The organism is Pseudoalteromonas citrea (genome assembly GCF_000238375.3).
GTDB classification, from domain to species: Bacteria; Pseudomonadota; Gammaproteobacteria; order Enterobacterales; family Alteromonadaceae; genus Pseudoalteromonas; species Pseudoalteromonas citrea.
Map to the genome: position 1 here is coordinate 1 of NZ_AHBZ03000017.1, position 115,343 is coordinate 115,343.

Genomic DNA, 115,343 nt, shown 5'->3' on the forward strand with positions numbered 1-115,343 from the left:
CAAAGCACACAATGAAAATCAAAGTGAAAAGCCACTAAACGATTGAGTCAAAATAGGAACTCAGCTAAGGTTAAGGCATCAATAAATAAAAATAAATTAAAACGAGTAATGCTACAGACTCGTTAGTTTTAAAGGATCATTCTGCACATGGATTTCTTCATATTGGTTTTATTTATACCTGCATGTTTTGCTTTGAACATGATACCAGGGCCAAACAATTTACTTTCTATGGCTAATGCGCAACGGTATGGCTTTAAGTATGCTGTTGGAGCAGGACTAGGAAGAATTGTAGCATTTATTGTTATGATCTTTTTAGCGGCTACAGGATTAGCAACAGTACTTTATGCTTCAGAAACTATTTTCCTAACAATAAAAATCATAGGCGTTGTTTATTTATTTTGGGTTGCTTTTAAATTATGGAATACGAAACTTTCAGAAGTTGAAGAGCAAAAGGAAGACTATGATAGTCTCTATCAGCTTGGCAAACAGGAGTTCTTATTAGCCGCAGGTAATCCAAAGGCTATTTTAATATTCACAGCATTCTTACCGCAATTTATAGATGCTAATGAAAGTGCTGGGGCTCAGTTTTTCATGTTAGGTGCGACATTTTTACTTTTAGAATTAATAGCTATTTCTGTATACGCCATTTTCGGCGTTTACCTTCGCAATTGGTTTTCAAAACCAAATATGAAGCAATTGTTTAATCGTTGTTGTGCTTTTTTTATTGGTTCAATTGGCATAAGCTTGCTCATCGAGCGCAAAGTTTAAAACTAACACCTATGAGCCTTAACTCTGTCAAAGGCAGTAGCGCTCTTTGTGACTATTTTGGCCCATTGCTCCAAGTTAATTTTGCGTTGATGCTTTATAAATTACTCTCTTATTAGGGGCCACGACTAAGCTTTAAGATTGGTGCCTAACAACAGGAAGGGAAGGGCTGTTTGCTGCACATATAGCGTATAGCCAGATTCAGTGTTCAAGCAGGCTAATTAAACAGTATTATGACACAGCAAATCGAGCCTCTTGTAATTTTTATGTCATTATGTATTTCATAAGCCCCTAATAAAGGGGCTTTGTTAAATGATTGTTTGTTAGGCTATGATCCCTGGGATTTCTTGGCCAAAATCGAGGTTTACCCCACATGCTTTGGCAGCTGTATGCAGTAGGTCATGTTGGTGATAACCAGAGCCCACATCACTGACTACCCCGGTGTTGAGCCGAGTGCCACCTCCAGCAATGAGATACGAACACGGGTTCGCTGAATGCTTATCTGCATGCCCCATATCTGATGTTTCTAAAACTACCGTACTATCGAGTATGCCAGCCGCTTTTAGCTTTTGGATCAAATACGCGCTTAAGCTGCCAAGGTGGCTACGCATTTCGGTGTAATACGGATAGTTTGGCTGGCCATTACTCCCCCCATGTATTGCATTGTGGTAGTGCCCTTGGAAATTCAATTCTGGAATACGAAACTCAGATTGATGGTTTCCGAACGCCAATGATATCGAACTTGTTAGGTTACATTGCAATGCCGCTACTGCAATATCCGCTTGCAAACGCGCTTGTTGACTAAACGTATCAAAAGTAAGAGGAAACTCAGAGTCATCGGGTGCAATCCCACAGGAGACTCCACCGTAAAGCGCATCTAAACGCCGTTGTGTATCAGAGATCGCATCTAAATGATCGTTCATTCGTTGCACTTCGTAACCCGCAAGTTTGTTTTTGATCGCATTGGCAGCTGACATATGTGCGTCCATGATCGGCGTTTTACTATTACTGCCTTGTGCACTGCCAAACACCATTTTAAATACGGTGAAAGGGTTCTCTTGAAATGGTAAGTGATTTCGATTGTCTTTGGTTAATTGACCTTGGCCATTGCTGTGAACGCCTAAATTTAGATAGCGAAATGGTAGGTTAGGCCCCAAAGCATTGCCCATAGTGACGTCATAACTGTCACTTCCCCAGTTTTTAGCAAGCAGAATTGGCATACGGCCATGGCCTGCATTGGAATGCGACATATTGACCATAAAATTACAGTCAGTTTTTACTGGGTCATATCCTGCTGACATGACGCCTAACTGCATATTTTCACCGCTTCCTGTTGGGTTCCAAAGCGAGGCTACTGAACCACCAGGTATATAAATTGAAACCGTTTTATTGGGTAGTCCCGCACTTTGAGCATCCGCATCTCTTGCGAAAAGTAAACCTGATACCAACGGTGATGTGCGGATCAAGGCGGCAGAAATTCCTGATGCCATAAACACTTTTAATAGCCTACGGCGTGACATAGTCATGTTACTTAAATGTTCATCTTTCATTTTACTAACCTTTTGTATTGTGACCCGCACTGTTAATTTCTTGACCAAGCTTTGCGATAGCGCACAGACTTCAATGAACCAAACTTCTCTAACATGGCTCTTGGGCTATTTTGCATCATGGCATCTGTGAGTGTGTCTATTTCGCACATGTAACCGATTTGCTCTGTTTCAGATAGGCGTTTATCTTCGTCGTTCGACGGGTCGACTGAGTCGTGGCCAACCCCCATAACATAGCGAAACATTTGCTGTGGTAAGCAACTTTGAGCAGAAGAGAGGTCGGCAATAACGGTACCTAATTGTTTAGCGCCATAAAATGCAACGGCGTCGCTGACTTGAGCATACTTCTCGGGTGCGTAGAGGGTGCCCGATGCATCTATTATATTACCGTTTTTATCATTGCTTCTTACTTTGCCCACGGCGTCAAAGTCTTCCATGCCAAATCCCATAGGGTTTATGTACTTTTCGTGACAATTAGAGCATGGCTGGCCTTGCGTTAAGCTGTGATACTTGAGTCGGGTAGTTGTTGCTGGGTCTTGCAGCATGTCAGACAGCTCGGCAAGCCTTTGCTCCCTGGCTTCAAAGGTTCCAGCAGGTGGATCGGGTTGCTCTTGACACAGCATACGACGACGCACTCTTACCGAGCGTAAAATAGGGTGAGACTCACCAACTTCAGCCCAACGAGACATAAATGCACCATTTGCTAATATGCCACCGCGTTGGGTCGTATCAACCTTTTGTAATTCATCGCCAGTCACACCAGCAAGGTTGTAGTGTTCAGCTAGTAGCTGATTTACAAACGTAAAGTTTGCTGTATAGAATGAACTGAAGCTTTCATCAGGTTCAGTCATAATGTATGAAAAGGTTTCATTCATCTCCGCCTTCATCGCTGGGACCAATTGTGCAAAACCCGGGTAGATGTTTTGGTCCTTAGTCGCAACTTCTAAATTACCGGTTCCTAACCAACTTCCAACAAAATCACCTAGGACAGATTTAGCACTCCCGGCAAGGCGATTTGCATGCGCGGTAATAGTGGCTTCATCACGAAGTTCATCACGTTCAGCAGCTTGCCAAAGCAGTGGATCTGGTGTTGAACCGGTGAATGTGTATGAGAGGAAGGTCGCCATTTCCCAAGAAGTCAGTTCAAAGGTGTCAGCGTCTAACTCGGAATTATCAGGGTTTGGTTCCCCTAGTTCGTGGCGATAGATAAACTGTGGTGATGACAGTAGCCCTTCCAAGGCTAACTTCATTCCAGCTTCAATATCGCCATTGTGGAAAAACCCAGTTGCAATTAGTCTGTAATTTTGTGACTCATCTTGGGTTAATGGGCGACGGAATATTTTAGGTGCTAACTCATCAACCAAACTATTGGCACAGTCTTCATCAATGGCAGCACAACTTAAAGCAGGTGAAAAGTGTTGTTCAGCAACCCATTGTGATACCTCTTCAGCCACTAGCAAGTAATTACTGTAATTTGATGGCTGGACACTGGCATGGGTATTGTTGATAAAAAAACCAACCTGAGAATCAGGGGATAAACCGTCTGACACGATAAAATCAACACCAAGTAAGTCTTCTACTGTATTTTGATACTCTGTTTGAGTCAAAATTTTCAACTGTCTTGCACCGTAAGCAATGGGCGTTACCGTTGGCTCACAGGCTAAAGTGGCTGGCCAAAGCGTTTGTATATAGGCCGCTATATCACTTGCACATTGTTCATCACAGGCACTTGGGTTACCGTAAGGCATTGTCGTTGTGATTATATCTATCATGGCTTGTATATCTCGCTCAGTATCAAGCGCGGGAAATGACCCCAAGCCACCCGCTTCGGAGCCGTGGCAACCTGCACAATTGCCTTTGTATAATTGCATGCCTCTGGCAATGGGATCAGTTTGAGTTACTACCACACGTTCGATATTACTCGGCTCTGAAGGCACTGAGCTGTTAAGTGCTATAACTTTATAATCGAATTCGCCAGATTCAGGTAAGCCAGACTCATAAACACGTGAGTTGGATGCGAGTTCTGCTTTAGTTTGCCAGCGGCCATCAACGGATTTAAAACGCACTAAATAATGCGTTTCGTTATTGCTGTTGTCATACCAATTTAGGTGCGCTTTGTTATCGGTCGAAATAACATTCGCACTCAGTTCTGTCGGTGCTAAGGGCTTGTTTGGCATGGCAACAGGTTGAAAGCTGTCTTGTTCAGCAGATAAAAAAGTTAGGTTAAAGTAAACCGGTACGGCCTCACCAATGTGACTTAAGTTTGCGACTACACGTAACGCTTCTATTCCATAATCCATATCAAAGGCTTTACTGTCGATGATCATGGGCGTTAACGTACTAACATTTATTCTTCCAGACGCCAGCTTTACGACTAAAACATCCAAGCTAACCTCTTGGTTAACACCATGTAAGCTAATTTGACCTGTTATATTTTGCGTAGTTGGCTGGCCTATAACTAGGTTGCTTAACAATGCTTGTTCGATCTGAGTACTAAAGTAAGCCATAGGCAATAAATCTGTTTCAAACAGTAAATCTAAAACACGACTATTTCTTATGTCTACTTCGGTAGAAATACTATTGAGATCTAAAGCGAGCTTAACACTCCCTTGTTCATCAATACTGCCAGATAGAGCAGAGGTTGTAAGAGTGTTTGCCACAAATTGATTTATCTCTGCAATATGATCTTTTTTTACTGAAACATAATTTAAAGAAGACTCTATTTCATCAAGCTCCCATAAACCAGTTTCGGTTACATCATCCGAGGGAGGTTCTTCTGTATTTGTACAAACATTGCCACTGAGACTTATTGTTACCGCGTCGGCCAATCCATTTTTACTGGCTACAAACCCTAATCCAAATGATTGATTGGCGTGAATCGTATGGCCCTGTGAAGTAATCGTACAACCTGAATCATCGCAATTGAAATTGCCATTCCAGCCATTTTGCAATGACACGCCTTGATTCCAGGTTAGTTCCAAGGACCAGTTATTGATGTTTTGGTTTGAGTCATTTTCAATGACTATCTCGGTTTTAAACCCATTGTTCCAATTGTCTGGGGTAGTGAAAGAGCATAGTGCTGCATGAGCGAAAGGCATACTCACCATAAAACTAACAAAGATAGTAAACTTCGTTATTACTGGCGTGATAGACCGAACGTGAGTTAAGGTAAATAAACGTTGTAAATTATTGAATTTCATCTTATTCCCCTCCTATTGTTGAGCTTCAAATACTAAGTTAAAGCTCACGGGAACCGCGTAACTTATAACAGATAAACTCGCCAATGTTTTAAGCGTTTCTATACCTGACTCTAAGGCGAAGTCTGTCGCGTTTAACAAAATAGGCTTTTGGCTTTGCACCAATATTTTATCGTTAGTTAGGCGCCGAATTATGATGTCTGCGTTGACTTCTACTATTACGCCTTTGAGGTCAACGGTGGCAGAAATTGATTGTTTTTCAGCACTGCCAATGGGGAGTGCCATCACCGCAGAGTAATCAACTGAAAGTAGCACTTCAGCTTTTTGAAATACGGAGGTATCGAATAAGTAGGCTTTCATTCTGGTATCTCGGGTGTCGTTACCTGTATCGACACTTGTCAGATCAACACTTAACCTCGCGTCACCTTCGGTAGAAATACTGCCACTCATAGTGTTAAACGTGTGTGCTTCAACTACATGCTGTTTTTTGGTTGAGACAAAATGAAGACGCGAACTTTGAGGGTTTAACACTAATGGTTTGTTTATAGGTGTTACATCAGGTTCTGATACATTAATACTGAGCGGCTCACTTATCGTGGAATTTACTCCATCGTTTACGGTTAATGTGACTGCGAATAATCCCTTTTCATCGAAAATATATTTAGGGGTTGCTTCATTTGACGTGTTGCCATTGCCAAAATCCCAGCTATATGTGAGCTCATCGCCGTCTTGATCAGAGGACTTGCTGCCGTCAAAATTCACCGTTAAAGGGCGTTCACCTGTTGTTACTGAAGCAGATGCAATTGCTGATGGGGCATGATTAACTGTATCGTCTAAGTTGCATAAGCCGCCCATTGATGGTGTTGTTGGTGCGTCATTTTCTTGAGCTTTTTGTGCATTAAAACCAAAATCTAAACTCTGACCTGGATTGATCGTACCATTATAGTTTTCATTAATGATCTCATACGGATTATTACCACTGTGTTTACCATGCCAAACGCCAGTCAACTTGGTATCGTCTGCAAACGCCATCAACACTTTCCAGTTTGAAATGGCGACATTTTCAGTATTGGTTATGGTGACCTTTGCACGAAACCCTGAATTCCACTCTTGCTCTACTTTAAAACTACAGTGGGCCGATTCTGGCTCGGGTTCACCAATAGTGAGTTCAATAGGGGAAGCGGGGTAGTCATTAGTGCCATCATTTATGTTAAATGAAACCTGATAAGAGCCCGCTTGCTCGTATATATGCTGAGGGTTTACTTCATTTGAACTGTGGCCATCACCAAAACTCCAAAGGTAGCTCAAATTAGTCGATGGTGAGTTCTTAATCTCACTGGAAAAGCGAATTGTTGCGGGTGCAGTTCCTTGAGTTTGAGATGCTGTTATTTCAACTTTCACCTCGTCATCATCAGTGTGTGAGCCACTGTCACAAATACCGAATAGTCTAGGCTCTATGGCGTTTTGCCCATCACTCTTATTAACATTAAAACCAAAAGATTGAGATGAATTCGGATTAATATTACTGTTCCAATTGAGGTTTTTAAATTGATATGGGTTGTTGCCGTCTAGTTTCACTCGCCAAGCATTGTTGATTGATTCACCGTGATTAAATTCTAACCCCACTTCCCATTCACTTATGGGTGTGTCAGTATCGTTATGCACTATCACTTCAGCGGTATAACCACTTTGCCACTCATTTTTAACTTTAAACTCACATTGTGCAGCCAAGCTGCTTATGGAGTGCCCCAAAGCCATTACGCAGAGCCCCACTTTTAAAAAGTGGTACTGCTTGTTGTGTCTATTTTGTCTCATGAAGATTCCCCGAAACATTGCCATTTGACATGTTATTTCCCTGCTGGTCTTCGCTAAATAGGCGTTCGACCATATATAACAGGCTGTAATAGCTAGAGCAAATTCAGGTATGAGGAAAAGCCCAAAGTACGGGGGATGACACTACATGTCATAGGCGTGAATACCGATCAGCTGCGTAACGAGCATACGCACTAAAGTATGCTCGTTAATCGCATTCATAAACGTTGGCATTCAGCGACCCCGCTATCTTAGTTCTCACCTTAGACCGGAAGCTTTGCGTCCCTTTCTTTCAAAAGGTTTGCTATTTTAAGCCTGTTCAAGCAAGTTAGCTTAAGGTGACAATAACCGCAAGGCCCAAACCTTAAAATTCACAATATTTGCACATTTCAATCAAGCAAGATTCGAGCTGTTACATAAGGGGCTTTTGACGAAACCTTGAAATTATATACAAATTAATGGCTTGATATTTGTCTCTGAAATGTAAATAAGCTGAAACCACTCAATTTCTATTGCGATAATTGATTTATTCACAATAAGTTACAATAGCCTATGGTCACTACATAATGGTTTTGTGATCAGAATAGGCTGCTTCGTGTTTGTAGTTCGATGACGTAAGTTCTAATGTAGAGTGCGTGAGTTGTTATGATAATACTGGCATACACGTTTGTGTAACAATCCCCAAATTAGTGTCTAAAACATCTATAACATGGCAAAAAACGATTCTAAATTGGTGTGCATTCACGAATAGCCTTACCGCTCGGTAGTTCAATATGGGCTTGTTGATGAAGTAGCTAAATGCGGAGAAATGTTTCAGTTTAAGTCAGGCTGAAGTTAGCCTTGTGTATCGGCCAGATTAGGTGATTGCGTTATATATTGACAGAGTTTGATGATATATTTCGAGTTTATTGAGATTATTATTGTTTGATAACGCTATGGAGAAGCCATGTTTATCGTAGGCGCTATATTATTAATATTAATTGGGCTTTTTCATTCGTATTTGGGTGAGCGTTACATTCTTATTCGGTTATTTCGACGTGACAATTTGCCTAAATTACTCGGAAGTGATTGGTTTACCAAGCGAGTTATAAGATTTGCATGGCATTTAACGACTATCGCTTGGTGGGGATTTGCCCTAATCCTCGTTGTGTTATCAATGCCCAGTGTAAATATTTATAGTCAAATTACATCGATTATTGGCGTTGTATTTTTTCTAAGTGGCTGTGTATCATTTGTTTTTTCGCACGGAAAACATTTATCATGGGTCGTGTTTTTTACAATAGCTGCGACAAGTTTTTTTGGATCTGCATACAACTGATAAGGTGTCTGAAGATGAGGGATATCCTCCATTATTCAACAATTATTTTGTGACTTTTTGCACTTTCATAACAAGATAAATACTCACTAAATTGCGAGCCTAAATTTTATTCAATGCCCTTTGGCTTGGCTTAAAACCAAGCCGCATGAAATTTTCTATTCTATTGACATTGATACCTGTCGCGGCATCGATGTTAATGAAGAGATCGTCGCTATTGTTGAGATAAAATCAGCCCATAAGTACGAAGAGCATGAGTGACGCATACGCTACCACTTTTATTGATACGTAACGACAGTCATCATTTGATACGAGTGTGACTTTTATAATTTATTAAAATAGACTCATTGAAGGATGCGAGTTTTATAAACGAACATTCACGATATGTACCTCGTTTAACTTTAGTGTAGGAAGACGTTAGCCATGGTAGAAAAACTCTTTGTATATGGCACATTGTGCCCAAATCAACCTAATGACCACATTCTCAACGACATTGGTGGTACATGGGAAAGGGCCAGTGTTAAAGGTAGTTTGAAACAGGAAGGATGGGGAGCCAAAATGGGCTACCCAGGACTTGTTTTAAATGAAGTCGAGCATGAAGTTAACGGTTATGTTTTTTCATCCGAAAATTTGTCCAATCATTGGGACAGCCTAGACGAATTTGAAGGCAAGGAATATCAGCGCTTACAATCTAAAGTTAAATTAGCGAATGGAGACTTAATTACTGTGTATATGTATACGCTGAGCCCTAAGTAACTGGAATGTAAAATCACATTCGTTGTACCGTTCATCATGCAAAACTGTAGCTCAGGGCTAATTAGTGAAGAGAAAAATCAAAAAGTAGTGGTGTCTTATCAGCTTGTTAGTAAGCAAAGTAGCATTTTTCACTCGTTAAGAGCGAATAATATATTTAAAAGATAAGTTAAAACCTTTCAATTACAATTTACGCTTGTATTAACGAACAGTCAGGGTATCGTATAGCAAAATTTTTACCGTGTTTTTAAATTGGAAGTCTGATGCGTAAACTGTTGTTATTGCTTTTGTGGTTGTCGGCCCCGGTAATGGCCTACCAAGTTCAACCTATGATAGTAGACCTTGCGTCACAGGGTAAAAAATCCCTCGTCACTTATCGCCTTCAAAATCCAAGTGACAGTGCTCTGCCGATTGAAATTGAGGTTTTTAAACGTACATTCGACGAGAACCAAAAAGAAGTTTTAGTTTCGGCAGAAGATGACTTTATTGTACTTCCCCCACAAGTAGAGGTACCAGCAAAAAGTTACCAAGTATTTCGTGCAAAATATTTAGGTTCTCCAGAGCTAAAAGAAACCAGTTCCTACCGTATTGTGTTTAAACAGTTACCTTTACCCAATGAGGACGAAAAATCTGGCGTGAAAATGGTATTTAATTTTGCAACCTTGGTTTTTGTCAGCCCTGATGGGATCAGTGCGCAACACAAAAGTACACTGAGCTGTGCCAAAATAGACGACTGTAAATTGGCGATCACCAATGAAGGTCAACGAGTACTGGATCTTTCGCACTTCGAATATAAGTTTCATCAAGGCAAAACGGTTGTTAATTGGGCACAATTTCAATCTGTCACACCTGGGCGCTTTATTATGCCTAGTCATACCGTTGAGCTTGACATCAAACCTCTGCTAGATGGTAACCCCGCAGTAAGCGCCGAACTAATTAATCTCTTTAACAAAAAGTAAAACACGCGATGACGAAACAGGGCTTTTTCTCTCGGCCTGCACAGTATAAGTGTGTCACCTTCGCACTTGTATTATTTTGGGCGTGCTCATCTTTTGCTGTGGAGTTCAACATGGACTTTCCCGTGCGGCTAAATGCTGCCGAAGTGGGGCAAGTCTCTGCCGCTAGTAACGGTGTTGAAATTACTTCTATTTCTGCAAATGAATTTAAAAGTAGTTTGCAAACCGTACTCAGCGATAAAGTCAATAAATGGCTGATCAGCAAAGGCAATGCAGCAATCACATTAGCAGAATACGCAGAGCAGGGAATTCATTTAGAAATGCAGGCTCAAGACCTTACTATTGATATGACCTTGGCTGAGCGCGCTATGGCGACTGACAGTTTAACGTACGGTAAGCAAAAGCACTTTGATAGGCCATCGGATGAAACCAGCTGGGCGATGTTAAACAACTTCAATCTGAACCATGAGCGTAGTAATAATAACCATGATCACAGGTCTCAGCTTGAGTGGCTTATGACTGCCAATGTTGGTGGTGGTGATGGAGTCAATATGCGAGGTTCTCTGTTTTGGGAAAATGGTGATAACCAAGCTCGCGATGTTTACCGCGGTGACATTGCCTTATTTTACGACATACCCGAAGCACCGCTTCGGTTTACATTTGGAGACACACAAATTAATAGTTCAGGGCACCTATCAGGTGCTCAGCTTGCCGGGATTAGTATTGAGAAAGCCTATTCTAGGCTGCAACCCCAACGTCGGATCACACCAAGCAATAGTCAACAGTTTGTGCTCCCACGTGCCGCTAACCTAGAAGTTTATATTAATGACTTTTTAATTTCTCGGGTCAGGCTAAAAGCTGGACGCTATGATCTCAGTGACCTCCCACTTGCTTCTGGTGTCAATAATATTCAAGTGATTGCCACTTATGCTAATGGGGAAACTCAGGAGTTTTATTTTACCACTCATTATAATGCAAGGTTGCTCGCAAAGGGTTTAAGTGATTACGCGTTTACCCTTGGTCGTCTCTCTTCAATAGAGCAAGATCGTTACACTTATGACGATGATGTTTTTGTTTCTGGTAATTATGAGTACGGAGTCACTGATAGGCTTACTTTAGGGATAAATGGTGCTGTGCATCCAACAGGTCATGTGATCGGGTCAATCGCGACCGTAAATAGCGTTGTGGGTAACCTGTCGCTTCGTTATTCACAGAGTAAAGTAGTTCAGGAACAATCCGGCAATATTTATTCTATTGAATCGGAGCATAGTATTTTTGGGCATGGTAATTTCGGTTCACCCAATTTACGATTAGGGTATGAAGTTAGACAAGATTTTACCAATACACCCTGGCAAGAATTCAGTACCATCGCAAGTAGTAAAAGAGCCTTCGCTGATTATAGTTATTTTATCAACGAGCATATGGACTTTAACTTAAGTGCGTCTCGTGACCGAGGTAGTGATAATTTTGTGACCGATAATGCATCCATTGAACTTAACGTGCGTTACGAAGGTATGCGCGTTCGCACAGGCTTTTCATATAAAGATAGTATCGATACGCGCGTTGTTTCTGAAAACAAGTTTTTCTTGAACTTTACATGGAATCATTATAATCGAAGCACGAATAATCGGGCTCGAGCCCAATATAGCAGCAGAGACAAGGTTGCCAGTGCCAGTTATGCGAAAACAAACAATAACTTCGTTAATGATTACGGCTATGAAATACGTACGGAAAAAGGCAGTGATTTTAGACAAGAACAGTTTGACGCAAGTTATACGAGTGCATTTATAAGGGCTGATGTGAGTGCGACTAATTATACTCGCGATCAACCACAAGCTGATAGTCGCTCTAGCATCAATCTATCCTCTAGTATAGGGGTGGCTGATGGGTATGTTGGCATGGGGGCAACATCAACAGCGCCGTTTGCCGTAATCACCAAGCATGACACATTAAAGCATGCTGATGTTTTAGTAAACGTAGACCGCCAAGGGCGAGCTCAAACAAAGCCGAACCAACATATGGGGGCGTTAATAGAGCTTGGAACTGGTTATACTAACTCACAGTTAAACGTTGACGTGCCGGATGCGCCCTTAGGCTATGACTGGGGGCCCGGCATGTATGTTCTTGTTGGAGGTGCTGCAACAGGGCACCACATTGAGATTGGCTCAGAGCTTTCTTATACCGTGATAGGAAACTTAGTTGACGATAAAGGCATGCCTATTGCAATGAAAAGGGGGCGAGTATTTAAACAGCAAACTCTAAAGGGTGGAGATCATGTTGCAACAGACATCGCAATATTTACCAATAGGACAGGGCGCTTTGTTGTAGAAGGTATAAGCGTTGGAAATTATATAGTTGAAATAAATGGTATGACCGGGCAATTTAGTATTGCTGATATAGAGCAACGTTTTATAAGAGTCGGAGCACTTGAGCTGACGAATAGCCAATCAAAAGGAGGTGACAACAAATGAAGTTTATAGCCTATATTATGCTGTTAAGCTTTTTACTGTCTGCACCGAGTGCTTTAGCAAGGTGGAATGACTGCGATGGCAATATGCTTGCTACATCAAACCCGTCGGACATAATTGAAGAGTATAACAACCGAGTTACCGTATATATACCTATAAAGGTACAAGTCTCAGACAGCTTATTGGATTGTGCAGATGAAATATGGGTTGAAGACGTGTACTACTATTCAATGGTGTTTTCAGGCCCGACGCAGGACAAATACGCAAAGCTGTATGATTCACAGTTTAAGAAAATTAAGGTACGCAATGGCATTTGGCGCTCGGATCTACAAGAGCGTTCAACTCAAATGTGGGTTAGATTAAGGCACTATAGCTTATTTCCTGCTGGTGCTTATACAGGCCACATTATTGTTTCTGTTGTAAAAAACAACGAAGTCATTGATCAGCAATATTTAGATTTAAGCTATTACTCTGAAGCTCAGGTTGCTATTTCTCTGTCAAACTCAAGTAAAGGTAAAGTGTCGGGTAGTAATGGCAACTACCATATCGATTTGGGTGAATTAAAAAGTAATATGCGTTTTAATTGGGGCATTAAAGTGCTTAGTAACAGCTCCTACGATATTGTCGTAGATTCTGAATATAATGGTTTGCGCCACAAAACTAACACTCAAGCGCTGATAGACTATTCTATCAAGTTCGATAATTCACAAATTTCATCATCTGAACGCCTCTATCGTAGCTATAATTTTTACCCTGGTGTAAAAAATAAATGGTATGGATTTGAATTCAAGCTTGGCGATATTGAGCTTATGCCTGCTGGTACCTATCAAGATAACTTGTCGCTAACGGTATATCCTAGATAGTTCTTACCGAGCCTTGCATACTGTAACCATCTAGGGCCGTTTAGCGTCAAACACTATTGCAAAGAAACAGGCGTATACCGTTTATCACTTTTTAGTTTGTTAGCTCACTAGGCTTGCAGGCAATTAGATGATGCAGGAGATCGGCAGTACCGAAAATCAAATCCATGAAATAAGTTACCCTTTTTATATCTGTCAAAATATCGACGACAAAAAATAACATCCTTCAAAAGTGAATTTATCACGCGTCAAAAATACGTTTATGAGTGCTTTGAGTCTTTAAATGGTAGAAAGGGCTAATTTTGCCAATAACAGGCCTATTTATTTATAACAGTATAGAACAGCTAAACTGCTGTTATTTATAAATTAAAAATATTTTTACCACAAGAAACATAAAACTGAGGAATATTTTAAATAGTTGGCACGCCCGTTGCTTTTGATTAATCAGAAAGGTGAAAACACCTAATTATTAAAATCAAATAAAAACGAACACTGAATTTTGTTTAAGGGAAAAGCCATGAATACATTACTAAAAACACTTTTAGCTGCAACTGCAATTACTTCTATGGGGGCGGCTGCTGCTGTTTTAGATACATCAGGTACAGAAGCAAAGTTTACTTTTGAAGGCACAATAGAACCGCTTTGTAAAACAAGCAGCGGTAATAATAACAGTGTGACAGGTCTGAAGTTAGACGCTTCACAACAAACACAGGAAATTGGTACGCTTGATGTTTGGTGTAACACCGGTGAGAACGCAACAACTGAGTATACATCTGCAAATGGTGGTTTCTTAGTCGCAAGCAACACTCAAGGTAGCAAAATTGCTTACACGCTTAATATCGGTGATACAGTAGGTATCGACCTTCAAACTGGTGCATATAAGCACAATAAAGCAACCGCGGCAGGCACGGGCAGCGCTGGCGACACACAAGCAACATCACTTAAAATTACGCCTCAGTCAAACGGCTTAAACGATGCGGGTACATACTCAGATACAATTACTGTTACAGTCAGCCCTAACTAATTTGAATTTAGGCAGCAAAGTTTATGGCTTAATCTATACTGCCTGAACTATAAAAAGAGCTAATCATTCATATGGTTGGCTCTTTTTTATAGGTAAGCTTTAAAATATCATCGTTATAACCTTAAATTTTCCGTAAGACACTTATGACCCACAGCTTGGTAATTGAATCACAACAAATTCGTTTTAATTCAGGTAGGGTGTCATTAACTTCGATGGTTTATACCTGCTTTGAAGGTTAACGACCACATTGATCCTTTGGCCTGATAGGTATAATATTAAAGTTATCTCACTGCTTCTATTGGTTGCCTAAGGGAAAGCCATGAATATAATGCTTAAGTTACTACTGGCAGTATCTGCAATCACAACAATGTGGGCTCCTGCTGCAGTATTAGATGTATCAGCTCCTGAAGCAAAGTTTGTTTTTGAAGGGACTATCGAACCTCTGTGTAAAACCAGTAGCGGTAACAACAATAGCTCTAGAACTTTGCAACTAGATGCTTCTCAACAAACACAGGAAATAGGAACGCTTGATGTTTGGTGTAACACCGGTGAAAATGCGACGACTGAGTATTCGTCAGCAAACGGTGGCTTTTTGGTCGCGAACAATACCCAAAATAGTAAAATTGCTTATACCCTTGATATCGGAGATACAGAAGGCGTAGACCTAGAAAGTGGTGCATACAAGCACATTCAAGCGACGGCTGCAGGTACAGGTAGCACTGGTGAGACACGAGCAACATTGCTTAAAATTACACCTCAGTCAAACGGCCTAAATGAAGCTGGTACATACTCAGATACAATCACAGTTACCGTAAGCCCTAATTAGTTAGAGGTTAAGGTAAAAAATGTCATGACCTAAGGTCGCTGCCAAAACGATCAAAAGCGCTAATTACACACATATCAGACCTTTTATTGTTCAAGTGTTATCTCAGTTTTTTCAACAATTGTTACAAAAAGCGACTTTCGCATCAAAATTCGCTTTTAGTTCTTGTATGTTCTCATTTAAATAATCTCCCTTATTTTGTTGGCTCAATTTTAGTCATATTTAAAATGGTTATAATTTTCTGATGTTTTTAGGTAAGACAGTTAAAGGTCCTGGGTTAGCCGACTAGCCGTTACTTATGCAAAATGCAGTGCTTATCAATAGGCTTAAAATTATTCAGATAAAGCGACCAATTAGAGCTAAAGTTATTTTAATGGGCAAGTTTTAGGTCAGCTTACTGTATCTATTGGGGTCGCTACATACCCTTATTCAGCTGATTCTGCAGAATCATTAGTCAAGCACGCTGACATTGCTTTATATCAAGCAAAAAATACAGGGAGAGACAGAGCGTTACATATTTCGTCTATTGAATTAGATAATCAATGAATCGGGTAGGGAATTGAGAATTTAATAGCGCTACTTTTTTATGCTTAGTCACGACGATTTTATTTAACGCTCGATATGAGTTAAGTGAGTAACTAATAGTGAAATAGCATAGAAAAAAGGAAGGCTTGACACAATTTACTAAATCTAAGCGTCTGCGAATTCAGATAATCATTCATGACGTGATTATCTAAATTCGAGAATCAGTAGTTGCAATCAAGGTTACCCGTGGCTCTTTCATATGAACTTGAAAGTTAGCATGGTGACTGAAAACCTGAATCTATACCTGCACCTAAACCGATGTTAATGTTTGGGTGTTACTTAAGGTGTTATAGGTTATTTCGCTGATCTGCATTTGAGATAGCCTGATCAATTGCTGTGTATAGTCGGGCTGTGTCACTCCCCGGACCTATAGTCAACAATTTGGCACCAGTGGTTGGTTCTCCGTTATAACGTCTTACATATATTTCACCATCAGGACATTGCTCAAAGTAGGTATAGTGGGGTTCACTGGCAATTTTTGTGCACCCTTTAATACGTAAAATTGAGCTAGGTAACGCAGTGCATATTTCTTTAATTGACTGATAATCAGGGAGTGGTGGTAAGTCTACAGAACTCGACGCCCAATGGGCTTTGTGGTGTGCAAGCTTTTTAACTTTGTTATGAGAAGGTGTAACTTCAGGAAGATGCGTGATATCTAAGTCGTTTGCACTTAAAATAGTTGCAGTCGGATTTAACTCGCGTAAGTGCGATGTTACTTGGGCAATACGTTTATCGTCGACTTTACTCTCATGGGTAAGAACAAGTAACGATGAAACTTGAATTTGATTTGCTTCCAATTCATTGTGTTCGCCTCTAAGCTGCCAGTTTTTAACATCAATGACAGAAAGCTGGATCGGTGGTAAAAACCGTTCATTAATACCTACGCCTAAAAACCCCATTAATGAACACGCGTCTGTTGTTCCGTTAGCTTCAATGAATGTAATACCATTTTCACGAGTTGATATACGATTTACTGACTCTCTTAGTTCATTGATCCCACTACAACAAATACAACTACCACTGAGAGCTTTTAAATTTTTTGGGTCCAAATCTCCTATCAACTGCTCGGCATCGAGTGTCGCATTCTCATAGTCATTTAATACAACGAAGGGATTCCACTCCCGCTCTAGCGCATTTGCAATTAGCTTTTTCAATATGGTTGTTTTACCAGCCCCTAAAAAACCCACAATTACTACCATTGCTTCCATTTTACTTCTCTTTTTGCTGCTTTTTATACACCTTGATGAGGTGTCATTTACTGGGTGTGTCGATAACGATGAGTGCTCGCTTTGATTGTTCGCACTCATCCTAGTCATTAGCTTATGTTAACGTTCAAAAGCTAAAGGCATTGCGTGTTTATTTTGGTCGAGAATATCACCATGGTCATAAACACACTGACCATTAACAAAGGTATATCTAATATTGTGCGAGAATGTATGATTTACAAATGGTGACCATGCACACAAGTATTCAGTATTATCATGGGTAACCGTCTCGCTTGGCGACGCTGCAACAGCAACTAAGTCGGCAAAGTAGCCCTCTTTAATAAAGCCTCGTTGTTTAATTCGGTAACGCTTTGCTGGGTTGTGCGCCATTTTTTCGACGACTTTTTCTATGCTAAAAACACCTCTTTTAACCTGATCTAAAAGGCTTAGAAGGGCATGCTGAACAAGTGGTAAACCAGCGGGTGCTTCGCTATAAGGGAGTTGTTTTTCTTGCCAAGTATGTGGGGCATGATCAGTTGCAATAATATCAATTTTATCCTCATTAATAGCTTGCAATAAAGCTAAGCGGTCTTGCTCAGACTTTATCGCTGGGTTACATTTGATAAGGTTTCCGAGTTGATCGTAATCGTTTTGATTAAACCATAAATGATGCACACACGCTTCAGCTGTGATTCTTTTTGTTTCTATTGGACCAGGCGTAAATAACGCGAGTTCTTTGGCGGTGGTAATATGTAACACGTGTAAGTCGCTGTTATATTTTTTCGCGAGGTCGACCGCATAAGAAGATGAGGCATAGCATGCTTCAACATCTCTAATAACAGGATGATCTTGAATAGTGAGTGGCTTTAAAGCAAACTTGGCTAAGTTTTGGGCAATAATATCGCCTTTTTCACAGTGCGTTGCTATGAGAGTAGGGCATTCTCTAAAAATGGCTTCTAATGCTTGTGGGTGTTCCACCAATAAGTCACCCGTAGATGCCCCCATAAACACTTTTACTCCGCAGACAAGTTTAGGATCACAGGCTTTAATTTGGTCTAAGTTGTCGGGGGTAGCCCCTAAGTAGAATGAATAATTAGCGAGAGAATTACGCGCTGCAATGTCATGTTTATGCATAAGTGCTAAATCAGTTGTTGTTGCTGGGCTTACATTTGGCATTTCCATATAGCTTGTGATCCCGCCTGCAACCGCAGCCCGAGATTCACTGGCGATACATCCTTTATATTCAAGCCCAGGCTCTCTAAAGTGGACTTGATCGTCAATCATCCCTGGTAAAAGCCAATCTCCCTCTAGGTCAATGACATGATAATTAGCTTGCACGCTAATATCTGAATTGATCTGTTCTATGAGGTTGCCGTTGATCAAGACGTCAGTTTCAAAAACGTTATTCTCATTAACTACTTTGGCATTTTTAATTAAGGTTTTTGTCATATTTAGGACCACGTTGTTTTAAATTTGAAGTGAATGCTAAGATTTCGGCTGAGTACAGTCTTTACATATTCCTTGGAATTCGTATTGTTGTGATTGAAGTTGAAACTCATGAAATGCAGTTTGTTCAATAAGCTGCTTTGTAAATGCAGTTGATAATTGGATCTCCGTAACTTTCTGACATACGTTGCAGATTAAAAATTGCGTGTGATGATGCGAACTATGACAGCCAAAATGGGCGCAAGCGCTATATTTATTAACGAGTTCAAGCTTATGCGCTAAGTTAGCCTCAACCAACAGATCAAGGGTTCTATAAATTGATACTACGGGAATACACACCGAGAGTTTAGCTTCACACTGTTTTGCTAACTCGTAAGGAGAAAGTGCACGTTCAGCGTTGATCAAAGCGTGAAAAATCATAAGACGCTTTTGTGTGACTTTAACACTCGATTGTTCAAGTAGTTGAGTAAGTTCTTTTGTTCTTTTTTGCGTTAACACTTGAAATCTAACATTGTCAAAAATGTAATGTTATAATATATCACTTATTGTGTGAAGCAAAGAGTAAATTCATGTGTCTTTAAGTACTCTAAAACAAGCACTCTAAAACGTAATTATATTGTTAGAGATGCCTTTAGGTTGATTTATATACTTTAACGTTTGGTGATACTAGACAATGTAGTTGCTTGTGTTTGAAGCTAGGTGTTTAACAAGGCGATAAAATTAAGTTTAATCGTCGTATGTAACGCCTTAAGCGCGGTAGCTTTCATATTGTTTTAACTACCTTATTGATATGTTTGTATTTAAATAGGATGAATTCTCATTTATGAACCTGTATATTGTTACGTTATAACGTTTAATTATTATTTATAGAGGATACAATGATAAAAACAGAAGTGGTCATTGTTGGGGCTGGCCCCGCAGGTTTAGGTTGTGCAGCTTTGCTTAAACAAATGGGTATTGAAGACACTGAACTATTAGTATTGGAACAGGGTGAAATAGGAGAAACCTTCTTAAACTGGCCAGAAAGCATGCGTTTTATCACCCCTTCTTTCCCCTCCAACGGTTATCATCAAACTGACTTGAACGCTATTACGCCTGATACATCTCCTGCGTTCAGTATCGGTAAAGAGCATTTAAGTGGCAAAGAATATGCGCAATATTTAACTATGGTGACTGAGCATTACAACATTAAAGTGAGTACACAGACGCGGTTACACAGTGTTGTGGATTTAGTTGATGAAGAAGGTTTTTTACTTGAAACAGACACGCTCACGATACGATGCAATTTTATTATCTGGGCAGGTGGGGAGTTTCATACGCCAAACCTATCTGCATTCACTGGCGCTGCTTTATGTAACCACAATAGTCAAATTAAGCAATGGAGTGATCTGGCCCAAGGTGAATACATTGTTATTGGTGGCTACGAAAGTGGAGTCGATGCGGCATACAATCTGGCTAATACGGGTAATAAAGTAACGGTGTTAGATTTTATCGGTAACAATACTGAGTCTTATGATCCCAGTACCGTTTTATCTCCCTACACAGCGGAGCGATTAGCAAATTTAAGCGAGTTAGGTCAAGTAGAGCTTGATGATGCATTTAATGTGGCATCTGTACACAAAGCTGGAGAGCTTTATGTTGTAACATCGTCATGTGGTAAAGTATTGACGTCTCCCTTTCCTCCAATCAACTGTACGGGTTTCGATATCAACCTTGGTCCAGTCTCTGAACTTTTTGATTATCAGGCTAACGGTTACCCGTCAGTTAATAAGTTTGATGAGTCGAGTAAAATCAGAAACCTCTTTTTAGCGGGTTCTCGTTTGTACCACGACCCAACACTTTTGTGTTTTATATATAAATTTAGAGGCCGATTTTTTGCGCCATGCAGTGTCATCGGTGAAGAGCTCGCGTTAGACATGTCCATATTTAGACACTACAAAAAATCTGGCATGATATTGAACGATTTAAGCTGCTGTGTTGAGCAGGAGTGTTTCTGCTAATGACTCAGCGGATTGAAGTCGAGACCTATTACCCTGAATCAAAAAAACAGCGCAATTGGCTTTTGATAGGCAAAGAAAGTGTCGGTAAAACGGCATTTATCGAAGGGTTAGTTGGCAGTAAATCAAGCAGTAGTAACTTGCAGGGCAGCTCTTTATTTTGTCAAGATTATCATTGGCGTGGACAGTCAATAACCGATACACCTGGTATTCAAACACGTATGGACAGCATTGTAACCTCTCAAGTGCTGCAAAAGTTACATACCAGTAAACAGGTTATATTGATGGTCAAGTCTACCGATTTACTTAACGACTTAAATGATTTATGGCCTTTGATACAGGGCAGGGCTGGCATTGTTGTCGTAACCTATTGGGATAAAGTCAAACATCGACCTGACGTATGTAAAGAACTTGAAGTATTGAAGGCTATGACTCGGTTGCAATGGGTAACAGTAGATAATCGTTATATTACGACTGAACAATTGTCTGAAATAGGCGTGGCGTTAAAAAAACCTGCATTATTTCCAAATCAGCCACCTAACTTAACCGCAAATTGGTTAGTAATACCTAAGCAGGCATTTTTTGAGTTACCTTTGATTGGACCACTGCTCAGTCTTATGTTACTTATTTTACCCGCGTTGTTTTCTGTGATGAATGCAAATGCATTTGCAGACTGGCTTTATCCATCAGTCGAGCGCAGTGTGCATAATTTAAAGGCAAGTATTGGCCATTTACCTGATGTGTTGCATCAAATGCTGCTTGGGGATTATGGTGTTGTATCTATGTTCCCTTTTTTGATTTTATATGCACTACCAACAGTAATAATTTTTTCTGCGATTATCGCGTTATATAAAACCACGGGATTAATTGACAGGCTGTCTTTTAATCTCGACCCTTATATGCACAAACTTGGCTTAAGTGGACGGGACTTAGTTAGGGTTATTATGGGGTTTGGCTGCAATGTTCCAGCCATCATTCAAACCCGCAACTGTTCATGCTGTACAAGGGGGAGTTGTGTCTCAGCAATTTCTTTTGGTTCTGCGTGCTCTTATCAACTTCCGGCTACAATGGCGGTATTTTCTGCGGCTGGAAAACCTTATTTGGCATTGCCATACCTGTGTGTCTTGATGGTAACAACTTGTATTTATTTATTGCTGACAACATCTAATAGTCAGCGAAGAGCGGCGATGTCACCGAACTTACTAAATCGCGGTTTTCTCCAACCGCCTAATATAAGATTTGCATTGGCAGATATGTTGGGGGTGATCAAAGAGTTCTTTACTACCGCGTTTCCTCTGTTTATTGGTATTTGTCTTGTGGCTGGGTTTCTCTCTTGGTTAGGCTTTTTTGACTTTTTAACTGCTGTTATCGCTCCGCTTATGGCATTGGTTAATTTGCCAGAAGAGGCCGCAATCGCGGTAATTTTAGGAGCTATCCGAAAAGATGGGCTTGCGATTGGCCTAATAGACAGCGCCTCCCAAACATTAAAAGTCGTAGGGATGTCAGATGTGCAACTGCTATCAGCGGTCTACCTTGCGGGCGTTATGTTACCTTGCATCGTGTCTTTACTTACGATTGTACGTGAAATGCGATGGCACTTTGCTGCGAAAATGGCATTACGTCAGATGACATGTGCAATAGGCTTTACTGCAATAATTAGTTGGGGGCTGGGCTAAGTGATTAGCCCAAACTTAAGCACATACAAAGCTCTGATAAATCATACAATTTCACTCATCACCAGAGGAGACTACGGTGCTGAGTGGAGTGTATTTAGAGCAAGGCTGAGTTACTCAAGCCCTTTTTTGGTATAAAGAGTGACTTTGTCAGTGACGAGGGTGACTTTAATATGTTTACTGTCATCACCCCAAGTGCAATTTGTGTGTAGTGTTTTTTCATCGCAGTTGTCTGCAGAGCCTAGGATCTGTTCAAGTGCAGCCTTATCCATTCCTACTTCGACTTTGTTGTAGTTCTCAAGCGTCACTTTAGAACAACCAGCAAGTGTTAGTAACCCTGTAATAATTATTAGCTTCTTCATGTCTTTTCCTATTGTTAGTGTTTGTACTTTCTAATTTGAAATATGATGCCAAGTTTTGGGTGATCTAAATAATGCACATCACCGCTATATACTCTGGTGTACTGCGACATACGAGCTGTTTGTGTATCACCGTTATCAATGTCATATCTGATATCTAGCTCAGTGGTAACATATAAGTAATGTCTAACATGTATTTTTATAAGCCCTTCGATTTGCCAACTATCTTGACTTACATTTGGCTGCGCGGTTGGTACTGCGGGCAATAAACTCACATAACCTTGCTGCGTTATTGCTTCAGATATACGGTAACTGACCGGCTCTTTAAAGCGTTTACCTGCAAATATTTTAATAAAAGGTGCGCGTCGTTTACTTTGTTCTGGAAATCGCCACCCAGTATGAAGTAATGGTTTTAACCCTTTGCGCTTTAATTTAGTAAGGGTACTATCAAACTGTAATTGCTCTTTTGCAAGCAGATAAATATTGTCCATATGCTCTTGTGATGGCGCATAGGGCGTCAAGGGCAAAGTATCAAACTTAGATAGGTAATCTGCGTTATCTTCACACAACCATGACGCATTTTTATGTGTTAATTTAACACTAAGCGGTCGCGGGTCAAAAAAGCTATCACCTTGTAAACACAGCTGTTGCCCTTGGGAATTAAACCCCTCAGTTAGCAAATTACGCTGTTTTTTACCTTCAATTGGCTTATGCTCCAAGCTAAAGTCTTCACGTAAAAGAGGTGATGACTTTTGCTCAAATGCAATTATTTCTACCTCGAACCAGCGCACTGCATGAGCGTTACTGGCCCATGCTAAAGCAAAAATGAAAGCGAGTTGTCGTTTTACTCCATGCATTTAATTTAGCGCCTTTTTCTCAAAATCATCCATCATTGCATTAATTAGTTTCATTCTTTCTTGACCATTTTTTTCTTCTATTGCAAAACGTAACTTACTTGCACCTTCCATTTTATACACTGATGGGTTGCTTTGTATCAAACCTATAATGAACGCTGGGTTAACCTTTGTCGAGCTGTTAAATTCAAAGTAGCCGCCTTTAATATTAGCTTCAACTTTACTTATTCCAAGGTGACTTGCTTTAAGCTTAAGTGCTTGAACCGCGAATAGGTTTTTTGCTGCATCAGGCAGTAGGCTAAATCGGTCAATTAATTCAACTTGTAATTCATCTAATTCGGCCAAGTCTGTCGCACTGGCGATACGCTTATACATGCTCAAGCGTATATTGACATCCGGAATATAATCGTCAGGCAACAATGCCGGGATTTTCAAATCAACATCGGATTGTTTTTGTAGCAAATTCTCTAGAGTGGGTTCTTTACCTTCTTTTAATGCTTGAACAGCTTGTTCTAGCATTTCCATGTAGAGTGTAAAGCCTACAGACTGAATTTGACCACTTTGGTCATCACCGAGTAATTCACCGGCGCCACGGATCTCTAAATCGTGCGTTGCCAACGCAAAACCCGCCCCTAATACCTCTAATGACTCAATTGCTTGCAAGCGTTTAACGGCATCTTTGGTTAAAGTTTGTGTGTTACGAGTGAGTAAATAAGCATAAGCTTGGTGATGGCTTCGTCCAACTCGACCGCGCAGTTGATGCAGCTGGGCTAGACCTAGCTTGTCAGCGCGGTCCATAATTATGGTATTGGCTGATGGGATATCTATGCCGGTTTCAATGATAGTGGTACACACTAATACATTGTGTTTTTGGTGATAGAAGTCTCCCATTAACTGCTCAAGTTCTCTTTCACGCATCTGGCCATGTGCAACAGCGACGCTAGCCTCAGGTACGAGACTCGCTATGTCGGCAGCGGTTTTATCAATCGTTTCGACATTGTTGTGTAAGAAGTAAACTTGGCCACCCCGTTTTATTTCTCGTAAAATCGCTTCGCGGATCAAATCGTCATTACGTTCTTTAACAAAAGTTTTGACCGCCAAGCGCTTGGCCGGAGGAGTCGCGATGATTGATAAATCACGCATACCGCTCATTGCCATATTTAACGTACGTGGTATCGGCGTTGCGGTTAGGGTCAGTATGTCTACGTCTGACCTCAATTGCTTTATTTTTTCTTTTTGACGCACACCAAAACGGTGTTCCTCATCCACAACGAGCAGCCCCAAATCGTTAAACTTGATGCTTTCTTGAATCAGTTTGTGTGTACCAATCACAATATCTATGGTGCCATCATTCAACTTTTCGAGCGTCGCTTTTTGATCTTTTGTACTATTAAATCGAGATAGTACGCCCACCTCAATGGGTAAATCAGCAAAGCGGTCTTTAAAGTTTTCAAAGTGCTGTTGTGCGAGTAACGTGGTTGGCACCAGTACTGCAACTTGTTTATTATCATTGACGGCGGCAAATGCACCTCGCATAGCAACTTCCGTTTTCCCAAAACCTACGTCGCCACAGACCAAACGATCCATTGCAAGGTTCGATTGCATATCAGCTAACACTGCTTCAATAGCATTACGCTGATCATCTGTTTCCTCAAACGGGAAGCTGTCGCTAAATTCGCGATAAGCAGCACCATCTATCTTGAATGAAAAACCGGGCTTACTTTGTCGTTTGGCGTAAATGTCTAACAGCTCTGCGGCAACATCGCGTACTTTTTCGGCAGCGCGTCTTTTGGCTTTTTCCCATACATCAGAGCCCAGTTTATGCAGTGGGGCTGAAGCCTCTTCACCGCCGGAATAACGACTAAGCATATGTAATGCAGACACTGGCACATACAACTTTGCTTCGTTGGCGTAGGTGATGGTTACAAATTCGGTGGCAACGCCTGCCGCGTCTATGGTTTGTAGCCCCAAATAACGACCTACACCATGGTCTAAATGTACAATTGGCTGGCCTTCTTTGAGTTCCGCTAAATTACGGATCAAAGAGTCTTGGCCTTGCTCGTACTTGTGTTTTCTACGGCGACGTTGAGATACTTTTACGCCAAGAAGTTCCTGTTCAGTGATAATTGTTAAGCTAGGCTCACCGCTGAAGTAAACACTTCGTTCTAGTGGGCTAACGATTAACCCAACATCACTGTTACTTGCTAAAAACTTTTGAAAGCTCTCAAACTCTTTGAGCTTTAGTCCGGTTGGCTTTAGTAAGGTCAGTAACGACTCTCTTCGACCATCAGTTTCAACACTGAATACGACCCGTGCTTTTTGTTTTTTCTGTGCAGTAATATATTTTAAAATATCGGCATAAGGATCCGTGTGCTTATGATCAATGCGAACGTTTGTAACTGCTTTAGCGGATAAGTTAGTATGTCCTGCTTTAGTACCAAGTTTCGCTTCACTTAAGCGAATTCGTGGGTGACGGTTAAAGTTTTTAAATAACTCTTCAACAGGCTGATATAAGCAAGCTGGTTCTAGTAGGGGCCTAAGCGGATCTACTTTTCGGTTTTCATAACGTTTATATACATCCAGCCAAAAATCTTCGGCAGCGTTCTCTATATCACCCAAATGTAAAATCGTGGCGTTATCAGGTAAATAATCGAAAATCGTGCCAAGGTTTTCGTAAAATAACGGAAGGTAATATTCAATCCCTGATGGCCAATTACCTTTAGTAACCTGCATATAAATGGAATCTTGCTCTGCGCTTGCACCAAATGCATTGCGGTATCCGACTCTAAATCGCTCTATGTCTTCTTCATTGGTCGGAAATTCATGAGCGGGTAATAAATCGATTTCAGTAACTTTGTCGCTTGAGCGCTGCGTTTCAATATCAAATAAACGAATGGTGTCTAATTCATCATCGAAAAAGTCAAAGCGGTAGGGAGTCGGGCTGCCCATGGGAAATAAATCAACAATAGAACCTCGAACTGCAAATTCGCCGTGCTCCATGACTTGTTGAACGTGGCGGTAACCGGTCTCTGTCAATGAGCTCTTAAGTTGCTGTGCATCAACTGTATCGCCTACTTTAAACTGTAATGCATTACCATAGATAAATGCAGGTGGGGCGGTTCTCAGCATTAACGTCGCAACAGGAACAATCACCACGCTTTGTTTTCGCTTTTTTAGGGCATTAAGCGTTGCTAAGCGCTGAGATATGATGTCTTGGTGCGGTGAAAAGTGATCATAGGGTAGTGTCTCCCAGTCAGGGAAGACCATAACCGGCAACTCAGGTAACAAGTAATCAAGTTCAGTTTCAAGGCGCAGGGCTGAGGGCGTATCTGGGGTCACGATCACAACCAATTCTGGGTTGTTTTTGATCCCTTCGCTTAATGCAATACTTAAACCGCTGCCACTTAGTTGGCCCCAGTGTATTTTATCCTGTGAATTTTTAACCCAAGGTAATTCGCTCCAATGCGCTGACGCCATTGAGTACTCCTAATCTATTTTTCTAATTGTTAGTCACGGTAAATTTTGCAAAGATCTTGATAATGATCAATTCTTCTATCGCGTAAGTAAGGCCAAATTCTTCTTACTGACTCGCTGCGTGCTTGATCAAGCTCTACAACGGCCATCTGTTCTTCGTCTTCACTGGCATGCAATAGCATTTCACCTTGAGGGCCGGCAACAAATGAGTTACCCCAAAATAATATTCCATCACTTTGCTTGCTAGGATCTGACTCATGACCAACCCGGTTAACACTTATGACGGGTACTCCGTTAGCAATTGCATGAGCGCGCTGTGAAATGATCCAGGCATCTCGTTGTCTAATTTGTTCTGCTTGGTCGTCTCTAGGATCCCAACCTATGGCGGTTGGATAAATTAAAATTTCGGCTCCAGCCATCGCCATCAATCGCGCACCTTCCGGGAACCATTGATCCCAACAAACTAATACGCCGAGTTTCCCAACAGAAGTGTGTATTGGGGTAAATCCCATATCACCGGGTGTGAAATAGAATTTTTCATAAAAACCCGGATCATCAGGAATATGCATTTTTCTATATTTTCCTGCAATACTACCATCATTCTCTATAACAACGGCGGTATTGTGATAAAGGCCTGTGGCTCTTTTTTCAAATAAAGAGGTTACTATCACCACGTTGAGTTCTTTGGCTAATTGACCATAGAAATCAGTGCTTGGGCCTGGGATCGGCTCGGCTAAATCAAAAAGGTCCGTTTCTTCAGTTTGACAAAAATACAAACTACGGTGAAGCTCTTGTAGCACCACAAGTTTGGCACCTTGTGCTGCGGCATCACGAATACCTTGCTCTGTTTTTTGTATATTACTGGTTAAGTCGTCGCTGTTGCTGTGTTGGACAATGCCAACTTTGAGTGGTTGAGCGCTCATAGTGTGTTCCTACTTTAAAAAACCACGGGGTAGTTGCATGGTAATACAATGCAAGCTGCCAAATTGATGGATAAGAGCCAAACAGTCAATGCCTATCGCCGTGTGGTTGGGGTACGCTTTTTGGATTTGCTGTACAGCTAAGCTGTCGTGATCATCGCCGTATATTGGTACTAATACCGTGTTATTCAAGATCAAATAATTTGCATAGGTGGCAGGTAAACGCTCATTGTCATTATTGAAAACTGGCTTTGGCCACGGTAAAGGAACTAAATCATAAGGTTTGCCATCGGCGGTCATAAATGACTCTAGTTGCATTTTCATCGCGGTTAAAGCACTAAAATGTTCATCATCAGCATTGTCACAAGCAACATAAACGAGGGTGTTGTTAGGCGCGAATCGAACCAAAGTATCGATATGGCTATCTGTATCATCGCCAGCCAAATAGCCGTGTTCTAGCCATAAAAAACTGTCTGCACCAAGCTCTTGTGCGAGTGTAGCCTCAATTTGCGACTGCCCCAATGTTGGGTTTCTATTTGGGTTTAATAAGCACTCGGATGTAGAAAGTAATACGCCATATTCATTGATTTCAATGCCACCACCTTCAAGCACAAAATCAATTGATTGAAATGCTGCTTGGTCATTTATAACCTGTGCGACAAGTTGTTTATTAATATTGTTATCCAGCTCAGCGGCATATTTGTTACCCCAGCCATTGAAAACGAAATCAACAACGCGCAAATCACCGTTCTGATTGGCTGTAGTTAGTGGCCCGTGATCTCTAGCCCATGTGTCATTACATGGCGCTACCACAAATACGATGGCGCTCATATCTACATCAGCTTTAGATAATAGGGTAGAAATGTGCACTTTCAGCGCGTCGGAGTGGGCAATGATCAGTACTTTTTGTACTTGCGATATTTGTTGGCATAAAGTGACGTAGACAGGCTCTACATCAGGTAAAATATCCACCCAATCAGTGTTTTCGTGGGGCCAAGTTAGCATGATGCCGTCTTGCGTTGCCCATTCAGGTAAAAGTCTAAAGCTCATGATGTTACACAAATAAATTTCTAAGCGGCTAGTTTATCATTCCTAGTAATGCTGTCAGCTACTTTGTGCTTTATTCTGTGATAACTGGCGTTTTTTTAATTGCCGAGTTTGAGCATGTAAGCTGGCTCTAACAACCAGCTCTTGATCTGCATCTCGAATTTGAATAAAGGCAAGGGTGTGTTGTATTTTGTCAGCTTCAATACGCTCAGAGGCAATGACTTGTGTGTAACAATAAATAGCACTGGCCTCATGATTTAAAAACAGCTTTGTTCGCAGGTGTGTACCAATCGCCATTTTTTCAGGCAAAGTGACTTTTAAGCCACCTCCGCCATAGCTGTCGCAGTATACATTGTCTTCATCAGGTTGCTCTGTGGCGAGAATATGACTCATTATAAGGTCGATTTTCCGAGTTTGCGCTTGCAAAAACGAAGCCAGCTCAGTTGCGACATCTCCTAAGTTTCTTAAAGGCCTGAGGGCATTACTGTCGAGCTCATTTATCTCGTTAGCGAGTTTAAATAAAGCAGGGATATTACTTTCGAGCTCCGCTTGAGATTGTGGTACTTGGGTGCTCTGGACGACAAATAAATTGACTTGGTTACTATCGTCTACTTGGAAATATTCATCGAAAGTACTTTTTAGGCTACCGCTCATATATAGTTCTATTACTTACTTTTTATTTAATCTTAACGGCTTATAACGAAAAACGCCAACTTTGCAGTTGGCGTTTGATATTTTACCTCACAGTTATACGAGCCCTTCCTGTGTTTCGACATGCTCTTTTTTGTGCTGGGCAGCAATTTCATCTGCTAATTCTTGTTTATTTCTTTTCTCCGTTAATTTTCGATTTGTTAACCAAAAGAAAAATAGCGGGACAAAGAAGATGGCTAAGAAAGTTGCGGCTATCATTCCGCCCATAACGCCAGTACCTACGCTATGTCTTGCGCCAGCGCCGGCACCAGAACTTAATACGAGCGGCACAACCCCCAAAATAAACGCAAGTGAAGTCATAATAATGGGCCTAAAGCGCAGCCTCGCAGCTTCAAGTGCTGCAGCACTGGCACTCCAGCCTTGCTGATATTTCATCAAGGCATATTCAACAATCAGTATCGCGTTTTTACTAGCAAGACCTAGTAGCGTGACAAGTCCAATTTGAAAATAAACATCGTTGGTAAGCCCTGCTATCCAAACAGAAATAAGCGCGCCAAACGTTCCAAAGGGGAGTGCAAGAAGTACTGATAGGGGTAAAGACCAACGCTCGTAAAGCGCAGCCAGTATCAAAAATACCATGATCACAGCAAGCCCTAGCGCTAACCCTGTAGTGCCTGAACTTTGCTTTTCTTGATACGCAGAGCCAGTCCAGTCGTACGTCATGTCAGGGGGTAAAACACTTTTTGCAATACGCTCCATTTCAGCGATTGCTTGACCAGAGCTGTAACCAGGTGCCGCTTCGCCTAATAGCTTAACCGCAGATAGATTGTTATATCGCTCTAGGTTCTCAGGACCTCGGCTGTACTCAACTTTTGTGAATGCTGATATAGGCACCATATCACCTTGGTTATTCTTTACATAAATACGACCGACGTCTTCTGGGGTCATTCTAAACTCAGCTTCAGCAGACAATAGCACTTGCCATGCTCGACCAAACTTATTAAAGTCGTTGACATAATACGTACCTAAATTAGCTCCCAACGCGGTAAATGCACTGTTTATATTCACACCCATAGCGCGGGCTTGTTCACGGTCCATGTGGACTTTAAGTTGCGGGGCATTAGGGCGCCATAAGGTTTGAAGACTGGCTAAAACTGGGCTCTTTTGCGCCTCAGCCATCACTAATTGCATGCCTTCTTTTAGCTTTTCATGACCGCCGGCACCTTTATTTTGTAAATAAACTTCAAAGCCGCCAGTATTGCCAAGGCCAAAAATAGGCGGGGGATTAAAAGCAAGTACCAGTGCTTCATTGATATGGGCAGTCTTCATGTAGAGTTCGCCTACGAGCGACTTCGTATCAATTTCTCTCTCATCCCAATGCTTTTGCGTAACAAAAAGCGTTGCGGCACTGTTTTTGTAACCACCACCTATGAAATCAAAACCTGTAAACGCCACAACGTTTTCGTTTGCAGGGTTAGATTTTACCGCTGCGAGTACTTCATCTACGACTTCCGCTGTGCGCTCTAAGGAGGCACCGTCAGGTAAGAAAATAGCAGAAACGTAGTAGCCTTGATCTTCATCTGGTACCAAAGATCCTGGTGTGTTTTTCCATAAAACGCCGGTTGCAGTTATCATTGCCGTCACTAAGACTAAGCCAAGAAGACCCCGTCGGATCATAAAGCTGACTGCCCCGACGTATTTACCCGTAACACGGGTAAACCAAGCATTAAACCACAAGAAAAACGATGCCGTTTGTTTATGCTCTTGCTTTAATATAAGTACACACAACGCAGGGGTCATAGTTAATGCAACCACGCCGGATAGACTGACCGCGATAGAAATAGTAATAGCAAACTGTCTAAACAACTCTCCGGTTAACCCGCCCAAAAATGCAATAGGTACGAACACTGAGCACAGTACTAACACAATGGCAATGACTGGGCCGCTAACTTCCTTCATGGCTTGTATTGCTGCGTCCCGTGCAGACACTTTTTGCTCGTGCATTATTCGTTCAACGTTTTCGAGAACGACGATGGCATCGTCTACGACTATGCCTATAGAAAGCACCATACCAAATAACGTCAAGGTATTGATCGAATAACCTAGCATATACATACCTGCAAATGTGCCAAGTAACGATACAGGTACTGCTAAGGTTGGAATAAGTGTAGCGCGCCAGTTTTGTAAAAACAGATAAACAACTAAAAATACCAATACCATGGCTTCGGCCAAGGTAATGATCACTTCTCGAATTGACACTTCGACAAACCGAGTTGTGTCATATGACGTAACGTGTGCTAAACCAATGGGAAATTGAGCTTTTAGTTCATCAATGGTGCTGTTTACTTGTGCTGCAACCTCTAATGCATTGGCGCCTGGTTGTAAGAAGATCCCGAGTAATACTGCTTCTTTACCATTGAACGTTCCGGCAAAGTCATAATCTTTTGAGCCTAATTCAACTCTAGCAACGTCTTTAAGCCGTAAATTTGACCCATCAGGGTTAGCTCGAATAATGATATTGTCAAACTCTTCGGGCGTTGATAGTCGCCCTTGTGCTGTGACACTGTACACGAGCTCTTGGGCATTATGAGAGGTGGGGGTGGCACCAATTTTACCAGCCGCATACTGCGAGTTTTGTTCACGAATCGCTGCGGCCACTTCTTCTACTGTGACAGCCAGTTGACTCATGATATCTGGCCTTAACCATACGCGCATTGCATAGTCTTTAGCGCCGAATATTTGAACACTGGTGGTACCAGGAATACGTTTGATACGATCCAGTATATTCATGGTGACATAATTCGACGTCCACAGGCTGGTTCGTGTATCGTCTGGAGAGTAAAAGGCGTGTACTTGCAAGAAACTAGACGACCCTTTCGTCACTTGTACACCTTGTCGGCGAGTTTCTTCAGGTAGCCTTGCTTCGACTTGTTTTACCCGGTTATTAACGTCTACTGCGGCCTGATCAACATCTGTGCCTATTTCAAACGTCACTGCAATCGTGGTTGCACCTGAGCTGGTACTTGTTGAGCTCATATACATCATACCTTCAACACCCGTAATGGCATTTTCAATAGGCGCGGCGACTGTTTGTTCTAATACTTCAGCTGACGCACCTGGGTATGCGGCTGTAACTTGAACTACAGGAGGGGCTATCTCGGGGTATTGAGCAACGGGCAGGCTACGCATTGCCGCAAGGCCCGCAAGAACAATTACAATTGAAATAACAAAAGCAAATATAGGTCTATCTATAAAGTAACGAGAGAACATGGCGTTACTCTCCTTCGCTTACAATTGAAATAGGCATTCCCGGGAAAAATATACGTGCAATTCCTTCAGTGATCACAGGTTGACCATCGGTTAAACCACTTCTGATCACCCATAAGTTATTTCCGTCAACGGTCACCCATTCTCCTACTTGTACAGGAGCGGGTAGAGCAACCATCATGCCTTGTTCATTTTCTGTTGCCACATACACAAATTTACCAGTGCCATTATCCAATACAGCACGTTGTGGCAACAATATGGCATTATTTCTTGTGGCTCCGCTCAATTGAACCCGAACAAACTGACCTGGGCGTAATTGCCCATTAGGGTTATCAACTCTGGCTTGTAGCTCGCTTGTACCCGTATAACGATTAACACGTACATCACTAAAATTAACTTTGCCGCTGCTTGGGTGAATAGACCCGTCTTGCAAAATCAACTTCGTAGAAAACTCGTTATTTAGCGGCAGTGTAAGGCCACCGTTTTCGACATCTTGGCGCATTTGTAGTTGTTCACGTTCTGAAAACCCAAACCGAACTCGCATCGTATCGGTTTCCGTTAACTCTGTGAGAAGTAACTCTGGGCCAGAGACATAACTGCCTTCAGATACAAGTTCACGGCCAATGATCCCACTTACGGGAGCTTTAACTTGTGCATATTCAAGATCTAGCTTCACTTCGTTGAGTGCGACCTTTGATGATGCTAGATTGGCAACGGCAATATCGTAGTTTGAGACAGCATTATCAAAATCCCTTTTCGATACAGAGCGCTCATTCTTTAGTTTACGTAAACGGTCTCGTTCTTGTTTTGCTTGCTTAACTGTTGCTTGTGCGGCGTTTAACTCAGCTTGGGCTTTTTCGACTTCTAGCGTGAAAGGAACTAAGTCTAAGGTAAATAATGACTGACCAGCACTGACTTTTTGCCCTTCTTCAAAATTGCGAGATTCAACAATACCCGATACACGGGCTCTGATCTCAACTTCTTTATTGCCAGCAAGGGTTGCGGGCAGCTTAATGGTAATTGGTACCGAACTTCTTGACACTTCTTGCACGCTTACTTGTGCAGGGGGCATCGTGCTGGCGGCTTGAGTTTGAGGGGCTTCTTGACAAGCACTGATAAGCACAAGAGAAGCAAACGCTATTGAAAAACGTTTTACACGACTGCTAACTGGGGGATACATAAACACTCCAAATCCTATTTTTATGCCATTTAATTAATTTATAGACATTAGTGTTATCGTGAGTTGCCAATATAGTGGGTCAGGGTGATTGACAACTCGAATAGACTACCTCGCACTGTTCATTTCATACCCTATAGCCGATAAAGTAAAGGGAGAAGGTCGACTTTTGCGCAAGTATACGCAAGTGTATACGTTTTTTTATTTTGGGTAAACGGTGCCGTGTACTTTTTATTTCCATTAGTTTTGATTAAAATACTGTATTGATATATTAGATATAAGCCATCTATGCCAGACTTTTCAGTAAAACAGCAAGATATACTGCAAGCAGCTATTGCTCAATTTGCGCAGTTTGGCCTGTCAGCAACGACCATGGAAGGGATCAGTAAAGCAGCCAACGTTTCTAAACGAACACAGTATAAACACTTCCCAACAAAAGATGCACTTTTTGATACCGTTGTGGCTCAGCTTATTGAACGGATCACCCCGCTAACCGCAATTCAGTTTATTCCGCATTATCAATTTGATACGCAACTTAAGCATTTGGCTATGAGCGCTTTAGAGCTATTAAACGATGAGGATTATTTAACGCTGTCGAGAATTGTGATCATTGAGTCTATGCGCTCTAAAAAGCAAGCAGACAGTTTAAATCAGCGATTTATTGATTGCGAAAAGGCAATGTTACAATGGTTTAAAGATGCTTCAAATACTGATTGTTTAGGGTCGATCAGCCCTGAATTTGCAGCCGGTTTCTTTTGGGGGGCATTAAAAAAGCTCAGTTATTGGGACCAAGCAATCAGCTGGAAAGCGCCGCTGGACGAAGCAGCGCTTAATGAGTTAGTGGAGCAGGTGTGTAATATATTTTGTAACGGGGTTACTCAAGGCCGATAAAACCACCTGTTTGATGCGCCCATAGCTTAGCGTAAACACCGTTCATCTTAAGAAGTTCGTCGTGAGAACCTTCCTCAATGATCTTTCCGCCATCCATCACAATCAACCTATCCATTTGCGCAATGGTACTTAAGCGGTGGGCTATCGCGATAACGGTTTTATCTCCCATAAGATCGTTTAGACTGCCTTGGATGGCAGCTTCTACTTCCGAATCTAATGCGGAGGTTGCTTCGTCAAGAATAAGTATCGGCGCATTTTTTAGTAATACTCTTGCAATGGCGATACGTTGCCGCTGACCACCAGACAGTTTAATGCCACGTTCACCTACTTGGGCATCAAAGCCAATATTGCCATGGCTGTCTTCTAGTGATTGTATAAAGTCATAGGCTTGTGCTTTTTTGGTTGCAGCTACGAGTTGTTCGCGCGTTGCCTCTGGCCGCCCATATAAAATGTTATCAGCGACACTGCGATGCAACAAAGAGGTATCTTGGGTAACCATTGCGATATGTTGTCTCAGGCTCTCTTGTTGCACATCTGAAATTTTTTGCTTATCAATGAGTATATCACCGTCGGATAAGTCATAGAATCGCAAGAGCAGGTTAACTAAAGTTGACTTTCCAGCGCCTGAACGGCCAACCACCCCAATTTTTTCACCCGGCTTAATGTGCAAGTTTAAGCCATCAATGACATATGTCTCATTATCTTTGTCGTGTCGTTTATAGGCGAACTTGATATTGTTGAATGAAATTTGACCATGGGTTAAGTTGAGTGGGCTAGCTTGATCTTTGTCTGTTACATCCAACGGTTTAGAAAGGCTAGAGATCCCATCCGTAACGGTGCCTATGTTCTCAAATAAACCGCTAATTTCCCACATAATCCATTGTGCCATACCATTCAATCTAAGTGCTAACCCAAGCGTAATCGCAATTGCCCCCGCGGTTATTGCACTGAAAGACCATAGATATATGGAAATAGCTGCAATAGTGAATATGAGTAAATAATTAATAGCTTGAATGCTAACGTTTAAACCGGTAACCAAACGCATTTGTTTGTATACCGGGTCGATGAAAACTTCCATGCTCTCTTTTGCGTACTGTTCTTCACGTTGAGTATGAGAAAAAAGCTTAACGGTCGAGATATTTGTGTAGCTATCAACAATTCGCCCAGTCATTTCTGAACGTGCATTTGCTTGCGTGGTTGCAATGCCTTTAAGTTTTGGTACAAAATAGAGTTGAATAGCGATATATAATGATAGCCAGATAACTAGGGGGATCATAAGCCTAACATCTGAACTGGCTACTAAAGTCAGCATGGCGCCAAAGTACACTAGAATATAAACTAGAACATCGAGCAACTTCATTACCGTTTCTCTGACGGCAAGTGATGTTTGCATGACTTTCGTTGATATTCGCCCAGCAAACTCATCTTGGTAAAACTCCATGCTTTGTTTTAGTAAATAGCGGTGGGCTTGCCAGCGGATCGACATCGGATAGTTACCTAGTAAACTTTGATGAATAAGCGCAGAATGGAATACGGTTATCAATGGCAATGCAACTAGGGTTACAATTCCCATATAAATGAGCTCTGATTTTTTATGCGCCAAGAGTGCTTCTGGCGTATAGGTCGATAACCAATCTACTAAGTCACCCATGAATCCAAATAACGCGACTTCTAATATTGCTAATATAGCCGCACTTATAGACATTGCTATTAAAGGCCATTCCATTCCTCGGGTATAAAATCGACAAAACGAAAAGAGTGAATTAGGCGGGGGGATTATATCGGTATCAGGAAATGGGTTAGTGAAACGTTCAAAAAATTTGTACATTGAGTGACTCCTTGACAGCTGGAGTCTAATTGTACCTACTGCTGGATAAATAGCCAGTAAAATGCAAGCAAAGGGCCTTTAACCAAGCAAGCCACAGCTATGTATAAAAAAACCGGCCAAAGGGCCGGCTCTATAAACGAACTCTAATGGTTAGTTGCCATTTTCATCAGCATATTTTTTACATGCTTCTGTATCTTCACATTCGCCATACAAGTAAAGTGAATGATTTGTTAGGCGGATCCCATTTTCAGTCGCTATTTGCTCTTGGCGAGTTTCAATCATGTCGTCTTCAAACTCAACAACTTTCCCACACTTCAAACACACTAGGTGATCATGGTGTGTACTACCTGACAGTTCGAATACTGATTTTCCGCCTTCAAAATGGTGGCGTGTAACAATGCCAGCATCATCAAATTGGTTCAGTACGCGGTATACAGTCGCTAGGCCGATTTCTTCACCTTTATCGAGTAAAATTTTATACACATCTTCTGCGCTGATGTGTTGGTTATCAGGTGATTGTAATATTTCAAGAATTTTAATTCTTGGTAACGTTACTTTTAAACCTGCTTTTTTTAACTCTAAGTTGTGATCAGTCATTCACTCTGTCTCAATTAATTATATTTTTGTCTTAAGCAATAACACGACGCTGTTACGACCTAAGAATAACGCGCTAATGCACTAAGTGCAAAGTAGTCTTGCAATTAGTCTTCTAATTCTGCAAGACACATTTCATCGTATACTTGCTTAGACCAAGCCTTAACGCGCTCTTCAGTTAATTCTGGTTGACGGTCTTCGTCTATACCTAAACCAACAAAGTGAGTATCATCAGCCATCGCTTTAGATGCTTCAAATTGATAGCCTTCGGTTGGCCAATGTCCAACAACGATTGCACCACGTTCAGTTACAATGTCATTTACCATGCCCATTGCATCAAGGAAGTACTCTGCGTAGTCTTCCTGATCACCACAACCGAAGATTGCGATTAATTTTCCTTCGAAGTCTACTTCCTCTAACTCAGGGAAGAAGTCATCCCAGTCGCACTGAGCTTCACCGTAATACCAAGTAGGGATACCAAATAAGATTAAATCGAATTCAGCAATTTCTTCTTTACTACTTTTTGCAATGTCTTTGACGTCAATGAGTTGTTTACCCAACTCTTTTTGAATCATTTTAGCAACATGTTCTGTGTTACCAGTGTCACTGCCGAAAAATATACCTACGCTTGCCATTAAATACTTACCTTCTATCTGTTATTCGCTAATTTCTCTTGCAAGATAGTTTCTATCAGAGCACTGCGACTGATGTTTTGTTCATCGGCCATATCGCTCAAAGCTTGATAAAGCTCTGAAGAAACCTTAAATTCAACACGTTTTAACCCTCTGGCGCGATCTCTTTTTATCTGATTGCGCTTGTTAACCTTTAACTGAACCTCTCTTGGGAGTGGGTTTGTTTTTGGTCGACCCGGGCGCTTTTCATTTTCAAATAAATCAATCGTCGTCCTATCTGTTTCAGATTTGGCCATTTTTATCCAACACCTGCACCTTGCCAAAACACTTGGATAAGGCCTTTAGCTATGAAACCCGAACAGCCAAGAAATAAGACTAGCCAAACAGTATATCGACCAAACTTGGGTACATTACCTTTTTTTAAAACGTCTTGAATCGCCATTCCGATAAAAAAGAAGATACCCGCTAATGCGAAATACAGTCCTAGGGTTTCAAATTCATTAATATACTGGCTGACCATATGCACCCAACTGAAAACTTAAACGGCGGCTACTATAACATACTCAATAAACATAAATTAAGGCCGGTACAGCAAAAACAGAACATTTATTGAAGAAAATCAAGAATTGATTTATTTACAGCAGCTGGTTTTTCTGCATGTAGCCAATGACCTGCTCCATGTATCACCTTCGCAGACGACTTAGGAAATGCTGTGACAATCGCTTCTCTATGTTCAGGCAGTATATAGTCAGAATTATTACCTTTTATGAATAGCGTATCGCATAAGCATGGTTGGTTATTGTCAATATTTGCCACAATATGTGCATAATTGTCTGCAATACCAGGTAAGTTAAACCGCCAAGCCAACTCTCCAGTCGTTGTTTTTGCTAAACTTTTTAATAAAAACTGACGTACTCCAGGCATTTCAATATGATCACTTAGTATTGTATCCGCGTGTGCTCTATTTAAGACGTTTGCTTGTTCACTAACTTTATTTAATCCAGCGATAATTTCATCATGGCGGGGCGGATAAACGACAGGCGCAATGTCTAATACGACGAGTTTATTGACACATTCCTCAAACATAGACGCAAATTGCATAGCAACTTTGCCGCCCATAGAGTGGCCAACTACATGAGCTTTATCAATATTCAAGTGATCAATTAACGCTTTAATATCGTTACCCATATGTAAGTAATTCATGTCGCTACTATGAAAGGATTGACCATGGTTACGCAAGTCTACATTGTAGACCGTAAAATGTTCAGACAATGCTTTCGCGATAACATTTAGGTTTTCAAGAGACCCAAATAAGCCGTGCATTAAAATTAGATCTGGACCGGTTCCAGTTTGCTTGTAATTTAATAACATATGTATTCCTCATAACAGGGTACAATTGTGCCAGCCAAATACATAAATGCAAAGCCGTAGAGTAATCTGTTAAATCAGGATATAATCTTTTTAGATGCATCAATATCAGTAATGACAGGAAAAGCATGAAAAAAATAGAAATAGATGACGAGCTTTATCAATATATTGCCAGCAACACACAAAGTATTGGTGAAAGTGCTTCGCAAATTTTACGTCGTTTATTAAATTTGACTCCTGACAGCAGCGTTCAAACGAACTCTGCAACGGACTCAAAGGCAGAACAAGTAGAGCCTGTCCTAACGGCTGAAGAGGTTGTCACAAATGTGTCAAAAACTTCAGCTAACGTATTCAATATACTAAACAAAGAAGAGCTTGCTATGCAAAAAGGCGTAGTAGGCCGGTTTTTATTTATTTTATCAGCCTTACATCGTACGCATAAGACCGCATTTAAAACCGTGCTTGATATAAAAGGCCGTGACCGTATTTACTTTGCGACTAGCAAAGAAGCGTTACTTGAAAGTGGTAGTAGTATGAACCCTAAAAATATTCTAGACAGTGAATATTGGGTGATGACCAACTCAAATACAACTCGAAAGAAAATGATGCTTCATGAGGTTGCACTTGGCCTTGGTTATAATGAAGCACAAGCTGAAACGATCCGAGACTACCTATAAGGAAATCTTAATGGCAATTCACCCTGGTGCAGGTAAAAAAGCTGCGCAATCAGAGTTAGTAAACATCCCTAAATTGATGTCTGCTTACTATTTGAACGAACCCGACCTAGAGCAAAACCCTGAACAATGCGTTGCATTTGGTACATCAGGGCACCGAGGGTGTTCATATAATGTCAAGTTTAACGAGTCACATATATTAGCTATCACGCAAGCTATTTGCGATTACCGTAAAGAAAATAACATTTTTGGCCCGTTATTTTTAGGTAAAGATACGCACGCTTTATCTGAGGCTGCATTTAATTCAGCCATAGAGGTGTTAGTTGCCAACGAAGTTCAAGTGATCACGCAAGAAAATGATGATTACACACCCACACCAGTCATAAGCCATGCGATTGTCACTTATAATAAGTCGCACCCAAATGAACTTTCAGACGGCATTGTGGTAACGCCCTCACATAACCCGCCTCAAGACGGTGGGTTTAAATACAACCCTCCAAATGGTGGACCAGCCGATACTGATGTGACCAAGTGGATTGAAGACAGAGCAAACCAGTTACTAATCGAAGATTTGGTTGAGGTAGAATTATTCCCTTACGCAAAAGCAAAGCGCTCTGGCTTTATTAAATATGAAGATCTAATGACGCCTTATATTGATGATCTAGAAAATATCATTAATTTGAAAGCGATAGCTGAAGCTGGCGTAACTATTGGTGTAGACCCGCTAGGGGGCTCAGGTATTAATTTTTGGCCTATCATTGCAAAAAAATATGACTTGAATCTGACCGTTGTCAACGACGTGGTAGACCCCACGTTTGGTTTTATGCCATTAGACAAAGATGGTAAGATCCGCATGGATTGTTCATCTCCTTACGCAATGGCAAATTTAATTGCAATTAAAGATGACTTTGATATTGGTATTGGGAACGATCCTGATTATGACCGTCATGGTATCGTCACCAAAGACGGACTAATGAACCCAAATCATTTTCTTGCTGTCGCCATTGATTATTTGTTAAATCACCGAGCATGGCCAAGTGATGTAAAAATCGGCAAGACACTGGTTTCATCTGGCATGATTGATAAGGTTGTGAATGCAAATAACCGCGAGGTATATGAAGTACCTGTTGGTTTTAAATGGTTTGTAAAAGGTCTAAACAAACAATGGTTGGCATTTGGTGGTGAAGAAAGCGCTGGCGCATCTTTTTTACGATTAAATGGCGACGTATGGAACACCGACAAAGATGGTTTTATCCTTGGATTACTTGCTGCTGAAATTCTTGCTGTGACTGGTAAAACACCGTCACAACGTTATAAAGAGTTGGAAGCACAGTTCGGTGCGCCTATCTACAAAAGAATCGATGCACCAGCTAATACGGCGCAAAAAGACAAGCTCAAAGCGCTTAGCGCCGCTGATGTGACCGCTGACACGCTTGCAGGGGATAAAATCACTCAAGTCTTAACCGATGCACCAGGCAATAAAGCGGCCATCGGTGGTTTAAAAGTTGTAACTGAATTTGGTTGGTTTGCGGCTCGTCCTTCAGGCACGGAAGATATTTATAAAATTTACCTAGAATCATTCAAAGGTGAAACACATTTAGCTCAACTTGAGCAAGAAGCAAAAAGCTTGGTTGATTCTGTGATCAGCTAACACGCTATTTTTAAAAAGCCATGCTATTGCATGGCTTTTTTGTATCCTTAAATAAGCTGACAGACGTGATAGTAGTCGGGTTAATTAAGGGTATTTACTCTCACATTTTATTATAGGTGGTTGTATGTACCTTGAAAACTTAAAAAACACTGGGGACTTTTTAACCCTAACACGTGAAAATGAATTTGACCTGCCAGCCAGTGAATTCACGCTAGATAATGGCACATTCGTAGAGGTACTAGATACTGGTGTCATTCAATTTACACCACAGGGTAAAACATCTAAAGATATCGTACTTTCTAGCGCTGTACACGGCAATGAAACTGCCCCTATTGAAATATGCGATCAACTGATCCAATCCATTATTAAAGGGCACTTGGTGCTTAAACAAAGGGTCCTGTTTATTTATGGTAACCCTAAGTCTATTAATATCGCTAAGCGCTTTGTCGAAGAAAATTTAAATCGATTATTTAACGGTGAACATGCTAAAGGTGATATTCAAAACCCTGAACGTGTAAGAGCTGAAAAGTTAGAACAGTACGTTACAGCATTCTTTAGCGACGTTGAAGAAGGTCGCTACCGTTGCCACTATGATCTACATACCGCTATTCGTGGTTCTAAAAATGAAAAATTTGCTGTATACCCATATTTACATGGTAAACCTTGGAAAAAGCAGCAATTACAGTTTTTATTATCGTGTGGGGTAAACACGGTGCTAACAATGCGCGCCGCAGCGACAACATTCAGCTATTTTTCATCGTTTGTATTCGGTGCAGACGCGTTCACAGTTGAACTAGGTCAAGTTAAGCCATTTGGCGAGAACGATATGAGTCGATTTGCTAAAACCAAATCAACACTGTCAGCATTAATTAGTCAGGAAAGTGTAGAATATAAGCAATTTAATGCTAATGACTTTGAGCTTTTTCAAGTTCACCGCACCATCAATCGCACGCAAGAGCAATTTACGTTTCCATTCCCTGAAAGCGCTGTAAACTTCACGGGGTTTAACGAAGGAGAACTATTGGCCACTGATGGCGAAGTGGAATATTTGGCAGAAGTTGATGGTGAGGCAATTATCTTTCCAAACGCAAATGTGGCACTTGGTCAACGTGCATTACTCACCGTTATTCCAATGGAAGTCAGTGATAAATTCATTTAATATATTGATATTATTAAGTTTATAGGCCCGTATTGAAAACTTTCCACTCTTGATTATGCAAATTAAGGGTTATTCACCTACTATCTGTTGAATAACCCTTTACGTTAACGTAAAGTGAAGGTCGCTTTAATTTAATCAATTTGCATTTGTCGCACAGATTATTCTTATAAGAAATAACGCGAATGTGAAGATATTCCAAACCCTATTATTGGTATCTCATAGCTTGCAAATGTGTTTCGACAACAAGAGAAGGTAGGTTATGACTAACCCCAATAACATATCGCTAAATATCAGTCATGCGCTGAAGTTTATTGATAGCCATGCCCTAGATATCCCAACACTGACTATCCTCGGTGACAATGGTGAAATTTTAGAAGGTGCAACAGCACCTGATATCGATAAAGACACCGCGATAAACTTATACTCTACAATGCGCTTTATTCGTTTACTCGATGAGCGAATGCAAGCTGCACAGCGTCAAGGGCGTGTTAGTTTTTACATGCAGTGTTTAGGTGAAGAAGCCGCGATTACTGCCAGTGCTGCAGCATTGAAGCCTGAAGATATGATCATGGCGCAATATCGTGAACAAGCTGCATTAGCCTATCGTGGCTTTACGCTAGAGCAGTTCATGAACCAACTATTCTCTAATGAAAAAGATCTAGGTAAAGGCCGCCAAATGCCTGTGCATTACGGCTCAAATGAACTTTACTATTTAACAATATCGTCTCCACTTGGCACTCAAATCCCGCAAGCAACGGGGTATGCATACGGTCAAAAACTAAAACACATAGACCCAGCAACTGGCGAGTTAAACTCAGAAATTGATAACCTAACCATCTGTTATTTTGGCGAAGGTGCAGCGTCTGAAGGCGATTTTCATGCAGGCCTAAATATGGCAGCAGTACATGAAGCGCCCGTTCTATTTTTTGCGAGAAATAACGGATACGCAATATCAACGCCCGCTGACGAACAGTTTAAAGGGGATGGTATTGCCTCTCGTGGTGTAGGCTATGGAATTAAAACGATTCGTGTTGATGGTGGGGATGCACTTGCTGTATTTGCTGCAACACAAGCAGCTCGCAAAATGGCGGTTGAAAATGGCGAGCCGGTATTAATTGAGTCCATTGCCTATCGTTTAGGCGCACACTCTACATCGGATGACCCGTCAGGTTACCGTAGTAAAGAAGAAGAGGCTGAGTTTAAAGGGAACTGTCCAATTGAGCGCTTTAAAAAATGGCTATTAAAGCAAGGGTGGCTTAATGAACAAGAAGACGAAGCAGAAAAAGACAAAATTCGAGAAGATATACTCGCGGCTTTGAAAATTGCAGAAAAGGTACAAAAACCAGCTTTAGAAGAACTTGTATCAGACGTTTATGACCAGCCAATACCTGCGCTTGCAAAGCAGTATGAAGAGTTAAAAGAGCATATAAAGCAACATCCAGAAGCGTATCCGGTCACTGCAGGGAGAATTAAATAATGGCTAAAATGAACATGCTACATGCCATTAATTCGGCGTTAGATATCACAATGGCTGAAAACAACCAAGCCTGTATTTTTGGTGAAGATGTAGGCCACTTTGGTGGCGTATTTAGAGCAACGTCTGGCTTGCAAGAAAAGTATGGTAAGCACCGGGTATTTAATACCCCGCTAACTGAGCAAGGGATCCTTGGTTTTGCAAACGGGCTAGCCGCATTCGGCGCGCCAGCACTGGCTGAAATTCAGTTTGCCGATTATATATTTCCAGCGTTTGACCAAATCGTTAATGAATCTGCAAAGTTCCGTTACCGTAGCGGGAATGAGTTTGACGTTGGTAACCTAACAATCCGTACACCATACGGTGGTGGTATTGCCGGTGGTTTATATCATTCACAATCTCCAGAAGCGTATTTTGCCCATACACCAGGCTTAAAGTTGGTTGTGCCTCGTAACCCTCATCAAGCGAAAGGGTTACTTCGTGCTTGTATTAAAGATGACAACCCTGTGATCTTCTTTGAACCAAAGCGGTTATATCGTGCCTCAATTGGTGACGTGCCTGAAGAAGATTACACCATCGAAATCGGTAAAGCTGAAGTTGTGAAAGAAGGTTCAGATGTCACACTACTTGCGTGGGGTGCACAAATGGAAATTATTGAGCAAGCCGCTGAAAAAGCACAAGAGGCTGGTGTGAGTTGTGAAATCATCGATTTACGCAGTATTTTACCATGGGATGTCGACACGATTGCTAAATCAGTCATAAAAACGGGTCGATTGATCATTAGTCATGAAGCGCCAATTACAAATGGTTTTGGTGCTGAAATAGCCGCTACTATACAAGAAGCTTGCTTCCTACATTTAGAGTCTCCGATAATGCGGGTTTGTGGTTTAGATACGCCATACCCACTTGCATTAGAGAAAGAGTATGTACCAGATGCGCTTAAAGTATTTGCTGCAATCAAAAAATCTGTAGAGTTTTAAGGAATAGTCATGGCTAAAGAATTTATTTTACCCGATATTGGTGAAGGAATTGTTGAATGCGAAGTCGTTGAATGGCTAGTTGCTATTGGTGATGAAGTCAAAGAAGATCAACCAATTTGTGATGTAATGACAGATAAAGCATTGGTGCAAATACCTGCTGTGCATGATGGTATTATAACAACGTTACATTATCAAAAAGGTGAAATTGCCAAAGTACACGAGCCACTTTTTGCTATGAATGTGGCTGGCGTAGGCTCTGTAAATGACCCAGAGCAGGCTCAAGATCAAACACCATCTAACGACGATATTCATTTTGAAGATTTTATTCTACCTGATATTGGAGAAGGGATCGTTGAATGTGAAATCGTGGAATGGTTGGTTGCTGAAGGTGATGAAATAAAAGAAGACCAAGCTGTGTGTGACGTAATGACAGACAAAGCACTGGTGCAGATACCGGCTAAGTATGATGGCGTAGTAGAAAAGCTCCATTATCAAAAAGGCGAAATCGCGCAAGTTCATAGCCCGTTGTTTCAAATGCGCTTAACAGGCGCTGGACAACAAGTATCATCTACAACGACCACTTTATCGCCAAACAATGACGTAAGCTGTGCTTCCGCGACAAGTGAAACAGTGTCCACACAGTTACCTAAAAATGGAAAGGCTATTGCTTCCCCAGCTGTAAGAAGGTTAGCTAAAGAGCAAGACCTTGACATCAATGTGATCCCAGGTTCAGGTAAAAAAGGTCGGGTGTATAAAGAAGATATCAGTCGCTTCACATCTGGAAAAAGCACTACTGAGTTAACTGTGCCAAGTATTACTAGCTTAGAAAGTGAGAGCCAATTAAGTAGTATCTCAGTTGTTCAAGGCGGCGATCGGGTCGAGCCTATTCGAGGTATGAAAGCGGCAATGGCAAAACAGATGGTTGCCTCTGTTTCTACTATTCCGCATTTCACATTTAGCGATGAAATTGACCTTACCGATATAATATCGCTAAGGAAAGAGCTAAAAGAGCAATATGCGAAAGAGGGTATTAAGCTCACGATGATGCCGTTCTTTATTAAAGCGCTATCTCTGGCAATTAAAGAGTTTCCAATTGTAAACTCTCAAGTGAATGACGCTTGTACAGAAATAACTTACTTTAACGACCATAACATTGGTATGGCTGTAGACTCAAAGTTAGGGTTATTAGTGCCCAACATTAAGTCATGTCAGACTAAATCGATTGTTGAAGTGGCACAAGAAGTGACACGTTTAACCAATGCAGCAAGAGAAGGCCGTGTTTCGCCTAATGATTTAAAAGCAGGCACAATCTCAATTTCAAATATCGGTGCGATTGGCGGTACAACCGCTACCCCTATCATTAATAAACCAGAAGTTGCGATTGTTGCTTTAGGTAAATTACAACATTTACCGCGCTTTGATAATGATGGTAATGTAGTCTCACGCGCAATTATGCAGGTAAGTTGGTCTGGCGATCACCGTGTTATTGATGGTGGAACCATCGCACGGTTCAATAATTTATGGAAAGCCTACCTTGAAAATCCAGCTAAAATGATGATGGCAATGAGCTAAACTGGGTTTCTTCATTAATAAAAAGCCAGCTGATTGCTGGCTTTTCTATTTGTGTATAGCTAGCAAAGCAATTTATTTTCATTTATTTACATGAAATAAATATAATTAAAACACTAATGTGCTTTTTGACTCTAAGCCTACTTTTTCACTAAGCGATAAAATAGTCACCTTCTTGGCTTTGCCTTTTCTGAAAATACGTCAAATAAACAGACATATTAATAGTTTAATAAGAAGACTCGCTAAAATTGTATGAATAAAATTAATGTTAAAACATTATGAATCCTGATCTCGTTCTACGTTTTATTACTTCTCGACTTCAAACTCTCAGTTAATTACATTTACCAATGCTTGGGTGCCTATGACTTCATTGCATTAAGTCCCAATTAAAGATACTTTTGTTAATAAATAATTAAAACAATTGTGCTAAGGACGTAGCTTAAATGAAAATACTATCTCCCATCTTATTGTCGATATGCGCATTATTCATCGCACATAGCGCAGACGCTCGCCTCGAGAATACACCTAACGTCAATGGACTTTGGGAGGATGTGAATAATGCTAACTTCTCTAATGGTCATATGATTGTCTCTCAAGATGATGATGTTATTTATGTAACGCACTATGTCGAGTTCAAAGGAACGCCTTTGGTCGAGTATGGTATAGGGAGTCGAGTCGGGAATACCATAGAATATAAAGTAAAAGTAACCCAAGCTATCCCTGGTTGGACGACAGAAGGAGTCCATACATTAACCATATCGAATGACGGTTCTCAACTGATAGGGTATTACACTTCTGATGGTGATAAAGGGCCTTTAAAGTTTAAAAAAGCCGGTAAATAGCCACTTAAAATAAAATTACTCCTCACGGCACTAAACAATAGAAGTATTGTTTAGTGATTCCGTGTGCCTACTAAAAACAACTAAATGGAAAAACTATGAAATATAGTCCAAACCGTGTTAGTAAAACGGTTAGAAATGCATTGCTTTTGTCAATGGGTGTATTTACCAGTCAGGCCTTTGCGGTCGCCCCTGGAGCACCAAGTGTCGGTTGGATGGAATTAAATCATTCACTTATAACAATTACAGATTCTTTGGCATACAAAGACGTGGTGGTAAAGCAAAGTATTGATGTACCCGTATCTTGGAGTAAGTGGACTGGGACTGCAGGCGAAACAGTTAACATATTACTCGATGGCAAAGTCGTTGCGACAAGAGCTTTAACTGAGGTTGCAGAATCTCAGTCTGGCGTTGAAACCGTCACTCTATCACAAGGTGGTAATTACAAACTGACCGTACAACTTTGTAACTTGGATGGCTGTACTGATAGTAGTAATAGTAAACAGTTAATCGTTGCTGATACTAAAGGAAGCCATTTAGCACCTTTACCGATGAAGGTAAATGACGCTCGTTTTCCAATAGAAATGACGAATAAGTCTTACGTAAATACAACGGGTAAGGTTGTTGCTGCTTATGCTGCAGAATGGTCGGTTTATCGTGTACAAGGGATGGACTATTACATTGATAATATTCCAGCAGAAAACTTAACGCACATAATATACGGGTTTGTAGCCATAACAGGCCCTAATGCATCATTTCAAAGTGAAAATCCGACGGGCTATGAAACATTTAAAAAGGTCAGTGCGGGTTTAGGGGACTTTGAGCTTGCGCCACCTGATCCATGGGCGGCTTACATGAAGCCGGTTGGTGATCAAGTTAACGGCGACCCAATAAAGGGTAACTATGCACAAATGATGGCGTTAAAAAATCGCTATCCTGATTTAAAAATTGTCCCTTCAATTGGCGGATGGAGCTTATCTGACCCGTTTTATTACATGGCTGACGACGCAAAGCGTAAAACTTTTGTTGAGTCATGTCGTAAATTCTTACGTACATGGGAGTTTTGGGACGGGATAGATATTGACTGGGAATTCCCTGGCGTACCAGCTGCAAACCCTAATTTAGGATCTCCTGAAGATGGTGCAACGTATATTAAGTTGATGCGTGAGTTACGTGCCATGTTAGATGAAGAGGGCGCACGCACGGGTCGCCACTATGAGTTAACATCAGCAATTAACGTCGGTTATGACAAACTAGATAAGGTAAATTACGGCGAAGCCATCAAGTATATGGATTATATAATGATGATGTCGTATGACTATTTTGGTGCGTGGGATTTAAATGCTTTAGGTCATCAAACTGCTGTATACCCATCAGATTTTAGAGTGAGCGATAGACGAACTTTAGAGTATAACCTAAGTACGGGTGTCGATATTCTAAACGCGCAAGGTGTACCTAGTAGTAAACTTATCGCGGGTGTAGCAATGTATGGACGAGGCTGGACCGGCGTAGAACATACTCCTGGCACACACCATATGACCGGTAAAGCAACTGGGCCTTCAAAACCGGAAGATGCATTTAAGCTAGAACCCGGTACTCTAATGTATGCAAATATCGCACAATGGAAGAATCAACCTGATTGGGAATATCATTATGATTCGGTAGCGCAGGGTGCGTATTTATATCGCCCAAGTACGGGTGATTTGGTTTCGTATGATGATCAAAATTCTGTTAATGCGAAAGGCTCTCTTGTCATGCAACGCGGCCTAGCAGGGCTATTCGCTTGGGAAATTGATACCGATAATGGTGACGTTTTGAACTGGATGCACGAATCATTAGGGCACCCACTGGCGGATGGTAGTAATACAGCACCTGTAGTTAATGCAGGTCAAGATCAGCGTGCAACCTCTGGTTCCACAGTGTCATTAACAGCTACTGCATCAGACGCAAACAATGATGCCATGACGTATAAGTGGCAACAAACAGGTGGCCCGGCTGTTACTTTAACAACGAGTAATACGCTTAACGCTGCGTTTGTCGCACCAGATGTTACATCTGAACAGCAACTCTCATTTAAGTTTATTGCCGATGATGGGAAAGGCGGGATCACAGCCGACTCTGTTATTGTTTCAGTTTCATTGGAGGTAACGAATACGCCACCAATCGTAAATGCAGGAGCAGATCAACAAGTTGTATCTGGTTCAGTTGCAGTAAAACTTGATGGGTCAGCAACTCGCGACAACGACGGTGATGTTCTTACTTATAACTGGCGTCAAGTTGCAGGTAGTAATGTAGTAATTACGAATAGCAACGTAGCAATTGCATCATTTGATGCACCAACTGTTGCCACCTCTGAGCAACTAACATTTGCACTCGATGTGTCTGATGATGGTGTAACAGTTTATACTGATGAAGTCATTGTTACAGTATCTCCTGAAGGTGCCACACAAGCACCTCCTTATGACAGTGCGGTTGCTTATAATACAGGTGATAAAGTTTCAACCTATGATAGCCAATTAAAACAGACGCTTACTTGGCAAGCAAATTATTGGATCCAAGGTGAAACTCCAAGTCGCTTTTCTGGTGCATGGCAGTTACTAACTGACGTAGAATTTCCGTGGCACATCGATGTTGCATATAATGCAGGGTCTGAAGTGAATCACTGTGATGCTAATTCAGTGTGCGCGCGTTATAAAGCACAATGGTGGACCAAAGGTGATGAGCCTGGTACGGCTGGTGTTTGGAAAAAACTATAAATAAGTAAATAATAAAGTAGCTCTGTTCGGAGCTACTTTTTTAAAAGCGCAGATTCAAATTTAAAGCGAGTTTAATATTGTATGCATTTTTAAGTCTAATGGTTCTAAAGTAATTAGTAAGTTTAGCCACGCTCCAATCAGATAAAATGACGTATTAGCTCGGCGGTAGAACTCAAAGAGGTGGTAAATATTCGATGCTGTTTACTTGGCACCAACGTTTAAACTTTTAGAAAGGGCTTTAGAGAAATTTTTTCCTGTTTCAATTCCGCTAAGCAATAGTCGAACCTTTCCCCACAAAAGCATGTATAGATTAATAATAGAGTAGGGGCGCCTTGGGTATAAAAAGGTGTAACTTAACATAATAAAGTTGATGAATTTATACACTGACCACCTGAAATATGCATCACAACCCAAAAGGTAAGCAAGGAAATTCCGTGTTTAGATTGATTATTAGCCTGATTCTTAATTGTGGTCTTATATTTTCTCTTAACTTGGTTCAAAAACAGGTATACCAGTAGGTTTTGAACAATGCTTAATGGGAGCTATATTTTATCTTTAATGATCCAAAAAACTGGACTTCCCAAACTTTATAGGTCGCTCAACAGTAACTTTACTCCCATAGTTTCTGAGTTATTTACGTAATTATGCAAACATCCTTCGATTATGTTAAATAGATGGTATATTGGTTTTACGCTGATAAGTAAAGTAGCTTGCATTTTAAAAAACACATAGCAACAACAGCAGCCAAACAAGTATTAGGACGACAGTTAGGTGATGGAGCAAAATTGATAGTCGGGCACTTGAATAACAATTCGGTTGATAAAGTTATTGCCAAGTCAGCTTCGGATCACAGTACCTTGGTGGTCATTGATGATGCGATGATCAGTGTGTCGTTGGCGGCAATTGGATTTGAACAAACAGCGAATTTGATGCTGTTAATTCAGGAAGCAAGTTCAGCAGCTTATAATCAAAGCGTGCTAAAACTAACAACTGACAGTGCGCTGATCACAATTCAAGTGATGGCTGATTTTAATCGTGTAGTTGCCATAGAGAAAATTTAAACGGTGTTAAAACTGACTTTAAACCCGTTTTAAAGTGAACAATTGTGATCTAATTCTAAACGTATAATGAGCAGGAATGATCGTAGAATGAGTCAAAATGAGTGGGTTTTGTCTAAAAATAAACGTAATTTGATTTATGGTTATTTTAGAGTTAGGCTAAGTGAAGTCCTTAGTTAATAGGGGCTTCAGAGCAGTCAAATCTAAAATATCACTTCATCATTAAATCTAGAAATGAACGACATCTTACATGCGTTAGCGGTAATCCATTCTATTTAACATAATATAAATTATAGGATATCTTGCTTTGTGTTAATTACATAGGTATCGCTCGTTTAGTTATGCTTATAAAGCAATAACAAAAACGCCACTATGTCCAATACTAGACGGTATCGGACATAGTGATGCTGTTCTTTAATATTTCTCGATGTAATTTAGTGTAATCATCTAAAAGCTATTGAGCTTGGTAAATCCATAGCTTAATATGAAAGTCTCTTCATATGGAATTTGTAAAACCTTTAGAACCAATATTGATTGTTGATGACGTAAAAGAAATACGTGAGTATTTAATAGAAATTTTAACTAACTTAGGGTTTGAAGAAATATTAGAGTCAGACGACTTTGATTCAGCAAAACCACTCTTAGCGTCAAAAGAACCCGGCGTTGTATTTTTAGACATTGAACTTCCCGATACTGACGGTACTCAAATTTTAGAGTTCGTCAACGACCATCACCCAAATACCCATGTAATTATGTGCTCAGGTCATAACAGCCTTGAAAATGTACAAAACACTTGGGAGCTCGGCGCGAAAGGATTTATTGCTAAGCCATTTAATGCTAAAAAAGTAGATACCGTATTAAAACGACTAGAATTAATTACATGAACCAATTTGTTTCCCCAGTGTTAGATGCGCTCTCGAATATAATTTTCGGAAAAGAACAACAAATAAAACTGGCTGTCTGTAGCCTGTTATGTAAAGGTCATCTACTTATTGAAGATTTACCTGGTATGGGTAAAACAACTTTATCTCATGGATTAGCCGACTCGCTGGGTTTAAGCTATCAGCGGGTACAATTTACCAGTGATTTATTACCAGCAGATATTACTGGTTCAGCCATATTTAACTCTACTGAACATAATTTTACTTTTCATCCTGGTCCTATATTTAGTCAAGTGCTTCTTGCTGATGAAATAAATAGAGCAAGTCCGAAAACGCAAAGTGCACTGTTGGAAGCTATGGAAGAGCGTCAAGTAACTATTGATGGTACAAGTCATATGTTACCCAATCCATTTTTTGTTATTGCAACACAAAATCCACTGCACCAGTCAGGCACACACCCCCTACCCGAGTCTCAGTTAGATCGGTTCTTTATGCGGATCAGTATTGGTTATCCTGACGAAGCAGCCGAAAGAAAGTTGATTATGGGGTTCAGCTCCCAGCAATCAGAAGACGTTAAGTCTACTTTGACAGACGAAGAATTACTCGAATTACAACATGCGGTTACCCATGTTAAGCTCCCTCCTCCAGTTATTGACTATATTATTTCTTTAGTGCAGTTTACGCGTAATAGTGGGTTATTTCATGATCCGTTGTCACCGAGAGCGAGCATTGCACTTGGTTCAGCGACCAAAGCATGGGCGCTAATGTCTGGCAGAAACTACGCTACCCCAGAAGATGTTCAAGCAATATTTCCATCGGTTGCAGGTCATCGATTAAACTTATCAGTGAAAGAGCAAGATAAAGTAATATCGGACATTTTAGATCAAGTACTGGTTCCAGTTTAATGCGTTCTAGTATTATTCAACATTGGTTCGCTAAATTTGTAAGCCGAAGACACACAGCCAATCATATGGTCTTTAAGCATGATTCAATTTATGTTTTACCATCCCAATCGGGGTTGTTATTTATTGGGATCACGATATTAAACTTCGTTCTTGGAATTAACTATCAGAATAACTTAATACTTGCAGTGTCTTATATCATGGCTATTTTGCTCGTTGTTTCATTATTGTCAGGGTATATTAATTTTAATCGTTTAGAGCTTAAGCTACTGTCTGTTTCTGATGACCAAGAAGGTACTTCAACCGGGGCGAAACTTGAGCTAAAAACCAATAAAGAACGGCATAATATTATTATAAAGCACATCGATACTGGTAGTGAAATTGATATTAGCGAAATGGTTAAAAATACAATAATCGATATTAACTTACCGTATAAACGTGGTGTTTATACATTAGATAGATTTAGAATTATAAGCCACTTCCCATTTGGTTTAGTGACCGTTTGGAGCTATTTAAACTGTAATAAAGTATTACATGTGTATCCTATACCTATAGAAGAGAATGCAGAAATAAGGCATATAATTAAGGGAGCTGACGGTGAGCTTGATGTGAATCGTGTACAAGAAAATGACGAGTTTAATGAGTTAAAGCCTTACCAGAAAGGGATGAGCTTGAATAAAGTGTCATGGCGTCACTTTGCCAAAAGTCAGCAGATGTTGATTAAAGACTATACCTCTGAAAAGCCCGTAAGTTTGGGCTTTGATTTTGACTTAGTGACTGGTGATATTGAAGAACGGCTAAGCAAGCTCTGCTTTTTAGTACTCGAAGCGAGCAATAACCAGCAACCATTTGCATTAAAACTACCGCATAAAACCCTGCCTATAGGTACAGGTCAAACTCATCAAGTTAAATGCTTGGAGCTATTAAGTGAATACTAAGCTATTGCTTATCACCTTCATATATTTGATTATGACGATGATGCTATTTACCGAGTTAGGAACTCCATTTGCTATTCTACTTTGTGTACTGAATATATGGCATGTTGCACAATGGAAATATATTAGGTTCCCCCCTTCTAACCTAATTCTTAATATTGTAGCCGTTATTGGTATGACTGTTTGTGGACTCTCTATTGGGTTTAGTAATTCAGTATCATTGTTTGTGTCATTAATGGTTCTCGCATGCCAATTAAAAGTTATTCAAGCTAAAAGTGATAAACAAAATAAGCAGATCATGGTGCTAAACTTTTTTACCATTCCTTGCTTATTTCTGTTTTCACAAAACCTATTCACTACTTTAGTCGTTGTTACAGCTTTGATTATAAATTTAGGTGTTTTAGCTGCTATTTCTCATAAGCAGCTGTTGCTGCCTGCAACGAAAACAGCAGTCAAAAATATATTTTTTATCATTCCAGTTAGCATGTTACTTGTTGTTTTTTTACCTAAGATCCCATCTTTTTGGCAATTACCAGGCGCTCAGGTTGCAAAAACCGGTTTATCTGAGAATGTAGACCCCTTTAATATTTCAGAGTTATCTCAATCTGATGATTTGGCTTTTCGAGCCATAATAGAAGAGCCAACCTCGTATTCTCCGCCTTTTTATTGGCGAGCACTTATACATGATAAGTTTGATGGTACATCTTGGCATATGGCGCGTGAGCAAAACATTCCTGTACATGTTGCAAATCGTGACATTTCATCAGTCTATAAAGTGATCGCAGAGCCAAGTAATTTACCATGGCTATTTTCACTGGGTAATGCATTCAGTGATTCTGATGAAGTATCAACTAACCAGTTTGGTACACTGTTTAGTTCAAAAATCAGAAGCCGTAATTTCGAATACAATGCGCACACCGCTACTGCACCGACTAAAGAGTTTTTAACTCGTTGGGAATACCAACGTTATACGCAATTACCAAAAAAGTTAAACCCAAAATCGGCCGAGCTCGCGCGCCAATGGGACAACGATGCGGGCTCCACAGATGACTTTATTGTTCTGATGCGGGCATATTTTATCGCACAGAATTTTGAATATACCCTAACACCTGAAGTCATAGAGAGCACCAATAGCATTGATGAGTTTATGTTTGAGAAAAAATCTGGATTTTGCGGACACTATGCTTCTTCCGTAGCGATGATGATGCGTAGTGTTGGGATCCCGTCTCGACTTGTGTCAGGTTACCTCGGTGGTGAATATAATGAAGCTAATAATTACTTTAGTATTTATCAATATGACGCTCATGCGTGGGTTGAGTTTTTTATACCTAACGCTGGCTGGCAAAGGCTTGATCCTACCGCTTGGATTTCGCCAGAACGATTAATAGGCTCACTGTCACAACATACCACTTTAGCAGAGCAATTTAAGTCAAATATTGGGATCAGTTTAGTCGCTCTGTCAGGTGTACCCGGCATGGAATGGTTAAGGCTAACGCTTGAGGAGTATGACTACAAATGGACTCGTTGGGTACTTAATTTCGATAAAAACAAACAACAATCATTCTTACAAGATTTGCTGGGAAATAATGCACAGGTGTTATCTGGGGTAATCATGGTGCTTACATTGGTCGTGGTATTCTTAGTGGTATTTTTGTTTATGCAACGACAGGTTTATATCAAGCGGCCACTTTCTGTTGAGCTATATGAAAAACTAAAATCTGTCAGTCCTTATAAAAATAATAATTTAACGCCTTTGCAATTTATTTCGAAGGTAAAAGAGCAATTTCCTGAGCATACACACGAGTTGGATGAATTTTACAGCCACTTTAGTGCAGCTCGATACCAAGGTAAAACGTTTGCTAACAGACAAAGAAAATCGACTATGAAACTGATAAAATCCATAAAAATAAAAACAAAGAGAAAACTATGAATGCAGTAATTATTGGCGTACTCCTTATGCTCACCCTGTCATTGTTGCGAGTAAACGTTATTGTTGCCATGACTGTGAGTGCAATGGTCGCAGGTCTATCGGCTGGCCTTGATTTATCTGCTACCTTAAATTCATTTAATGACGGGTTATCTGGTGGCGCTGAAATTGCTTTAAGTTATGCCATGCTTGGTGGGTTCGCAGTCGCGATTTCTAAATCTGGATTAACTCAAATTTTGGCGCAAAGCTTACTCAAAAAAGTAGATGGTTCTCGAGATAGCCATACGCATTTGCTCAGCCTTTTGATCATGACCATTATTTTATGCTGCGCTATAGCATCGCAAAACTTAGTACCCGTACATATCGCTTTTATTCCTATTTTGATCCCCCCTCTACTTGTGATTTTAAATAAGCTTGAGCTAGATAGGCGAGCAATTGCATGTATTCTTACATTCGGGCTAGCAACATCATACATGGTTCTGCCTTATGGTTTTGGTGGAATATACTTGTACTCTATATTACATAAAAACCTCGCGGATAACGGCTTAACGATTATTAATACCGATGTACCAATCGCAATGGTGATCCCCGCTGTGGGAATGCTCGTGGGATTATGTATTGCACTGTTGATTACATATCGTAGAAAACGCATTTATAAAACCGTGGCTAATGAGCATACCTCATCATTGAAAGAGATTGAAAACCCTAAAAAAGTCATAGTAATTGGTACGGTAGCTGTTGTATGTTCACTTGTTGCCCAAAATATAAGTGGCTCTATGATTTTAGGCGGCTTGATTGGAGTGATGATGTTCAGTGTTTTTGGTATTGTTAAATGGGAACAAAGCTCCGACGTATTCAGCCGAGGTGTGGCTATGATGGCGATGATCGGGTTTATTATGATCTCAGCTCAAGGGTTTGCTGCGGTTATGAAATCAACCGGTGATGTCGCAAGCTTAGTTTCAGCCTGCGCAGAATTTATAGGTGATAATAAGCCTCTGGCCGCAGCAATGATACTGATAGTCGGGCTTCTAATTACGATGGGGATAGGCAGTTCTTTTTCGACAGTGCCTATCATTGCTACTTTATTTGTGCCTTTATGTTTAGAGGTCGGCTTTTCTGCTATGGCTACTGCGGCTCTTGTTGGCACCGCAGGCGCTTTGGGTGATGCAGGATCTCCCGCTTCAGATTCTACACTAGGGCCAACATCTGGGCTGAATGCCGATGGACAGCATGATCATATTTGGGATTCTGTTGTACCCACCTTTATTCATTTTAATATTCCACTGCTCATTTTTGGCTGGATAGCAGCCATGGTTCTCTAGTATAAACTGCTAAATGCTTCTCAAAATGCAAAAAACGAGACGAGGCTTTTTATACAGTCTCGTTTCGTTTTATGTAATCTATTGATTTAAAAATCATTAAAATTTCATAAAGTCGTCAACAAAACTTAGCCCTAATATTGCTCTAGTAACACTAGATAAATAATATTCTTGATAGGGTTTGATTATGGCTTTTAATATTACAGTTGTAGGTTTAGGGTATGTTGGTTTAGCGAATGCATTGCTTTTGTCCCAACATAACAAAGTATGCGCGTTAGAGACAGACCATAACCGAGTTAACTTGATAAACCAAAAAAAATCACCTATCAAAGATGCTGAGATAACACATTTTCTATCAAAAAATAGTACCGAGATTTTTGCTACCAGTGACCCTTTTCTCGCGCTAGAAAATGCAGATTACGTCGTAATTGCAACACCAACAGATTATGATCCGCAGACTAACTATTTTAATACAGCAAGTGTCGAAAGCGTCATAGCACAAGCTCAAGAGATTTCACCTCGTGCAACCATTATCATTAAATCTACCGTCCCAGTTGGATTTACTGAACAAATGGAACAGCGGTATCAAACTAACAATATTGTATTCTCTCCTGAATTTTTAAGAGAAGGGAAAGCACTATATGATAACTTGTATCCATCACGGATAATTCTGGGGGCTTTAACTGACGAAGCACAAGTATTCGCCAATTTGCTAAAGCAAGGTGCACACTCTGACGACGTTGAAATACTCCTAACCCATTCAACTGAAGCAGAAGCAATTAAGCTTTTTTCTAATACCTACCTTGCTATGCGGGTAGCTTTTTTTAATGAACTTGATACCTATTGTGAAGCGAAGTTATTAAATACCAAAGAGATTATTGATGGTGTCAGCTTAGATCCTCGTATCGGGGACCATTATAACAACCCGTCATTTGGGTATGGCGGTTACTGTTTACCAAAAGACACCAAACAGCTACTAGCAAACTTTGATGGTGTGCCAAATGACATGATATCTGCTGTTGTCTCGGCCAATGATACGCGTAAAAAATATATTGCAGAGTCTATTATGGCAAAAGAACCAAAAAAAATAGGAGTATATAGGCTAATAATGAAAGCTGACTCTGATAACTTTAGAGAATCTGCCATTTTAGATGTGATAGCTCATTTGCACCAAGCCGGTGCTGATGTAACTGTTTATGAGCCTAAGCTTGAGAAGCCTTTTTCCGATGACTTTTCTTTATGTAATAACTTAAGCTCGTTTAAGTCAGAATGCGACCTAATCATCACAAATCGCGATGTCGATGTGTTAAGTGATATTGCTGATAAATTATATACGCGTGACTTGTTTCACAAAGATTAAAGCTATATCGCAGGTTAATGTGATTATTGACCTGCTTCTTCCGCCATTTGTGTTTTAACCCATTCGATGAAAACATGAATTCTTTCATGTTTAGGTGAACGCTTATCATAGACAAAATAACGCTCAACTTTATTAGGGTGTGGTAACGCAAAGGCAATACATAGCTCGCCTGAATCAATATGATTTTGACATAAATAATCAACAATCAGTGCTATGCTGTTGCTATTAAGTACCGCAGTAAGCGCCATATCAGTACTACTCACCGACGTATAAGCTGTATTTTCGTTTATCTGCGAAACACCATGGTGTTTAGCCCACTCTAACCAATCATATGGACTGGAGCTTCCAATATTAATGAGTGGACGAGCAGAAATATCATCTGTATTTTTTAACTCTTCTAGCATACTTACAGAACAGACGGGATGAACTGTCCCATCGCCAAAATAGAGGCATTCATATTCTTTAGGGGTTTTCTGTCTCACATTCTTTCCAAATCGTATAGCCAAATCAATATGCTGTGCCGTTAAGTCGTCAAATCCAGCGGAAGACTGAATATTGATAGTTATCTCAGGGTGTAATTTAGAAAACAAATGTAATCGTGGTATTAGCCATATTGCAGAAAAAGCTTGAGTCGATGATATGGTTAATGGACCTTCAAGTGGCTGCTTAGTAATTGTATCTAATGACTCAGTCAGCACTGATAGTGCATTGTTTGTTGCTAAAAATAGAACCTCTCCACTTTGCGTCAATAACATACTTTTTCCTTTTCGAGTAAAAAGTTGCTGTCCCAATAAACTTTGTAGTTGGCGCATCTGCTGGCTAACAGCCGCTTGTGAAATACATAACTCACTCGCAGCTAAGCTATAGCTGGCATGATGCGCAGCAGCATTAAAAGTACGCAGTAGGTTTAAATTATTAAGCGCTTTATGCAATCGATTTTTTCCTATAGTTTAGCTTTGTAACATAAGCTGAGCTTATATTACTGTCACAGTATTATCGTTGGCATAAATAATACTGTCAACGCATACTGGCCACATCAAGCAAATATATACGGAATCATTTTCATGTTATTCAACACTTTTAGAGCATTGCATACAACATCGACACCTTTACTTCTTGCTAATGTATGGGACGTGCCCAGTGCAAAAATTTCACAAAAAAATGGCTTTAAGGCAATAGGAACATCCAGCGCTGCGCTTGCAAATACATTAGGTTACAAAGATGGAGAAAATGTGCCCTTTTCTGATGTGCTGTTTATGATAGAAAAAATTGCCTCAGCAGTATCCGTCCCATTAACGGTTGATATAGAAGCTGGCTATAGCGAAGACCCTGAAGTTACGTTTGAGCATATAAAATCACTGGTAAAGCTTGGCGTTGTTGGCATTAATATTGAGGATAGCAAAGTCATCGGTGATACACGCTCATTAGCAAACGCTGAAGAGTTTGCTTGTTTCTTATCTGCGATAAAAGCGCGCCTTAGTAAAGAGAATATAGACGTGTTCATTAATGTGAGAACTGATACATTTTTACTTGAAGTTAAAGATCCAGTAACTGAAACTAAAAATCGAATTACGCATTATCAAGCCGCTGGTGCCGATGGTATATTCATTCCATGCATAACAAATACTAATCACATTGAAGCGGCTGTAAATCATACGCATTTACCAGTGAATGTAATGTGTATGCCTGGTTTAACTAATTTCAATGAATTAACCGAACTTGGCGTTAAAAGGATCAGTATGGGTGATTTTGTACATACTAAACAACTGGAGCATTTTGAAAGTATCTTGCTAGATATAAAAAAGCATGGCTCTTTTAGCGTTATCTTTTAACGCTGTTATTGTGCAAGGAGCTAATTGCATTGCTTAGCTCCGAAAACCTAATCGGCTTTGTAAGCACTTTATTCATTCCTGCATTTAAGCAGTTTACTTTGTCGGCTTGCCCTGCATTGGCCGTCAACGCAAAGATTGGCACGTCTAAAGACATTTCTTCTCGTATATATTTTGTTGCTGTTAGACCATCCATCACTGGCATCATCATGTCCATTAATACAAGGTCAAACTGTTTTGCTTTTATCGCATTTAATGCTTCTGAACCAGTCTCCGTAAGGGTTACACTGTGATTTAACTTTTTCAACAGTGCTTCTATTAATACTTGATTAGGCTTGTTATCTTCAGCTACTAATATGTTGAGAGATTGCTGTAATGATTTGGGTTTACTTGTCACCAGTGAAACTTCAATAGCTTTGAAAGGCAGTGTAACGGTGAATGTTGTGCCAACACCAAGTAAACTGCGGCAATCTATGGTCCCTTGCATGAGTTCAATTAGCTTTTTGGTAATACTTAAGCCAAGTCCTACGCCCTGCTGCTTGCGCTTTACGCTGTCACTTACTTGGCTAAATGGTTGAAACAGGCGAGTCAAATCTTGCTCTGCAATACCAATCCCTGTGTCTGATACTTTAATGGTCAATAAGTCATGTTCTCTGGATATATTTAAACTTACTCGTCCGTGACTGGTAAATTTAAATGCATTACCTAAGAGATTAAATAAAATCTGCCCCAACCGAGTGCTGTCTCCTTCAATAATATCTGGCACCGATTTATCAATGGATTGGTCAAATACAAGCTTTCCTCGTTCTGTATGCGACTCAAACTGGGCTGAAATACTCTGGATTAGCTCTTTTAAATTAACCTCACTACTATCTAAAGAGAGTGTACCTGATTCAATCTTAGAGAAGTCTAACACATCTGATATCAATCCCAGTAAAAGGTTGGCGCTGCTTTGTGCATATGAAAGCCATTCTTTTTGCTGCTCAGTTAAGGTTGTATCGCTGATCAACTCTACCATACCAAGTATTGAGTTCATCGGTGTACGTATTTCATGAGACATAACTGCTAGAAACTGCGATTTTGCTGAGTTTGCATTTTCAGCTTTTTCTTTGGCTTGCTTATAGGCTATTTCACGATCTTTTGCATACGTTATATCTTTGGCAATTCCCAGATAACCCATGAATTCACCAGTATCGTTAAATTGAGCTTTTCCACTGAGCGAGATCCAGAGATGTCTTGGCGCATTTAGTTCAAATTCAAACTCATAGAAGTCACCGTGTTGTGTGATAATGTGCTGAAATTGTGCCCACTTACGAAGCTGAGCAGTTTCAGTATCAGACCGCATTAACAAAGGGGATTTACCAACAAAGTGCGTTTTATATAGGTCATCATCGGCAGCCAGTTCGTCTACACAAATAAACTCACAAACTGCATTCATTCGCCAAAACCATTCAGAAGCAAGCTCTTTAAACAGTTCTGCTTGCTCCGTCATTACTGCGACTAAAGAGAGTAAATGACTTGTATGTGAATGAGCCTTGTTGAGTGACTCGACTTTTAGATATAGCTGCTCTAAAAGAATAGACACCATACTGTCTTTACCCACCACAGAGAAACGCGGTTTACCGGTTAATTCGGAAAACAACACAACGCTGTTATTACATGAGGGCGGTAGCTTACATATCAGAATATTAGAAAGGTTTGAGTTTACCTTATTATTGGCGATATGTTCAGCATGTGAATATCCATCACTAAGGAATACCTCCGTAACATCTTCATTCTCCATTATTTTATTTAATGACCATTGACTATAATTAAAGTCACTATCTGAGCTCGCTATCGCACGATAAATGAGAGACTCATGTTCAGTAAGAATACAACAGTTTTTGTAACTAAATAACGGTGACAATGCTTTATTTAATCGATAGAACACTGCGGTTAAATCTTTGCCAGAATTTATGGCAGATAGCGCGCTTTGTAATTGTTCTAAACTAAATAAATGTCCATTTTGCATTTTTTGTTCACCATTCTTGTAATTTGCTTTGCACTTTGCAAATGTAGTTACCTTTATCAAAAAGATCAAATTTATTTTTAATTAAATATAACAAATTCAATAACTTATTATTGAAAATAAGTTGGAATAATATCTGCTTATCTAAAGTATATCCTAAAGAGTGTAAGTGGAGCGATTATGAAAATTGTATGTTTAGGTGGTGGCCATGGGCTAGCACAAGTATTGAGTGCTATCAGACCGCTATGTAGTGATTTAACTGCAATCGTTGCGACCACCGATAATGGTGGGAGTACCGGCAGGCTAAGAGAGTCGCAAGAATGCGTTGCACTCGGAGACATCCGCCGTTGCTGCTTGCAACTAACAGATAAACAATCTCTGATTCATTCAATATTTGAACACCGCTTTGATGGGGGGGAGTTAGATGGTCATAGTCTCGGTAACCTAACACTATTAGGCTTAATGCAGCTAACAGACTCACCAACAGAGGCTGTTGCTTGGTTTAACGCCATGTTAGGTAATGCCGAAACCATTTTGCCTATGTCTGATTCAGCGACCGATCTTGTTGCCAGTTATCATAACGGTGAGCAAGTTATTGGTGAATGTGAGATAGACGCATTAACACAGCTCCCAGATACTGTTGGCTTATCAAAGGCAGTTCCTGCTGCAAAAGGGGCTGTTGATGCAATCATGAATGCCGATTTAATATTGATGGGGCCTGGCAGTATCATTTCAAGTGTGATGCCGCCATTACTGGTGAAAGAAATAAGTACAGCCATTAAGGAAACAGCTGCTTGTCGCATTTTTATTGAAAACATAGCCCAAGAAAATAGCGTAGCCAGTAGTTTACAGGGTGAAACAATCATTGACTGGATGCAAGAAAAGTTAGGCTATCAATTTTGCGATTTAAGTATTTCTCCACAAGCAATAGAAGAAATCGTTGTGCATTGTGATGAATTAAACCAAGGTCAATCTACACAGCATAATATAGAGCAGCTAAGTCATGTGTTTTCACAACTACTTAAACTACCTTTGAGTACAAAGGTAAACTCAACATGTACTATCAATTAACTCTCGAGCATGAGAAAAGGTAACTAAACTTTGTGCATGAACATCAGTAATTAATGTGCTTACTTCAGCATTAACGCCGTCAATTTTGACCTGGTGTTCTATTTTTTCACACAGCGCTGCAAGCTCTAAAGCGCCGTAACTTCGGCTACTGCTTTTTAAGCTATGCGCTGTTATCTCTAGTACATCTAGGGGTGAGTCTATATCCAGCTTTTTTATTAGCTCTAATGACTCCGTTAAGTAAACCTCTAATAGCTGTATCGCAAGTTGCTCACCAACATCTTGTTGTAACTGAGAAAAAGTAGCTTGATTTATCATGAAGATCCTTGGAGTTAAATATGGAATATGATGTTGTATTATTTGTAGACTCTTCTATTTATGGTGGTATTGAGTCTCACCTTGTCGAACTTGCCAAGTTGCTACAGCGTAAAAGTGTTACATGCAAAATATTGTTTTACCAAGATCACGGTAATCAACTATTTTACAATAAGCTAGAATCTTGCAATATTCAATTCGAATTTTTAGAAGGCACTGCTTCAAGTGTGATCTCCACCTTTAAAACGTACTCTAAACACACGGTTATACATACTCACGGCTATAAAGCAGGTATATTTGGGCGCCTATTGTGTCGCTATTTACGTTTAAGATGTGTGAGCACCTATCACGCGGGCGAAACTGGGCAAGGAAAAGTACGGTTGTACAATATGCTCGATAAAATCACAGCATGCTTATCAATTAACTTTGCCGTTTCAAACAAAATTAAGAACCAGTTAAGCCAAGCTGAAGTCCTTGATAATTTCGTCGAGACTACGCCTCTTGCTGAATGTAACGGTACATACCATCATGGAAATAAATTAAAGGTCGGTTTTGTGGGTCGGTTATCATATGAGAAAGGGCCAGATCGATTTATTGAAATAGCAAGGTGTATGGCTGACCAAGAGCGTTTTGAATGGCATATGTTCGGCGGCGGTATGATGGATGCATCTCTTACTATCCCTGACAACGTTGTGGCTCATGGGGTCGTGCCTTCAGAAGATATATGGGAAAACATAGATGTGTTATGTGTTACTTCACGACAAGAAGGCTTACCCATGGCTATCTTAGAAGCAATGAACCATGGTGTGATGGTGATCAGTATGGATGTGGGTGCAATTTCGACTGTTATAACACATAATTTGAGTGGCTGGATTGTACCCGTTTATAACGTTCAGCAATTCAGTAATAAACTGAAAGAGATCACGCGTATGGATCCAGAAAGTTTAACCATGATGAAACAATACGCGCACAGTGTTGTGGCACAACGGTTTTCTGGGCATGAGCAGTGGAATATGTTGCACGAAGCATATTCTGGTCACTGTTCAAACCCTATTAAAGTAAATGGTTAGATAAAAATGCAGAGAAACTAAGCTTGTAACTCCTCCCAGCTTTTGATTTTTCGATATATAGTCGATGGGCTGACATCGAGTAAAGCGGCCGCTTTAGGTATATTATTTTGGCATAACGTAATTGCTTGCTCGATGTAGCGTTTTTCTATAATCCATAAAGGCTCAATTTCCTGCATATTCGATAAGCTGTTGCTTATCTGATTTACCACAGCAGCCGCTTCTTGCGGGACATTATTGTTAGCAAACGCGGTATTGCCAGATAATGACGACAACGGTGTAGGATTTGGTGTATTGGGAAGCGCTGGAACCATGTCTAATTCAATCCACTGGGCGTCGTTCAATACCAGTGTATTACGTACGGTATTCTCTAACTGACGGACATTTCCAGGCCAGTTATAATTCATAAACGTGTGTTTAACACCTTCAGACATACCTTTATAAGGGTGAGACTCTTCTTTACTTATTTTTGAAAAAAGCGCCTCAGCTATTTCAATAATATCCGCCCCTCTATCTCTTAGAGGAGGTAAACTTACTGGGATCACATGTAATCGATAATATAAATCTTCTCTAAAACGCCCTGCTTGCACTTCAATAAGTGGATCTCTATTCGTCGCACATACAAAACGTACATCAACTTTGACTTCCTTTTCGCTGCCGACTTGTTGATAGCACCCTGTTTGTATAAAACGTAATAATTTACTTTGTAAGTTTATATCCATTTCACACAGTTCATCTAAAAACAGCGTACCACCATCAGCTTGACCTGCCGCCCCTTCACGATTAGCTATGGCGCCAGTAAATGCGCCTTTTAAATGACCAAATATTTCACTTTCAATCAGGTCTTTAGGGATTGCCGCACAGTTAAGGGCAACAAACGGCTTTGCTGCCCTCGGAGAAGCTTGGTGCACCGCTTTTGCGCACAACTCTTTCCCCGTACCACTTTCACCCGTTATAAAAACGGTCGCTTTGCTTGTTGCCGCTGAATTAATAATTTGATACACAGACTGCATGACTCTCGAGCTACCAATCAAGTCAAAGTACCTTCCGTTTTCATACTTAGCTTGATATTTTTCTACAGTTTGTTTTAAATCTTTTAGCTTTAACGCATTGTTAATCGTGATCCGAAATCGATCGGCTTCTATCGGTTTTTCTAAAAAGTCATTTGCCCCGAGCTTAATTGCTTTAATGGCCATTTCCTTAGTTGCATGGCCTGTTAAAACAATAACTTGAGGTTGATTATCACCTTCAATGGAGGAAAGAATGTCTAACCCGTTCATATCTGGTAACATAACATCAAGCAGTATTAAGTCTGGATTAAACTCACGAATAGCATCCAATGCCTCAGCGCCCGTCGCTGCAATTTGCGTTTTCATACCTGTGGGTATTAAGTAAGACTGATACATCAAAGCCAAAGACGCAGTATCTTCAACTATTAGAATTTTTGGCGGCATAGGCAACTTCCTTCGAATTATGCGCGAGAATACGTGTTAATTAATAACAATTAACGACGCGTCGTCAACTTCTTTTGATAAACTCACTTGAGAGTTTTGCCAAAGTATAGAGGCAAACTCGCCATCATCCAGTGATATATTTGGCAATAGCTGCTTGAGTTGCTGCAGCTCTGTAATGCCGGTTTCTTCTCTGTTATCAAATAAGCCATCGGTATAAACAAGTATATGTCGTAAATCACTAAGAGACTCAGAATAAACGTTATATTGATGCTCTATAGACAAGCCTAAAAGAGGGTCTACGCCTTCTAACTCTCTTACGTTACCTTCTTTATCAATAGCAATCGGCGGTGGGTGACCGGCATTAAGCCAATAAAAACGCTGTTCATGTACATAGCCAACTAATAATGTTACTAAACTATTTTTACACAACTGCTCTTCATACAGGGCCTGATTTAAACCATTAAGTAATGCACTACAGTCAGGTTTACTGGCTAAGAACCCTCTTACAAAACCCTTAATAGCAAAGCTTTCTTTACGTGCTTGAATGCCATGCCCCATCATATCGCCTAAAACAAACCCTTTCTGTTGGTTTGGAATTGGCATAAAAAAATCACCCCCATCCCCTACTTCAATTGAACCAAATAAGTGTGCTCTAAAGTCATCACTCATTTCATACTCAATCATATTACTTGGTGATTGTACCTGATACTCAAATGCTTTAACCCGATTAGTGACCCTTTCTAGGCTTTGTAATAAGCGCACCTTTTTAACAGGCTTAACCAAATAGTCATCAATGCCTAAACGATTTATTCTTGCGACAATATCCCCAGAGTCAGTGCCGGTTAGCATCACCACTGATAACGTACTTCTATAATCTGAGCCGTTTAATTTAATCAACAACGGCTCAGATGTCTGTTTTTGCAACTGATAATCGAGGATCAAAACTTGCGCATCGTGTAACGTAATTGCCTGCCAAGCTTCGGGCAAGTCCTGACAAGATATCACCTCATAATCGTCTTTTAAGTATGCATTTATGAGCGCTAATTGAGCTTTATCGTCGTCAACATAAATAGCCTTAGGCTTATCTTTACCTTGCATTAACGGAACTGAAAAATGGTTTTTGTTATTCGACGTACAATAATCGGCTTCAGGGAAGTAGTGCCTTATTAACTCTACCCCCATTCCTCCTTCTACCAACACACCACTATTGATATCCCAGTCTGATTCATTGAGTTCAAATAAATTATAAGGAGACAAGTCGTCAACGATCTCAAGTGTATAATCAGACGCTTTATTACGTGTTATCAACAATACAATGGTTTCATCTTCTCCTTTACTGTGACGTAAAAGGTTAGTTAGATATTCAGTTATAACGAGCCCGGCTGCATCTAAGTCATCGTCAATAATCGACAACCCTCCTAGAACATGCTTAAGGACCTGCCTAATTTCTGTAATTGCTGGCGCAATTAGACTAAAACGCCGGTGATATATGGGTTCGTTCATTGCTGACTTATTATTAATGTGGATGAAATAGCCAAGTCTGTCGGTTGACCTTATTAATTAAAAACTGTGTTAACCTTGGCCAGCGCGTGCGATGACGCTCTAAACTTGACAGCAACCGCTCGCCTAATGGCGCAAACTGATGTTGAGTAACTATAATTCGAATATTCTGGTGACCACCTTGCTTTATATTTTTTATGCTCGTACATAACGATTCTTCATCATTTACACCAAGCCCTACTATTACCATGGTTAAATCACTGCATAAACTTAACGCGTGCAGCGGGACGTTACCTCTATTCATCTTCATAGCTGGTGACATATCCATCAAAATATAATCATACTCTTGTAGCAGTCGTTCAACTGCATCCTTCATGATTTGCTTATTCTTTGCAGACTCTAACTCAGATAAATTTTGCATTGTTAGCAAGTCAATTTGATTATGCTCAATAATGTTAAGTTGGCAGGAGATGTCACTAAAACGCCACGGAGAGCCTGTAGGTTGATCTATTTCATCTAGCTTAAGTGGGCTTATCGGATTTAAGTCAATAATGAGAACACGATTACCATTTGCTTTAAAGCGATGCGCAACACTCGCGCATACCGTTGACGAGCCAGTATTACCGGCTAATGATATGAATGTCACACACCTAGCCTTGTTATCAATAATTTCATTACCGATATCTTCAACTTCTTGGTATTGATGTGGAATAAGGTTCATAAGCCCACCACTAATGCAATTATGGTAATAAAATCAACAAAGTTATCTTTAAATTGACTCATTAGATCCTGCCCTTTATCAGGTATGTATAGTGTATCACCCGCTCTAAGTACAGGAATGTTGACTGAATTTGGGTTTTTAACAAATGCTTCTAAATCAAAAACACGAGACTGTTCTTTACAGCAAGAGTGATTTACCACCACTATTTTATCAATTAATGCCGAGCTTGTTGGCCCTCCGGCTTCAGCCAAAATATCAAGCAGTGTCATGGTATCGTCATAATTATAACGACCAGGTTTTTGAATCGCTCCCATGATCCGTACAACTTGCTCCTTCGGTTTACGTAGCCAATCCTTCGTTTTTTCAGGTACAAATATTGTGTCGCCCGGTAATACATTGGGAAATAATGTTTCATCGCCCGTTTCGAAATATAGCGCTAAATCAAGCTTGCTAACCCGAGCTTTAGTCTCATTTCTGTGCGTAACCCTAATATTTCGAATATCTGCGTTACCGTTTGGACCGTCTGCAGCAGCCAAAATATCTATAAAGTGCATATTGTTGTTGAACGAATACCGTCCAGGTGAGCCGACTTGTCCCATAATGTAAATCGACTTACTTGACTCTTGCCTGATCCACTGAGATTTATTATCAGCAGGATCAACAGGAAGCTCTTCAACAATAACCGTATCACCAGCTTGAAGCTCAGGTAATGGTGTTTTACCATCTGAAATCGTATATTTCTCTAAATCGAATCGCTTAGTTACTTCGCCATTTCTGACAATTTTAATGTCATTAATGTTTGCGCCCTTTGTTGGTCCGCCAGCATGACCCAATAAATCGGTAAAATCCATTTCTTGGCTCCATTCGTAACGGCCAGGAGATATAATTGCACCAATAATTTTTATTGCTCTACTAGGTGGGACTTTTAACCAACTTTTCTCATTCAAATCCGTTTTTTCGGGCACAAATATCACATCACCGGGATTCAGCATTGGTATGTCGGCTGATACGATCCCTTCACTATACCCTTGTAAATCAAATAGTATGTTGTCACCAGCAGGGGTCAATATTCTAATTTGACGTGTTTCTGCAAAGCGAGTAGGCCCGCCTGCATTAGCTAAAATATCTAAAAAATTTATATTATCAGGGGCTTCATAGGCACCGGGCTTTTGAACTTCTCCCATAATATAGACGGTACGCGCCGTGGTATTGACATCATCAACCATAATTGGCACGTATATCGTCGAACCAGGTTTAAGCTCTGGCATATTGTCATTATTTGGTTTGTCTAAATAGGCTTTTAAGTCAAAGATTTGTGGTGTCTTATCTACGATCACTCGAATATTTGTGACATCTGCGTAACGAGTTACACCTTCAGCCCTCATTATCGCATCGAGCACACTCATATCATCTTTAAACGAAAAACTCCCAGGGTTGTGTAACTCACCTAATAAAGTTATTGCACTGCCTGCTGAAGCATCTCCTGTTGCGCTGAGTGTTTGCGCATCAAAGTCTATTTGTACATTGCCCAGCAAAGGTGACACTGGCACAAATACGATGTCTCCACTGAGTAATTTAGGCAGTAGTTTTACATTGCCAGAGTCCAGGTATGCCTTATAATCAAACTCAATAATTGACTCTTCTCGACGTATTTGTAAACGGTCAAGCTGTGCACCCGGCTTTAACCCACCGGCTTTTGCGATGACGGTTTGAATGTTCCCGTCAAAAGGAATACTGACTTGCTCGGGCTCATTGACATAGCCTAGCACGGTAATAAAAATATCACGTGCTCGCAATTCAATGTAAAAATCATCCATTGCACGGTAAACATCACCCAGGGTAACTCTAAGTTCTTGTTGAAACTCACTCACCGTTTTACCTTCAGCCTGTACACGCCCTACCTCAGGCAAAACAATGGCGCCATCTTTACCTACCTCAAATAAAGCCTCAAATTCCACTTCCCCGGGCACGTATAAAAACAGTTTATTACCTATTTGAATTTCATCATTATCATTACTGTGGCTATGTGTACTAAACAAGCAACACAGTGTGATCATAAAGCAAAGAACTACCCGCATAACGCTACTCCTTCGTCGCTTTAATCACCTTTGTCCATTCAACTAACGACCCTGCCTTTATAGGCTTACCGTCATTGATCTCTGTCAGTGATAAAATTATGGCTTCAACACGTCTATCTGAATGTCGCTCCGCATCGCTATTTTCTGTATTACTATAAGGCTGTAGGCTGCCTTGGGTTAATGTGGTCACTTTTTGCTGGCGAACACCATATACCCCTAGCCAATGCTTAACTGTTTCTGCACGCTTAAGAGCCAATTCGTAGTTGTTGTCGTGGCTCCCTATTTTATCGGTATGCCCCACGAGGAGAATAGAAATATCAGCTAGCTGCTTAATTAAGTCAGCGGCCTGTGCAATTCTGCCCATATATTTTGGCGTAATTTGATAGTCATCAAATGCAAACTGATTATCGCTATTCAATAGCTCTGTAATTTGAGAACGTACTTGGGTGGGGACTTTCGCAAGTTGTTCTAGCTGTGGCTTGTCCGCACAATTTGTCATTGCTCTTACGGTGTCAAAATGCCCAGATAATTGGTTAAGGCCATGATAATGAATAAGTAAATCATGTTCCGCATCGGCCCACATTGACGCCGCAATTAAACGTCGGATCCTGTTCTCGTATATTTGTGCTTTTAACAATTGGGCTGGCATACAATCTCTGATCCCTTGAGCTTTTAACAAGTCAAGCTTCATTACTAAATGTTCAAATTCATTGGTAACAATGACTACGTCATCTTCAAAGATATGGTCGCCATCTCCTAGGTGTTTTTTACCTTTTGACCCTTTGTGTTGGCTGTAATGCTCAGCCCAACCACCTTGACCCTCCTCAGGCCAAGAAGCACACCCGCCTATCATGACTAATACTGAAAAAAATAGTGTTATGTGCTTCATAGATTCTCCTTGCTTATAATTCAAGCTGCTCAATAAAGGGGATGGTTTTATCAACCCTCAAAAGGCTCATAAGTTTGAAAGGCTGGCCATTAACTTTTAACAAGGCTAAGTTTTGTCCTTTCTTTTCAATTCTTTTGTATAAGAAAACCATAGCTCCTATACCCGAAGAATCAATAAATTCTGTTTCTGAAAAGTCTAAAATTATATTTGTGTTGTCGCACACAGCCAATTTTTCGAATTCATCGCGAAAGCTATCAACGGTAAATCCAGAAAAGTCTCTTGGTAAAGGGAGAACACGAGGTGTATTTGAATAAGTTGCTTCAGTCATGATAATCACCAATGTTTACGTTAAGTTACGGTAACTATTACAACTATAATGCCAATGTTAAAATTAAGCTTAGTGCTTTGTTTTTAAATGGTTTAACGTTATTAAGTTGCAAAATGCAAAGAGCACTCGATGAAACTCTTGCATTTTGCAAACCAGAATGTGACTACTGGCCCTTCCCAAGTACTACTACCTGAATCGTTTTAAATAAAATAGTAAATTCCATTTTTATCCAGCTTAATGGAGATGACATACTTAAAACGTACGCGTAATCCCAGCCAATTTTACTTCTAGCATCTTCGACTGATTCATCATAGCCATTCATTACTTGTGCTAAACCAGATATGCCAGGTTTAAGACCATATGTTCTATGGCAAAAGTAAGGGATTGATTTTTCGAGTTTCGCGTAAAAGACAGGACGTTCTGGACGGGGTCCAATTAACGACATTTCACCAATCAATACATTCCAGAGCTGTGGTAGTTCATCAATTCTAGTTTTACGTAAAAATGAGCCAATAGGCGTGATCCTCGGATCATTTTTACTGGCCCACACAGCACCACTTTTTGCCTCCGCATCTACGACCATCGAACGAAACTTGTAGACATAAAACAATGAGACTAACTCATCGGTACTTTCACCCACTCGTAACTGGTTAAACAACACAGGGCCTTTAGATGTAAGCTTGATGGCAATGGCTGCGCCTAGCATAATTGGAGAGACCAGAATAAGGCCAATCATCGCTCCAATCACATCTAACACGCGTTTTGCACACTTAACACCATTACAGCGCGTTTCCGCGCTTGAGACGCGTTTCCACGGAGAGTCGTAAAAGCCACGCTCAAATTTAACAATCCCGAATAATGCTATCCAATAGCTATTTAATACATAGGCAATTTCATCAAATCCGTACAAGTGACGTTCTGAGTTAAGGCGTCCTTTAATCGCAGAAACACTATGTATCAGGAGCAATGCGCCGCTTAAACATATAGACCAGAGGCTTTGAAACACAATTACATCCAATAATATTACACTGTACATAATCAACATGATCAAAGGCATTAGGCCTCTCAGCACCTTGTGTGACAAAAAGTTAATACTCGTCCAGCCTAATTTTGGGTTCATAAGCGGGAGTAACAGTTTTATTTGCTGCCAATTACCAGCCCCAAGCCGCTCTCTGCGCGTATAGTCTTGAGCTTGACTATCACATGCACGCTCGTACACAATAATATCTTCGTTTTTAATCGCATCACCACCATGTGCTAATGCACGCATAGACAATACAAAATCGTCATTAATTGTATCATTTTCAATTGGTTCAACATGGCTAGACCTCACCGCAAACATCGCGCCAGGTACTCCAATTACCGCTCCCACGTTAGACTCAAGCCCTTTGAGGGTATTTTGATATTGCCAGTAAGATTGCTGTGCTATTGGTGCGGCTTCGTCCAAAGTATATTGGCCGGTGGTAATTGCAGTATTACCATTTTTAAAGTCTTGTTCTATTTTATCCAATGCATCTATGCTCAGTAGCGCACTGACGTCGGTGAATACTAAAATATCATATGACGCTTTTGTTTCTTTAATTAGCGCATTAATACCCGCAATTTTACCCTTATTATCATTTTGCAAATGCAATATGCAACGCACATTGTTTGCCTCTAGCTGAGAGGCTGCTATTTTTGCTAGTTCATAACTGTTATCACTACAGCCATCGAAATAGACATGGATGTCATATAAATCGTTCGGGTAAAGTAATGCACCTAGGTTGTGTAACTTTTCTTGAATATGCTCAGCCTCATTATAAGCACACATCAAAATCCCAACTTTAGGCTTATTTAATGGAGCTGACACCGTTGTTTCCTCACTACTTCCATTATTTTTCAATAGCTTAATAATTTTAAGCAAAATGACATACCCTACGTGGTGGTAGGCAGCAACACTCAGTAAAATCAGAAATATAACAGAAAATGTTGTCATGTTAGTTATTCCCTATGCGTTGAGGCCCTTATAAAGTTGATCATATTGTGAGCTCATTTGCGTTACATCAGCAATTGCAATTGCGTGTGCCCGAATAGATTGGCCCCGGTCTAGTTTGATTGCTTTAGTAAGAGCAAATGCTAGGCCACTCTGCGCTGTTGGACTTAATAAAATGCCTTGCTTTGGCGTTAACACCTCATGTATCCCACCAACATCAGTCGCCACAATAGGTAACCCACACGCCATCGCCTCCAAAATAGACAGGGGTAACCCTTCTCTTTCTGAAAATAAGCAAAAGACATTGATTGCGGAATAAAAGACCTGCATATTTTGCACGTTCCCTAAAAAATGCACTCTTTCTTCTAAACCCAGTGAAATAATATGAGCATGTAACTCTGCTTTTAAACTACCATCGCCTGCAAGTGCTAGATGATAGTCATCAGGTAACGCTTTCATACTGGTGATCAGTGCTTTATGGCCCTTTCCTGGTTCCAATCTGGCCGCACAGCCTACAATTTTAATAAACTTAGGTAACCCCAGCTGATACCGTGCGTGCTCCATATTAATCGCCGCAAACTGAGTACAGTCAATGCCATTTAATATCGTGTCATTGGTTGTAATTGATGTACGCTCAGTAAAATCATCGGCAACAACTTGTGCATCAGCAACCCAATGAATGGCGCAAATCTTATTTAAAAGTTTGGTGATCAGCCGCTGCTTAAAATTATTTAAATACCATGCATCATGAATGGTTGAAACATGTCTCACTTTTTTACGTTTTAGGCAGGCTAAACTTGCGTATAGCATGGGTCCAATATGATGGCTATGTATCACTTCTATTTCATGTTCATCTATAATTTCAACTAACTTTTCAACAACAGCCAATTCAAACTTCGGTTTCTTATTCAAAAACACCAGATGCGCTTCAATGTCCTTCAATTGCGGCCACCCTGCTAACGCATCAACCTTGGAGCCTTGTAAAGCCACCACAACACTGTTTTCTGCAAAGCAGCTTTTTTGCATCAGTGTTACGGCCATTTTCTCTAAACCACCAATTTTAAGATGCTGTACTAGATGTAATACTCTCATGATTGTTCACCTTCTATCTGTCGATTAAGCACTTCACCAGCGACAATATCGTCTGAGTTCAATCGAATAATGGGAAGCACGGTCAATACAGGCTGTGCAGCTAACTTTTCTATTGTGGAAAGATCTTTCAAATGGCTGTCGCATAGCGTTGCGACAAATACACATGCAAAACCGGTAAAAATACCGAGTACAATTCCCAAAATAGCTGATACAGATAAAGCTGTATTGATTGCCTTGGTTGGGCTGTAAGCTCGTTCAATTGTTTTTACTTTGTCTGGTCCCTCATACTTAACCAGCTTGCCCGTGACTTTAGCCATTTCGTAGCGGCTTAGCATGTCTTTATATAGACTTTGCTTTACATCATAATCACGTTCAAGCTTGCGTAACTTTTTTTCTATATCGCTGGTGGTCAATAATCGCTGACTGAGTTGAGCTGCTTGCTCTGAGATCATGTCGAATTCTTGTTTATGCTGTTGCACCATATTTTTTGCTTCTTCTAAAGCAAGAATTTGAGAAACTAGTACGGTACTTTCTCCATTAGGCCCGCTCGATAACGTATTTGCCATTTGCCATAACTTATCTAAATTGTTGACATCTAGTTCACTACTATGGCTCAACAGTGTTTGCTGGCGACTCTTTAAGTTAGCCAGCTCACGCGTTTTTTCTACGACTTTACTGTGTCTATCGGTATAGCGGGTTTTTAATAAACTTAAGTCCGATTCTGCTCTGATTATTTTCTCTTCCAAACGGCCCAAAATAGGGTTTGCTTGCCCAAGTTTACTTGCCAGCGCTTTTAATTTTGCCTCAGCGCCAGAAAGCACAACAAATTTTTGTTGTTTGTCGTTAACTAATTTGTCGAGCATCTGCCTGTTACTATTTAATACATCAGGTAATGTATCGCTATATTTTACTTTAAATTTTGCTAAGTCATCTTCTGATTGTTCAAGCTCTGCCCGCAGGGCATCAAGCTGCTGATAAAAGAACTGCTCAGAGGTGTCTAAAGATGCTTTTGTGGGCGCCAATAACCGCTCAATGAACTTTTCTACGACTTTTTCCAAAATTAGCTTCATTTGCGTTGGGTCATGCCACTTTAAATGGATCCTAACGAGCTCATCTCCTACGAGTGATAACGAAAGCCCTTGTCCAAGTTTTTGTTGAATTAAATCAATTTGGTTAGGTGTCGCTCCCTCAGGAAGCAGTTTGGCCTCTTTTGCGACAGCACTGAGGACCTTTCTGCTAATAACTAAAGTTCTCAGAGCTGCCATACGGTTTGACAGCTCAAAAGAAAAAGACAGTTCATCTAAAAATGGGTTTAGTAGTGATGACTCTTCAATTAAAATAGTCGCATGGTTGGTATACTGTTTTTGCGCCGTTGCCGCTAATAAAAAAACCACGATAGGTACTATAATTAAAGGCACAGCGAACAACTTCGCTCTGCTGTATAAAGCATAAAGAGCGAGGTAAATCAGTCGTTTGATTTGCTCTTTTACTAACATATACTCCCTACCACCACTTTTTCGCAAATTGCAAAGAAACAGTCTTAACGATTTGCATTATGAAAAAAATTGCCAATTTTTAGACCTGTCCTTGTTATGTTGCAGGGTATAAGCCAATAATTACTTAATGTCAGCTAAATGATGTGAGCTGTTGCTCGACAGATATCGCTTTGGCGGACCAGCTATGCTTAGCAGCCAAACTAGATTGATTATCTCTCCAGCCTCCATTTAATACATGGTTTAATGCAATTGCGGAGTCTACCCTTTCAATAAAGCCATTGTGATCATGGGCTATCAGTATTGTCTCAGGGTATTTCTCTACAGCGGGGAAACACGTTGCTACTACGGGTGTTCCGACTGCCAGATACTCTTTAAGCTTTAAAGGGTCGCATGCTCTGATCTGCTTGTTGTCTATAAACGGGAGCAGTGATGCATCCCAGTGCTGTGAAAACTCAACAAGCCTATTATGTTCAACCGCTGCTATATGCGTCACATTGTCGAGATTCAGTAACTTATCAATATTCGTTGAAATATTACCGATCAGAATAAGTTCATAATTCGGGCGCATAGTCGCTAATTTATATAAAAGGGAAATATCTAGCCACTCATTCAATGAGCCATAAAAGCCGACTTTATAGCGTTTAACACTGCGGATCTCTGGTGCTATTTTGACGGGTTTGGTAAATAAGTCATAATCTACCCCGTGAGTTAACATAAAGGTTTTATGACTAGGCATTTTTTTGTATAAGTGGTCACTTATCACGTAAATAAGATCAGCTTTTGCTATTAGCTTTCGTTCAATCGGTTCAATCATGTCATGATCAACACCAGACAACGCAGTAAAGTCATCACCGCAATAATAAACAACTTTGTCTATCGGACGTAACTTAATCATAGTGATTGCAGTAGGAACACTGATCCAATATAGAATTGGCTCGTTAGACTCAAATTTCTTTTTAGCAAACACAAACTCATTAAAAGTTTGAATATAGATGTTGTCGTGCCAAGGTAAAATCGGCAAATTGTAGACTACGGGATAAGTATTCTCACTAGGTGTTATATCTGTACTGCCATTACTATTTTTTTTAGTAAGTAATTTTTTTGCTTTATTAAATAAACGGTGCACGTCTTTGAGCTTAATGCTGGGTTTTCTCATGCCAATTGAATTTATCCAATGTACTTCATGGCTTTTAGATAACTGCTTAAACAAGTGCTGCGTGCTGCTCGGGTGTGCCCCCCAATCTTCACCAAATACGACAAATTTCATGGTTATGCTCCTTGTGGTATTTGCTTAACTATTTTTGCAGGGTTTCCGGCAGCAATGGTATAGCTTGGCACATCTTTTGTTACCACACTTCCCGCACCAATAATGGCACCCTCTCCTATTGTTACGCCTGCAAGTACCGTAACACCAGTGCCAAGCCATGCGCCTTTTTGAATAATAATAGCCCCTATTTGTGATTCATCGTCAGGTAGCCCTTTCGCACGTGCGTCACTATCAATCGGGTGCCCAGGAAATCCAGCTAAAAATACCCTTCCTGCCAGCCTTACGTCATCATGTAGCTCAATGCTAGTACCAACAGAAAATGCATTCTGCCATCCTACATCCACGTTATTACCAATTAACAACTTAGCTCTGCGTGACTCGCTGTACCTGCCACAGAATGTACTGATCCCTGACATACGAACATTATCGCCGAGTTCAATATCAAGTGGCCCCAAGATTTGTGGCAAACCACTATATAAGCAAAGTTGTTTTTTACTTCCTTTTACCTGACTTTTAAGAAGCGGTGTGTAATAAAATATTCTTAGCACTTCACTGGCCACAAACAAAACCAGATGATGCAACTTGAATAAACAATGATGTAACACGGGTATGACTATCATTTGCGGATTGCGAATTCGTTTGGCCAATTTAAATAGCTGCTTAGCAACTGCATTATCGCTATTCTTAAGCCATGCTTTTAGTGCTATTACCATAATTGCGTTCCTTATTATGATCAGTTGCCAACTTTTCCAATGCTATAGTTAATGACAAAATAATATACAGAGGCCATGTAAATGCTTGAGTCAAAAAGGTGCCCGATACCATAAACCCAATCAACCCAGCTTTTAAAGCATAGGCATTAATAGCTACTTTTGGATCGTAGTTGACTTCATTTGTACGAATTGTTCTGTTTAAACTGCGATATATTCCGACAATCACGGTAAGAAAAACCATCAAACCAACAAACCCCGTCTCACCCAGAACTTGAAACCACGTGCTATGTACAGCATGGTTCTTTCCATCCCAGTGGGGGCTATAAAAGAAATAATTTGAATAAAAGTTATTTACCCCCACACCAGTCAATGGGTTGCTGAGCGCCATATTAATCGCAGCCTGCCATGCATATATTCGCCCCATTGCCGAGGCATCAACCCCATCTTCTGCGGAGCCACCGCTTTGTCTGTCAGTGATCCCCGCGAATATCACCATGGCCAACATACCTACTGCACCTATGGCACCGACAATTATCGGGTTCTTAACTTTTTGATACACAAAGAAACTTAAAACAGCGGCTATTCCTAATAAACCACCACGGCTTTGTGTCGCGATCACACCGCTGATCACTAAAAACAACCCAATACCAGCCAAGGCCCTACGTAATTTATGGCCATTACTATCAAATAATTCTGCAGCTAAAAATGACACAGGAAACATTAAAACGAGCGATAGATCATTAGGGTCACCGAGCTGGGAGCGTATATCTCGAGAAATAGTGACACGCGTGCCTTCAACCAGCCCAATTCCGTTGGCTTTATTATGTAAAGCCACCAAAGCAATCGATACACCCGAACACATAATGCCAATGCGAACTAAGTTAAAATGGGGTAGAGTCGTCATCCACCAACTTATTGCAAATACCATGATAAATACTTTGGTAAGAATACCCGACCAATAATCAATGGCTAAACCGCGGTTAGACGCAGCAAAAACACATATAGTTAACCAAATAAACAATGCAAAAAATAAAATATGACAAGAATTCCAATGAGGTTTCAATTGTTTAGTAATAAACAAGTGCCAGAAAATCCCCAATAACGAAGCAAGTGCCAACAATTTGGGAATTTTAAATGGCATTAATACAGGGAAGGCTTCATGCAGCCTAAAGTAGCTAAAGAGAATAAACAAAATTACAAATGCAGTGCTAACTCGCACCGCTGTAAATGCAGCAAATGGCATGATGATAATTGCGAAAGCGGCAATTGGCCCTACAACCTTATAAAGGGCTAGCACTAATAAGGTTGCGAGTGCGCCACTGAGTAATAATTGATTCTTTTTGACCCACTCAGACATAGACTCTCCTTTTTGGGAGTGACCTGAGCCCTTGCAATACTTCTCGACGATATACCCGGCCTAAATTACAAAGCAATAACACGACCACCGAGCTTTGTATGAAATACATATAACTTGGCTGAACATAAGCAATTATAGATATGGTGATTAAACTCGCCCATGGAATGTACAAAACATGGTAATCATAGGTAATATGTTCTAGCCGCTGACTGACAAACACGAATGCTAATGAACGGAGAAACTGGACAACCATTAAGGATATAATCACACCGTCAATCTGATAGGCAGGGATGCTATAATAAAACGCGCTAATAATTAACACCGCACTCCCCCCATTGATATAGCTCACCCAAACACCATTTATATACTTATAACAAGCGATATTTAAAACATCACTATGGTGGCGAAAAACAACGACGAGTATCAACGCTATCAGCCATATGTCATTACCATGGTAACTGCTGGGCAATGCAATATTAAAGAGGATTGGCGCTACTACCATCATCACTGCGCACAATAAAAGGCCCATATTTAAACTACGTAGTGCTTTATAACCATACTGCGCTGGAGTATTCGCCAGCACATCAAAGCGCTTCGCAAACCACCACATTCTTACTGGTTCAAATGTAAAGGATGTCATTAAAGCAAATTGAGCTGCTACAAAGTAAACCGCTAACGCACTCTCCCCTTCCTGTGCCACAATAAACCAATTTTCAGCGCCATTAGATGCGTACAAACTTAATGAAGATACTAAAATAGACAATAAAAATAGACCATGGCGACCACTGAGTTGCCTTTTATAGGTTATTACGTTGGTTATAGTTGGTATTAATAAAAATAAAGAAACAAAAAGGATTAAAACAGCTGTTGCTGCGCCAGAAAGCATAACCCCAGATACACCAAAACCTGTTAACAGTAACGAAATACTTAACGTTGTTTGTAACAACCCATGCGTTACCGCCAAATAGCAATAGTGTTTAGCGTTATCCGTCAAACGATAATAGCTGTAAGGTATGGCTAGTACTGATGATGCGAATAAGTTAATGCTTAACAAGCGCAGGTTTAACGCCGATACATCGCTAGGCAACATACTAATGAGTTGGTTTGTGAATAAAAAAACAATAATTAAAAATGTAAAACAAATGGCAAGACTCACAGCCAAACAATCTCTGAAAAAAGCGGCTCTATCTACCTCATTATCAAAATGTTGCCGAAATAGTAACTCAGGTAAACCGAGACTAAGTAACAATGAACATATAGCAGAAATAGAGACCAAGAAGTTAAGGCCTCCGTACTCATCTTGTGATAATACGCGCGTCGCAATGGGCAGCATTAAAAAGCCAAGCCCTTTCAAAACCAATATCGCTACACCATAATATGCTACTTGTTTAAGCCCGCCCATCACTGAGTCCTTGTACGTTCACTCGAAAGTTTATAATGCTTGCACCCAGCTAGATAGCTTCTCGGCTTGCACTTTTGCATTAAAATGTTTGGCAACAAAACGCTTACCGTTTTGTCCCATACTAAAGCGTTGATATGGTGAAAAGTCACAAAATTGTGAAAGCATTCTTGTTAAATCCATAATATCTGACGGCTTACACTTCATACCCACTTTCTGATTTACAATTTCTTTCGCGCCCATAAGTTCAGTGGTTAGTACAGCAATACCAGAGCCCATAGCTTCTTTAAGCACTAACGGACCCGTATCTCTGTCTCCATTTCTTGCTATGCAAAACGGTGCTACCAACGCAGAGTAATTTTTCGTATTGTCAGCTATCCATGTTGGAGGCTTTCGCCCAAGAAAGTTAACGTGCTCTTTAATCCCTAAGGCTTCAACCATAAATTTAAGGTCGTTCATAAGTGGGCCATCACCAACAATATCTAAGCTGATCTGATGCGTAAGTAACGTGTTTTTCAATGCCGGCATTAGAAAGTGTAGTCCCTTTTTTTCAACTAAACGGCCAATAAAAAGTAATTTCACGTCACTATAGGCTCCTGCTGGTGCTTGGTTAAAGCGCTCAAGGTTAATACCGCAATGCAGTAACTTTACTTTACTGTGCGTGTGGCGGCTAAATTGATTAGCCATATCCTGACAAACAGCGACGGAGAAGTCACATAAGGAGAGTTTTTGAGGGATATCAGATTGATTTACATAGACATCATGCCCGTGGCCAATAGACGAAACGGTTATATTGGCTAATTTAGCACCAACGATGCCATAAGCTAAAGAACCATGCATAAAATGACAATGTAAGTGCCCAATATTTTTTTGTTTGATTATGTTCGCAATGCTGTAACCATAAGCCACCAGTGAAGAGGTCGAAATCGATTTCATTTTCGTTGCCGACATGACCCCTCTCACTAACTTTGGAATGTTAAATATGCTTAGGGCCAATTCAGAAGTAGTCGGTTTCGCTACCACCGTTACATTAACTTCATGGCTGAGTGCTGGAGATTCGCCCATTTTTTCGAAAGTAATTACAGTTACTTGGTGACCGCTCGCTACCAGTGCATTAATTTCTGTGACCACAAAAGTCTCTGAAGCAACTGGGAAGCTAGGAACTAAAATACCGATATGTTTCATAATGTGCACTCCTGCGTGATGATATTTAATATACGCAAGTGCCATGCCGACTAAAATTCATAGAATACGGGCTGTAGTTCAATCGTTTTGCAATCAAATTTGCATAATGCAATGCAATCAAAGAATTCTTTGGTACAGAACGCCATATGCAGCACAAAAAAGTTGGCGTTGTAATTGCGTAGTTCAAAGGACGAAACAATGGAGTGCACATTATGAAACCAGACGTCTCAGTCATCATCCCAAATTACAATTGCAAAGCATATATTTGGAAAGCCCTAGCTAGTGTCCTAAAACAGTCGAACGTAGACATCGAAATTATCGTGGTCGATGATGGTTCTAGTGATGGAAGCGTTGAATGGTTAGAAAAGGCTCAGCAAACTTACAAACAATTAGTGCTCATCAAACAAGAGCAACGTGGTGTTGTCGTCGCTCGTAATAATGCCATCACGCAGGCAAAAGCCGACCATATCGCTTTTTTAGATGCAGATGACTATTGGAGCGAAGATAAACTTTCCAATCAGCTAGCATTTATGAAATCACATCCAAATTGCACGTTGAGCTTTACAAATTACATGCATGTAGACGAGCAGTATCAGAAAATCATAGATTGCTTTTCATATTGGCCAGAGTTTTATAACAAAACTCTTCAAGGGTCTAATCACTATCAACTATTGAACAAAAGCCAAGATCTCTTGCTTTACGCTAATGTAGTTGGAACATCAACTGTAATGGTCGATAAAGCTGCCATAATCGATATTGCATGTTTTGACAGAAAGTTAAAAAGTGCAAGTGATTGGGACTGTTGGCTAAAATTAGCATCTAAGGGCGAAGTTGCGTACACTTACCAATGTGCAATGGATTATTTGATGCGTTCCGATTCTATTACATCCAATAGAATAAAGCGAATAGACGCTATGAAGTTGATTTTAAATCGTTTTATACATAATAACAAAGTTAGCTGGCTAACCCAGTTAAAAGCGGGAGCACGGCTAAATGAATGTTACGGTGAATACCATAGAGAAATGGGGCAAAAAATACCAGCTTTGATCAGTGCAACCAAAGCTTTTATGCTTTACCCTCATAAACGTAACTTAAGACATTTATTGCATGACCTAAAGAATTTAACCGCATAAATAGGAATTGGCTATGCATTCAATTTTAATAATAGACGACGAAGAAGCTGTACTTAGAGCGCTTGGGCGTTTATTCAATAGAGAGTATCAGGTTGAGCAACATAACGACCCGCTAACAGCGGTATCAAGTATGGAGCATAAGAGTTTTGACCTAATTATCTCAGATATACGTATGCCAAACATGGATGGATTTGCTGTTTTAAGACACTTTCAATCACTACACCCAGATGCTGGGCGTATTTTAGTTAGTGGTTACGCCGACATTGAGGATTGTCAGAAAGCCGTTCGTGATGGCCTTGCCCACATGATTGTATCTAAACCGTGGGATAATTTTGAACTTAAATCTGTGGTTAAACTTGTTTTAGAAAATAGTGAACTTAAGAAGCAAAATAGAGAGCTTCTCTCAAAATTAAAAACTTAAAGTGTGCTCTAACAATAGATGGTCACTGCCTACAAAAGGTGTGACCTGTAATGTATGAATATTCATCTCTGGGCTTGTAACACAATGATCTATCGGTAGCCCTATAAGCGCACTTGGCCCTCTTTGAGTTGCAACCCAACTGTGGTAATGCCCAAACGCTTTATAACACCACTTTCCTTTATTGATAGCAATGTAATTTGACCAAGGCACAGTATTTAAATCCCCGACCACTAACCAAGGTCCTTCTATATCATTTAACAACAAAGATATCTGCTCTAGTACTATATTTCGCCTATGCCATAGCGCCGGTGTTCTGGGTGATGGAGGGTGAACGGCGACAACATTTAATATTTTTTGATTAACTAAGAGTTTTAAATGTACATAGCCCGCCTTAGGGCTTTCAATATGAACAACCTGCCGATAAACAATAGGATGCTTTGATACAATCGCTATCCCCATTGGAAAGCCTTCGATTTCATTATATCCGAATCGAGCAAACTTGGGTTTTACCGCTGCAAACATTTCTCTGTGTTTATCTGAGAATTCAAATAACACCAATAGATCCCAAGTTTCTTTATTAAAACTTGCTAGGTGTTGTTCTATCTTACTATTTGAATACCGTAAGTTAATTTGCTTTGTATGAAGCTCATTTGCTTTTTTATCTAAATCAAACGAAGGCTGTGGAATAAAATGCATAAAGGTCACAAACAAGCTTATCGTTATTGTTAACAACCCAAAAGCTCTACTTTTAATAAATATTAGCAATGCCAAGCACAAAGACCCAAGTAAAAGCTGCCCTCTTAAGCTATGTACTATGTCACTAATGTAACCATGATCAAAAATACCATAAGCTAACAGCAGTAAGACTACATAGCCAAACCCCAAAATATAATTCATAAAATTTCCCCTTCTTCGTTAATGAATAGCTTTAAAGTCGAAGGGTTGCAACTATTGTTAAGAGTTAATATAAAGCCTCTTTGTATGATGTGTTCTTTTTATTACAGAGTTAAACAAAATAATTTTTGTTTAACTCTGTAATTGTTTACTTAAAGCCGTGCAGCATTTTATCGCATACAACAGGGGTCGGTCTGTGATTATCATCCACAGCAACAAATGTAAAGCTGCCGGAAATAGCCAAGTGTTTGTCGTCCTTATGCATTCTTTCTAGGTAAATTTTAACTTCGACTTTTAAGCTCGTATTCCCTACATGTACCACTTTTGAAACTAATTCAGCAAACGTCCCAGCAGGAATTGCCTCCTTAAAGTCAACTCGGTCAGATGAGATCGTAACCAATGGCTTTCTACAGAAACGTGTTGCAGCTATAAATGCTGCCTCATCCATCCAAGCTAATGCGTCACCACCAAAAAGTGTATTGTGATGATTAGTTCGACCAGGAAACACAGTCTTAGTGATAGAAGTTACAGACTCATCTATTCGTTTTGCAATTACGTCATCTTTATTTATATCGGTCATTTTTTACTACTTTTGTTCGCCAATGTATCGTTCATTAATAATTGTGGATCTAATCGTTCACCAAACCAGTTAAAGCGCCAATCTAGATGAGGGCCAGTCACGCGCCCTGTTGCACCGATATCCGCAAAATGCTCTCCAACCTTGAGCTTGTCCCCCACTTTTACATGCACTTTATTCAAGTGTATATAGGTAGACGAAATACCATGGCCGTGATCAATAATTACGGTACCGCCACTGTAATATAAGTCATCTTGCGAAAACACCACTTGCCCACTTAAAGGCGCCCACACAGGGGTTCCCGTTTTATTCGCTATATCTAATCCATAGTGTGGATTACGTGGTTTGCCGTTAAAGAACCGCTGACTGCCATACACACCTGAAATACGACCTTTAGCAGGCTTAAGGACTGGGTCTAAAAAGTATGTTAAATTTGAGCTTGTTGCTCTGGCTGCCCTAACCGCTTTAGCTTCGGTTCTGATCCGTTTAAGGACTGAATCTGGTGGTGTAACATATTTTTTTGCGACCCCCGTGATCCTGTCAATATCGTATGTTCGACTCGTTATAACTAAATTTGTTGATTCAGATTGACCATTATTCGTCACCCAAGTAAGTGAGTGTTTCGATTTAGCATCACGACCAAAGCCAAAAACAAACTGACCATCATCAGTCAGTTTTAGCGGTTTATCGTTAAAACTGACTGACTTGGCATCTTCAATTTTACCAACAACCATGCCACCTTGAGTCAGGTTCCCCGTTAACTCTAGGGCCTGAGTTGAATAGGTGCCGATCAAAGCTGTAATCAATAACCACCCATGTTTAAGCATATGCTATAGCTCCTTTGCCAACTCCCTCGTAGGCTTTAACAGTGACTTGCTGTGATGGGTGTGATTTTTTAATTTCACAGGCTAAGTATTCTGCAATACACTCAACGGTTGTATCGCATGGCAATACATCACATCGCGCCTGACTAATTGCTAGTTCAAAATAGCCCTGTGTTGCTTCATAAGCAAAACAATAATCGGTTGATAGTGCAGTCACATGTTTTAAATCAGCAGCCGATACCTGATCTTCTAAAGTTCCTAAGTAGATATCCTGCCATTTCATCGCCCATTCTTTTTGTAACCTCGGCATACTCATACCATCTAATGCTATACCTATTAGCGAACGATGTCCGTGTACGATTCTCTGACAGTTACCATCATGCTTTTTTAGCCCATGGCTATAATGATAATAAAAGCTTGTTGAAGGCTCTGGGCGCAGCTCTATGCCGATATCTTTAACGTTATTTGGCATTGCAGGCATAATCACTGACTTCAAAAACGTAATAACAGCTGATTCATCTACATGTTCTGATGGCAGCAAACAAACAGCTTCACTTGGCGCACTCATTGCCAAGTGATAATTATCACCAAATAAACAATCTAACTCGACACGTTCATTTGCCACCGAAACCTCGCCATTGACACCATTTGCAATCGCAAGTTTATGATCTATTGTTTCATCGATGATTTTTTTTATTTGTTTTTTAACTAATGCAAAATCTAAAACCATTGATTCATCATTTAGCTGGCCATGAAGAGTTAAGTCGACAATCCAGCTTTCACCTACAGCGCCTCGTCGGTTGCATAGGTAAGAAAAATCAATAACAGTGAGGGCATCTACAAAAAGGATCATAAACTTCCGATAAATTAGTTTAAATTCTGGCGATATTATAAAGATTTTTAAGATAAAAATCGCCTATATAAACAGATAGAATTCAATTTAAATGCGAATTGTTCTTATAAAAGGTTGAAATTTAACTGTTCGGAGTTGTCTAGCGTACAAGTGTACGCTAGAGTAGCGTGGATTTTAAAGCAAAGATTGTGAACTATGGAACCGAAAAATAGCTATACAAAAGAAGAATTAGTACTTTGTGGTCAAGGCGAGATGTTTGGCGAAGGTAATTGTCGCTTACCAAGCGACAACATGCTTATGATGGATCGTATCGTTGAGATAAATGACGACGGTGGTGAGCATGGTAAAGGGCTCATTATCGCAGAACTTGATATTAACCCAGACCTTTGGTTCTTTGACTGTCACTTCAAAGGCGACCCGGTAATGCCTGGCTGCCTTGGCCTTGATGCAATGTGGCAATTAGTAGGCTTTTTCCTTGGTTGGTCTGGCGGTCCCGGTCTTGGTCGTGCATTAGGTGTCGGTGAAGTAAAGTTCACAGGCCAAATCTTACCAAACGCAAAGAAAGTAACGTACCGTTTAGACATGAAACGTGTTATCAAGCGTAAACTGTTTATGGGTATGGCTGACGGGACAGTGGAAGTTGACGGCCGTGTTATTTATGAAGCAAAAGATTTAAAAGTAGGGCTATTCCAAGATACCAGCGCATTCTAATTTTTATGTGCATAAACAACAAAGCCCCTTAACTGGGGCTTTGTTGTCTCTAAATTCTGGTTTTTATGTCTTAAACATATTTCTATTTTCAATTGCTTCTCGCCACCCGCCTAGCCATTCCGACCTTGATTCTATTTGTTGATACGGGCATAAATCTTTAGACCGCCCGGATAGTCCGGCTTTAAAACCTTGAGAATGTGCTCTTTCTAAACGGTCTCTTTTCTGTCTCTTCATAGGTAAATTCCTCACCTTAATTTGTTCAATGATGCTGTAGCCAAATTGACATCAACATTTAACGAATAGTTAATAACATCTAAAATATCAAATTTACAGATAATGGTTCTATGTCAATGCTATCTAACTACTTGTTTATATGAAGTTAAAAATTTCTATAGGCACAGGCTATATATCACCACACAGCCATTGAAAATTTCAGAATAATAAGCAATATAAAATCGGCACCACGATAAATGAATGCCTTTTATTAGCAGGATTGGCCAACCCTAGGTTCCAATAAATCACATTAGAGGTAACAGTGCAATGCCAATTATTGCAATGCAAATTCCCGAGCCCACCTTTAAAATACAAAATTCAACAATTGATACTTTTTAGCAAAAATTATTCACTTATTGATAGACGAAGTCTATTACAAGCTAAAACTACTGAAAAAAAACATTCATATTTCTGACATAAAATCATAGTGTAAAATTGGTATTCATAACAATGTATTACAAATTTTGCTGTATGCTTTTGGTGTAAGTTACCTATCTATGAGCCATTCCACTACCAAATATCGCTATTATTTTGCAAGTTGAGACTAATTGAGGTCGTTATGAAAAGTAAATTTGAAGACTTACAAACCTGCTAATTGAGGATTCAACACCGCTCCTTAGAATAGGAAAGACCACGTTTTGATAAGGTTGAGCTTTCGGTTATGTTGCAACACGTCTACAAATGACGAAAGCAAGTTTACGAATAAGACCAATACATAAAACGAAAAAGGCACTAATTTACTCCAGTGCCTTACTACTTTATTTCATGAAACACGTCGTCCTTGAAATTCACTCCAAATTTGCTCAATAAACAGTCTAGCGCAGTTTGAACCTTTGTACCAGTTCAGCCAAACGAGCAGCTTGTTCATTTAGTCCTTGCGCAGAATGTGCAGCTACTTGCGTGTCCTGTAAAGAGCTCTGGCTTGATTGTTCTATATTGGAAATATCTTTAGCCATCTCGCTTGCAACCACCGACTGCTCTTCAGTTGCCGTGGCGATTGATTGAATCATCGCCGCTATTTCAGAGGCTCCTTGCACTATTCCCTCTAATTGCATACCCGCATCTTCAGCCATTTGTACGCTACTATTTACCTGTTCTACAGAATTTTGCATGGAAGAAACAGCATGCTCAGTTTGAGATTGAATTGATTGCACCGTCGTTACGACTTCATCCGTTGCTTTTGATGTACGCTCAGCCAGTGTTCTTACTTCATCAGCAACTACCGCAAACCCACGGCCTTGCTCACCAGCTCGTGCAGCCTCAATTGCCGCATTCAAAGCCAGCAAATTAGTTTGTTCCGCAATGCTACCAATAACCCCTATTACGTTACCTATCTGACTACTTAGCTCCCCCAAGTGGGTCACATCGTCGGCTGTACTTTGCACATCAGATGACGCACTTTTAATTTTTGTCACAGTCCCTTTTACAGTGTCACCACCTTCCGTCGCTAAGTTACGCGCTCCATCCGCATGGCTTGCCGCTACTTGGCTTTGCGATGCAACTTCTGACACCGTCGCACTCATTTGCTCTATTGCGGTCGCCACCTGAGTTGATTGCTCCGCTGATGACTGACTTCTACTTGCTATTTGGTTATTGGTGTTCGCTATATCATGACTTGACACTTTGACTTCAGACACAACACCAGTTATTGCACGGAGCAACTCATTTAAGCTTGCCGACATTTTATTGGTCGCTTCGGCTAATGCGTCAATTTCGTCATTACCAGAATGATTTATATCTGCTTTTGAAATGTTGCCTTCACTAATGCTATTTGCGGTGTCTAAAACCAAAGATAAGCGAGATACGATTGATTTACTGATAAAGAATGCAACAACACCCGCTAAAATAGCCGCTACCAGCGTGATCAAAATAATAATAAGCAACGTAGTATTGAGCCCATCAACTAATGTATCTAACGCTTTTGTTGCGTCAATACGCTCCTCGTCAGAAGACACGGTCAAGATATCAGATAACTCGCGCAAAGTTGTATCTGACAGCTTTTTAATTGTTGCTTGTGCATCAGCATAAGACTTTGGATCATATGAAGAGAAGACATATTTTGCTTCTGTTCTGATCTTGCCATAAAGCGACTCTATTTTCTGTATATCTTGGAGTTCATTAGGCTTTTGCTCTAGCGGTTTCAATAACGCTAAGTAGTTTTCAAAACTTTGTGAGTCTCCCTTAAAGTCCGTCGCTGCATTTTCATCACCCGTTGTATGCGCTATAACTGCGGAAATCATATCTCCCGCCTCATCAACGAGCTCAAGGTAATACCGAACACCTGGCAAATCATCATTGAGTGATTCTTGCAAGTCAGATGATTTCAACGCGTCATTAAACTCTTGCTCTTTCAATCCATCAAGCAACGCTTCTAACTCGCCACCCGTTTCCTTTTTTAATTTATTGACCCTATTTTTTACATTCTCATAGGCTAATGGGTCAAATTGCTCGAACACTTTTTGTCTTACTTCTGATTCATAGTACTCAATTAATTCAACAATCTTAGCCATTTTTTCCCGATCAGACTGCTTTGCAGATTCATAACCATATAACTCTTTTTGTGTTGTAATAAAATCATCATATAAATCATCAAATTTGTTTACTTGTGACTTATCTCCCGCCATGTATTGCAGCGATGATGTACTCAGCTTCATCTCAAGTGCCAATAATTGATTGTATAAAATCATTCCTGGTAGGTCGTCTCCTTTCACCTCAAGAGCCCGTGCCGTTTCAGTCGATACTTTAAACCAAACCGTTGTGCTTGAAATTACCATCATAACAATCAGTAAGCCAAACGATAGGAACAACTTTTTACTAAGATTCATGAACTTACCCTTGTATAAATTTGGTACAATCCACTCCTTGGCCTAGCCAGCTCTCCATGAGCACTAACTCACACGAAAGTATTGGCCAAAATTTGTAAATATGCCAATAAACAAGGGAATACTTGCAAGATAAGAAATAAAAAAGGAAGGGCTGCCTTAACTAATAACAGAGCATTTCATTTGAGTGATGGTACTTAAATATATAACTTGCGTTAATTATTTGAAATAAAAAAGCCGCGGCCACAGGGCACAACGGCTTAACAATCAGAATTTATTAAAATATGTTGTGTTATAACGCACTTTCAAGCTCAGGAAGCATATCGAACAAATCACCAACTAGGCCATAATCAGCGACTTGAAAAATTGGTGCGTCAGGATCTTTATTGATTGCAACAATTACTTTCGAGTCTTTCATTCCCGCAAGATGTTGAATTGCACCGCTTATACCCACAGCAATATATAAATCTGGCGCGACAATTTTACCTGTTTGTCCTACCTGCATATCATTAGGCACAAACCCAGCGTCAACAGCTGCACGAGAAGCGCCTATCGCTGCGCCTAGCTTATCAGCGATACCGTTTAATAACGCAAAGTTTTCGCCATTTTGCATTCCTCTACCGCCAGAGATAACAACTGGCGCAGCATTCAATTCAGGTCGCTCTGATTCAGTCTGTTCAATGCTAACAAATTCACTTAAAGTATTAGTCACATCAAACGATAAGGTTTCAACCTCACACGGACTCTGCTGCGCTTGGCTATCAAATGCGCTCGCTCTTACCGTGAGTACTTTCAGCGCATCTAGAGACTTAACGGTCGCAATCGCATTTCCTGCATAAATAGGTCGTTTAAAGGTATCACTATCGATAACGTCAATAATCTCTGATATTTGTGACGTATCTAACAGCGCCGCGACTCGTGGCAAAATGTTTTTCCCAGTGGTCGACGCGCTTGCAAAAATATGAGAATAACCGCCAGAGATTTCAACAACTAAATCTGCCGTATTCTCAGCTAGCTGATGCTCAAAAGCCGCACTATCTACTACATGAACTTTTGCTACCCCATCAATCTCACTCGCCGATACAGCAGCTTCACTAACATTATGACCTGCGACTAAAACCTCAATGCTTGAAGCAACTTTTACTGCAGCATTAACAACCTTTGAAGTTTCGGCTTTTAGCTGACCGTTATCATGTTCTGCAATGACTAAAACTTTCATGAGATCACCTTAGCTTCTGTTTTCAACTTAGTTACCAATTCACTTACGCTTTCAACAATGACACCCGATTCACGCTTACTTGGCTCTTCAACTTTAATTAATTCAACACGTGGAGTTAAATCAACATCAAGAGTACTTGCTTCAATCGTTTCAAGCGGCTTGCGCTTTGCTTTCATAATATTAGGTAGTGAGGCATAACGCGGCTCGTTTAGCCTTAAGTCTGTAGTAACAACCGCTGGCAAGCTTAACGATACTGTTTGCAAACCGCCATCGACTTCTCTTGTCACTTGAACTTTGCCACTTTCAACAACGACCTTTGACGCAAATGTACCTTGGCTGCGTTTAGTAAGCGCTGCAAGCATCTGCCCTGTTTGATTATTATCCGAATCAATAGATTGCTTTCCTAAGATCACCAACTCAGGTTGCTGCTGCTCAACTAGTTTTGCTAGAAGTTTAGCAATGTGTAAAGACTCAAGTTTAGCGTCTGTTTGGATATGAATTGCCTTGTCAGCTCCAAGAGCAAGTGCCGTGCGTAGCTGTTCTTGACATGCCTTGTCACCAATTGACACGGCTATAACCTCTGAGGCATTTCCCGCTTCTTTTAACCGGATCGCCTCTTCAATAGCAATTTCGCAAAAAGGGTTCATCGCCATTTTAACATTGGTTAAATCAACATCAGTGTTATCCGGCTTGACTCTTGCCTTTACGTTGTAGTCAATCACGCGCTTGATTGGCACAAGTACTTTCATAGTTACTCCGTCATCATGGTTATTCATAACGCTGACGCCAACGTCAACATATTTATTTTATGGATTCAGACTACTTCCTGTTGACGTAAACGTCAACCTAAAATAACCTTAGTTTAACTTAATAAAAACTAAAGTCGTTCTTTAGTTAATATACCGTCAAAGATAATGGGGTAATTATGGTTGAACGTGAAACCATGGAATTCGATGTAGTCGTTGTAGGAGCAGGCCCTGCAGGGCTATCTTGTGCAATAAGGCTAGCTCAGCAAGCACAAGAAAAACAACAAGAACTCATGATCTGTGTGGTTGAAAAAGGCTCGGAAGTCGGTGCGCACATTTTGTCTGGTGCCGTTTTTGAAACGAAAGCGCTCGATGAGCTCATCCCAAACTGGAAGGAATTGGATGCTCCTGTAAAAACAGAGGTCACTCACGATGATATTTACTTGTTCCAAAATGAAGAAAAAGCGATCTCTATCCCACATTTAGCTGTGCCAAAAACATTCAAAAACCATGGCAACTATATCGTCTCAATGGGCAATGTATGTAGATGGCTAGCCGAACAGGCCGAAAACTTAGGAATAGAAATTTTCCCAGGCTTTAGTGCTCATTCACTCATTTTAGAAGAAGATGAAGTCAAAGGCATTGTCACCGGTGATATGGGAGTTGGCAACGACGGACAGCCAAAAGACAGTTACATGCCTGGTATGGAATTGCGTGCTAAATATACAGTTTTTGCTGAAGGGTGCCGTGGGCATTTAGGTAAACAACTCATTAAAGAGTTTAATCTAGATAGCGATGCTACACCGCAACATTACGGACTGGGTTTCAAAGAAATATGGCAAGTCCCACCTGAGCAGCATAAGGAAGGCACCGTTGTTCATGGCACCGGTTGGCCGCTTGATAAAGAAACATCGGGTGGTTCATTTATGTATCACGCTGAAAATAATCAGGTTGTCGTCGGACTAATCGTTGATTTGAACTATACCAACCCATACCTTAGCCCATTCGACGAATTTCAGCGAATGAAGCACCACCCCGTCTTTAAAGCAACATTAGAAGGCGCTGAACGTGTTTCATACGGAGCGCGTGCAATTGCAAAAGGTGGATTCCATTCATTACCGAAAATGCATTTCCCGGGAGGGTTATTAATTGGGTGTGATGCAGGTACGCTTAACTTTGCTAAGATCAAAGGTAATCACACCGCAATGAAATCAGGTATGCTTGCTGCCGATAGCATAATAGAGGCATTAAACTCAAATGAGCATAATGCGGATTTAGTGGCATATGCTCATAAATTCAAGTCTAGCTGGATATACGACGAGCTATATCAATCGCGAAACTTTGGCCCCGTGATCCATAAATTTGGTAAAATTTTGGGGGGCGCATACAATACCATTGATCAAAATCTATTTAATGGCGCGTTACCTTTTACATTTAAAGATAACTATCACGACCATGAAGTATTGAACAGTGCCAGTAGTTCAGTCGCTATTGACTACCCAAAACCTGACGGAAAACTGAGCTTTGATAAGTTATCTTCGGTGTTCTTATCAAATACTAACCACGAAGAATCACAGCCATGTCATTTGCAACTAGCAAATACGTCCATCCCAATTGATGTAAACTTTGCTAAATTTGCAGAGCCTGCACAGCGATACTGTCCTGCCGGGGTATATGAAGTGACCAAAGATGACAATGGCCAATCACAATTTGTGATCAATGCTCAAAACTGTGTGCACTGTAAAACATGCGATATAAAAGACCCGAGTCAAAACATTACATGGGTCACACCTGAAGGGGCCGGTGGTCCAAACTACCCAAATATGTAATTACACACCACATAACTTAAATTCCAATCTGCAGGGGCCGCACGGCCCTTTTTATTTGCCATAAAGAAAACGCAAAAATCTAAATTTTGCATATACTTGAATAATACTTTAGGTATAAGGGGCAAAATATGGCGCGTAATTCAGAAGTGGTATTTCGATTTTTAGCCGAACCTACCGACGTGAACTTTGGAGGTAAAGTCCACGGCGGAATCGTTATGAAATGGATAGACCAAGCAGGTTACGCCTGTGCGGCTGGATGGAGTGGCAGCTACTCGGTTACAGTCTCTGTAGCAGGAGTGCGATTTAAACGCCCCATACTCGTTGGACAAATTGTTGAAGTTTCGGCACAAATTGCGCATACCGGTAAAACAAGTATGCAAATTTTTGTCAGCGTAAAGTGTGGTGATCCACAGAAACAAATCTTAACTGAGAGTAACCATTGTGTGATCAGCTTTATCGCGATGGATCAAGCTGGGTACCCTATCCCCGTGCCGTTGTTTGAACCTTCGACTGAAGATGAGAAAAAGCTTCAGCTTTATGCCATTAAAATGAAAGAAATAGCAATTGAAACTGAATCGTTGCTACACCGTACCATTGAAGACGAGTAATAACGCGATCAGTTACTGTTAAATCAGTTTAATTATGTAATGTACAAAGCCACGCATACACAAGTGACGTCACAGACCAACTGGGCGTCGCTCAACATAGTTAAAATTTCTGAAGCACTGTGATAATGCGCCAGAATACTCGTTTGCCACGCCACCATGCTCTCTAACCTGCTCTCATAGCTAGTATTGCCGGAATATCAAATTTACCAGAATACTCAACAAAATTACTATCTTTAGTTTCAATCGCTAAAATTGACATTCTATCCGCCAACTCATTGCCTTCAATACCTACATGGCCATTAACATGATAGATTTTCACCTCACAGCTCAAGGCCTGATAAAGCGCATATGCGGGCTTTATTAAATCCAAGTTTTTAATTTCACCACTTGCTTTTACCCAACCTTTTTTCTCCCATCCAGCAGCCCACTTAGTAATACAATCTATTGAATATTTAGAGTCGCAATAGATGGCCACTGACTTACCGCTAGATAAGTATGATTTGGCGAGTATCAAAGCTTGCGTTAATCCGTTTAGTTCAGCTGTATTATTCGTGCCATTAGCTTGGTAAAGCCCATACCACAATGCACTCAGGCTATTATTTTCATATACAGCAAGACCGGTCCCCGCTTCTCCTGGGTTTGGCTCACAGCCCCCATCTGTAAATACTTTAATATCAAACGCCATATCTGTGATGTCTGACTGAGATATCGCTGCAGCTTTAGGTTTAGTAGAGGGTAACTTTTTGCTCGCACTCGGTTTAAGACCAAACGCAACTTCAGCTTCTTCACGAGTGGGGAAAGACTTATATTTTGCGCCCGAAAATCCGTCTACCTGAGCCTTACAATCAGACCAAGTCGTATATATACCACTTTTATGCCCTTTCCAAACTACGTAATATTTTTTAGCCAACGCTTTAATCTCTGTTGTTGTGTGCATAAAGCACGCATATTCATAAGTACAGAGTATACCTAGATTTAAGATTTAAGGGCATTGAAAATAAACAACAATTAAGACAAGCGACTGACATCGGTGAGTAACAGAAGCAGATAAAAGTAAAACCAGATATCATCAAACCATGTGTTCAGTATTATGGTAACGCCTTACTCTATAGTTTTCATGAAGTGAGAAAAGGACGCGGAAAACATCATTCACATTCATCGTAAATTGAATGGCAAGTTATACGTGTTGTTTTATGAAGCTTGGCTCATCTTTTACAAAGCTATTGTAAAAAGAGAGCTGCAACCTAAAGTAGGTACGCTCTATAAATTTAGGTACTGAACCTGACAGTAGCTCAGTTAAGTACTACTGTCAGATTTACGCGACATTTTTAGAAAGTAAGATTATCTAGAATATCGTCTTCTACACGATTAGCGAGGGTCACTTTTAACTTTGGCGTACGCGCCATTTCACGCTTAATAGCAAAATCAGCCTCTTCATTACGGGCCCAGCTGCGTCGCGCAATACCATTATTCACATCGAATAATAGCATCGACTTCAAACGGCGCTCAGCCTCTGGAGTACCATCTAGCAACATACCAAAACCACCATTGGTTACTTCACCCCAGCCAACACCACCACCGTTATGAATTGACACCCAGGTTGCACCTCTAAAGCTATCACCTATTACATTATGAATTGCCATATCTGCCGTAAAGCGGCTGCCATCATAAATATTAGAGGTTTCTCTAAATGGTGAATCGGTGCCACTTACATCATGGTGATCACGCCCTAAAACTACAGGCCCTATTTCACCTCGGTTAATGGCATCATTAAAAGCTTTCGCAATTTCCATACGCCCTTGTGCATCAGCATATAAAATACGCGCTTGCGAGCCAACCACCAACTTATTCTGCTTAGCATCATTGATCCACGTGATGTTATCTTGCATTTGCTGCTGAATTTCTTCAGGAGATTCTTCCATGATTTTGTTTAGCACTTGTGCTGCGATGGTATCTGTTTTATCTAGATCTTCAGGCTTACCTGATGCACATACCCAACGAAATGGTCCAAAACCATAGTCAAAACACATCGGGCCAAGAATATCCTGTACATAAGACGGGTATTTGAAATCGATGCCATTTTCAGCCATAACATCACCACCGGCACGTGATGACTCAAGCAAGAATGCATTACCATAGTCAAAGAAATATGTCCCTTTAGCGGTATGTTTATTCACAATTTCAGCATGACGTTTAAGTGTAGCTTGAACTTTATTTTTAAATACCTCAGGTTCTTCTCTGATCAAACGATTTGCTTCTTCATAACTAAGGTCTGCCGGGTAATAACCACCTGACCACGGGTTATGTAATGAGGTTTGGTCTGATCCTAAATGCACAAAAATATCGTGTTCATAAAACGCTTCCCATACATCAACGACATTGCCAATGTAAGCAATAGACACCACCTCTTCGTTGGCTTGTGCAACTTTCAAGCGCGCAATTAGTTCGTCTATATTATCAATCAGCTCATCAACCCACCCTTGCTGATGACGCTTAGTCGCCGCTTTTGGATTCACCTCAGCACATACCGTAATGCATTTTGCAATGTTACCTGCTTTAGGCTGTGCCCCACTCATGCCCCCTAACCCTGCGGTTAGGAATATCTTGCCTTGTGAGGTTTCTCCCTTGTTTAATACTTTACGAAATGCGTTCATTACCGTAATTGTTGTGCCATGTACAATACCCTGTGGGCCAATATACATAAATGAACCGGCGGTCATTTGCCCATACTGTGTCACACCCAAGGCGTTAAATTTTTCCCAATCATCCGGCTTGGAATAATTAGGGATCATCATACCATTGGTAACTACAACACGCGGGGCATCTTCAGACGATGGAAAAAGCCCCATCGGGTGACCTGAATATATATGAAGTGTTTGGTCACTTTGCATTTCACTTAAATACTTCATTGCCAGTAAATACTGTGCCCAGTTTTGAAAAACTGCACCATTACCACCGTACGTGATTAATTCTTCTGGGTGCTGTGCTACAGCAGGATCTAAGTTGTTATCAACCATCAACATGATTGCGGCTGCTTGCTTGCATTGTGCAGGGTAATCCCCTACTGAACGCGCCTTAAGGTCGTAATTAGGTTTAAAGCGGTACATATAAATACGGCCAAAATCTTTTAGCTCTTGGGCAAACTCTTGGGCCAACTCTTGATGCCATTCTTTTGGAAAGTAGCGTAACGCATTCCTTACCGCTAACTGCTTCTCTTCTGCACTCAAAATATCTTTACGTTTTGGCGCTCTGTTCGCGTCACTTGGGTACGGCTTTAGCGGCGGAAGCTCTGATGGAATGCCTTGTTTAATTTGTTCGTGAAAATTCATCGCTATCCCTCTTAATTTACTGTAAACGCTTGTGTTTTAACTAAAGTGATCATCGCATCAATATCAGGTTTTAATAGTCTATCTTCTTCTAACTTTGCCACTTTCTCTCTGATCACATCAAAGTTTTGCTCAATCAATTCCGAGCACTTATTAGGACGTCTGAATTCGATTGCTTGTGCAGCATACATCAACTCAATAGCAAATATTTTTTCTATATTTCCCAAGATTTGATTGAGCTTACGCCCTGAAATGCTGCCCATTGAAACGTGGTCTTCTTGACCCATTGAAGTAGGTACACTATCGGCAGATGGCGGGAAGCATAGCGACTTATTTTCTGTTACAAGTGCAGCTGTGGCATATTGTGGGATCATCATGCCTGAATTCAGGCCACCCGAGCTAGTAAGCAATCTTGGTAAACCATGTAAGCCCTCTAACAACAAGTAACAACGTCTGTCAGATATATTACCTAATTCAGCTGCTGCAATTGAAGCATAATCGAGCACCATAGCTAATGGCTGGCCATGGAACCCACCTCCTGACACAGCTTCTTCTTCACTCACAACAATTGGGTTATCTGTCACTGAGTTCATTTCAATTTCAGCCATTTCTTTTAAATGGTAGTACGCATTACGAGATGCACCATGAACCTGCGGAATACACCTTAATGAATATGGGTCTTGAACGCGGTCACACCCTTGGTGAGCGGCCATATTTTCAGAGCCTTCAAAAAAACGACGCATTCTTTTTGCTACTTCAACATTGCCCACAAAAGCACGAATTTCATGTAATTCAGACCTAAACGGCGACTCACTGCCTTGCATACCCTCAATACTCATGGCACCGGTAACGTCGGCAAGATCTAATAAGTAACGCATCTTAGTCAACGCTGTGATCGCATGTGACAAAATAAATTGCGTACCGTTTATAAGTGCAAGGCCTTCTTTTGCGTGCAGCTCTAACGGCGCTAAACCATGTTCACGTAACAATGGTGCAGCTGGCACCATCTCGCCGTTTTGCCAAAACTCACCTTCGCCAATCAACGGTAAAAATAAATGTGACAGCGGCGCTAAATCACCCGATGCACCAACAGAGCCCTGCTCTGGCACAACTGGAATAAGGTCTAAGTCAATAAACGCCAACATTCTTTGGATAACTTCTAGTCTGATCCCAGAAAAGCCTTGGCTTAAAGCGTGCACCTTAGTGATAAGCATTAATTTTGAAATGGGTTTTGCAATTGCATCACCTACGCCTACCGCATGCGTGATCAATAAGTTCTTTTGCAGCAAGTGTGTTTCTTCAGGTGATATTTGCGTATCGCACAACGGACCAAAACCCGTGTTAATGCCATAAATAGCCTTGTCTGAGCTTGCCATTTTTTCAACATTCTGGCGGCTCTTATTTACCTTATCCAAGGCTTCTTGACATAAATGGGCTTTTACACTGCCATCGGCAATTGCATTTACGATGTTAACATCAAGGCGGTCTACACCATACTTAAACGTCATTTTATTCTCCATATATCAACTTCTTGCGTACATATGCGCTTATATTTTCATTATGCTAACTTGTGCTTGATGTTTCATAAATGCATAATAATCGACATTCATTCCGGTTTTATCGAACTAATAAAGTGAAAGAGCCATGCAAGTTCATGATGTTGATCTAAAACTACTAAGAATTTTTGTTGCTATTGTAGAGTGCGGAGGTTTGTCTGCGGCAGAGTCACGTTTAAATATTGGTCGATCCACTATTAGCTCCCACTTATCTGATTTAGAAGTCAGGCTAGGGATAAAACTCTGTAAACGCGGCAGAAGCGGTTTCGAACTCACCGAACCGGGGCGAGTTACTTATCAAGCGTCATTGGAGCTGCTCCAGCAATGCGAAGCCTTTACAACGACGATAGCAAGCTCAAAAAATGAGTTATCAGGACGTGTTACCATAGCAACAATAGACACGATGGTCAGTGACCCTCGATGCGGTGTCGCTCGCGCAATATCGGCGCTTAAAGCAAAAAGTAACAACCTTCAATTCGATATTAATGTGTGTGAAGCACGAGAAGTTGAGACATCGGTGATCAACGGTAGGTCGCTCATAGGGCTTGGCGTAAGCCGGCACCATATTCGTGGGTTAGACTATTATCCGCTTCATAATGAAAATAATTATTTATACTGCGGTAAAGGCCATACCTTATTTAATTGTAAACATGACGATATTGCGCAGCACCTTAGTGAAGCAGAGGTCATTACCAGCAACTATATGCGAGACAAAGAAACGCGTAACGACGGCCTTAATTATCAAAATAGCGCAATTGCTTATCATGATGAAGGCATTGCACACTTAATATTGTCTGGTGAATTTATTGGATACTTACCCGAACACTATGCTAGTTATTGGGTAGACAAAGGCCTATTTAAACCTATTTTGCCGAGCAAGTATTTTTATCAGATCCCTGTTGTACTAATAACCTCAAAGAACGGTGCAAGTTCTCCATTGGCTGTTGCACTCATTGATGAAATTAAACGCTGTCACGAGTTTGAATAGAGGAGTTTTTGAATAGAAGGTATTCATAATACAAACACAATGGCGAATTATAGTGTGTTGTCGCCATTGTACACTCTACCAAATTACATTTTCTTTACCCCTAACTTACAGTCTCTCCAATGACAATATCTCAACGTTTGCAGACGTGCCTGTAGCGCCAGCTTCGACAGCACCACCGAGTAGATAAATTTTGTTATCAATAGTCACTGCGCCAAGTCCATGACGTGTAGAAGTCATCTTGAGTGACTCAGTTGACCACATATCGCGTTTTATATCGTAACGCCATACCGAATCAAACGTGCGAGTTTTCATCCTCTTTTGATTATTTTCATCATACACATAGGTATACTCTTCACCGCCAAAGACATAGATCTGATCATTTATTACAGCAGCAGCTAGCCCGGCACTTGCTTGTGGCATTGGTGCAAGTTTAACCCAGCGATCAGCTATCGGATCATACCTGTGCATTGTTGCCAAGTTTTTATAGTCGAGTGCATTAATGCGCCCGCCCATCACGTACCATTCATTATCAAGGGTAACAGACGCCGCAGAGTTGCTTGCCAGTGGTAAAGGAGCGGCTGATTCCCACTTTTTATTTCTCAACACCCAGTGTTTATCTGTGTCAACCAGCTGCCCATCAACCAACGTTCTTCCACCAGCAACGTGTACTTCATCATTAACCACACCATAAACAGACTCTCCTTGTGGGATCGGTAAATCTGGCCCTCGTCGCCATTTGAAACTGTCTTCCTGATATATATACACTGAATTTTTTACCATCCACGCGTTTTCCTTGGATGCATCGAATCCGCCTATGGCGTATAACATGTTATTGTTGCTCACCAAGCCTAAGTGATGGCGCGGCTCTGGCAGGTTAGGTCCAATGAGCCACTCTTTAGTCATGTCATCATAGATATAGGTTTTTTCTGACGCTGCTAGATGCGCTAACGTCGCTTGAGCAGGTTTTACTTTTTCAAACGCACCAGCAACATAGATCCGTCCTTTGAATTCAGCTGGGTAAACTTCTTGTAATGCCACAGGCAGAGGCTTGGCAGAATGCCAGTTCATGAGTGTCACAAGTTTATGTGCTCGCTCTATACTGCTATCTGAAAATGCCTTCATACTTACGACTGAAACCCCCGCTATCATCAAGTGAAAGGTTACACCTACCATACTCAGTTTAAACATCATACTTATCCTTAAAACCATATGTAATACTCGCTTATGCTAGTTGTTAGAACTGAACTGAATCAAGCAGACCACAACTATATTAAGAAAACATTCACTTTTATAAAAAATAATAGTAATAATAACAATGGCTTTTCATATATCTATTAACCTTTTTAGCGCTCTTATATTATTATCATTTATCGCCCAAAGTTAAGAATGCACATATAAATTCACAGCCTAACTGGCAAAAAGACGAGGCTACATACAATGGGCTGAACCATTGGCCTAGGTGTAGACAGCAAACATGGTTTTCTACCGGAGCAATTATTTCACATCGGTTTAAATACCCTCGTTGTCAACGTGATGGTATTTTTAAAAACTCTTTTTATGGACCCATAAAAACTAAATTAGGTCTGCTCACAATCATTTAGAGCTTATACGTAAATTTATTATTGTAAAAATTGGAACCTTCCTATAAAGTGCCGGCAACACATCAAGTAGATGTGCTGTAGTCACTGGCAAACTAAATGAAAATTTAGGACGCAAAGCCACCGGTCTAAAGAACGTTATGTTCCACGACAGCGGGGTTGCTTTACCTTAGGATAGGTAAATTTATATACGGAATATTCCGCCAGTATCTGCCTATATTTTATTTATAAAAGGTACGATATGAAAACCAATCTAGCTCCATACACTAAATACGCCGTTATCAATATGGCACTCATCTTTGCATGGGTTTTATCACTCGCAACCAGCGGGATAACCGTGTCTAAATCTGACCCAAATTGTGGTTTTATTACTGAAGCGCAAACAATGGATATTTGCTACAAGTTACACGGCAAAACACGAAACTAGCTGCAAAAAACACACAAATTTGAGTGATATATGACAACACCAATTTCAACTTTTTTCGCAACTTTACTTGTTGCGTCAAGTGCATCTCATGCCAGTCACTTTTGGCAAGACTATCAAGATTCACGAGTAGCAGGATCGGATCTTCGTGATCCTACATCTCAAATACATGACGATAGAACCCTAAGTAATTATTCTTACGCTGGTTATCAATTTGCAAATACGTCCATTCCCGACTCAACAACCCTCGGCTATAAAGTATTTGAAGTAACAAATTATGGTGCGCAAGCAAATGATGGCGAGTCTGATAAAGCGGCTATTCGCGACACAATCAAAGCCGCCGAACATTACATAGACGCCGGCGGCTCTGGCGCAGTGATCAAATTCCCAACCGGTACTTTCCACATTAATAACGACACTGACGTAGCAAGTGTCGATTTATCAAACACTCCCACAGGCGTGCGCAGTAGAAAAAGCGCAACCATAAAACTGTCTCGATCTAACATGATATTACAAGGTAGCGGCCGTGATACGGTGCTTTATATGGCAAAACATTTAGATCTGGTTTACCCAACTAAAATGTGGACTAGTCCGTATATTATTGAAGCTGGTTACAACTATGACAACCGAGATCCAAATGTCAAAGGCGTACCTCAACCATATAGCTCACCGACGGGCGATAAATTTATCGCCCTTGTTGAATCATCGCACCCTCGCACCTCAGCACGTGCCATTTCTGTTAATGACAGCAGTAACTTAAAAGTTGGCCAGTGGGTTATGTTAACGAGGTTAGATAATAGAAAAAGTACCATTGATAGCGCAGTATCGCCCTACAAGGCTGATAGCAGTTGGAAGCAGATCAACAAAGGCTTACGTTCTCAGGAGTATCACCGAATCGTTAGTATCAAAAACGATGTGGTAACATTTGATGCGATTATACACCATGATATTGCATCAGATGGGTATTGGGGGTTAAAAAAGACTCAGTTCATTGAACACATAGGCATTGAAAACCTGACAATTAAAGGCAATTGGCACACCGCTTTTAAACACCACGCCAGTGGCGTGCATGATGGTGGTTGGAGTGCACTTCGTTTGAGCAATGTTGCAAACACATGGGTTCAAAATGTAAAGTTTGAAAACCTAAATCAGGGCCTGTCTATTGTCAATGGTGCCGCAAGTACGTTTGATAACTTAACGTTTTCTGGTACACCCGGTCACATGAGTTTAGATATAAACGCCTCTACCCATATTCTAGCCTCTAATATTAAAGATACCGCTCAGCACTGGCATGCCGCTGGGTTTTCTCATAGAGCAACAGGCAATGTACTAAAAAATTCTTACCATGCGCCTACACGTTTTCATAACCTACACTCCGATATGCCTTACGCAAACCTCATCGATAATAATGTTGGCGGGTGGAACTATGGCTTTATGGGCGGTGCAGTTAGTAGCCAACCAAATCATCTTAAACATTTGGTTTTTTGGAATGTTACGAACACCAGTACACATAAACAACCTGAAAAGTGGGCGTTTATGCGCCATGACAGTAAGTATGGCCGAGTGATCATGCCCTATGTGATTGGAATGAAAAGCACGACATTTTCTGAGTTTGAAAGCCAACAAACTTACGACAGATTACTGCCTAACTCGCCTCAAGCATTTGTCGAACAAGCTGCTGCCGTTTCTAGCTTATACCAAAGCCAGTTACAACAGAGGAGATGCGCCCCACGTTTTAGTGAAGAAAACCTAATTGGCTATTGGGCATTAAACAACACACTATGCGACCAATCCGGTTATCAGCATAATGCAAGGCTATTTGGGCAACATATAGGTCAATTTAATGGTATCAACGAACGTATTGAGTTAGGAGATTTTGATACTGTCAGCCGTATCGAACTTGATTTCAAATATGATTCATGGAACCCAAATAAAACCGGCTTTATGATATCAAAAGATAACTACGGCACTAAGAACCCGTATTACATACAAGTAAACAAACTAGGTGTACTCAGTGCTCGAGTTAATGGCTCAGGCGTAAACGCTGGAAATTATGGGGATGGGCAATGGCATACGCTGACTATGGACCTTAAGGGTAACCTACTGTCATTATCCATTGATGGCATATTCATCGGCTCTAAAGAGGTCACCGTGCCAAAGCACAACGATGTCCCTTTGAGTATTGGGTCTACGCCAAAAAATACCTACCCATTTATTGGCGAAGTGGCTAATTTTAAGCTTTATCAGTAATCACATTCTCTGAAACGATAAAAAGCCCCAAACTGGGGCTTTTTATCGTTTCAATTACCGTTCTTGCCTTTAAAAATGGTAACTTAACCCCAGCGCGACTTCATTTATATCATTTTCAGATAACGGATAACGCGTGTATTGTATATCTACATCTAGTGAATCAGACAGACCATAAGTAAGACCTAACCCATAATATAAGTCTGTTTGTTTATCTTCATAGCGTGTATGAAAACGGCCATCTCGGGTACTATCTAAGTGGTACTTCCAACCAAATGCACCTAAAAACAACTTCCCTGAAAACGAATCAACGTTAAATGCCTCATAACCGATTTGTAGTGCAAACCCTTCAGGTAAGATTGGTGCTGTACGACTCACCTCACTTTGCACTGATTCGGGTGATGTAACATCGCCACTGAGCGTGATTCTGCCTTGCCCTAAATCGATATAACGAACCCCAATTGTAAATTGAGGGAGTAACTCATAATATACCCCTGCCGACCAACTACTGCTGCTGTCGTCAATATTACTGGTATGCAACGTTGTATTTGGCGCACTATACTTCGCATCAGCCTGCCCCACGGTACCCTGTACCGACCAAGTATTTGCAACTGCGGGCAAACTCACTAAACACGTCGTTGAAATAAGTGCAAAGCTAGGTAACGAGAGCTTTCTTCTACGGATCACAAATGCAGATATCATAATTATTAACATGCCTCCAAAGCTTCCTGATGATTTATTCGCTATCGTTACATTCGATAGTGCCGTCACTGTTATATTAACTTTGCCTTCTGATTGTGCCCCATTCGAATCTCGCAACTGATAAGTGATAATATCATTGCCTTCAAAACCCGCCTTTGGTGTATAGGTCAGTGTATTGTCTATATTCACAGCAACACTCCCTGAAGCTGCTTGAGCAGAAACAACCGATAGCGTATCACCGTCGGCATCAAAATCATTCGATAACACATCAATGATTAGGCTACTCTCACCCACCAATTGTGCAGAATCATCTTGAGCTACAGGGGCTGAATTACTGGTAAGCGTAATCGTCGCTGTACTGTTTGATGTGCCGCCATTTCCATCTTTTATACTGTATTGAATAAGGGCAGTACCTATTAAATTGTTAGGTGGCAAATAAACGAGTTTATTGTCGCTCACCGTCACTACCCCAAAGTCTACTGTTGCACCCGTGATCTCCAATGTGTCACCATCCGAGTCTGTATCGTTTGCCAATACATCGATAACAACTTCTTGACCTGCTGATATAGTCACTTCGTCACTCGTAGCGACTGGAAGCGTATTATCTGTCATAGGAATAGCAATACCACCTGGGTCAATAACGGTTCTGTTAGCCATGCCATCATCGTCGTTAGGTCCACCATCCACAATTTGTAACTGAACACACCATGCACCTTCCATTAAACCATTTTGCCAGATACTGCTGCCCGGAGGTGGACAAAATCCAGGTTCACCTTGCGCAGACAAAACAGCATCGTTACCAGACGTATCGAAGTCAACCCACTGGCCTTCTTTTAACTTTCGATAAACACCATTAGCAGGAATAGGATTTCTTTGTGGTATCACTAAGCTATAGGTGTCGCCCGCTTGAGGTAAACCCGTGGCAATAAAGTCAAACAGCCCACCAATGTTGGTTGCAGCATCATCCTGCGGTAATTCACTTTCAAGTAGCTGCACACCTCCAGTACTGTTTTGTAATACAGTTGCTCCTTTGCGAAGACATACGCCAGGATCGCCTTCCACCAAAAATTGCTGAGATTCACTTGCCTGTTCTTGCATAACGTTACAGTCACTGATCGCATCTTGAAAATCTGGAATACCATCGCCGTCAGAGTCTATATAACCTTCTTGATCATCAGGTATTAAATCACCATCTGTATCTGTTTTGCCCAACGCCACCAGCTCAGGAATTATTTCTAAATATAAGTCTTGTTGTGTCGACAGACTTGGCGATGCATTATCTGCTGCAAGAACCGTTAATTTATAGATCCCAGCGAGTAAACCGGCTGGTGAAAATACAAACTGATCAGTTGTTGTGCTTTGATTGACCAGTTCTGGGTCACTTTGCCAAGTCAATGTCACTACATCGGTCGGATTCGCATCTGATGCCTGCGCAGACACCGTCACAAGCGCTTGATCAGCTGTTAGCGTCAAACGCTTCTCTCCCGATTGCTCAACGCTTGTATTAATTGACGGTGCAACATTCTGCTCAATAATAGTAATCGTCGAACTCGATTTGGCACCCGTGTTTAATGCACTATCAAGGCTCACTATAATTGTTTCCGAGCCTTCTACCTCACTATCTGCAAATACGTTAAAAGAGATTTGACCTTGTATCCCTGACTCAATAACAAACTCGCCTGACTGTAAATCATGGTCATTACTGTTTGCTGTGCCAGATACACTATAAGGTACAGTCACTGGGTAAGATACCGCAGGGCCATTCAGATACACATCAATCGTATGTGTTTGCTCTTCTGCAACAAGGCTATCTTTTTGTAAAGAGATAAGCGGGTTAACAGATACGGATTGTGTTGCGACTGCTTGCTGTCCAAGTCCATCCGTTGTTTGCCAATAGGCAAGATGGTTACCAGGAGCAAAAATTGGCTGCCCACCAACAAATGACACAGCCAATGGGTTACCGGAACTGTCTGATGCAACAGCGGTCCCCAAAGCGACTTTAGTATACAACCCAGTTGCATTAACAATAATATCAGCAGGGGCTGTAATCGTCGGTATCTCCACACTATTACCGGCCGAGAATGTAATATTTGCAGCGGCGGCACTACGCCCACCCTGCGTATCTTCAACTAAATATTTAACAATAACCAACCCTTGAGTATTATCACTACCCGTATATTGGAGTTGACCCTCTGAAATATTGACAGCGCCTATTGAAGCACTAGCACCAATAATAGTCAGGGTTTGTCCTTCAATATCAGAATCATTCTGTAACACATCTAACGAGTATGTATTTGTTGCATTGGTCGTTAAATTGAATACGTCATCTTGTGCAACAGGTGAATCATTAACACCGGTTACTGTAATAAATACAGTAGAAACATTTGACGTTAATTCACCATCATTGGCGCTATAGGTAAAACTATCAGTACCAAAAAAGTGTGGGTTTGGTTGATACGTCAGTAAATCCCCTTGAATAGATAAAATACCATTTTGTGGGTCGGTGTTTTTAACAATGGTTAATGGATCATTGTCTATATCAGCCACTAAAGCACTGACTGTTGTGACTGTGTCTTCCCGTAATGTTACTTGCATATCAGTTGATGTAGGAGCCGCATTGACTGCACCAACGGTGAGATCAAAGCTTTGTAATGAAGCCGTTAATTGGCCATCAGATACGCTGATAGTAATGCCAGAGTATTCACCAACATCTTCTCTACTCGGTGTACCCGATAAGATACCCGTTGTATTATTAAATGTGCTCCATTGCGGCTGTCCAACAATAGTAAAACTTAGAGAAGTTGAGTCTTCATCACTCGCTTGAGGTGTAAATGAATAAGGCTCATCTTGTAATACACTCAATGCTGGCGACCCGGAAATAATAGGCGCATCATTTACGTTATTTACCGTCAACGTAAAGCTAGGGAGTGTTGCTGTTTGCTGACCATCGCTAACACTTATGGAAATACCAGCATAAGTACCAACATCGCTATTGCCAGGTGTACCACTCAAGGCCCCTGTTGTCGAATTAAACGTTGCCCAAGATGGTGGGTTACTAATACTAAAGCTCAGGTTATCTTGATCTGCATCGCTGGCATTTGGTGTAAAGCTAAATACCACATCTTCATTGAGTTGTGTTGATGGCGAGCCTGAAATTACCGGTGCATCATTAACACTGGTGACTGTCATTGTTACCGTTGCCGCATTTGACGTAAGCCCTTGCTGATCATCAACAGTATACGTAAATGAATCCGTACCAAAGAAGTTTGCCGTCGCAGTATACGTGATCGCCCCAGCCGCATTAATTGTAACTTGCCCGTTACTCGGTTGGGTCACTACTTTAACGGAACTTGCGTCTAGTGTACTGTCAACATCGGTGTCATTACCTAATACGTTAACTTCAAATTGACCGTCTTCTAGTAATTGGGCGGTATTGTCTACAGCCACAGGTGCGTCATTAATCGCGGTTATGTTCACAGTAACCGTTGCGGCGGTAGAGGCAAGGTTATCACTGTCTGTTAACGTGTAAGTGAAAGTCAGTTGTCCATTTTGATTTTCCTTTGGCACAATATTCAACGAACCATCGGTATTCACAGTCACTGTTGCTTCAGGGTAATCTCCAACACCTTGGCCTTTGTTTTCAAGTGTTATATTTGCACCATTAAACGCGGTATCTTCTATGTCTGAATCATTTGCTAATACCGCGAGTGTTGTCGGGGTATCTTCGTTGGTAGTAACAGTGTCATCGCCTACCGTTGGCCTGTCATTTACAGCCCCAATATTTACTGTCACTGTCGCAGTATTTGACGCCAGTCCATTAGAGTCAGAGATAGTATAAGTATAAGTATCTGTGCCATTTTCATTACTCGTTGGCGTATAAACCATCGTACCGTTGGTCTGATCTAAACTGACGGCCCCTTTGGTTGGCTGAGTAACAATCGTGATTGCACCTGAAGGGTTAGTATCTTCTACATCCGTTGCATTTGCTCGTACCGTCAGACTACCCGTTGCAGTGTCTTCATTGACTGTTTCAGTAAAGTTTGCCGCCACAGGAGCATCGTTAATGGCATTGATAGTCATAGACACCGTTGCTTTTTCTGACGTTAACCCCGTACTGTCTTTTACTGTATAGGTGAATGAATCAGCGCCATTTTCGTTCGCCGTTGGTGTATAGGTAACAATACCATTGGCGATGGTAACAGCCCCTTTTGAGGGGTTATCTACAATTGCCGCAGATGCCACAACCATGTTATTTTCAGCGTCAGAGTCATTGGCCACTACGCTGAATGTAATAGGCGTATCTTCATTCGTCGACGATGCATCAGCCACTGTTTGTGGAGCATCCTCTACCGCAGTCATCGTCATTGTGACCGTTTTAGCCTCCGATTGGGCACCAGACGAGTCTTGAACTTTATAGGTAAAGCTATCACTGTGGTTTTCACTGCCACCATGTTGATAGCTTAAGCTACCATCACTATTTAACGTCAATGTTCCGTATTGAGGATCGGTCACTTTAACCGCAGATAATGTATCACCGCTATCAGTATCATCATCTGTGGCATTACTTAATAGTCCATTCGCCGCAGTTTTACTCAGCAGTTCACCTTCATTTAAACTAAACGCAAAGTCATTACCAACCGGTGCATCATTGGTATTGACCACTTCAATATTAAACGTCAAGGCATCACTGTCCTCGGTACCATCATTCACTTTAATGGATACACCTGTTGTTGTACCTACATGCTCATCCGTTGGTGTGCCAGTCAATGCGCCAGTTGTGGTACTAAATGCCGCCCAGCTCGGTGTGTTCTCTATCGAATAAGTGTGCGAATCACCAGTGTCAGTATCGGTGAGTGTGGGTGTAAAGCTATATGCAGCATCTTCATTAATCGAAGTGATCAATGTCCCCGAAAGAACAGGCTTGGCATTATAGCGTTTTGTGGTTGTCGCAGTCACCGCCGTTGCTGCATTACCAGCGGTATCACTGACTGTCGCCGATAAGGTAAGGGTCCCTTCATTTAGGTTGGCAACATTGACATTGCTTATTTGTGCTGTGGTCCCTGTGATCGTCGTCGCTGAACTACTGCTTACCGTGCTAGCCCCATCACTAATTTGATACACAAACGAGCCACTGCTTTCTAATCCTGTTAACGTAAAGCTCAAAGCAGCTTCATTGCTGGCATTAATTAAACTTTGATCAATCGCCGAGGTATGGCCCGTTGGAGCCACGTTATCCAAATTAATTGTTTGAGTAGCAGAGCTCGAGGTATTCCCTGCACTATCAGCTTGCGTAGCTGTTACCGTGAGGGTGCCATTATTTAAACTACTAATATCCAGCTCAGTGCCTGAAAGCGTCCAATTCCCGCCAGAGTCCGCTGTCGTTGTCGTGCTTACGCCACCAATATCAACGCTCACCGTTGCACCAGATTCAGCACCACTGCCTTGAATCAAGACATCGTCATCTTCTGCTGCATTAACAGTTCCATCTGTTTCTATTGGGGTGGTTATTGTTAATGCATCCGGCGTTACATTATCCAAGGTAATAGTCGTTGTTGTTGCACTCGAAGTATTACCCGCTGCATCAGCCTGAGTTACAGATACAGTTAAACTACCATTATTCAATGCACTAATATCAAGCTCATTGCCCGATAACGTCCAATTACCACTGGAGTCTGCGGTCGTCGTTTTACTCACACCATCAATATTTATCGAAACTGATGCACCTGACTCCGCGCCGCTGCCCTTAACTAACACATCATTATCTTCACTTGCATTAACAATACCATCCCCTTCTATGGGTGTAGTAATAGTCACTACACTGGGTGCTTGATTATCTAGCGTAATAGAGGTTGTGTCAGCAGACGACGTATTACCCGCAATATCAGTTTGAGTCACTGATACTGTTAAACTACCGTTATTGAGCGCACTGATATCTAATTCATTGCCTAACAGAGTCCAATTTCCGCTTGAATCTGCTGTCGTACTCTTACTTACACCATCAATATTAACTGCAACCGTTGCACCAGACTCTGCACCGCTACCTTGAATTAACACATCGTTATCCTCAGCCGCGTTAACGATGTCATCTGTTTCAATCGGTGTTGTAATACTGGGTATGCTCACACTGGTATCAATTGTGATAGAAAGTGCACTTGAGGCACTGCTATTATTACCCGCCTGATCCGTCGCAACGACCGTGATAGAATGTGTGTTTGCAGACATCGCAGATGTTGGTGTAAAGCTCCAGCTTCCTCCCGCAGGCACAACGATAGACCCTAGCACGCCATCTTTATCTGAGGTGAATGTTATGGTGTCTCCAGCTGTCGCCGTACCATCAATGGTTGGTGTGGTATCTGTTGTAATATTATCTGTAGTTGAACTACCTGTATCACTTGCACTGTTTAAGTCAGGTGTACTCGCAGCGCTCGGGTTTGTTGTATCTAATGTGACATTCAAGCCGGTAGATACCGACGATGTATTATTGCTAGCATCCGTCGCTGTCGCGGTAATAGTATGTGTTGTATCTGACGTTAATGACCCCGTGGTGATCTCCCATGTACCACCTGTCGCAGTGCCAGTTCCTATTACAGTTCCACCTGATACACTACTATACAACTTAACCGTAGCCCCAGCTTCTGCGGTTCCAGTCAATGTCAGCGTTGTGTCATTGGTGTAATTATCTGTGTTTGAAGAGCCGCTGTCAGACGCCGTATTCAAATCAAGAGATACTGGCGCATTAGGTGCCACATCGTCGCTGACAGTTATGGTAAACGACTCTTGAAATGAAGAAGTACCATCGTGAGATTGTACGCAAACAATATAGCTACCAGCACTCATCGCAGCCTGCGTTTCTAATAAACTGCCATTAATTTGGAAGCTTGAGTTACCACTATTAGCAGTACACGTGCCAGTTGTTGATGTGCCAGAGTCTACTAACGAATAGGTATGCGCGCTATCATCTACATCTGTGGTACTTAAAGTACCTACATCAGCACCTGAATTTGTATTTGATTGATTTATGCTCGTTGCTGTCAGCGCTATATCAGTGGGTACATCATCCACGGCGGTGATCGTCACCACCGCTTGATTGGTACCAGTACTGTCTGAAGTACCATCGTTAAAAGTGTAATCTAACGTGACACTACTTGAGGGATCCTCAGAGGTATTTGCGTAGGTTATCGACGAAATAACAGAATCAACAATACTTGATGTTGCATTGCTATTAAAAGTAAGCTTAATTGACCCTGAGGAATTGGTCGTTACAGTGCCCACTGACACACTATTATAAGTAAAGCTGCTCCCTTGCGTTAGTGTTCCTAATAAGCCCGTGTTAGCAAACACATCTGCACTATTTGCACCACCATTTCTGCTGATTGTCAGGCTGGCATTATTATAATCACCGGTATTACCATTGAGTGCATCTAGCTCGGTATCTGACACAGTTACGTCACTGTCTATTGTAACGGCACTATTGCCCTCAGTGAAAGTCCCCCCCCCATTTAACGAAGCAAAAACTGGTACGTCATTACTGGCAATAAAGGTGATCAACGTATTTGCACCACTATCCGCTACTGTAAATGCTAAATCCGCTGAGGGTGCGTTTGTCAGTGAAAGTGACAGCTCGGATATATTGAAATCCGTCGCATCGGTATCAACTTCTAATATACTTGAGCCATTAAAACGTACGTTGTTAGTTGATAACCCAGTAACACCGGTTAACGTGATCATGTCGCCAATGGCCAAATCTGTGATGGTATCACCTGACAGATCAGAGGTACTGCCTATGAAATTGTCATTCCCCCCGTTCCCTGTCATTGCATCAGTGCCGCCGCCAGGGCGAATAGTATCGGCACCCGAACCACCGGTATAAGTATCCGCACCGTTAAAATCGGTGGCTGATATAGTTAATACATCACCGCTAAGCGCACTCGCATTTAACGTAATGGCTCCGGTAATTGCACTACCTGTTGCATTGGTTATATCAACCGTGCCACCATCAGATGCAAAATTGTCAGTTAGAGTCAGTGTGAAATTGCTATTTGTGCCTAGCGCAACCCCTTCAACTGACGATACAGATGTACTGCTAAAATCAAAAGTACCACCATCCATTAACTTCACTATTTCGCTGCCAGCACTACCAGTAATTGACGTACTAAAATCACCGATATTCGCAACATCAATCGCAACGGTTGCTCCACTACTTAAACTCAGCGACCCAATATTAAAGTAACTACCGCCAGAGACATCTGCGCCATTAGAGGCTGATACTATATCAGTTTGACTCGCATCACCGGTCAATGTGCCAGTATATGCACTAGAGCCAATATCAAAGGTAACAACATCAGTTGATGAACTTGCACTGACATTAGTCGAGCCATTACTGATAGTCACAGTTCGCGTGTTGGATGAGTCATCACCGACACTGTACGACTCAATCGAAGAATAAGTAGTAAAGTCACCGTCACCACTGATGGTAATTGTTTCAGAACCAGACGCAGTCACCGTGCCTGTAAAGCTGCTATGTTGGCTTGCACTCATAGTAACGGCAGAACCTGATGCTAAGGTCAGGTTATCCACATTTGAAATCGACCCTGCCGATATATTGGCACCACTGCTTAGGCTAAGCGTATCGGCTAGAGTATTTTCACCCGTAATGGTACCGGTAAATGTAAGTGCACCTAAATCAAACGTGATTGCATCAGTGGCTGAGGTTGCTGTAACAGAATGCCCCGCACTGGTAACTGTCACCGACCGAGCGTTCGTACTGTCATCATTTAAGGTATAATTCTCAATCGCCGATACGGTACTCACATTGCCATCACCAGACACAGAAATAGTTTCAGTACCGCTGCCAGATACCGTTCCAGTAAAGCTAGACAGTT

Annotated in this window: 86 protein-coding genes, 1 pseudogene and 2 riboswitches (1 of these 89 running past the window's edge); of the genes and pseudogenes, 37 read left to right on the forward strand and 50 right to left on the reverse strand. The window is 40.8% G+C overall.

Translation table 11 applies throughout. From position 1 onward, the window contains the following. The first annotated feature begins 147 nt into the window (after positions 1–147). Positions 148–768, forward strand: coding sequence for a LysE family translocator (locus PCIT_RS11085; protein ID WP_010363488.1), 621 nt, complete (start codon positions 148–150; stop codon positions 766–768). Positions 769–1,088: 320 nt separating this feature from the next. Here PCIT_RS11085 and PCIT_RS11090 read toward each other — a convergent pair whose 3' ends face one another. The 3 genes from PCIT_RS11090 to PCIT_RS11100 are packed head-to-tail and all read right to left on the reverse strand — an operon-like array spanning position 1,089 to position 7,324. Continuing rightward, positions 1,089–2,315, reverse strand: coding sequence for a DUF1552 domain-containing protein (locus PCIT_RS11090; RefSeq protein WP_010363486.1), 1,227 nt, complete (start codon positions 2,313–2,315; stop codon positions 1,089–1,091). Positions 2,316–2,347: 32 nt separating this feature from the next. Continuing rightward, a complete protein-coding gene (locus PCIT_RS11095) occupies positions 2,348–5,512 on the reverse strand; it encodes a DUF1592 domain-containing protein (protein ID WP_010363484.1) in 3,165 nt (1,054 codons plus the stop codon). 12 nt (positions 5,513–5,524) lie between these two features. Continuing rightward, on the reverse strand, positions 5,525–7,324 hold the full coding sequence (locus PCIT_RS11100; RefSeq protein WP_010363482.1) for a cellulose binding domain-containing protein: 1,800 nt from the start codon (positions 7,322–7,324) through the stop codon (positions 5,525–5,527). Positions 7,325–7,554: 230 nt separating this feature from the next. Further along, positions 7,555–7,637, reverse strand: a riboswitch (cyclic di-GMP riboswitch). Positions 7,638–9,059: 1,422 nt separating this feature from the next. Between PCIT_RS11100 and PCIT_RS11105 the strand changes: the two genes are divergently transcribed. From PCIT_RS11105 to PCIT_RS23340, 7 genes and pseudogenes are all read left to right on the forward strand, one after another. Continuing rightward, positions 9,060–9,392 carry a gamma-glutamylcyclotransferase family protein gene (locus tag PCIT_RS11105; protein ID WP_010363478.1) on the forward strand — a complete coding sequence of 111 codons (333 nt, stop codon included), beginning with the start codon at positions 9,060–9,062 and terminating at the stop codon, positions 9,390–9,392. Positions 9,393–9,652: 260 nt separating this feature from the next. Further along, on the forward strand, positions 9,653–10,348 hold the full coding sequence (locus PCIT_RS11110) for a fimbrial biogenesis chaperone (RefSeq protein WP_010363476.1): 696 nt from the start codon (positions 9,653–9,655) through the stop codon (positions 10,346–10,348). 110 nt (positions 10,349–10,458) lie between these two features. After that, positions 10,459–12,816: a fimbria/pilus outer membrane usher protein gene (locus PCIT_RS11115; protein ID WP_010363475.1), complete on the forward strand. Its 2,358-nt coding sequence runs from the start codon at positions 10,459–10,461 to the stop codon at positions 12,814–12,816. Then, positions 12,813–13,676: a hypothetical protein gene (locus PCIT_RS11120; RefSeq protein ID WP_010363473.1), complete on the forward strand. Its 864-nt coding sequence runs from the start codon at positions 12,813–12,815 to the stop codon at positions 13,674–13,676. Before PCIT_RS11115 ends, PCIT_RS11120 begins: the two co-directional genes overlap by 4 nt. Before the next feature lie 514 nt (positions 13,677–14,190). After that, on the forward strand, positions 14,191–14,697 hold the full coding sequence (locus PCIT_RS11125; protein WP_010363471.1) for a hypothetical protein: 507 nt from the start codon (positions 14,191–14,193) through the stop codon (positions 14,695–14,697). A gap of 319 nt (positions 14,698–15,016) precedes the next feature. Continuing rightward, on the forward strand, positions 15,017–15,523 hold the full coding sequence (locus tag PCIT_RS11130; protein WP_010363470.1) for a hypothetical protein: 507 nt from the start codon (positions 15,017–15,019) through the stop codon (positions 15,521–15,523). A 387-nt stretch (positions 15,524–15,910) separates the two neighbouring features. Next, positions 15,911–16,066: pseudogene (locus PCIT_RS23340) on the forward strand (diguanylate cyclase domain-containing protein); the annotation flags it as partial. Positions 16,067–16,392: 326 nt separating this feature from the next. On the opposite strand, the gene PCIT_RS11140 reads toward PCIT_RS23340, so the two are convergent. The 3 genes from PCIT_RS11140 to PCIT_RS11150 all read right to left on the reverse strand — a co-directional run bounded on the left by PCIT_RS11140 (position 16,393) and on the right by PCIT_RS11150 (position 19,254). Further along, positions 16,393–17,313, reverse strand: coding sequence for a GTP-binding protein (locus PCIT_RS11140; RefSeq protein ID WP_010363468.1), 921 nt, complete (start codon positions 17,311–17,313; stop codon positions 16,393–16,395). A 117-nt stretch (positions 17,314–17,430) separates the two neighbouring features. After that, positions 17,431–18,759 (reverse strand): dihydroorotase, encoded by a 1,329-nt coding sequence (locus PCIT_RS11145; protein WP_010363467.1) that lies wholly within the window; start codon positions 18,757–18,759, stop codon positions 17,431–17,433. 36 nt (positions 18,760–18,795) lie between these two features. After that, on the reverse strand, positions 18,796–19,254 hold the full coding sequence (locus PCIT_RS11150) for a Fur family transcriptional regulator (RefSeq protein WP_010363466.1): 459 nt from the start codon (positions 19,252–19,254) through the stop codon (positions 18,796–18,798). Positions 19,255–19,634: 380 nt separating this feature from the next. Here PCIT_RS11150 and PCIT_RS11155 point away from each other — a divergent pair, with 380 nt between their 5' ends. Together PCIT_RS11155 and PCIT_RS11160 are read left to right on the forward strand one after the other, a co-directional pair. Next, positions 19,635–20,756 (forward strand): NAD(P)/FAD-dependent oxidoreductase, encoded by a 1,122-nt coding sequence (locus tag PCIT_RS11155; RefSeq protein ID WP_010363465.1) that lies wholly within the window; start codon positions 19,635–19,637, stop codon positions 20,754–20,756. Continuing rightward, positions 20,756–22,429 (forward strand): nucleoside recognition domain-containing protein, encoded by a 1,674-nt coding sequence (locus PCIT_RS11160; RefSeq protein WP_010363464.1) that lies wholly within the window; start codon positions 20,756–20,758, stop codon positions 22,427–22,429. The genes PCIT_RS11155 and PCIT_RS11160 overlap by 1 nt, the downstream gene beginning before the upstream one ends. A 110-nt stretch (positions 22,430–22,539) precedes the next feature. On the opposite strand, the gene PCIT_RS11165 is transcribed toward PCIT_RS11160, so the two are convergent. The 8 genes from PCIT_RS11165 to PCIT_RS11200 all read right to left on the reverse strand — a co-directional run bounded on the left by PCIT_RS11165 (position 22,540) and on the right by PCIT_RS11200 (position 34,178). Then, positions 22,540–22,788, reverse strand: coding sequence for a hypothetical protein (locus PCIT_RS11165; RefSeq protein WP_010363463.1), 249 nt, complete (start codon positions 22,786–22,788; stop codon positions 22,540–22,542). Between the two features lie 14 nt (positions 22,789–22,802). Further along, positions 22,803–23,642 (reverse strand): CsiV family protein, encoded by an 840-nt coding sequence (locus PCIT_RS11170; RefSeq protein ID WP_010363462.1) that lies wholly within the window; start codon positions 23,640–23,642, stop codon positions 22,803–22,805. Continuing rightward, entirely contained in the window at positions 23,643–27,116 is a 3,474-nt protein-coding gene (gene mfd, locus PCIT_RS11175; RefSeq protein ID WP_010363461.1) for a transcription-repair coupling factor, read from the reverse strand. Between the two features lie 29 nt (positions 27,117–27,145). After that, complete coding sequence (locus PCIT_RS11180) at positions 27,146–28,036, reverse strand: carbon-nitrogen hydrolase (protein WP_010363460.1); 891 nt, start codon at positions 28,034–28,036, stop codon at positions 27,146–27,148. Between the two features lie 9 nt (positions 28,037–28,045). Then, a complete protein-coding gene (locus tag PCIT_RS11185) occupies positions 28,046–29,083 on the reverse strand; it encodes an agmatine deiminase family protein (protein WP_010363459.1) in 1,038 nt (345 codons plus the stop codon). A gap of 54 nt (positions 29,084–29,137) precedes the next feature. Next, positions 29,138–29,734 (reverse strand): PilZ domain-containing protein, encoded by a 597-nt coding sequence (locus PCIT_RS11190; protein WP_010363458.1) that lies wholly within the window; start codon positions 29,732–29,734, stop codon positions 29,138–29,140. Between the two features lie 93 nt (positions 29,735–29,827). Beyond that, positions 29,828–33,001, reverse strand: coding sequence for an efflux RND transporter permease subunit (locus PCIT_RS11195; protein WP_010363457.1), 3,174 nt, complete (start codon positions 32,999–33,001; stop codon positions 29,828–29,830). Between the two features lie 4 nt (positions 33,002–33,005). Then, a complete protein-coding gene (locus tag PCIT_RS11200) occupies positions 33,006–34,178 on the reverse strand; it encodes an efflux RND transporter periplasmic adaptor subunit (RefSeq protein WP_010363455.1) in 1,173 nt (390 codons plus the stop codon). Positions 34,179–34,463: 285 nt separating this feature from the next. On the opposite strand from PCIT_RS11200, the gene PCIT_RS11205 reads away from it, so the two are divergent. Next, positions 34,464–35,066, forward strand: coding sequence for a TetR/AcrR family transcriptional regulator (locus tag PCIT_RS11205; protein ID WP_010363453.1), 603 nt, complete (start codon positions 34,464–34,466; stop codon positions 35,064–35,066). Here the strand turns inward: PCIT_RS11205 and PCIT_RS11210 are convergent. From PCIT_RS11210 to PCIT_RS11235, 6 genes are all read right to left on the reverse strand, one after another. Continuing rightward, positions 35,050–36,894, reverse strand: a complete 1,845-nt coding sequence (locus tag PCIT_RS11210; protein WP_010363451.1) for an ABC transporter ATP-binding protein — start codon at positions 36,892–36,894, stop codon at positions 35,050–35,052. The genes PCIT_RS11205 and PCIT_RS11210 overlap by 17 nt on opposite strands. A 150-nt stretch (positions 36,895–37,044) precedes the next feature. Then, positions 37,045–37,491 carry a ferric iron uptake transcriptional regulator gene (fur, locus tag PCIT_RS11215; protein ID WP_010363449.1) on the reverse strand — a complete coding sequence of 149 codons (447 nt, stop codon included), beginning with the start codon at positions 37,489–37,491 and terminating at the stop codon, positions 37,045–37,047. Between the two features lie 104 nt (positions 37,492–37,595). Continuing rightward, on the reverse strand, positions 37,596–38,123 hold the full coding sequence (gene fldA / locus PCIT_RS11220; RefSeq protein WP_010363447.1) for a flavodoxin FldA: 528 nt from the start codon (positions 38,121–38,123) through the stop codon (positions 37,596–37,598). A gap of 14 nt (positions 38,124–38,137) precedes the next feature. Beyond that, positions 38,138–38,416 (reverse strand): LexA regulated protein, encoded by a 279-nt coding sequence (gene ybfE / locus PCIT_RS11225; RefSeq protein WP_010363446.1) that lies wholly within the window; start codon positions 38,414–38,416, stop codon positions 38,138–38,140. Between the two features lie 2 nt (positions 38,417–38,418). Further along, positions 38,419–38,640 (reverse strand): DUF2788 domain-containing protein, encoded by a 222-nt coding sequence (locus PCIT_RS11230; RefSeq protein WP_010363444.1) that lies wholly within the window; start codon positions 38,638–38,640, stop codon positions 38,419–38,421. An 86-nt stretch (positions 38,641–38,726) separates the two neighbouring features. Next, a complete protein-coding gene (locus tag PCIT_RS11235) occupies positions 38,727–39,491 on the reverse strand; it encodes an alpha/beta fold hydrolase (protein WP_010363443.1) in 765 nt (254 codons plus the stop codon). 125 nt (positions 39,492–39,616) lie between these two features. Between PCIT_RS11235 and seqA the strand changes: the two genes are divergently transcribed. From seqA to PCIT_RS11310, 15 genes are all read left to right on the forward strand, one after another. Further along, positions 39,617–40,165: a replication initiation negative regulator SeqA gene (gene seqA / locus PCIT_RS11240; protein ID WP_010363440.1), complete on the forward strand. Its 549-nt coding sequence runs from the start codon at positions 39,617–39,619 to the stop codon at positions 40,163–40,165. Positions 40,166–40,175: 10 nt separating this feature from the next. Next, complete coding sequence (pgm, locus tag PCIT_RS11245; RefSeq protein WP_010363439.1) at positions 40,176–41,813, forward strand: phosphoglucomutase (alpha-D-glucose-1,6-bisphosphate-dependent); 1,638 nt, start codon at positions 40,176–40,178, stop codon at positions 41,811–41,813. A 124-nt stretch (positions 41,814–41,937) separates the two neighbouring features. Beyond that, entirely contained in the window at positions 41,938–42,972 is a 1,035-nt protein-coding gene (gene astE, locus PCIT_RS11250) for a succinylglutamate desuccinylase (protein WP_010363437.1), read from the forward strand. 259 nt (positions 42,973–43,231) lie between these two features. Further along, positions 43,232–44,449 (forward strand): thiamine pyrophosphate-dependent dehydrogenase E1 component subunit alpha, encoded by a 1,218-nt coding sequence (locus PCIT_RS11255; protein WP_010363435.1) that lies wholly within the window; start codon positions 43,232–43,234, stop codon positions 44,447–44,449. Continuing rightward, on the forward strand, positions 44,449–45,426 hold the full coding sequence (locus PCIT_RS11260; protein ID WP_010363434.1) for an alpha-ketoacid dehydrogenase subunit beta: 978 nt from the start codon (positions 44,449–44,451) through the stop codon (positions 45,424–45,426). Before PCIT_RS11255 ends, PCIT_RS11260 begins: the two co-directional genes overlap by 1 nt. A gap of 9 nt (positions 45,427–45,435) precedes the next feature. Further along, positions 45,436–46,998: a dihydrolipoyllysine-residue acetyltransferase gene (locus tag PCIT_RS11265; protein ID WP_010363433.1), complete on the forward strand. Its 1,563-nt coding sequence runs from the start codon at positions 45,436–45,438 to the stop codon at positions 46,996–46,998. A gap of 440 nt (positions 46,999–47,438) precedes the next feature. Further along, the gene (locus PCIT_RS11270; RefSeq protein ID WP_010363431.1) at positions 47,439–47,837 is read left to right on the forward strand and encodes a hypothetical protein; all 399 of its coding nucleotides are present in this window, start codon (positions 47,439–47,441) and stop codon (positions 47,835–47,837) included. Between the two features lie 95 nt (positions 47,838–47,932). After that, positions 47,933–50,590 (forward strand): glycosyl hydrolase family 18 protein, encoded by a 2,658-nt coding sequence (locus PCIT_RS11275; protein WP_010363429.1) that lies wholly within the window; start codon positions 47,933–47,935, stop codon positions 50,588–50,590. A gap of 710 nt (positions 50,591–51,300) precedes the next feature. Beyond that, a complete protein-coding gene (locus tag PCIT_RS11280; RefSeq protein ID WP_010363426.1) occupies positions 51,301–51,651 on the forward strand; it encodes a hypothetical protein in 351 nt (116 codons plus the stop codon). A 497-nt stretch (positions 51,652–52,148) separates the two neighbouring features. Then, a complete protein-coding gene (locus PCIT_RS11285) occupies positions 52,149–52,532 on the forward strand; it encodes a response regulator (RefSeq protein ID WP_010363424.1) in 384 nt (127 codons plus the stop codon). Next, complete coding sequence (locus tag PCIT_RS11290; RefSeq protein ID WP_010363422.1) at positions 52,529–53,434, forward strand: AAA family ATPase; 906 nt, start codon at positions 52,529–52,531, stop codon at positions 53,432–53,434. The genes PCIT_RS11285 and PCIT_RS11290 overlap by 4 nt, the downstream gene beginning before the upstream one ends. Next, complete coding sequence (locus tag PCIT_RS11295) at positions 53,434–54,369, forward strand: DUF58 domain-containing protein (RefSeq protein WP_010363420.1); 936 nt, start codon at positions 53,434–53,436, stop codon at positions 54,367–54,369. Before PCIT_RS11290 ends, PCIT_RS11295 begins: the two co-directional genes overlap by 1 nt. Beyond that, the gene (locus PCIT_RS11300) at positions 54,359–56,296 is read left to right on the forward strand and encodes a transglutaminase TgpA family protein (protein ID WP_010363418.1); all 1,938 of its coding nucleotides are present in this window, start codon (positions 54,359–54,361) and stop codon (positions 56,294–56,296) included. Before PCIT_RS11295 ends, PCIT_RS11300 begins: the two co-directional genes overlap by 11 nt. Then, positions 56,293–57,615, forward strand: a complete 1,323-nt coding sequence (locus PCIT_RS11305; RefSeq protein WP_010363416.1) for a Na+/H+ antiporter family protein — start codon at positions 56,293–56,295, stop codon at positions 57,613–57,615. The genes PCIT_RS11300 and PCIT_RS11305 overlap by 4 nt, the downstream gene beginning before the upstream one ends. 184 nt (positions 57,616–57,799) lie before the next feature. Then, positions 57,800–58,972, forward strand: coding sequence for a nucleotide sugar dehydrogenase (locus PCIT_RS11310; protein WP_010363413.1), 1,173 nt, complete (start codon positions 57,800–57,802; stop codon positions 58,970–58,972). Between the two features lie 23 nt (positions 58,973–58,995). On the opposite strand, the gene PCIT_RS11315 is transcribed toward PCIT_RS11310, so the two are convergent. Further along, positions 58,996–59,904, reverse strand: coding sequence for a LysR substrate-binding domain-containing protein (locus PCIT_RS11315; protein WP_010363411.1), 909 nt, complete (start codon positions 59,902–59,904; stop codon positions 58,996–58,998). A 132-nt stretch (positions 59,905–60,036) separates the two neighbouring features. Here PCIT_RS11315 and PCIT_RS11320 point away from each other — a divergent pair, with 132 nt between their 5' ends. Next, on the forward strand, positions 60,037–60,804 hold the full coding sequence (locus PCIT_RS11320; protein WP_010363410.1) for an isocitrate lyase/PEP mutase family protein: 768 nt from the start codon (positions 60,037–60,039) through the stop codon (positions 60,802–60,804). Here the strand turns inward: PCIT_RS11320 and PCIT_RS11325 are convergent. Next, on the reverse strand, positions 60,794–62,812 hold the full coding sequence (locus PCIT_RS11325; protein WP_010363408.1) for an ATP-binding protein: 2,019 nt from the start codon (positions 62,810–62,812) through the stop codon (positions 60,794–60,796). The two genes, PCIT_RS11320 and PCIT_RS11325, sit on opposite strands and share 11 nt — an antisense overlap. A 177-nt stretch (positions 62,813–62,989) precedes the next feature. On the opposite strand from PCIT_RS11325, the gene PCIT_RS11330 reads away from it, so the two are divergent. Then, positions 62,990–63,880 carry a gluconeogenesis factor YvcK family protein gene (locus PCIT_RS11330; RefSeq protein WP_010363406.1) on the forward strand — a complete coding sequence of 297 codons (891 nt, stop codon included), beginning with the start codon at positions 62,990–62,992 and terminating at the stop codon, positions 63,878–63,880. Here PCIT_RS11330 and PCIT_RS11335 read toward each other — a convergent pair. After that, on the reverse strand, positions 63,860–64,195 hold the full coding sequence (locus PCIT_RS11335) for an Hpt domain-containing protein (protein WP_010363404.1): 336 nt from the start codon (positions 64,193–64,195) through the stop codon (positions 63,860–63,862). The genes PCIT_RS11330 and PCIT_RS11335 overlap by 21 nt on opposite strands. Before the next feature lie 20 nt (positions 64,196–64,215). Between PCIT_RS11335 and PCIT_RS11340 the strand changes: the two genes are divergently transcribed. Beyond that, positions 64,216–65,262: a glycosyltransferase family 4 protein gene (locus PCIT_RS11340; RefSeq protein ID WP_010363403.1), complete on the forward strand. Its 1,047-nt coding sequence runs from the start codon at positions 64,216–64,218 to the stop codon at positions 65,260–65,262. A gap of 17 nt (positions 65,263–65,279) precedes the next feature. Here the strand turns inward: PCIT_RS11340 and PCIT_RS11345 are convergent, their stop codons facing one another. The 14 genes from PCIT_RS11345 to PCIT_RS11410 all read right to left on the reverse strand — a co-directional run bounded on the left by PCIT_RS11345 (position 65,280) and on the right by PCIT_RS11410 (position 82,710). Then, the gene (locus tag PCIT_RS11345; protein ID WP_010363401.1) at positions 65,280–66,713 is read right to left on the reverse strand and encodes a sigma-54-dependent transcriptional regulator; all 1,434 of its coding nucleotides are present in this window, start codon (positions 66,711–66,713) and stop codon (positions 65,280–65,282) included. A 36-nt stretch (positions 66,714–66,749) separates the two neighbouring features. Then, positions 66,750–68,216 (reverse strand): SpoIIE family protein phosphatase, encoded by a 1,467-nt coding sequence (locus tag PCIT_RS11350; RefSeq protein WP_040697364.1) that lies wholly within the window; start codon positions 68,214–68,216, stop codon positions 66,750–66,752. Between the two features lie 13 nt (positions 68,217–68,229). Then, complete coding sequence (locus PCIT_RS11355; RefSeq protein WP_010363397.1) at positions 68,230–68,934, reverse strand: tyrosine-protein kinase family protein; 705 nt, start codon at positions 68,932–68,934, stop codon at positions 68,230–68,232. Next, positions 68,931–71,012, reverse strand: coding sequence for an SLBB domain-containing protein (locus tag PCIT_RS11360; protein ID WP_010363395.1), 2,082 nt, complete (start codon positions 71,010–71,012; stop codon positions 68,931–68,933). Before PCIT_RS11360 ends, PCIT_RS11355 begins: the two co-directional genes overlap by 4 nt. A 4-nt stretch (positions 71,013–71,016) precedes the next feature. Continuing rightward, positions 71,017–71,901 (reverse strand): OmpA family protein, encoded by an 885-nt coding sequence (locus PCIT_RS11365; RefSeq protein WP_010363392.1) that lies wholly within the window; start codon positions 71,899–71,901, stop codon positions 71,017–71,019. Between the two features lie 13 nt (positions 71,902–71,914). Beyond that, entirely contained in the window at positions 71,915–72,229 is a 315-nt protein-coding gene (locus PCIT_RS11370) for an STAS domain-containing protein (RefSeq protein WP_010363390.1), read from the reverse strand. Positions 72,230–72,392: 163 nt separating this feature from the next. Next, positions 72,393–74,204: a sugar transferase gene (locus tag PCIT_RS11375; protein ID WP_010363388.1), complete on the reverse strand. Its 1,812-nt coding sequence runs from the start codon at positions 74,202–74,204 to the stop codon at positions 72,393–72,395. Positions 74,205–74,216: 12 nt separating this feature from the next. Beyond that, positions 74,217–75,293 (reverse strand): glycosyltransferase, encoded by a 1,077-nt coding sequence (locus PCIT_RS11380; protein ID WP_010363386.1) that lies wholly within the window; start codon positions 75,291–75,293, stop codon positions 74,217–74,219. Next, complete coding sequence (locus tag PCIT_RS11385; protein ID WP_010363384.1) at positions 75,290–76,789, reverse strand: GumC family protein; 1,500 nt, start codon at positions 76,787–76,789, stop codon at positions 75,290–75,292. Before PCIT_RS11385 ends, PCIT_RS11380 begins: the two co-directional genes overlap by 4 nt. A 130-nt stretch (positions 76,790–76,919) precedes the next feature. Then, on the reverse strand, positions 76,920–78,056 hold the full coding sequence (locus PCIT_RS11390; RefSeq protein ID WP_010363383.1) for a glycosyltransferase: 1,137 nt from the start codon (positions 78,054–78,056) through the stop codon (positions 76,920–76,922). 2 nt (positions 78,057–78,058) lie between these two features. Further along, on the reverse strand, positions 78,059–78,769 hold the full coding sequence (locus PCIT_RS11395; protein ID WP_010363382.1) for an acyltransferase: 711 nt from the start codon (positions 78,767–78,769) through the stop codon (positions 78,059–78,061). Further along, positions 78,741–80,126: an O-antigen ligase family protein gene (locus PCIT_RS11400; RefSeq protein WP_010363381.1), complete on the reverse strand. Its 1,386-nt coding sequence runs from the start codon at positions 80,124–80,126 to the stop codon at positions 78,741–78,743. Before PCIT_RS11400 ends, PCIT_RS11395 begins: the two co-directional genes overlap by 29 nt. Further along, positions 80,119–81,528: a lipopolysaccharide biosynthesis protein gene (locus tag PCIT_RS11405; protein WP_010363380.1), complete on the reverse strand. Its 1,410-nt coding sequence runs from the start codon at positions 81,526–81,528 to the stop codon at positions 80,119–80,121. Before PCIT_RS11405 ends, PCIT_RS11400 begins: the two co-directional genes overlap by 8 nt. 30 nt (positions 81,529–81,558) lie before the next feature. After that, on the reverse strand, positions 81,559–82,710 hold the full coding sequence (locus PCIT_RS11410) for a glycosyltransferase (protein WP_010363379.1): 1,152 nt from the start codon (positions 82,708–82,710) through the stop codon (positions 81,559–81,561). 212 nt (positions 82,711–82,922) lie between these two features. On the opposite strand from PCIT_RS11410, the gene PCIT_RS11415 reads away from it, so the two are divergent. Both PCIT_RS11415 and PCIT_RS11420 read left to right on the forward strand, forming a co-directional pair. Next, positions 82,923–83,843 (forward strand): glycosyltransferase family 2 protein, encoded by a 921-nt coding sequence (locus PCIT_RS11415; protein WP_010363378.1) that lies wholly within the window; start codon positions 82,923–82,925, stop codon positions 83,841–83,843. Positions 83,844–83,856: 13 nt separating this feature from the next. Then, a complete protein-coding gene (locus PCIT_RS11420; RefSeq protein ID WP_010363377.1) occupies positions 83,857–84,264 on the forward strand; it encodes a response regulator in 408 nt (135 codons plus the stop codon). Here PCIT_RS11420 and PCIT_RS11425 read toward each other — a convergent pair. The 4 genes from PCIT_RS11425 to PCIT_RS11440 form a co-directional block, all read right to left on the reverse strand. Further along, positions 84,253–85,161: an endonuclease/exonuclease/phosphatase family protein gene (locus PCIT_RS11425; protein WP_010363376.1), complete on the reverse strand. Its 909-nt coding sequence runs from the start codon at positions 85,159–85,161 to the stop codon at positions 84,253–84,255. The two genes, PCIT_RS11420 and PCIT_RS11425, sit on opposite strands and share 12 nt — an antisense overlap. 145 nt (positions 85,162–85,306) lie before the next feature. Beyond that, positions 85,307–85,738: an acyl-CoA thioesterase gene (locus PCIT_RS11430; RefSeq protein WP_010363374.1), complete on the reverse strand. Its 432-nt coding sequence runs from the start codon at positions 85,736–85,738 to the stop codon at positions 85,307–85,309. Beyond that, entirely contained in the window at positions 85,735–86,562 is an 828-nt protein-coding gene (locus PCIT_RS11435) for a M23 family metallopeptidase (RefSeq protein WP_010363373.1), read from the reverse strand. Before PCIT_RS11435 ends, PCIT_RS11430 begins: the two co-directional genes overlap by 4 nt. Further along, positions 86,555–87,412 (reverse strand): 6-carboxytetrahydropterin synthase, encoded by an 858-nt coding sequence (locus PCIT_RS11440; RefSeq protein ID WP_010363371.1) that lies wholly within the window; start codon positions 87,410–87,412, stop codon positions 86,555–86,557. Before PCIT_RS11440 ends, PCIT_RS11435 begins: the two co-directional genes overlap by 8 nt. A gap of 195 nt (positions 87,413–87,607) precedes the next feature. On the opposite strand from PCIT_RS11440, the gene fabA reads away from it, so the two are divergent. Continuing rightward, entirely contained in the window at positions 87,608–88,123 is a 516-nt protein-coding gene (gene fabA / locus PCIT_RS11445; RefSeq protein WP_010363369.1) for a 3-hydroxyacyl-[acyl-carrier-protein] dehydratase FabA, read from the forward strand. 63 nt (positions 88,124–88,186) lie between these two features. Here fabA and rmf read toward each other — a convergent pair whose 3' ends face one another. The 4 genes from rmf to PCIT_RS11465 form a co-directional block, all read right to left on the reverse strand. Next, positions 88,187–88,357, reverse strand: a complete 171-nt coding sequence (gene rmf / locus PCIT_RS11450) for a ribosome modulation factor (protein WP_010363367.1) — start codon at positions 88,355–88,357, stop codon at positions 88,187–88,189. Between the two features lie 854 nt (positions 88,358–89,211). Further along, positions 89,212–91,221 carry a methyl-accepting chemotaxis protein gene (locus tag PCIT_RS11455; protein ID WP_010363364.1) on the reverse strand — a complete coding sequence of 670 codons (2,010 nt, stop codon included), beginning with the start codon at positions 91,219–91,221 and terminating at the stop codon, positions 89,212–89,214. Positions 91,222–91,510: 289 nt separating this feature from the next. Beyond that, positions 91,511–92,437, reverse strand: coding sequence for an electron transfer flavoprotein subunit alpha/FixB family protein (locus tag PCIT_RS11460; protein ID WP_010363361.1), 927 nt, complete (start codon positions 92,435–92,437; stop codon positions 91,511–91,513). Further along, on the reverse strand, positions 92,434–93,186 hold the full coding sequence (locus tag PCIT_RS11465) for an electron transfer flavoprotein subunit beta/FixA family protein (RefSeq protein ID WP_010363359.1): 753 nt from the start codon (positions 93,184–93,186) through the stop codon (positions 92,434–92,436). Before PCIT_RS11465 ends, PCIT_RS11460 begins: the two co-directional genes overlap by 4 nt. 176 nt (positions 93,187–93,362) lie before the next feature. Here PCIT_RS11465 and PCIT_RS11470 point away from each other — a divergent pair, with 176 nt between their 5' ends. Then, positions 93,363–95,012 (forward strand): electron transfer flavoprotein-ubiquinone oxidoreductase, encoded by a 1,650-nt coding sequence (locus tag PCIT_RS11470; RefSeq protein WP_010363358.1) that lies wholly within the window; start codon positions 93,363–93,365, stop codon positions 95,010–95,012. Between the two features lie 128 nt (positions 95,013–95,140). Next, positions 95,141–95,620 (forward strand): acyl-CoA thioesterase, encoded by a 480-nt coding sequence (locus PCIT_RS11475; protein ID WP_010363356.1) that lies wholly within the window; start codon positions 95,141–95,143, stop codon positions 95,618–95,620. 163 nt (positions 95,621–95,783) lie between these two features. Here PCIT_RS11475 and PCIT_RS11480 read toward each other — a convergent pair whose 3' ends face one another. The 3 genes from PCIT_RS11480 to hutH all read right to left on the reverse strand — a co-directional run bounded on the left by PCIT_RS11480 (position 95,784) and on the right by hutH (position 100,454). Next, positions 95,784–96,557 (reverse strand): ribonuclease H family protein, encoded by a 774-nt coding sequence (locus PCIT_RS11480; RefSeq protein ID WP_010363354.1) that lies wholly within the window; start codon positions 96,555–96,557, stop codon positions 95,784–95,786. Between the two features lie 391 nt (positions 96,558–96,948). Continuing rightward, on the reverse strand, positions 96,949–98,949 hold the full coding sequence (locus PCIT_RS11485) for a urocanate hydratase (protein ID WP_010363351.1): 2,001 nt from the start codon (positions 98,947–98,949) through the stop codon (positions 96,949–96,951). 11 nt (positions 98,950–98,960) lie between these two features. Further along, a complete protein-coding gene (hutH, locus tag PCIT_RS11490) occupies positions 98,961–100,454 on the reverse strand; it encodes a histidine ammonia-lyase (protein ID WP_010363349.1) in 1,494 nt (497 codons plus the stop codon). 136 nt (positions 100,455–100,590) lie between these two features. On the opposite strand from hutH, the gene PCIT_RS11495 reads away from it, so the two are divergent. Continuing rightward, a complete protein-coding gene (locus tag PCIT_RS11495; protein WP_010363347.1) occupies positions 100,591–101,490 on the forward strand; it encodes a LysR family transcriptional regulator in 900 nt (299 codons plus the stop codon). Positions 101,491–101,595: 105 nt separating this feature from the next. Here the strand turns inward: PCIT_RS11495 and PCIT_RS11500 are convergent, their stop codons facing one another. Then, positions 101,596–102,681 (reverse strand): Kelch repeat-containing protein, encoded by a 1,086-nt coding sequence (locus PCIT_RS11500; protein WP_162144413.1) that lies wholly within the window; start codon positions 102,679–102,681, stop codon positions 101,596–101,598. Between the two features lie 486 nt (positions 102,682–103,167). Continuing rightward, positions 103,168–103,255, forward strand: a riboswitch (cyclic di-GMP riboswitch). A 74-nt stretch (positions 103,256–103,329) separates the two neighbouring features. On the opposite strand from PCIT_RS11500, the gene PCIT_RS11505 reads away from it, so the two are divergent. Both PCIT_RS11505 and PCIT_RS11510 read left to right on the forward strand, forming a co-directional pair. Further along, entirely contained in the window at positions 103,330–103,515 is a 186-nt protein-coding gene (locus PCIT_RS11505; protein ID WP_010363343.1) for a hypothetical protein, read from the forward strand. Between the two features lie 30 nt (positions 103,516–103,545). Next, entirely contained in the window at positions 103,546–105,762 is a 2,217-nt protein-coding gene (locus PCIT_RS11510; RefSeq protein WP_010363340.1) for a DUF4955 domain-containing protein, read from the forward strand. A gap of 69 nt (positions 105,763–105,831) precedes the next feature. Here the strand turns inward: PCIT_RS11510 and PCIT_RS11515 are convergent, their stop codons facing one another. Beyond that, positions 105,832–115,343, reverse strand: the 3' portion of a protein-coding gene (locus PCIT_RS11515) for a tandem-95 repeat protein (protein WP_010363338.1). The gene runs 1,783 nt beyond the window's last position; the window shows 9,512 of its 11,295 coding nt (coding positions 1,784–11,295); its start codon lies beyond the right edge, outside the window; it ends in the stop codon at positions 105,832–105,834.

Coding starts and splice junctions, on each gene's coding strand:
- PCIT_RS11325 (WP_010363408.1), bottom strand. CDS start 62,812: ATGCAAAATGGACATTTATTTAGTTTAGAACAATTACAAAGCGCGCTA.
- PCIT_RS11265 (WP_010363433.1), top strand. CDS start 45,436: ATGGCTAAAGAATTTATTTTACCCGATATTGGTGAAGGAATTGTTGAA.
- PCIT_RS11355 (WP_010363397.1), bottom strand. CDS start 68,934: ATGAACCTTATTCCACATCAATACCAAGAAGTTGAAGATATCGGTAAT.
- hutH (WP_010363349.1), bottom strand. CDS start 100,454: ATGACGTTTAAGTATGGTGTAGACCGCCTTGATGTTAACATCGTAAAT.
- PCIT_RS11180 (WP_010363460.1), bottom strand. CDS start 28,036: ATGAGCGCTCAACCACTCAAAGTTGGCATTGTCCAACACAGCAACAGC.
- pgm (WP_010363439.1), top strand. CDS start 40,176: ATGGCAATTCACCCTGGTGCAGGTAAAAAAGCTGCGCAATCAGAGTTA.
- PCIT_RS11205 (WP_010363453.1), top strand. CDS start 34,464: ATGCCAGACTTTTCAGTAAAACAGCAAGATATACTGCAAGCAGCTATT.
- PCIT_RS11380 (WP_010363386.1), bottom strand. CDS start 75,293: ATGAGAGTATTACATCTAGTACAGCATCTTAAAATTGGTGGTTTAGAG.
- PCIT_RS11170 (WP_010363462.1), bottom strand. CDS start 23,642: ATGCATGGAGTAAAACGACAACTCGCTTTCATTTTTGCTTTAGCATGG.
- PCIT_RS11100 (WP_010363482.1), bottom strand. CDS start 7,324: ATGAGACAAAATAGACACAACAAGCAGTACCACTTTTTAAAAGTGGGG.
- PCIT_RS11255 (WP_010363435.1), top strand. CDS start 43,232: ATGACTAACCCCAATAACATATCGCTAAATATCAGTCATGCGCTGAAG.
- PCIT_RS11165 (WP_010363463.1), bottom strand. CDS start 22,788: ATGAAGAAGCTAATAATTATTACAGGGTTACTAACACTTGCTGGTTGT.
- PCIT_RS11185 (WP_010363459.1), bottom strand. CDS start 29,083: ATGAGCTTTAGACTTTTACCTGAATGGGCAACGCAAGACGGCATCATG.
- PCIT_RS11430 (WP_010363374.1), bottom strand. CDS start 85,738: ATGACCGATATAAATAAAGATGACGTAATTGCAAAACGAATAGATGAG.
- PCIT_RS11275 (WP_010363429.1), top strand. CDS start 47,933: ATGAAATATAGTCCAAACCGTGTTAGTAAAACGGTTAGAAATGCATTG.
- PCIT_RS11235 (WP_010363443.1), bottom strand. CDS start 39,491: ATGTTATTAAATTACAAGCAAACTGGAACCGGTCCAGATCTAATTTTA.
- astE (WP_010363437.1), top strand. CDS start 41,938: ATGTACCTTGAAAACTTAAAAAACACTGGGGACTTTTTAACCCTAACA.
- PCIT_RS11270 (WP_010363431.1), top strand. CDS start 47,439: ATGAAAATACTATCTCCCATCTTATTGTCGATATGCGCATTATTCATC.
- PCIT_RS11405 (WP_010363380.1), bottom strand. CDS start 81,528: ATGGGCGGGCTTAAACAAGTAGCATATTATGGTGTAGCGATATTGGTT.
- PCIT_RS11505 (WP_010363343.1), top strand. CDS start 103,330: ATGAAAACCAATCTAGCTCCATACACTAAATACGCCGTTATCAATATG.
- fur (WP_010363449.1), bottom strand. CDS start 37,491: ATGACTGATCACAACTTAGAGTTAAAAAAAGCAGGTTTAAAAGTAACG.
- PCIT_RS11145 (WP_010363467.1), bottom strand. CDS start 18,759: ATGACAAAAACCTTAATTAAAAATGCCAAAGTAGTTAATGAGAATAAC.
- PCIT_RS11285 (WP_010363424.1), top strand. CDS start 52,149: ATGGAATTTGTAAAACCTTTAGAACCAATATTGATTGTTGATGACGTA.
- PCIT_RS11350 (WP_040697364.1), bottom strand. CDS start 68,216: ATGAACGAACCCATATATCACCGGCGTTTTAGTCTAATTGCGCCAGCA.
- PCIT_RS11210 (WP_010363451.1), bottom strand. CDS start 36,894: ATGTACAAATTTTTTGAACGTTTCACTAACCCATTTCCTGATACCGAT.
- ybfE (WP_010363446.1), bottom strand. CDS start 38,416: ATGGCCAAATCTGAAACAGATAGGACGACGATTGATTTATTTGAAAAT.
- PCIT_RS11480 (WP_010363354.1), bottom strand. CDS start 96,557: ATGCACACAACAACAGAGATTAAAGCGTTGGCTAAAAAATATTACGTA.
- PCIT_RS11090 (WP_010363486.1), bottom strand. CDS start 2,315: ATGAAAGATGAACATTTAAGTAACATGACTATGTCACGCCGTAGGCTA.
- fabA (WP_010363369.1), top strand. CDS start 87,608: ATGGAACCGAAAAATAGCTATACAAAAGAAGAATTAGTACTTTGTGGT.
- PCIT_RS11390 (WP_010363383.1), bottom strand. CDS start 78,056: ATGAAATTTGTCGTATTTGGTGAAGATTGGGGGGCACACCCGAGCAGC.
- PCIT_RS11495 (WP_010363347.1), top strand. CDS start 100,591: ATGCAAGTTCATGATGTTGATCTAAAACTACTAAGAATTTTTGTTGCT.
- PCIT_RS11420 (WP_010363377.1), top strand. CDS start 83,857: ATGCATTCAATTTTAATAATAGACGACGAAGAAGCTGTACTTAGAGCG.
- PCIT_RS11475 (WP_010363356.1), top strand. CDS start 95,141: ATGGCGCGTAATTCAGAAGTGGTATTTCGATTTTTAGCCGAACCTACC.
- PCIT_RS11085 (WP_010363488.1), top strand. CDS start 148: ATGGATTTCTTCATATTGGTTTTATTTATACCTGCATGTTTTGCTTTG.
- PCIT_RS11415 (WP_010363378.1), top strand. CDS start 82,923: ATGAAACCAGACGTCTCAGTCATCATCCCAAATTACAATTGCAAAGCA.
- PCIT_RS11200 (WP_010363455.1), bottom strand. CDS start 34,178: ATGTATCCCCCAGTTAGCAGTCGTGTAAAACGTTTTTCAATAGCGTTT.
- PCIT_RS11330 (WP_010363406.1), top strand. CDS start 62,990: ATGAAAATTGTATGTTTAGGTGGTGGCCATGGGCTAGCACAAGTATTG.
- PCIT_RS11125 (WP_010363471.1), top strand. CDS start 14,191: ATGAATACATTACTAAAAACACTTTTAGCTGCAACTGCAATTACTTCT.
- PCIT_RS11455 (WP_010363364.1), bottom strand. CDS start 91,221: ATGAATCTTAGTAAAAAGTTGTTCCTATCGTTTGGCTTACTGATTGTT.
- PCIT_RS11465 (WP_010363359.1), bottom strand. CDS start 93,186: ATGAAAGTACTTGTGCCAATCAAGCGCGTGATTGACTACAACGTAAAG.
- PCIT_RS11375 (WP_010363388.1), bottom strand. CDS start 74,204: ATGACAACATTTTCTGTTATATTTCTGATTTTACTGAGTGTTGCTGCC.
- PCIT_RS11400 (WP_010363381.1), bottom strand. CDS start 80,126: ATGTCTGAGTGGGTCAAAAAGAATCAATTATTACTCAGTGGCGCACTC.
- PCIT_RS11155 (WP_010363465.1), top strand. CDS start 19,635: ATGATAAAAACAGAAGTGGTCATTGTTGGGGCTGGCCCCGCAGGTTTA.
- PCIT_RS11095 (WP_010363484.1), bottom strand. CDS start 5,512: ATGAAATTCAATAATTTACAACGTTTATTTACCTTAACTCACGTTCGG.
- seqA (WP_010363440.1), top strand. CDS start 39,617: ATGAAAAAAATAGAAATAGATGACGAGCTTTATCAATATATTGCCAGC.
- PCIT_RS11435 (WP_010363373.1), bottom strand. CDS start 86,562: ATGCTTAAACATGGGTGGTTATTGATTACAGCTTTGATCGGCACCTAT.
- fldA (WP_010363447.1), bottom strand. CDS start 38,123: ATGGCAAGCGTAGGTATATTTTTCGGCAGTGACACTGGTAACACAGAA.
- mfd (WP_010363461.1), bottom strand. CDS start 27,116: ATGGCGTCAGCGCATTGGAGCGAATTACCTTGGGTTAAAAATTCACAG.
- PCIT_RS11335 (WP_010363404.1), bottom strand. CDS start 64,195: ATGATAAATCAAGCTACTTTTTCTCAGTTACAACAAGATGTTGGTGAG.
- PCIT_RS11290 (WP_010363422.1), top strand. CDS start 52,529: ATGAACCAATTTGTTTCCCCAGTGTTAGATGCGCTCTCGAATATAATT.
- PCIT_RS11440 (WP_010363371.1), bottom strand. CDS start 87,412: ATGATCCTTTTTGTAGATGCCCTCACTGTTATTGATTTTTCTTACCTA.
- PCIT_RS11365 (WP_010363392.1), bottom strand. CDS start 71,901: ATGAAGCACATAACACTATTTTTTTCAGTATTAGTCATGATAGGCGGG.
- PCIT_RS11160 (WP_010363464.1), top strand. CDS start 20,756: ATGACTCAGCGGATTGAAGTCGAGACCTATTACCCTGAATCAAAAAAA.
- PCIT_RS11485 (WP_010363351.1), bottom strand. CDS start 98,949: ATGAATTTTCACGAACAAATTAAACAAGGCATTCCATCAGAGCTTCCG.
- PCIT_RS11320 (WP_010363410.1), top strand. CDS start 60,037: ATGTTATTCAACACTTTTAGAGCATTGCATACAACATCGACACCTTTA.
- PCIT_RS11305 (WP_010363416.1), top strand. CDS start 56,293: ATGAATGCAGTAATTATTGGCGTACTCCTTATGCTCACCCTGTCATTG.
- PCIT_RS11340 (WP_010363403.1), top strand. CDS start 64,216: ATGGAATATGATGTTGTATTATTTGTAGACTCTTCTATTTATGGTGGT.
- PCIT_RS11510 (WP_010363340.1), top strand. CDS start 103,546: ATGACAACACCAATTTCAACTTTTTTCGCAACTTTACTTGTTGCGTCA.
- PCIT_RS11120 (WP_010363473.1), top strand. CDS start 12,813: ATGAAGTTTATAGCCTATATTATGCTGTTAAGCTTTTTACTGTCTGCA.
- PCIT_RS11470 (WP_010363358.1), top strand. CDS start 93,363: ATGGTTGAACGTGAAACCATGGAATTCGATGTAGTCGTTGTAGGAGCA.
- PCIT_RS11110 (WP_010363476.1), top strand. CDS start 9,653: ATGCGTAAACTGTTGTTATTGCTTTTGTGGTTGTCGGCCCCGGTAATG.
- PCIT_RS11310 (WP_010363413.1), top strand. CDS start 57,800: ATGGCTTTTAATATTACAGTTGTAGGTTTAGGGTATGTTGGTTTAGCG.
- PCIT_RS11345 (WP_010363401.1), bottom strand. CDS start 66,713: ATGCCGCCAAAAATTCTAATAGTTGAAGATACTGCGTCTTTGGCTTTG.
- PCIT_RS11190 (WP_010363458.1), bottom strand. CDS start 29,734: ATGAGCGGTAGCCTAAAAAGTACTTTCGATGAATATTTCCAAGTAGAC.
- PCIT_RS11130 (WP_010363470.1), top strand. CDS start 15,017: ATGAATATAATGCTTAAGTTACTACTGGCAGTATCTGCAATCACAACA.
- PCIT_RS11140 (WP_010363468.1), bottom strand. CDS start 17,313: ATGGAAGCAATGGTAGTAATTGTGGGTTTTTTAGGGGCTGGTAAAACA.
- rmf (WP_010363367.1), bottom strand. CDS start 88,357: ATGAAGAGACAGAAAAGAGACCGTTTAGAAAGAGCACATTCTCAAGGT.
- PCIT_RS11410 (WP_010363379.1), bottom strand. CDS start 82,710: ATGAAACATATCGGTATTTTAGTTCCTAGCTTCCCAGTTGCTTCAGAG.
- PCIT_RS11230 (WP_010363444.1), bottom strand. CDS start 38,640: ATGGTCAGCCAGTATATTAATGAATTTGAAACCCTAGGACTGTATTTC.
- PCIT_RS11195 (WP_010363457.1), bottom strand. CDS start 33,001: ATGTTCTCTCGTTACTTTATAGATAGACCTATATTTGCTTTTGTTATT.
- PCIT_RS11385 (WP_010363384.1), bottom strand. CDS start 76,789: ATGTTAGTAAAAGAGCAAATCAAACGACTGATTTACCTCGCTCTTTAT.
- PCIT_RS11395 (WP_010363382.1), bottom strand. CDS start 78,769: ATGGTAATAGCACTAAAAGCATGGCTTAAGAATAGCGATAATGCAGTT.
- PCIT_RS11260 (WP_010363434.1), top strand. CDS start 44,449: ATGGCTAAAATGAACATGCTACATGCCATTAATTCGGCGTTAGATATC.
- PCIT_RS11425 (WP_010363376.1), bottom strand. CDS start 85,161: ATGAATTATATTTTGGGGTTTGGCTATGTAGTCTTACTGCTGTTAGCT.
- PCIT_RS11295 (WP_010363420.1), top strand. CDS start 53,434: ATGCGTTCTAGTATTATTCAACATTGGTTCGCTAAATTTGTAAGCCGA.
- PCIT_RS11105 (WP_010363478.1), top strand. CDS start 9,060: ATGGTAGAAAAACTCTTTGTATATGGCACATTGTGCCCAAATCAACCT.
- PCIT_RS11360 (WP_010363395.1), bottom strand. CDS start 71,012: ATGCGGGTAGTTCTTTGCTTTATGATCACACTGTGTTGCTTGTTTAGT.
- PCIT_RS11460 (WP_010363361.1), bottom strand. CDS start 92,437: ATGAAAGTTTTAGTCATTGCAGAACATGATAACGGTCAGCTAAAAGCC.
- PCIT_RS11370 (WP_010363390.1), bottom strand. CDS start 72,229: ATGACTGAAGCAACTTATTCAAATACACCTCGTGTTCTCCCTTTACCA.
- PCIT_RS11115 (WP_010363475.1), top strand. CDS start 10,459: ATGGACTTTCCCGTGCGGCTAAATGCTGCCGAAGTGGGGCAAGTCTCT.
- PCIT_RS11500 (WP_162144413.1), bottom strand. CDS start 102,681: ATGATGTTTAAACTGAGTATGGTAGGTGTAACCTTTCACTTGATGATA.